This is a genomic window from Pseudomonas sp. QTF5 (genome assembly GCF_000512695.2).
Classification (GTDB): domain Bacteria; phylum Pseudomonadota; class Gammaproteobacteria; order Pseudomonadales; family Pseudomonadaceae; genus Aquipseudomonas.
This window is the reverse complement of record NZ_AZRW02000006.1, coordinates 114,320-217,832: the sequence shown is the minus strand read 5'-3', so window position 1 is coordinate 217,832 and position 103,513 is coordinate 114,320. Positions and strand designations below refer to the sequence as shown.

Annotated in this window: 94 protein-coding genes, 6 tRNA genes and 5 pseudogenes (1 of these 105 only partly in view); 53 read left to right on the top strand and 52 right to left on the bottom strand. The window is 58.7% G+C overall.

Features of this window, described 5'->3' with window-relative positions; all coding sequences use genetic code 11:
* Positions 1-336 precede the first annotated feature (336 nt).
* The 6 genes from msrQ to IC37_RS07545 all read right to left on the bottom strand — a co-directional run bounded on the left by msrQ (position 337) and on the right by IC37_RS07545 (position 6,320).
* The gene (msrQ, locus tag IC37_RS07570; RefSeq protein WP_030130344.1) at positions 337-957 is read right to left on the bottom strand and encodes a protein-methionine-sulfoxide reductase heme-binding subunit MsrQ; all 621 of its coding nucleotides are present in this window, start codon (positions 955-957) and stop codon (positions 337-339) included.
* Positions 957-1,970, bottom strand: coding sequence for a protein-methionine-sulfoxide reductase catalytic subunit MsrP (gene msrP / locus IC37_RS07565; protein ID WP_030130345.1), 1,014 nt, complete (start codon positions 1,968-1,970; stop codon positions 957-959). The genes msrQ and msrP overlap by 1 nt, the downstream gene beginning before the upstream one ends.
* 63 nt (positions 1,971-2,033) lie before the next feature.
* Complete coding sequence (pssA, locus tag IC37_RS07560; protein WP_030130346.1) at positions 2,034-2,891, bottom strand: CDP-diacylglycerol--serine O-phosphatidyltransferase; 858 nt, start codon at positions 2,889-2,891, stop codon at positions 2,034-2,036.
* A 145-nt stretch (positions 2,892-3,036) separates the two neighbouring features.
* Complete coding sequence (gene ilvC / locus IC37_RS07555; protein ID WP_007948647.1) at positions 3,037-4,053, bottom strand: ketol-acid reductoisomerase; 1,017 nt, start codon at positions 4,051-4,053, stop codon at positions 3,037-3,039.
* A 48-nt stretch (positions 4,054-4,101) separates the two neighbouring features.
* Positions 4,102-4,593 carry an acetolactate synthase small subunit gene (gene ilvN / locus IC37_RS07550; RefSeq protein WP_003176102.1) on the bottom strand — a complete coding sequence of 164 codons (492 nt, stop codon included), beginning with the start codon at positions 4,591-4,593 and terminating at the stop codon, positions 4,102-4,104.
* A 2-nt stretch (positions 4,594-4,595) separates the two neighbouring features.
* Positions 4,596-6,320, bottom strand: coding sequence for an acetolactate synthase 3 large subunit (locus IC37_RS07545; protein ID WP_030130347.1), 1,725 nt, complete (start codon positions 6,318-6,320; stop codon positions 4,596-4,598).
* Positions 6,321-6,720: 400 nt separating this feature from the next.
* Here IC37_RS07545 and IC37_RS07540 point away from each other — a divergent pair, with 400 nt between their 5' ends.
* Positions 6,721-7,143, top strand: coding sequence for a DUF4124 domain-containing protein (locus IC37_RS07540; protein ID WP_030130348.1), 423 nt, complete (start codon positions 6,721-6,723; stop codon positions 7,141-7,143).
* On the opposite strand, the gene IC37_RS07535 is transcribed toward IC37_RS07540, so the two are convergent.
* Genes IC37_RS07535 through mrcB form a run of 3 tightly spaced genes read right to left on the bottom strand, consistent with a single transcriptional unit; the run spans position 7,144 to position 10,554 of the window.
* The gene (locus IC37_RS07535; RefSeq protein ID WP_030130349.1) at positions 7,144-7,479 is read right to left on the bottom strand and encodes a YqcC family protein; all 336 of its coding nucleotides are present in this window, start codon (positions 7,477-7,479) and stop codon (positions 7,144-7,146) included. It lies immediately after the preceding gene.
* The gene (locus IC37_RS07530) at positions 7,479-8,213 is read right to left on the bottom strand and encodes a M48 family metallopeptidase (RefSeq protein ID WP_030130350.1); all 735 of its coding nucleotides are present in this window, start codon (positions 8,211-8,213) and stop codon (positions 7,479-7,481) included. The genes IC37_RS07535 and IC37_RS07530 overlap by 1 nt, the downstream gene beginning before the upstream one ends.
* Before the next feature lie 16 nt (positions 8,214-8,229).
* Positions 8,230-10,554 carry a penicillin-binding protein 1B gene (gene mrcB, locus IC37_RS07525; RefSeq protein ID WP_030130351.1) on the bottom strand — a complete coding sequence of 775 codons (2,325 nt, stop codon included), beginning with the start codon at positions 10,552-10,554 and terminating at the stop codon, positions 8,230-8,232.
* Positions 10,555-10,672: 118 nt separating this feature from the next.
* On the opposite strand from mrcB, the gene IC37_RS07520 reads away from it, so the two are divergent.
* The 3 genes from IC37_RS07520 (at position 10,673) to IC37_RS07510 (ending at position 13,180) form a co-directional block, all read left to right on the top strand.
* A complete protein-coding gene (locus IC37_RS07520; RefSeq protein WP_030130352.1) occupies positions 10,673-12,229 on the top strand; it encodes a bifunctional aminoglycoside phosphotransferase/ATP-binding protein in 1,557 nt (518 codons plus the stop codon).
* Positions 12,230-12,320: 91 nt separating this feature from the next.
* A complete protein-coding gene (locus IC37_RS07515) occupies positions 12,321-12,665 on the top strand; it encodes a pentapeptide repeat-containing protein (protein WP_008015079.1) in 345 nt (114 codons plus the stop codon).
* Positions 12,666-12,907: 242 nt separating this feature from the next.
* Positions 12,908-13,180 carry a TfoX/Sxy family protein gene (locus IC37_RS07510; RefSeq protein ID WP_007902045.1) on the top strand — a complete coding sequence of 91 codons (273 nt, stop codon included), beginning with the start codon at positions 12,908-12,910 and terminating at the stop codon, positions 13,178-13,180.
* Between the two features lie 266 nt (positions 13,181-13,446).
* Here the strand turns inward: IC37_RS07510 and IC37_RS07505 are convergent, their stop codons facing one another.
* Positions 13,447-14,322, bottom strand: a complete 876-nt coding sequence (locus IC37_RS07505; protein ID WP_030130353.1) for a ChaN family lipoprotein — start codon at positions 14,320-14,322, stop codon at positions 13,447-13,449.
* A gap of 342 nt (positions 14,323-14,664) precedes the next feature.
* Here IC37_RS07505 and IC37_RS07500 point away from each other — a divergent pair, with 342 nt between their 5' ends.
* Positions 14,665-14,982, top strand: a complete 318-nt coding sequence (locus IC37_RS07500; RefSeq protein ID WP_030130354.1) for a Rieske (2Fe-2S) protein — start codon at positions 14,665-14,667, stop codon at positions 14,980-14,982.
* Here IC37_RS07500 and sfsA read toward each other — a convergent pair.
* Both sfsA and IC37_RS07490 read right to left on the bottom strand, forming a co-directional pair.
* Entirely contained in the window at positions 14,979-15,692 is a 714-nt protein-coding gene (sfsA, locus tag IC37_RS07495; protein WP_030130355.1) for a DNA/RNA nuclease SfsA, read from the bottom strand. The two genes, IC37_RS07500 and sfsA, sit on opposite strands and share 4 nt — an antisense overlap.
* Positions 15,692-16,864 (bottom strand): pyridoxal phosphate-dependent aminotransferase, encoded by a 1,173-nt coding sequence (locus tag IC37_RS07490; protein WP_030130356.1) that lies wholly within the window; start codon positions 16,862-16,864, stop codon positions 15,692-15,694. Before IC37_RS07490 ends, sfsA begins: the two co-directional genes overlap by 1 nt.
* Before the next feature lie 333 nt (positions 16,865-17,197).
* Here IC37_RS07490 and dksA point away from each other — a divergent pair, with 333 nt between their 5' ends.
* The 15 genes from dksA (at position 17,198) to IC37_RS07415 (ending at position 37,363) form a co-directional block, all read left to right on the top strand.
* Positions 17,198-17,641: an RNA polymerase-binding protein DksA gene (dksA, locus tag IC37_RS07485; protein WP_030130357.1), complete on the top strand. Its 444-nt coding sequence runs from the start codon at positions 17,198-17,200 to the stop codon at positions 17,639-17,641.
* A 207-nt stretch (positions 17,642-17,848) separates the two neighbouring features.
* Positions 17,849-18,742 carry a tRNA glutamyl-Q(34) synthetase GluQRS gene (gene gluQRS / locus IC37_RS07480; protein WP_030130358.1) on the top strand — a complete coding sequence of 298 codons (894 nt, stop codon included), beginning with the start codon at positions 17,849-17,851 and terminating at the stop codon, positions 18,740-18,742.
* A gap of 77 nt (positions 18,743-18,819) precedes the next feature.
* A complete protein-coding gene (locus IC37_RS07475) occupies positions 18,820-18,996 on the top strand; it encodes a hypothetical protein (protein WP_003176118.1) in 177 nt (58 codons plus the stop codon).
* A complete protein-coding gene (locus tag IC37_RS07470) occupies positions 18,980-21,934 on the top strand; it encodes a sensor histidine kinase (RefSeq protein WP_030130359.1) in 2,955 nt (984 codons plus the stop codon). The genes IC37_RS07475 and IC37_RS07470 overlap by 17 nt, the downstream gene beginning before the upstream one ends.
* Before the next feature lie 22 nt (positions 21,935-21,956).
* Positions 21,957-23,393 (top strand): sigma-54 dependent transcriptional regulator, encoded by a 1,437-nt coding sequence (locus tag IC37_RS07465; RefSeq protein ID WP_030130360.1) that lies wholly within the window; start codon positions 21,957-21,959, stop codon positions 23,391-23,393.
* Between the two features lie 797 nt (positions 23,394-24,190).
* Positions 24,191-25,591 carry a polynucleotide adenylyltransferase PcnB gene (locus IC37_RS07460; RefSeq protein ID WP_030130361.1) on the top strand — a complete coding sequence of 467 codons (1,401 nt, stop codon included), beginning with the start codon at positions 24,191-24,193 and terminating at the stop codon, positions 25,589-25,591.
* A gap of 3 nt (positions 25,592-25,594) precedes the next feature.
* Positions 25,595-26,080, top strand: coding sequence for a 2-amino-4-hydroxy-6-hydroxymethyldihydropteridine diphosphokinase (gene folK / locus IC37_RS07455; RefSeq protein ID WP_030130362.1), 486 nt, complete (start codon positions 25,595-25,597; stop codon positions 26,078-26,080).
* Positions 26,081-26,465: 385 nt separating this feature from the next.
* Positions 26,466-27,266, top strand: a complete 801-nt coding sequence (panB, locus tag IC37_RS07450) for a 3-methyl-2-oxobutanoate hydroxymethyltransferase (RefSeq protein ID WP_030130363.1) — start codon at positions 26,466-26,468, stop codon at positions 27,264-27,266.
* Positions 27,263-28,123, top strand: coding sequence for a pantoate--beta-alanine ligase (gene panC / locus IC37_RS07445; protein WP_030130364.1), 861 nt, complete (start codon positions 27,263-27,265; stop codon positions 28,121-28,123). The genes panB and panC overlap by 4 nt, the downstream gene beginning before the upstream one ends.
* Positions 28,124-28,348: 225 nt before the next feature.
* Positions 28,349-28,729: an aspartate 1-decarboxylase gene (gene panD / locus IC37_RS07440; protein WP_008153310.1), complete on the top strand. Its 381-nt coding sequence runs from the start codon at positions 28,349-28,351 to the stop codon at positions 28,727-28,729.
* Positions 28,730-28,958: 229 nt separating this feature from the next.
* Positions 28,959-30,623, top strand: a complete 1,665-nt coding sequence (pgi, locus tag IC37_RS07435) for a glucose-6-phosphate isomerase (protein WP_030130365.1) — start codon at positions 28,959-28,961, stop codon at positions 30,621-30,623.
* Between the two features lie 200 nt (positions 30,624-30,823).
* Positions 30,824-32,761 carry an acetate--CoA ligase gene (gene acs, locus IC37_RS07430; RefSeq protein WP_030130366.1) on the top strand — a complete coding sequence of 646 codons (1,938 nt, stop codon included), beginning with the start codon at positions 30,824-30,826 and terminating at the stop codon, positions 32,759-32,761.
* Between the two features lie 240 nt (positions 32,762-33,001).
* Positions 33,002-34,018, top strand: coding sequence for a class I SAM-dependent rRNA methyltransferase (locus IC37_RS07425; RefSeq protein ID WP_030130367.1), 1,017 nt, complete (start codon positions 33,002-33,004; stop codon positions 34,016-34,018).
* Between the two features lie 61 nt (positions 34,019-34,079).
* Positions 34,080-37,067 carry a DUF748 domain-containing protein gene (locus IC37_RS07420; protein ID WP_051414828.1) on the top strand — a complete coding sequence of 996 codons (2,988 nt, stop codon included), beginning with the start codon at positions 34,080-34,082 and terminating at the stop codon, positions 37,065-37,067.
* A complete protein-coding gene (locus tag IC37_RS07415) occupies positions 37,067-37,363 on the top strand; it encodes a DUF2845 domain-containing protein (protein WP_030130369.1) in 297 nt (98 codons plus the stop codon). Before IC37_RS07420 ends, IC37_RS07415 begins: the two co-directional genes overlap by 1 nt.
* 217 nt (positions 37,364-37,580) lie before the next feature.
* On the opposite strand, the gene IC37_RS07410 is transcribed toward IC37_RS07415, so the two are convergent.
* Together IC37_RS07410 and IC37_RS07405 are read right to left on the bottom strand one after the other, a co-directional pair.
* Entirely contained in the window at positions 37,581-37,937 is a 357-nt protein-coding gene (locus IC37_RS07410) for a BON domain-containing protein (protein ID WP_030130370.1), read from the bottom strand.
* A gap of 313 nt (positions 37,938-38,250) precedes the next feature.
* The gene (locus IC37_RS07405) at positions 38,251-38,676 is read right to left on the bottom strand and encodes a pilin (protein WP_030130371.1); all 426 of its coding nucleotides are present in this window, start codon (positions 38,674-38,676) and stop codon (positions 38,251-38,253) included.
* A gap of 226 nt (positions 38,677-38,902) precedes the next feature.
* Here IC37_RS07405 and pilB point away from each other — a divergent pair, with 226 nt between their 5' ends.
* The 5 genes from pilB to yacG are packed head-to-tail and all read left to right on the top strand — an operon-like array spanning position 38,903 to position 43,514.
* Positions 38,903-40,603 carry a type IV-A pilus assembly ATPase PilB gene (gene pilB, locus IC37_RS07400; RefSeq protein ID WP_030130372.1) on the top strand — a complete coding sequence of 567 codons (1,701 nt, stop codon included), beginning with the start codon at positions 38,903-38,905 and terminating at the stop codon, positions 40,601-40,603.
* Between the two features lie 2 nt (positions 40,604-40,605).
* Entirely contained in the window at positions 40,606-41,823 is a 1,218-nt protein-coding gene (locus IC37_RS07395) for a type II secretion system F family protein (protein WP_030130373.1), read from the top strand.
* 1 nt (position 41,824) lies between these two features.
* Positions 41,825-42,697 carry an A24 family peptidase gene (locus IC37_RS07390; RefSeq protein ID WP_030130374.1) on the top strand — a complete coding sequence of 291 codons (873 nt, stop codon included), beginning with the start codon at positions 41,825-41,827 and terminating at the stop codon, positions 42,695-42,697.
* Entirely contained in the window at positions 42,694-43,317 is a 624-nt protein-coding gene (gene coaE / locus IC37_RS07385) for a dephospho-CoA kinase (RefSeq protein ID WP_030130375.1), read from the top strand. Before IC37_RS07390 ends, coaE begins: the two co-directional genes overlap by 4 nt.
* Positions 43,314-43,514, top strand: a complete 201-nt coding sequence (yacG, locus tag IC37_RS07380; RefSeq protein WP_030130376.1) for a DNA gyrase inhibitor YacG — start codon at positions 43,314-43,316, stop codon at positions 43,512-43,514. Before coaE ends, yacG begins: the two co-directional genes overlap by 4 nt.
* A 9-nt stretch (positions 43,515-43,523) precedes the next feature.
* On the opposite strand, the gene IC37_RS07375 is transcribed toward yacG, so the two are convergent.
* Positions 43,524-43,739: a hypothetical protein gene (locus IC37_RS07375; protein ID WP_007938959.1), complete on the bottom strand. Its 216-nt coding sequence runs from the start codon at positions 43,737-43,739 to the stop codon at positions 43,524-43,526.
* 63 nt (positions 43,740-43,802) lie between these two features.
* Positions 43,803-44,492, bottom strand: a complete 690-nt coding sequence (locus IC37_RS07370; RefSeq protein WP_030130377.1) for an energy-coupling factor ABC transporter permease — start codon at positions 44,490-44,492, stop codon at positions 43,803-43,805.
* A 1,115-nt stretch (positions 44,493-45,607) separates the two neighbouring features.
* Between IC37_RS07370 and IC37_RS07360 the strand changes: the two genes are divergently transcribed.
* From IC37_RS07360 to IC37_RS30395, 4 genes and pseudogenes are all read left to right on the top strand, one after another.
* Positions 45,608-47,062, top strand: a complete 1,455-nt coding sequence (locus tag IC37_RS07360) for a TrkH family potassium uptake protein (RefSeq protein WP_030130378.1) — start codon at positions 45,608-45,610, stop codon at positions 47,060-47,062.
* A gap of 104 nt (positions 47,063-47,166) precedes the next feature.
* Positions 47,167-48,162 (top strand): TRAP transporter substrate-binding protein, encoded by a 996-nt coding sequence (locus IC37_RS07355; RefSeq protein ID WP_030130379.1) that lies wholly within the window; start codon positions 47,167-47,169, stop codon positions 48,160-48,162.
* 71 nt (positions 48,163-48,233) lie between these two features.
* The gene (locus IC37_RS07350) at positions 48,234-48,866 is read left to right on the top strand and encodes a TRAP transporter small permease (RefSeq protein ID WP_030130380.1); all 633 of its coding nucleotides are present in this window, start codon (positions 48,234-48,236) and stop codon (positions 48,864-48,866) included.
* A pseudogene (locus tag IC37_RS30395) lies at positions 48,863-49,099 on the top strand (TRAP transporter large permease subunit); the annotation flags it as partial. The gene IC37_RS07350 and the pseudogene IC37_RS30395, both read left to right, overlap by 4 nt.
* Here the strand turns inward: IC37_RS30395 and IC37_RS30390 are convergent.
* Positions 49,097-49,216, bottom strand: a pseudogene (locus IC37_RS30390) (TRAP transporter large permease subunit); the annotation flags it as partial. The pseudogenes IC37_RS30395 and IC37_RS30390 overlap by 3 nt on opposite strands.
* Between IC37_RS30390 and IC37_RS30385 the strand changes: the two are divergent.
* A pseudogene (locus IC37_RS30385) lies at positions 49,215-49,709 on the top strand (TRAP transporter large permease subunit); the annotation flags it as partial. The pseudogenes IC37_RS30390 and IC37_RS30385 overlap by 2 nt on opposite strands.
* 92 nt (positions 49,710-49,801) lie before the next feature.
* Positions 49,802-49,972, top strand: a pseudogene (locus tag IC37_RS07340) (DUF2790 domain-containing protein); the annotation flags it as partial.
* A gap of 9 nt (positions 49,973-49,981) precedes the next feature.
* On the opposite strand, the gene IC37_RS07335 reads toward IC37_RS07340, so the two are convergent.
* The 3 genes from IC37_RS07335 to IC37_RS07325 all read right to left on the bottom strand — a co-directional run bounded on the left by IC37_RS07335 (position 49,982) and on the right by IC37_RS07325 (position 53,915).
* The gene (locus IC37_RS07335; RefSeq protein WP_030130382.1) at positions 49,982-51,250 is read right to left on the bottom strand and encodes an OprD family porin; all 1,269 of its coding nucleotides are present in this window, start codon (positions 51,248-51,250) and stop codon (positions 49,982-49,984) included.
* Between the two features lie 112 nt (positions 51,251-51,362).
* The gene (locus IC37_RS07330; RefSeq protein WP_030130383.1) at positions 51,363-52,568 is read right to left on the bottom strand and encodes a benzoate/H(+) symporter BenE family transporter; all 1,206 of its coding nucleotides are present in this window, start codon (positions 52,566-52,568) and stop codon (positions 51,363-51,365) included.
* A 3-nt stretch (positions 52,569-52,571) separates the two neighbouring features.
* The gene (locus IC37_RS07325; protein ID WP_030130384.1) at positions 52,572-53,915 is read right to left on the bottom strand and encodes an aromatic acid/H+ symport family MFS transporter; all 1,344 of its coding nucleotides are present in this window, start codon (positions 53,913-53,915) and stop codon (positions 52,572-52,574) included.
* A gap of 279 nt (positions 53,916-54,194) precedes the next feature.
* Between IC37_RS07325 and ppk2 the strand changes: the two genes are divergently transcribed.
* The 9 genes and pseudogenes from ppk2 (at position 54,195) to IC37_RS07285 (ending at position 61,661) form a co-directional block, all read left to right on the top strand.
* Positions 54,195-55,019, top strand: coding sequence for a polyphosphate kinase 2 (gene ppk2, locus IC37_RS07320; protein ID WP_030130385.1), 825 nt, complete (start codon positions 54,195-54,197; stop codon positions 55,017-55,019).
* Positions 55,020-55,068: 49 nt separating this feature from the next.
* Positions 55,069-56,850: a SulP family inorganic anion transporter gene (locus tag IC37_RS07315; RefSeq protein ID WP_030130386.1), complete on the top strand. Its 1,782-nt coding sequence runs from the start codon at positions 55,069-55,071 to the stop codon at positions 56,848-56,850.
* Between the two features lie 101 nt (positions 56,851-56,951).
* Entirely contained in the window at positions 56,952-58,052 is a 1,101-nt protein-coding gene (locus IC37_RS07310; RefSeq protein WP_030130387.1) for an AI-2E family transporter, read from the top strand.
* 22 nt (positions 58,053-58,074) lie between these two features.
* Positions 58,075-58,521 (top strand): potassium channel family protein, encoded by a 447-nt coding sequence (locus IC37_RS07305; RefSeq protein ID WP_030130388.1) that lies wholly within the window; start codon positions 58,075-58,077, stop codon positions 58,519-58,521.
* Positions 58,522-58,609: 88 nt separating this feature from the next.
* On the top strand, positions 58,610-59,236 hold the full coding sequence (locus tag IC37_RS07300) for a DUF1780 domain-containing protein (protein ID WP_030130389.1): 627 nt from the start codon (positions 58,610-58,612) through the stop codon (positions 59,234-59,236).
* Between the two features lie 9 nt (positions 59,237-59,245).
* Positions 59,246-59,355, top strand: a pseudogene (locus tag IC37_RS29020) (MOSC domain-containing protein); the annotation flags it as partial.
* Between the two features lie 55 nt (positions 59,356-59,410).
* Positions 59,411-59,584: a DUF3094 domain-containing protein gene (locus tag IC37_RS07295; protein WP_033864904.1), complete on the top strand. Its 174-nt coding sequence runs from the start codon at positions 59,411-59,413 to the stop codon at positions 59,582-59,584.
* Positions 59,585-59,644: 60 nt separating this feature from the next.
* On the top strand, positions 59,645-60,943 hold the full coding sequence (locus IC37_RS07290; protein ID WP_030130390.1) for an NAD(P)/FAD-dependent oxidoreductase: 1,299 nt from the start codon (positions 59,645-59,647) through the stop codon (positions 60,941-60,943).
* Between the two features lie 316 nt (positions 60,944-61,259).
* A complete protein-coding gene (locus IC37_RS07285) occupies positions 61,260-61,661 on the top strand; it encodes a hypothetical protein (protein WP_030130391.1) in 402 nt (133 codons plus the stop codon).
* Positions 61,662-61,769: 108 nt separating this feature from the next.
* On the opposite strand, the gene IC37_RS07280 is transcribed toward IC37_RS07285, so the two are convergent.
* From IC37_RS07280 to rluD, 9 genes are all read right to left on the bottom strand, one after another.
* A tRNA-Pro gene (locus IC37_RS07280) sits at positions 61,770-61,846 on the bottom strand.
* A gap of 95 nt (positions 61,847-61,941) precedes the next feature.
* A tRNA-Lys gene (locus IC37_RS07275) sits at positions 61,942-62,017 on the bottom strand.
* A gap of 5 nt (positions 62,018-62,022) precedes the next feature.
* Positions 62,023-62,099 (bottom strand) — tRNA-Pro (locus IC37_RS07270).
* A gap of 95 nt (positions 62,100-62,194) precedes the next feature.
* Positions 62,195-62,270 (bottom strand) — tRNA-Lys (locus IC37_RS07265).
* A gap of 5 nt (positions 62,271-62,275) precedes the next feature.
* Positions 62,276-62,352: transfer RNA gene (locus tag IC37_RS07260), tRNA-Pro, on the bottom strand.
* Positions 62,353-62,361: 9 nt separating this feature from the next.
* Positions 62,362-62,437, bottom strand: a tRNA-Asn gene (locus tag IC37_RS07255).
* A 301-nt stretch (positions 62,438-62,738) separates the two neighbouring features.
* Positions 62,739-65,303: an ATP-dependent chaperone ClpB gene (gene clpB / locus IC37_RS07250; RefSeq protein ID WP_030129440.1), complete on the bottom strand. Its 2,565-nt coding sequence runs from the start codon at positions 65,301-65,303 to the stop codon at positions 62,739-62,741.
* 129 nt (positions 65,304-65,432) lie between these two features.
* Positions 65,433-66,158, bottom strand: coding sequence for a peptidoglycan editing factor PgeF (pgeF, locus tag IC37_RS07245; protein WP_030129441.1), 726 nt, complete (start codon positions 66,156-66,158; stop codon positions 65,433-65,435).
* Positions 66,155-67,117, bottom strand: a complete 963-nt coding sequence (rluD, locus tag IC37_RS07240) for a 23S rRNA pseudouridine(1911/1915/1917) synthase RluD (protein ID WP_030129442.1) — start codon at positions 67,115-67,117, stop codon at positions 66,155-66,157. The genes pgeF and rluD overlap by 4 nt, the downstream gene beginning before the upstream one ends.
* A gap of 151 nt (positions 67,118-67,268) precedes the next feature.
* On the opposite strand from rluD, the gene IC37_RS07235 reads away from it, so the two are divergent.
* The 4 genes from IC37_RS07235 (at position 67,269) to IC37_RS07220 (ending at position 71,583) form a co-directional block, all read left to right on the top strand.
* Positions 67,269-68,291 (top strand): outer membrane protein assembly factor BamD, encoded by a 1,023-nt coding sequence (locus tag IC37_RS07235; protein WP_030129443.1) that lies wholly within the window; start codon positions 67,269-67,271, stop codon positions 68,289-68,291.
* A 136-nt stretch (positions 68,292-68,427) separates the two neighbouring features.
* Positions 68,428-68,661, top strand: a complete 234-nt coding sequence (locus IC37_RS07230) for a PP0621 family protein (RefSeq protein ID WP_081729316.1) — start codon at positions 68,428-68,430, stop codon at positions 68,659-68,661.
* On the top strand, positions 68,651-70,240 hold the full coding sequence (locus IC37_RS07225) for a PAS domain-containing sensor histidine kinase (protein ID WP_030129445.1): 1,590 nt from the start codon (positions 68,651-68,653) through the stop codon (positions 70,238-70,240). Before IC37_RS07230 ends, IC37_RS07225 begins: the two co-directional genes overlap by 11 nt.
* A gap of 2 nt (positions 70,241-70,242) precedes the next feature.
* Entirely contained in the window at positions 70,243-71,583 is a 1,341-nt protein-coding gene (locus IC37_RS07220) for a sigma-54 dependent transcriptional regulator (protein WP_030129446.1), read from the top strand.
* Positions 71,584-71,627: 44 nt separating this feature from the next.
* On the opposite strand, the gene thiO is transcribed toward IC37_RS07220, so the two are convergent.
* From thiO to IC37_RS07185, 7 genes are read right to left on the bottom strand one after another with little or no spacing between them, the layout of a single operon-like run.
* The gene (gene thiO / locus IC37_RS07215) at positions 71,628-72,728 is read right to left on the bottom strand and encodes a glycine oxidase ThiO (RefSeq protein WP_030129447.1); all 1,101 of its coding nucleotides are present in this window, start codon (positions 72,726-72,728) and stop codon (positions 71,628-71,630) included.
* A gap of 56 nt (positions 72,729-72,784) precedes the next feature.
* Positions 72,785-73,186 (bottom strand): type IV pilin protein, encoded by a 402-nt coding sequence (locus IC37_RS07210; protein ID WP_030129448.1) that lies wholly within the window; start codon positions 73,184-73,186, stop codon positions 72,785-72,787.
* A gap of 14 nt (positions 73,187-73,200) precedes the next feature.
* Positions 73,201-76,323, bottom strand: a complete 3,123-nt coding sequence (locus tag IC37_RS07205) for a pilus assembly protein (protein WP_030129449.1) — start codon at positions 76,321-76,323, stop codon at positions 73,201-73,203.
* Positions 76,310-76,789 (bottom strand): PilX N-terminal domain-containing pilus assembly protein, encoded by a 480-nt coding sequence (locus IC37_RS07200; protein ID WP_030129450.1) that lies wholly within the window; start codon positions 76,787-76,789, stop codon positions 76,310-76,312. Before IC37_RS07200 ends, IC37_RS07205 begins: the two co-directional genes overlap by 14 nt.
* A gap of 11 nt (positions 76,790-76,800) precedes the next feature.
* On the bottom strand, positions 76,801-77,514 hold the full coding sequence (locus IC37_RS07195; protein WP_030129451.1) for a PilW family protein: 714 nt from the start codon (positions 77,512-77,514) through the stop codon (positions 76,801-76,803).
* Positions 77,511-77,960, bottom strand: a complete 450-nt coding sequence (pilV, locus tag IC37_RS07190) for a type IV pilus modification protein PilV (RefSeq protein WP_030129452.1) — start codon at positions 77,958-77,960, stop codon at positions 77,511-77,513. The genes IC37_RS07195 and pilV overlap by 4 nt, the downstream gene beginning before the upstream one ends.
* Entirely contained in the window at positions 77,957-78,430 is a 474-nt protein-coding gene (locus IC37_RS07185) for a GspH/FimT family pseudopilin (protein ID WP_030129453.1), read from the bottom strand. Before IC37_RS07185 ends, pilV begins: the two co-directional genes overlap by 4 nt.
* 130 nt (positions 78,431-78,560) lie before the next feature.
* Between IC37_RS07185 and IC37_RS07180 the strand changes: the two genes are divergently transcribed.
* A complete protein-coding gene (locus IC37_RS07180) occupies positions 78,561-79,118 on the top strand; it encodes a GspH/FimT family pseudopilin (protein WP_030129454.1) in 558 nt (185 codons plus the stop codon).
* Here IC37_RS07180 and ispH read toward each other — a convergent pair.
* The 6 genes from ispH to murJ form a co-directional block, all read right to left on the bottom strand.
* Complete coding sequence (ispH, locus tag IC37_RS07175; protein ID WP_008008700.1) at positions 79,087-80,034, bottom strand: 4-hydroxy-3-methylbut-2-enyl diphosphate reductase; 948 nt, start codon at positions 80,032-80,034, stop codon at positions 79,087-79,089. The genes IC37_RS07180 and ispH overlap by 32 nt on opposite strands.
* Before the next feature lie 192 nt (positions 80,035-80,226).
* The gene (gene fkpB, locus IC37_RS07170) at positions 80,227-80,664 is read right to left on the bottom strand and encodes an FKBP-type peptidyl-prolyl cis-trans isomerase (RefSeq protein WP_177318839.1); all 438 of its coding nucleotides are present in this window, start codon (positions 80,662-80,664) and stop codon (positions 80,227-80,229) included.
* Between the two features lie 7 nt (positions 80,665-80,671).
* Positions 80,672-81,184 (bottom strand): signal peptidase II, encoded by a 513-nt coding sequence (gene lspA / locus IC37_RS07165; protein WP_007901890.1) that lies wholly within the window; start codon positions 81,182-81,184, stop codon positions 80,672-80,674.
* Complete coding sequence (gene ileS, locus IC37_RS07160; RefSeq protein WP_030129455.1) at positions 81,177-84,008, bottom strand: isoleucine--tRNA ligase; 2,832 nt, start codon at positions 84,006-84,008, stop codon at positions 81,177-81,179. The genes lspA and ileS overlap by 8 nt, the downstream gene beginning before the upstream one ends.
* Positions 84,009-84,959 carry a bifunctional riboflavin kinase/FAD synthetase gene (gene ribF / locus IC37_RS07155; RefSeq protein WP_030129456.1) on the bottom strand — a complete coding sequence of 317 codons (951 nt, stop codon included), beginning with the start codon at positions 84,957-84,959 and terminating at the stop codon, positions 84,009-84,011.
* A 129-nt stretch (positions 84,960-85,088) separates the two neighbouring features.
* Positions 85,089-86,627: a murein biosynthesis integral membrane protein MurJ gene (gene murJ / locus IC37_RS07150; protein WP_030129457.1), complete on the bottom strand. Its 1,539-nt coding sequence runs from the start codon at positions 86,625-86,627 to the stop codon at positions 85,089-85,091.
* A gap of 252 nt (positions 86,628-86,879) precedes the next feature.
* On the opposite strand from murJ, the gene rpsT reads away from it, so the two are divergent.
* Positions 86,880-87,158 (top strand): 30S ribosomal protein S20, encoded by a 279-nt coding sequence (gene rpsT / locus IC37_RS07140; protein WP_007901883.1) that lies wholly within the window; start codon positions 86,880-86,882, stop codon positions 87,156-87,158.
* Between the two features lie 184 nt (positions 87,159-87,342).
* On the opposite strand, the gene IC37_RS07135 is transcribed toward rpsT, so the two are convergent.
* From IC37_RS07135 to rplU, 5 genes are all read right to left on the bottom strand, one after another.
* Positions 87,343-87,807 (bottom strand): CreA family protein, encoded by a 465-nt coding sequence (locus IC37_RS07135; protein WP_030129458.1) that lies wholly within the window; start codon positions 87,805-87,807, stop codon positions 87,343-87,345.
* A gap of 12 nt (positions 87,808-87,819) precedes the next feature.
* A complete protein-coding gene (gene proB / locus IC37_RS07130; RefSeq protein WP_030129459.1) occupies positions 87,820-88,938 on the bottom strand; it encodes a glutamate 5-kinase in 1,119 nt (372 codons plus the stop codon).
* A gap of 123 nt (positions 88,939-89,061) precedes the next feature.
* On the bottom strand, positions 89,062-90,285 hold the full coding sequence (gene cgtA / locus IC37_RS07125; RefSeq protein ID WP_030129460.1) for an Obg family GTPase CgtA: 1,224 nt from the start codon (positions 90,283-90,285) through the stop codon (positions 89,062-89,064).
* A 193-nt stretch (positions 90,286-90,478) separates the two neighbouring features.
* Positions 90,479-90,754, bottom strand: coding sequence for a 50S ribosomal protein L27 (gene rpmA, locus IC37_RS07120; protein WP_007901871.1), 276 nt, complete (start codon positions 90,752-90,754; stop codon positions 90,479-90,481).
* A gap of 35 nt (positions 90,755-90,789) precedes the next feature.
* On the bottom strand, positions 90,790-91,104 hold the full coding sequence (rplU, locus tag IC37_RS07115; RefSeq protein ID WP_003176051.1) for a 50S ribosomal protein L21: 315 nt from the start codon (positions 91,102-91,104) through the stop codon (positions 90,790-90,792).
* 239 nt (positions 91,105-91,343) lie between these two features.
* Between rplU and IC37_RS07110 the strand changes: the two genes are divergently transcribed.
* The 3 genes from IC37_RS07110 (at position 91,344) to IC37_RS07100 (ending at position 93,452) form a co-directional block, all read left to right on the top strand.
* Positions 91,344-92,312: a polyprenyl synthetase family protein gene (locus IC37_RS07110; RefSeq protein WP_030129461.1), complete on the top strand. Its 969-nt coding sequence runs from the start codon at positions 91,344-91,346 to the stop codon at positions 92,310-92,312.
* Positions 92,313-92,646: 334 nt separating this feature from the next.
* Positions 92,647-92,988, top strand: coding sequence for a zinc ribbon domain-containing protein YjdM (locus tag IC37_RS07105; RefSeq protein WP_007901863.1), 342 nt, complete (start codon positions 92,647-92,649; stop codon positions 92,986-92,988).
* Positions 92,989-93,194: 206 nt separating this feature from the next.
* The gene (locus IC37_RS07100) at positions 93,195-93,452 is read left to right on the top strand and encodes a hypothetical protein (RefSeq protein ID WP_030129462.1); all 258 of its coding nucleotides are present in this window, start codon (positions 93,195-93,197) and stop codon (positions 93,450-93,452) included.
* Positions 93,453-93,610: 158 nt separating this feature from the next.
* Here IC37_RS07100 and IC37_RS07095 read toward each other — a convergent pair whose 3' ends face one another.
* The 3 genes from IC37_RS07095 to IC37_RS07085 all read right to left on the bottom strand — a co-directional run bounded on the left by IC37_RS07095 (position 93,611) and on the right by IC37_RS07085 (position 95,282).
* Complete coding sequence (locus IC37_RS07095) at positions 93,611-94,228, bottom strand: FKBP-type peptidyl-prolyl cis-trans isomerase (protein WP_007901858.1); 618 nt, start codon at positions 94,226-94,228, stop codon at positions 93,611-93,613.
* Positions 94,229-94,358: 130 nt separating this feature from the next.
* The gene (locus IC37_RS07090; protein WP_030129463.1) at positions 94,359-94,655 is read right to left on the bottom strand and encodes a DUF6482 family protein; all 297 of its coding nucleotides are present in this window, start codon (positions 94,653-94,655) and stop codon (positions 94,359-94,361) included.
* A 138-nt stretch (positions 94,656-94,793) separates the two neighbouring features.
* Positions 94,794-95,282: a TIGR00645 family protein gene (locus tag IC37_RS07085; protein WP_030129464.1), complete on the bottom strand. Its 489-nt coding sequence runs from the start codon at positions 95,280-95,282 to the stop codon at positions 94,794-94,796.
* 160 nt (positions 95,283-95,442) lie between these two features.
* On the opposite strand from IC37_RS07085, the gene IC37_RS07080 reads away from it, so the two are divergent.
* Positions 95,443-97,272 carry a hypothetical protein gene (locus tag IC37_RS07080; RefSeq protein ID WP_030129465.1) on the top strand — a complete coding sequence of 610 codons (1,830 nt, stop codon included), beginning with the start codon at positions 95,443-95,445 and terminating at the stop codon, positions 97,270-97,272.
* 5 nt (positions 97,273-97,277) lie between these two features.
* Here the strand turns inward: IC37_RS07080 and IC37_RS07075 are convergent, their stop codons facing one another.
* On the bottom strand, positions 97,278-97,619 hold the full coding sequence (locus IC37_RS07075) for a hypothetical protein (RefSeq protein WP_030129466.1): 342 nt from the start codon (positions 97,617-97,619) through the stop codon (positions 97,278-97,280).
* A 336-nt stretch (positions 97,620-97,955) separates the two neighbouring features.
* Positions 97,956-100,394, bottom strand: coding sequence for a Lon protease family protein (locus IC37_RS07065; RefSeq protein ID WP_030129468.1), 2,439 nt, complete (start codon positions 100,392-100,394; stop codon positions 97,956-97,958).
* Positions 100,395-100,670: 276 nt separating this feature from the next.
* Between IC37_RS07065 and IC37_RS07060 the strand changes: the two genes are divergently transcribed.
* From IC37_RS07060 to IC37_RS07045, 3 genes are all read left to right on the top strand, one after another.
* Positions 100,671-101,159 (top strand): DUF3015 domain-containing protein, encoded by a 489-nt coding sequence (locus IC37_RS07060; protein ID WP_007901840.1) that lies wholly within the window; start codon positions 100,671-100,673, stop codon positions 101,157-101,159.
* 106 nt (positions 101,160-101,265) lie between these two features.
* The gene (locus IC37_RS07055; protein ID WP_030129469.1) at positions 101,266-103,119 is read left to right on the top strand and encodes a DUF4105 domain-containing protein; all 1,854 of its coding nucleotides are present in this window, start codon (positions 101,266-101,268) and stop codon (positions 103,117-103,119) included.
* Positions 103,120-103,476: 357 nt separating this feature from the next.
* Positions 103,477-103,513: the start of a GreA/GreB family elongation factor gene (locus IC37_RS07045; protein ID WP_030129470.1), read on the top strand. 458 nt of this gene lie beyond the right edge of the window; only the first 37 of its 495 coding nucleotides appear in the window; it begins with the start codon at positions 103,477-103,479; the stop codon falls past the right edge of the window.

Below are 103,513 nucleotides of genomic sequence, written 5' to 3'. Positions count from 1 at the left end.
CTGTCAAGCGGTTATTTTCCGAAGTTTTCAAAGTTTCGCTTGGGAATCTTTAACAACTTCAACCACTTGCGCTTCCGATCTCTCGTTAGCGGGAGGCGAATTCTACAGCGTTACCCGCTGCTGTCAACACCTCTTTTTCTCCGCTTTCGACCGAGAAGATCGAACCGTCAATAAGGCGACAACACACTGCCTTAGCAACTCCTTCTGACTTCAATAAACTGAAGAGTACCGCCGCCGAAAACCGCATAACTCATTGTTTACCAAGGAGTTTTCCGTTTCGACTGCGCCGGAAGTGGGGCGAATTATAGGCTTTCAGAATCTGCCGTCAACCCCTGGTTACGCCTTTCTTGCAGAAGGTGCCTTTTTAGCTGGTAAACGTGGAATCCGACGGGTTACAGGCGGCAATCTCAACACCAACAACAACGCACCTATAGAAGCATAGATCGCCCACTCCTTCAGATCGGCACGAACGATCCACAACATATGCAGCAATCCAAGCCCGAGAACCACATAGACCAACCGATGCAACTTCTTCCAGCGAGAACCCAAACGCCGCTGACTGTAGCGATTAGAGGTAACCGCCAATGCCAGCAAACAGAGAAACCCCAGCGCCCCGACAATAATGTACGGCCGCTTACGCAACTCGATACCCAGCTGCGACCAATCAAAGCCAAGGATGAACGCCGTGTAACCGCTCAAATGCAAAACCACATAAGCGAAGCACCACAACCCCAACTGCCGCCGAACCGCTATCCATCCCGGCCAACCGGTGAGTTTCTGCAATGGCGTCATGCTTAATGTAATGAGCAGCAGTACAAGCGTCCCCTGCCCCAATCGATCAACCAGTACTTTGCCCGGATCGGGCCCCAGCACATCCGCCCAAGCCTGATACAACCAAAGCAGCGGCCAAATCGCTGCAGCGATGAAGACGCCAATACGCCAGAACGGATATCGCATCAGTAATTCTTCCGCAGATCGAGCCCTGTATATAGAGAAGCGACTTCATCCGAGTAACCATTGAACATTTGCGTGTCGCGCACATTGGGCTTGAACAGGCCGCTCGGCAAACGCCTTTCCCGTGCCTGGGTCCAGCGCGGGTGATCGACTGTCGGGTTCACGTTCGCATAAAAGCCATACTCATCCGCGGCGATACTCTGCCAGGTGGTTTTCGGCTGCTCACTGACCAGGCTGATCCGCACAATGGATTTAATGCTCTTGAAGCCGTACTTCCAGGGCACCACCAGACGCAGCGGCGCACCGTTCTGATTCGGCAACTCACGCCCGTACATGCCCACAGCAAGAATCGCCAACGGATTCATCGCCTCATCCAGACGCAGCCCTTCTACATAAGGCCAGTCGATCAGGGCAAAACCGGAACGCTGCCCGGGCATAGTTTTGGGATCCTGCAAGGTTTCGAAGCGAATGAACTTGGCTTTGGACGTCGGCTCGACTTCCTTGAGCAAAGCCGAAATAGGAAAACCGATCCACGGAATGACCATCGACCAGGCTTCCACACAGCGAAGACGATAGATGCGCTCTTCCAGTTGATAAGGCTTCATGAAGTCTTCCAGCGCATACCGCCCCGGCTTCCCCACCTCCCCGTCCACCACCACGCTCCACGGTTCGGTTTTCAGCGCCCCAGCGTTGGCCGCGGGATCACCTTTATCGGTACCGAACTCATAGAAGTTGTTGTAGTGGGTCGCATCCTTGAAAGGTGTGATCGCCTCGTCTTTGACGTTGACCGCCCCCCATTTGGTAGAAGGAAGCTTTTCGGCAAACCAGGAGGGTGCCTTGCCAGGCTCGACATCAGCATAACGCGCAACATCGTCGGCACTTGCCCAACGCGGCAGACTGCTCACCGCCAAACCAGCGACGGCGGCACCTAATACACCGCGGCGAGAAAGATAGAGGGATTCAGGCGTGACGTCCGACTCATGACAGTCAGACGCCTTGGGGACTTTGATCAGCATGGCAACTCCGCAGCATTGGAGGACAGATGCACCCATAGACTGCGGAGTATGAGGGAAATTACATCACTCGGCTTTTTTGTGCCGACGAAGGCGCAACAGGTACTGCACCGGGCCGGAAGCCGCATAGGCAAGGAAAACCAGCAGCAGGATGCGCGGCGGATCACTGAACACAACGGCGAATACCAATACCACCGCGAGGATCGCGACAAAAGGAACGCGCCCTTTCAAGTCCAGCTCCTTGAAGCTGTTGTACTTGATGTTGCTGACCATCAGCATGCCAGCGGCGGCAACCATCAGTGCAACCAGGAACGACATCCTGGAACCCTGAATGCCGTAGTCGCTGAATGCCCAGACAATGCCCGCGACCACACCGGCGGCGGCCGGGCTGGCCAGACCGATGAAGTAACGTTTGTCTGCGGTGCCGACCTGAGTGTTGAAACGCGCCAGGCGTAACGCCGCCCCCGCTACATAGATGAAGGCGACCATCCAGCCGACCTTGCCCATATCGCCCAAGGCCCAGCCGAATGCCAGCAATGCCGGCGCCACACCAAAGGCAACCATGTCCGACAGCGAATCGTACTCGGCACCGAAAGCGCTTTGGGTATTGGTCATACGAGCAACGCGACCGTCGAGGCCGTCGAGTACCATGGCTACGAAAATCGCGATCGCGGCAAACGCAAAATATTTGCTCGCGCCGATCGCATCACCGGCACTCAAGGCACTCTGGGCGCTCATCGAGTTGATGATGGAATAGAACCCTGCGAAGAGGTTCGCAGTGGTGAACAGATTCGGCAGAAGATAGATACCACGATGCCGGACTTTACGGCCTTCAGCGTCATGCCCTTCTTCGATGTGTTCATCGATGGGCAGAAGGCTTTCGGCGTCAGAAGCCTGCTTTGGCTCTTCGGGACGTTCGCTCATGGACATTTACCTTGTAACGGGTGGAAAGTTTTGACAGGTGTCTGGGACGACGGTTCGGCCACAAACAATGCAGCTTTATACCAGAACCGGCGGATCCAAACGAAAAAACGCGGCCTGGGCCGCGTTTTCCGTACAAGCTCGGGACTTAGTTCTTGGCTTTGTCGACGATCTTGTTGGCACCGATCCACGGCATCATGGAGCGCAGTTGCTCACCGATGATTTCGATACCGTGAGCGGCGTTGTTACGACGCTTGGCGGTCATCGAAGGATAGCCGGTGGCGCCTTCGCTGATGAACATCTTGGCGTATTCGCCGTCCTGAATACGTTTCAGGGCGTTGCGCATGGCCTGACGGGATTCGGCGTTGATCACTTCCGGACCGGTCACGTATTCGCCGTACTCAGCGTTATTGGAGATCGAGTAGTTCATGTTGGCGATACCGCCTTCGTACATGAGGTCAACGATCAGCTTCAGTTCGTGCAGGCATTCGAAGTAGGCCATTTCCGGCGCGTAGCCAGCTTCAACCAGGGTTTCGAAACCGGCTTTTACCAGCTCAACAGTACCGCCGCACAGAACGGCTTGTTCGCCGAACAGGTCGGTTTCGGTCTCGTCCTTGAAGGTGGTTTCGATGATGCCGGTACGACCGCCACCAACGCCAGCAGCGTAGGACAGTGCAACGTTTTTGGCGTTGCCCGAAGCATCCTGGTAGATAGCGATCAGGTCAGGGATACCGCCGCCTTTGACGAACTCGGAACGCACGGTGTGGCCCGGAGCTTTCGGCGCGATCATGATCACGTCGAGGTCAGCACGTGGCACAACCTGGTTGTAGTGAATCGCGAAACCGTGGGAGAAGGCCAGGGTGGCGCCTTTCTTGATGTTCGGCTCGATTTCGTTCTTGTACAGGGCAGACTGGAACTCGTCCGGGGTCAGGATCATGACCAGGTCGGCAGCCGCTACGGCGGAAGCAACGTCAGTCACTTTCAGGCCGTGGGCTTCAGCTTTGGCAACAGTAGCCGAACCTTTACGCAGACCAACAGTAACGTCAACGCCGGAGTCTTTCAGGTTGCACGCTTGAGCGTGGCCTTGGGAACCGTAACCGATGATGGCAACTTTCTTGCCCTGGATGATCGACAGGTCGCAGTCTTTTTCGTAATAAACTTTCATGAAATTCCTCTCTATATCCTGGCCGTTCAGGCCATTCGCTAATTTGGTTTAGATGCTCAGTACTTTGTCGCCGCGGGCAATCCCGGTGACGCCACTGCGTACGGTTTCCAGAATCGAGGCAGTCCCGATCGATTGAATGAAGCTGTCGAGCTTGTCGCTGGTACCGGTCAGTTGAACGGTATACACGCTAGCGCTGACATCAACGATCTGCCCACGATAAATATCGGTGGTGCGCTTGATCTCGGCGCGCTGGGCGCCGGTGGCCTTGACCTTGACCAGCATCAGTTCGCGCTCGATGTGAGCACTCTCCGACAGGTCGACCAATTTGACCACTTCGATCAGTTTGTTCAGGTTCTTGGTGATCTGTTCGATGACTTCATCATGGCCGACAGTGGTCAGCGTCAGACGCGACAGGGTCGGGTCTTCAGTGGGTGCCACAGTCAGGCTTTCGATGTTGTAGTTGCGCTGCGAGAACAGGCCGACTACACGAGACAGAGCGCCCGGTTCGTTTTCCAGAAGCAAGGAAATAATGTGCCGCATGATTAAGTACGCTCCGTCTTGCTCAGCCACATATCGCGCATGGAGCCGTCTTTGATCTGCATCGGGTAGACGTGCTCGCTGGTGTCGACCGAGATATCGATAACCACCAGGCGATCCTTCATGGCGAACGCTTCTTCCATCTTCGACTTCAAATCTTTCGATTCGGTGATGCGCACGCCAACGTGACCATAGGCCTCTGCCAGCTTGACGAAGTCTGGCAGCGATTCCATGTAGGAGTGCGAGTGACGGCTGCCGTAACTCATGTCCTGCCACTGGCGAACCATACCCAGTACACCGTTATTCAAAATGACGATCTTCACCGGCAAACCGTATTGCAGGCAGGTCGACAGTTCCTGAATGTTCATCTGGATGCTGCCCTCGCCCGTTACGCAGGCGACGTCATCATCCGGGAAGCTCAGCTTGATGCCCATGGCTGCCGGAAAACCGAAGCCCATGGTGCCCAGGCCACCGGAGTTGATCCAGCGGTTTGGCTTGTTGAACGTGTAGTACTGCGCGGCGAACATTTGGTGCTGACCCACGTCGGAGGTCACAAAGGCGTCGCCCTTGGTCACTTCGCACAGGGTTTCGATCACGGTCTGCGGCTTGATTACGCTGCCGTCACCCTTGTCGTAAGGGAACAGGCCACGGTCACCGCGCCACTCATCGACTTGCTTCCACCAGCTGGCAACGGACTCCTTGTTCGGGGTCTCGCCGATTTCCTTGAGGATCGCGACCATTTCGGTCAGGACACTCTCAACCGGACCGACGATAGGCACGTCTGCCTTGATGGTCTTGGAGATCGAAGCCGGGTCGATGTCGATGTGAATGATCTTGGCATTCGGACAGAACTTGGCCGGGCCGTTGATCACGCGATCATCGAAACGCGCGCCGACTGCAAGGATCACATCGGCATGGTGCATCGCCAGGTTGGCGGTGTAGCTGCCGTGCATGCCGAGCATGCCAATGAACTGACGGTCGGTGCCAGGGTAGGCACCCAAACCCATCAGGGTATTGGTCACTGGCAGGTTGAGCATCTTCGCCAGTTCGGTCAGCGGCGCGGAGCCACCACCGAGAATCACGCCGCCGCCTGCATAAAGCACAGGACGCTTGGCCGCCAGGAGCATTTCGGCTGCCTTGCGGATTTGCCCGGAGTGACCGCGAACGGCCGGGCTGTAGGAACGCAGCTTGGCTTTTTTCGGGAAGATGTATTCGAACTTCTCAGCCGGGTTGGTCATGTCTTTCGGGATATCGACAACGACCGGACCAGGACGACCGGATTGCGCCAGGTAGAACGCTTTCTTCATGACCTCCGGGATTTCCGACGCATGCTTGATCATGAAGCTGTGTTTCACGATCGGCCGGGAGATACCGATCATGTCGGTTTCCTGGAATGCATCGGTGCCTACCATGGTGCTAGGCACCTGGCCGGAAATGATCACCATCGGAATGGAGTCCATGTAGGCCGTGGCAATACCGGTGATGGCGTTGGTTGCGCCCGGGCCGGAGGTCACCAGTACCACACCGGCTTTACCGGTGGCACGGGCATAGCCGTCGGCCATGTGGGTCGCAGCCTGCTCGTGACGAACCAGGATGTGGGTCACTTCCGGTTCTTTGAACAGGGCATCATAGACATGAAGAAGAGCACCACCCGGGTACCCGTAGATATATTTGACGCCTTCGTCACGCAAAAAGCGGACGAGCATCTCACCGCCAGATAAAAGCTCCACGTTGTTCACCTCTAAAACGCCAGAATACCGCCCACATACAAAGAGGACGGGTCTTAATAGGTTTACTTCTCGGCAGAGCATGAGCGACGGTGGTCGCCGACTACGTCAGCACTGACTGAGCAAGTATTGGGATCGTCCCAAGTGTTGCGGGCCTTTCCCACCCAGCGCGAGGTAACGCGTTGCGGGTGTAACAGGTCGGCGCGGATGTGCGCCTCATGATCTACCGAGTGGGTCTGCTTCTGGCAGTCCCTCTACAGCGGACTTTGGATTCTTCTGTTTCGTCCTCTGCAAGTCAAGCCGTCAATGTGCTTTATTGAACTAAGCGCATGAGAACGCAAGAAAAAACCTTTAAACCACAACTGTGTTAGCTTCGATTGCGCACCCATGACAAGGAAATGGCATGCGAACGTTCTTCTTCACCGCCGGCTTGCTGATCAGCCTGAGCCCTTTGTGCATGGCGGGTCAGATCTATAAATGGGTCGATGCCCAGGGCGTTACCCATTTCGATGCACAGCCGCCCCCAGGCCGCGAGTCCACCCTCGTGGTGACGCCCGCCCCGCCCGTCGGCAAACCGAGTACGCCAACGCACAGCAACGTCATAGGCGATCAACGGGCCATCGACAACAAAGTGAAAAAGCAGATCGCCGAGCAGCAAGCCCAGCTAAAAGTATTCTGCGAACAGGCCCGAACGAACCTGGCTCAACTGCAGAACAATCCGCGACTACGGGAGGATGTCGACGGTGAGATGCGCCGCCTGACCGACCAACAACGTCAGGAGCGCATCACCGAAGCACAGAAACAGATTGCGAAAAACTGCCAGTAGTCAGCGGGAGGCGGTGATCAACAGGTCGAACTCTTTGAGCAAGACCTGAAGCTGCCGATCCTTGCCCTGGACGTTGCGGGCGGCGAAGACCATTTCGGCCATCTCCTGAATCCCCGACGCGTTGGGCAATGGCAGATCTTGTTCCAGGATCGACTTCATTCTTGGCAGGAAGATCCATTGCAGCCATTGCTCGAAATCCAGCGTATCCACCGAGAACGGCTCGACGCTGGAAAGCGCTTCTGCGGACGGCGAGACTTCGTCCCACCAACCCTGAACACGCAGTTCGCGCTCGATCAACAGCAACTGCTCGGCAATCTTCGGGAAGCGTACATCCATCACAGCGAAACCTTGGCCTTCTGACGAGCCAACGCCGCACCGGCGGAGTCCCCCTGCTTCCCACGAGCCTGGGCGATCAATTCCCACAGGCTGGCCTGAAGGGCCGGACGACCACTGGCGAACGTCAGACCACGACGGGCAAACTGCTCGGCCTGTGCCGCATCGCCTTGAGCCATACGCACCTGCGCCAGGCGATAAAGCACTTGCGGCTCACGCGGCGCAACACGTTGGGCGCGTTCGAGACTGGAGGACGCGCCATTAAGGTCGCCGCTGGCCTGTTGCTGCTGGGCAGTGGTCAACAATGCCAGGACCGGACCGTCCAGTTGCTCATCGGCAGACAGCCCGCCGGAGTTCGCCGAAGGAATCCCGCTCGGCGTCGATGGCATGCTGTAGCTGCCCTGATTGATCGGTGCCGACTGGACCGGCGAGGTATCGATCGGCCCCGGAGTGATCGGGCCTGGGGTAATCGGCGAAGTGCTGATCGGGGCCGAGGAAACTGCGCCACCACCCGGCACCATCACCACAACGCCAGTGTCACCTTGCGGGATTGCCTGAGTCTGGGCTTGTGCAGGACGTTTTACTGTCGTCTGACGGTAACCGCCATTCGCCTGTATCCGTTCACTGTTCGAAACGGCGCTGCCGGAATCCACAACCGGAATCGAACCGCGCTGTACGGTAGAGCAACCGCTGAGCAAAGCAACGGCGGTAACCGCTGGAATCAACCACTTGTTCACTTGAAATCCTCTTCGCTTAATTCATCCAGCCCTTGACCCAATCCATCACCGATTCACCGGAAGCAGGGCCTTCGCCACCGCAAGCGGGACCGGGAGGCGGTTCGCTGCCGCGAATATACGGCATCTGCACCGCACCTGGGCAGCTGCCTTCAGAACCTTGCCCGGTACGCGAATCGACCCACGCCTGAACAATGTTGTCCGGCTGCGGCATGTCCAGCGGCAGCGGATCGGCCTTGCGCATAAAACTGGTCCAGACCTGCAACGCACCGGTGGCACCGGTAAACGGCGTCTTGCCGTTATCATCGCGCCCCAGCCAGACCACCGCCAGCAGATCCTGACTGAAACCGGCGAACCAGCTGTCCCGCGAATCGTTACTGGTACCGGTCTTGCCGGCCAGGGTCAGGGTTTTCGGCAACACGTTATAAACCGAACTGCCCGTACCTTCACGCATGACCCGTTGCATGGCGCTCTGGATCAGGTAAATGGACGCCGGATCGAATTGCTGCTGAATCTGGAACGGATAACGCTTGAGCGGCTCGCCCTCGGCAGTCAGCACACTGCGAATCCCGCGCATCGGCGTATTGAAACCGCCGTTGGCCAGTGTCTGGTACATGGTCGCCACTTCGATCGGGGTCAACCCACCGGCACCCAGCAACATCGACGGGAACGCCGGGAACTCGCGACTCACCCCCAGGCGCGCCAAGGTCTTCAAGACATTCGGCACACCCACCGCCAACCCGAGACGCGCGGTCGACAGGTTGTAGGAATGCGCCAACCCTTGATAAAGGAATACCGTACCGTGGGAACGGCGATCATAGTTCTGCGGTTTCCAGACCTGACCGTCCGCGCCTTTGACCGAGAAGTAGTCGTCCGACAGCCAACTGGTCAGCGTGTACTGGCTCGGCTTCTCAAGGGCTGTCAGATAAACCGCAGGTTTGATCAACGAGCCGATCGGTCGTACCGCATCAAGCGCCCGGTTGAAACCGGCAAAACCCGCCTGACGGCTGCCAATCATCGCCTGGACTTCTCCGGTTTCCGGGTTGGTCACGACCATGGCCGCCTCAACCTCATCGGAACCCTTGCGCCCTGCCAGACGCTTGAACGTGTCGTTGACCGACGCTTCGGCTTTCATCTGCAGGATCGGGTCGAAACTGGTGAAGATCCGCAGACCTTCTTCGGTCAAGTCTTCGTCGCGATAGTCTTCGCGCAACTGACGTTTAACCAGGTCGAGGAAGCCCGGGAACGAGCTATCGGCCAACTTGCCGCGAGTGGTCACACCCAGTGGCATTTTCTTCGCAGCCTCAACCTGCTCGGCGGTGGCAACGCCTTGTTCCCCCAGAACATCGAGCACCAGATTGCGCCGCTCCAGCGCCCGCTCAGGGTTGCGACGCGGGTTGTAATAGGACGGCCCCTTGACCATGCCCACCAACAAAGCGACTTGATGCAGTTTCAGCTCGGACAATGGCTGCCCGAAGAAGAACTGGCTGGCCAGGCCGAAACCGTGCACCGCGCGCTGACCATCCTGGCCGACGAACACTTCATTGAGGTAAGCCTCAAGAATTTCGCGCTTGTCGTAATGCAGCTCAAGCAACATCGCCATCATGGCTTCGGTGAGCTTACGGGTCAGGCTGCGTTCGCTGGTGAGGTAGAAGTTCTTGACCAACTGTTGCGTCAGCGTACTGCCGCCCTGGGTCATCTTGCCACCCGAGGTGTTGATGTAGATGGCTCGGGCAATCGATTTCGGCGACACGCCCCAGTGGCCGTAGAAGTCCCGGTCTTCTACGGCAATCAGGGTTTCGAGCAGATACGGCGGAACCTGATCGATCTTGATCAGGATGCGGTCTTCAAGGTTTTTCGGGTAAATCCCGCCAATCAGCAGCGGCTCCAGTCGCACCACAGAAAGCTTCGAACCGTTGGTCGCCGAAAGCTCGGCCACGTAATCGCCGGAGAAGCGCACGCGCACGGGCTGGGCCTGCTCCATACCTTCATAGAACTGGAAGCCGCGGGTATTCAAGTCGACGGTATTGCCATTGACCGCCGCCGCGCCGGGGCCGTTGCTGACGGCTTCGCGTCGGTAGCCCAAGGCATCGAGCTCGGTGAGGAAGTCTTCCTTACTCAGCTTCTGGCCTGTGAACAGCTCAAGCGGGCGCGCGTACACCTTGGCCGGGATGGTCCAGCGCTTGCCGGAGAACTTCTCCTGCACCACTGCGTCGAGGTAAACCGCGAACCCGGCGAGCACCACAAGGCCGACCAGACTGAGTTTAAGGGCCCAGCCCAGCCAGGGGCGCATGCCCTTGGAAGGTGGTTTTTTGGGGGTTCGGGGGGATCGAGTACGAGTCATGGCGGCGGATTATACGCACTTTATTCATCCTCAACAGGAGCCCGCTGAGGTTTGCGTCGGGCGGACTTGCGGCCATAATGACGGCCTTGAATTTTTCCCAGACTCTGAAGGATCGCCTGTGAGCCAGTCCCTGATCGCTGCCCTGCAAAACCCGGCCCTCTACCCGCATCCCGTAGAAGGGTTCCAGGTCATCGAGACCCATATTTCCTGGGTGCTGCTCACCGGCCCCTATGCCTATAAAGTGAAGAAGCCGGTGAATTTCGGCTTCCTCGACTTCACCAGCCTCCAAGCGCGCGAGCATTTCTGCGCTGAAGAGCTGCGCCTGAACCAGCGCCTGACCCATGATTTGTATCTTGAAGTGTTGCCGATTACTGGCAGCGCCGAGGCACCACAACTGGGCGGCGAAGGTCCGGTCGTCGACTACGCCCTGAAAATGCGTCAGTTCCCACAAAGCCAATTGCTCAGCACCTTGCAAGCCAACGGCGAACTGACCACCACGCACATCGACGAGATGGCCGCGCAGATCGCTCAATTTCACCTCAGCGCGCCGAAAGTGCCTGCCGAACACGAAGCCGGCACGCCGGACAGCGTCATGGCGCCGGTGCGGCAGAACTTCGAACAGATCCGTCCGTTCCTCAGCGACAAGGCCGATCTGCTGCAACTCGAGGCGCTGCAAGCCTGGGCCGAAAGCAGCTTCGAACGCCTCAAGCCGCTGTTCGCCCAGCGCAAGGCCGACGGTTTCATTCGTGAATGCCACGGCGATATTCACTTGGGCAACGCCACCGTGATCGATGGCAACGTGGTGATCTTCGATTGCATCGAGTTCAACGAACCGTTCCGTTTCACCGATGTTTACGCCGACACCGGTTTCCTGGCCATGGACCTGGAAGACCGTGGCCTGAAGAGCCTGGCGCGCCGCTTCATCAGCCAATACCTGGAGCTGACCGGCGACTATCAGGGCCTGGAGCTGCTGAACTTCTATAAAGCCTACCGCGCGCTGGTTCGCGCCAAGGTCAGCCTGTTCAGCATGCCGGCCGAGGCCGATCCTGTGCAGCGCGCCACTACGCTGCGCCAGTATCGCAACTACGCCAACCTGGCGGAAAGCTACAGCACCATTCCTTCGCGCTTCCTGGCGATTACCCACGGTGTTTCCGCCGTCGGCAAGAGTCACGTGGCCATGCGCCTGGTGGAAGCGTTGGGCGCCATTCGTCTGCGCTCCGATGTCGAGCGCAAGCGTATGTTCGGCGAGCAAACCGTACCGAACGACCCGCAGGCCGGCATCTATAGTGCTGACGCCAGCGCTGCCACCTACAGCCGTCTGCATGAAATTGCCGGTGTAATTTTGCATGCCGGTTTCCCGGTGGTGGTCGATGCCACGTACCTCAAGCGCGACCAACGGGACGGCGCGGCAAAAATCGCCGAAGCCACCGGTGCGCCGTTCCTGATCCTCGATTGCGACGCACCGCAAGCGGTGATCGAGAGCTGGCTGAAGCAACGTCAGGCAGACAGTAAGGATCCGTCCGACGCAAACCTGACTGTTATCGCCGCCCAGCAAGCCAGCCGCGAGGCCCTGACGCCAGCAGAAATTCTCTGCAGCAAACGCGTCCAGACCAATGAAAGTGGCACGCTCGATACCGTCGTTGCGCAGATTCGCCAACGTCTGCCAGGCCTGTAAGAAACTATTTCAACCGTGAAGCCTTCACCGGCTTCACGGCTGTCAAATAGTGGCACTATAATGGCGTCATAAAACCATCAGGTGATGTGACATGAGCCAGCCGAAACTTCTCGACACCCCGCTTTATGCCTTGCTGCACAAAGACGACATCACAGGCTTTAACAACGAACGCCCGAAAGATGGACCTATCGACATGGTTGGTGGCGACTTCCGTGGTCTCGATCTGCGTGAGCTGAATGCCGACGGCGTTGACTTCACCGACGCCTATTTCCGCTCTGCCGACTTGCGCGGCATCGACTTTCGCAACGCTTCCCTGGAAGGTGCAAGCCTGGCCCACGCGCAGATCTCCGGCGCCTATTTCCCGCCAGAGCTGAGTGCCGATGAGATTCTGATGTCGATGAATTTCGGTACGCGACTGCGTTATCGCACCCGCTAAAAACGACTTTTCTATCAGGTCCGGCGCCCCTGCGTTGCGCTGGACTCTGTCCTTTTTTTACCCTGAAACTCAACCTTCACGCAGCCTTCCAACTGCACTCGCAGCCTTTTCACGCCACTTCTTGAGCCCACCTCTTAGAAGCTTTTGCGTCGAAACCGACCAAACAATCACGCTTTTCCTACTGATGGCTACACTGCTGAGAGGCTCGCCCACGCACTGTTCGGCTGTCGCAAGGAGGCTTGATGAATGATGAACTGCAACACCTGAAAAATCTTGGCAAGACGTCGGCGCAATGGCTGCATGCCGTGGGCATCCACAGTGCCTCGGACTTGCGTCGGCTGGGAGCTGTGGATGCTTATCGGGCCGTGCGCACGCGCGGTTTTCGGGCTTCCAAGGTGTTGTTGTATGCGATCGAAGGCGCACTGATGGATGTTCACTGGAACGACATTCCCGCCGAACGCAAGGAAGCCTTGAACAAACAACTGGACGCCATCTCGTCACGCCACAAGATTTGAACGGGTAATTACGCTTACGCAAACAGCCTGAACCAATGATTGCGGGGCCTTCACCAAGGGAAATGGTGAGTTCCACAGAAATTAAAAATCAGCGGTTGACTTGGTAATGAGAATCGCTATGATTATCACAACTGGTCGCGAGACTGGTCGATATTCTGAAAAGCCCTTGGTTCGGACTCTCAGATTATCTCCTCATCAGGCTAATCACGGTTATTTGACCCGGCTCTTGCCGGGTCTTTTTTTGCCTGTGGAAAACTCGCCAGGTTTTACTGCCCTGACTGCTTGCCGAACTGTTTACGCATTTGCGCGCAGTAATCCTGCGGCGGCGTGGCGGGCGTATACCAGACGTAATCGGCCATGGCCGGCGTGACCTCAGCGCCCTGCTCCGCCAACATCAATACGGTTGGCCCTTTGAGCTCACCCAGATCCAGCACATGGATCGGCACCCCGATATCCTTGCGTGCGTGGTACGCGCCAGCAAACAGCAGTGCAGGCGCAGGTGCGGCCAGTAATCGCCCGGCCATCCGCCGGTCACGCTGCTGCTGGACGGCCAGCATCGCGGGCATTTGCGATGTGGGCAGCAAGCCACAGTGGGAATCGCTGATCTGTGCCAGCAACTCATCCTTGACCATCGGGGCGTTGGAGCGCGAACCGATCAACGTCGGCGGTCTGGCATAGACAGTACGGACTTCAAGCGCATCCAGATTGGCCGCCAGCAACGGATAAGGCTGAGTCAGGGCAAAACCAACGATCGGCCCGTACAGATTCCAGTCCCAACCCGGTTGCCAGGCCAATGCATTGGGCAAGTCCGCCGGTAGCGGTGAAGACTGCCGAACTTGATCGACGCGCACTTGTTGATCCGGCGTAAGCATTTCCAACAGCAAACTGCCTTGGGGCCGCTGCTCACTTAATGCCTGCAACAACCACAATTGCAGTTGATGGTGATCACGATTGTCATGCTGCTCGCCGACGATCAGCCGCGAAGACTCGGCCAACCGTACAAGTAGTTCCTGCGCTGTCAGTGTTTGACCGCTGCGCAGCTCCAGGATCTCGCCGCTGACCGGTGGCGGCACCGGCACCGGCACCGGCACATGCTGACAGGCACTCAGTAACAGCACAGCCAGTATCACCATCACACGCATGTTCTCACCTCGATGAAATGCTCAGCGGGCAATGATCAGCGGATGCCCACGCTCCGGGTGCGGCTGCACCAGTACTTCCAGCTGGCAAACCAATCAGCCGCAACGCCGCGCGCAACGTGTCGAGCGCCAGCAAACACAGCACGCTCAGGCCAATGAACAACGCACGGGGTTTAACGAGGTCATTGGCCGGTCGTACCGGGATAGAAACCGTCAGCCAGGCTTTTCAAGTATCCTCGGCATCCGGCAATCGCCCTGCGGGTGAGCGGCCATTTGATAATTGCTTGCATTTGAACGTCAAGCTCGGACATATCTGATCACGAACTGCGGGACTTGAGGATAGACATGAAGCTTCTTTGCACGGGCGCCGAATTGGCTGACGCCAGCAGTCGTGGTTTCGACGTCGACGGTCAGAAGCTTCTGGCCGTGCGCCGGGGCGGCCGGGTGTATGTGTATGAAAATCGCTGCCCGCACCGGGGCGTCGGACTGGAATGGAAGCCCGACCAGTTTCTCGACCCCAGCAACAGCCTGATCCAGTGCGCTACCCATGGCGCACTGTTTCTGATCGAAGACGGCGAATGCGTCGCCGGCCCGTGCGCCGGTCAATCACTTACGACCATTCCCTGCCGCGAAGACGAGCTGGGGATCTGGGTCACGCTCTAACCGTTTAACAGCACTTCCAGCCGCCGATCGACCACCATCTCTTCGTGGGTCAAGTGCACGCCATACGCCAGTACTTCGACCCCGCATGCCACCGCTTCATGTAACGCAGCAGCGTAGGCCGAATCGATTTCTTCAGCAGGCCGCACGGAATCGATGCCGGTCAGGTTCACGCAATACAGTTGCACAGCACGAATCCCGTCCCGGGCCAAATGCGCCAACTCGCGCAAATGCTTGGCCCCACGCTGGGTCACCGCATCGGGAAACGCCGCCACCAACGAGCCATCGAAGCCCAAGGTGACGCTTTTGACTTCCACATACGCTGGCCCGCTCGGGTAGTCGAGACGGAAATCGATGCGGCTGTTTTCCTGACCGTAGGCCACTTCGCGCTTCAGTTCGGTAAAGCCGTTCAGCTCGGTGATGACATTGGCCCGCAACGCCTCCTCGATCAAACCGTTGGCGCGTCCGGTGTTTACGCAGAACAGCCGCCCCTGCGGGGTTTCCCCGACTTCCCAAGTGCCGGGCAACTTACGCTTGGGGTCGTTGGAACGGCTGAACCAGACCTGCCCGCCTTCGACCTGGCAATTAAGCATCGAACCGGTGTTAGGGCAGTGGATGGTCAGCAACTCGCCGCTAACGGTTTCGATATCGGCAAGAAAACGTTTGTAGCGACGAATCAAGCGACCTTCTTCGAGGGGAGGATGAAAACGCATCAGCCTTGCCAGCTCTTCAAACCGCAAGCGATCCGTTCGACCGCTTCTTGCAAGCGTGGAAGACTTTGGGTGTAGGCGAACCGCACATGATGCCCGGCCTGATAACGCCCGAAGTCCAGGCCCGGCGTGATCGCGACGTGCTCAGTTTCGAGGAAGTGTCGGCAGAACGCGAAGGCATCGCCGCCGAACTTGCTGATATCAGCGTACAAATAGAACGCGCCTTCCGGTTCTACAGCGATACCGAAGCCCAATTCCCGCAGGGCTGGCAGCAGGAAGTCACGACGTCGTCCGAACTCGGCGCGGCGCTCCTCGAAAATTTGAATGGTGGCAGGTTCGAAGCAAGCCAATGCAGCGTGCTGGGCCATGCTCGGCGCGCTGATGTAGAGGTTCTGGGCGAGTTTTTCCAGCTCACCGACCGCCGCTTCTGGCGCTACCAGCCAACCGAGTCGCCAGCCGGTCATGCCGAAATACTTGGAAAAACTATTGAGGACGAAAGCGCTGTCATCGACTTCCAGCACGCTGGCCGCATCCGTGCCGTAAGTCAGGCCATGGTAGATCTCGTCGACCACCAAATGGCCGTGACGGGCCTTGATCGCTGCAGAAAGCCCGGCCAACTCGTCGCGGGTCAGGATGGTCCCGGTCGGGTTGGCTGGCGATGCCACCAGGGCGCCGACGCTGTCGTGATCCCAGTGACGTGCGACCAGGTCCGGGGTCAGCTGATAACGCACGTCCGGGCCGACTGGCACCAGTTGCGCCGCGCCTTCCACCAACCGCAGGAAGTGCCGGTTGCACGGGTAACCCGGGTCTGCCAGCAGCCAGTGTTTGCCTGGGTCTACCAGCAAGGCACTGGCCAACAGCAACGCACCTGAACCGCCGGGCGTGATGAGGATACGTTGTGGATCGATGTTCAACCCGTAACGCTGCTGATAAAACCCCGAAATGGCTTCGCGCAGCTCGGGAATGCCGCGAGCGGCGGTGTAACGGGTCTTCCCTGCCGTCAGCGCAGCCTGGCCGGCCTGAATGATCGGCTCGGCGGTGGTGAAGTCCGGCTCGCCGATTTCCAGGTGAATCACGTCGTGGCCGGCTGCTTGCAGCTCGTTGGCCCGCGCCAGCAGGGCCATGACGTGGAACGGTTCGATAGCGCGACTGCGCGCACTGTAGGACAGAGCCATTAGCCTTCCTTACAACGGGAAAAGAATCGATTCTACCCAAGCGCAGGAACGAGCGAGAACCTAAAGCGGTCAGAGCCCATATGACGCTGGTATCAAACGGTTCAAGCGTATGCTCCAGGTTTGACTAAAATCAATAATTGATCAGGTCTCCAGAGCCGCCAGGCAAGGCTTTGCAATCTTTTGCAAGCGCCACGGGCCGCGGGCTCGACATCCGGGAGTAGCGCGGTCCGATTTGATCTGGTAAGTTCGCCCGCTTGCAGCCGCAGGGCCGGCAGGTGTCGGTGATGGAGCAATCCTGCGCAATGGATTACAAGAGTAGAGGCGGTCCATTTCATGCCCACCCAAGCAAAGCAACAGCAGAACCAGTCGATCAGCGGCTTCGAACCCTACAAAGAAGTGAAGGGCGAAGAGTACATGGGCAAGCCCATGCGCGCTCACTTCACCAAGATCCTGAACAAGTGGAAACAGGACTTGATGCAGGAAGTCGACCGTACTGTTGATCACATGAAAGACGAAGCGGCCAACTTCCCCGACCCGGCAGACCGTGCCAGTCAGGAAGAAGAATTCAGCCTCGAATTGCGCGCCCGCGACCGCGAGCGCAAGCTGATCAAGAAAATCGACAAAACCCTGCAATTGATCGAAGACGAAGAATACGGCTGGTGCGAGTCCTGCGGCGTTGAAATCGGCGTCAAGCGACTGGAAGCCCGCCCTACCGCCGACATGTGCGTTGACTGCAAGACCCTGGCGGAAATCAAGGAAAAGCAAGTCGGCAAGTAATCTTTGCGACTTGAACGAAGAACGGAGCGTGCGAACGCTCCGTTTTTTTGTTTCTGACATTTGCTTCGGCAACAACCCCTGTGGGAGCGGGCTTGCTCGCGAAAGCGGTGTGTCAGTCAGCATAAATGTTGAAGCTGATGACCCCTTCGCGAGCAAGCCCGCTCCCACAGGTGGTCGGTGCAAGCCCATACAAGTACCATCGCCCTCATGACCGTCACCGCCGCTCCCTACATCGGACGCTTCGCCCCTACGCCCAGTGGCCACTTGCATTTCGGTTCGCTGGTCGCAGCGCTGGCCTCGTACCTCGACGCCCGTTCGGTCGGCGGCCGCTGGCTGGTGCGCATGGAAGATCTCGATCCGCCACGGGAAGAGCCCGGCGCTCAGGCAGCGATTCTCAAGGCGCTGGAAAGTTACGGTTTCGAGTGGGATGGCGACATGGTCCGACAGAGTGATCGGCACGCTGCCTATGACGAAGTCATCAATCGCCTGTTCAATCAGGGCCTGGCCTACGCCTGTACCTGTTCGCGCAAACAATTGGAGCCGTATCACGGAATCTATCCCGGGTTCTGCCGCAACGCGGGGCACGGCACCGCGAACGCGGCGATCCGCCTGCGTGTACCGGAGCTGGAATACCACTTCATCGACCGGGTGCAGGGCGAATTCCGCCAACATCTGGGCCGGGAAGTCGGTGATTTCGTGATCCGCCGCCGCGACGGGCTCTACGCCTATCAACTGGCGGTGGTGCTGGACGACGCCTGGCAAGGCATCACCGATATCGTGCGCGGCGCTGATCTGCTGGATTCCACGCCGCGTCAGCTCTATCTGCAAGAACTGCTGGGCCTGCCGCAACCACGCTACCTGCACATCCCGCTGATTACTCAGCCGGACGGCCACAAACTCGGCAAATCCTATCGCTCGCCGCCGCTGACCGAAGATCAGGCGACGCCGCTGTTGCTGCGCGCATTGCGGGCGCTGGGGCACAAACCTGCGACCGAACTGAATGACGCCACGCCACGGGAAGTGCTGAACTGGGGGATTGCCCACTGGGATGCATCGCTGATCCCACGCACACTGACGCTGCCCGAAGCGCAACTGCAGTGAAGCCACTTGCAGTGGCGCGCCCATCCGTTACCATCGCCGCACGTTTTCGGGCACGCGCATAAAAAAGAGAGGCCGGGATGTACATCTATCGCTTGGTCCTGCTCCTGGTAGTGGGGATTTATCTGTTTTCCCCGGCCATCATGGATTGGTGGATCGACGCCACGGGCGCCTGGTATCGCCCTTATTTGCTCTGGCTGATTCTGATTGTCGTGACCTTCATCCTGCAGAGCCAAAAAGATGCCGATGAGCTTTAGCCTGACCCAGATGATCCTGATCAGCGCCGCATACCTGGCGGTGCTGTTCGGCGTGGCCTGGATCAGCGAACGGGGCATGATTCCCCGGGCGATCATTCGCCACCCGCTGACGTACACCCTGTCGCTGGGTGTTTACGCCAGTGCCTGGGCGTTTTACGGCACGGTGGGCCTGGCCTATCAGTACGGCTACGGTTTTCTGTCCAGTTACCTTGGGGTTTCCGGAGCGTTTCTGCTCGCGCCAGTGCTTTTGTACCCGATCCTGAAAATCACCCGCACTTATCAACTCTCGTCCCTGGCCGACTTGTTTGCGTTTCGGTTCCGCAGCACCTGGGCCGGCGCACTGACGACGATTTTCATGCTGATCGGCGTGCTGCCGTTGCTGGCGCTGCAGATTCAGGCGGTGGCCGACTCCATCAGCATCCTCACCCGCGAGCCGGTGCAGCATCGCGTGGCCCTTAGCTTCTGCGCGCTGATTACGCTGTTCACGATTTTCTTCGGCTCACGCCACATCGCTACCCGCGAGAAACATGAAGGCCTGGTGTTTGCGATTGCCTTCGAGTCGGTGATCAAACTGATCGCGATTGGCGGCGTCGGCCTGTATGCGCTGTATGGCGTGTTTGATGGCCCGCAGCAGCTGGAACTGTGGCTGCTGCAGAACCAGACCGCCCTCGCCGCCCTGCACACGCCATTGCAGGAAGGCCCGTGGCGCACGTTGCTGCTGGTGTTCTTCGCCTCGGCGATTGTGATGCCGCACATGTATCACATGACCTTTACCGAAAACCTCAACCCGCGCTCGCTGGTCAGTGCGAGCTGGGGTTTACCGCTGTTTCTGCTGTTGATGAGCCTCGCGGTGCCGCTGATTCTCTGGGCCGGGCTGAAACTCGGCGCCACGACCAATCCGGAGTACTTCACCCTGGGCATTGGCATCGCTGCCAACAGCAAAGCCCTGGCGCTATTGGCCTATGTCGGCGGATTGTCGGCGGCCAGCGGCCTGATCATCGTCACCACGCTGGCACTGTCCGGGATGGCGTTGAACCATCTGGTGCTGCCGCTCTATCAGCCGCCGGCCGAAGGCAATATCTACCGTTGGCTGAAATGGACCCGCCGGGCGCTGATCGTCGCGATCATCATGGCCGGTTATGGTTTCTACCTGATGCTGGGCGCAGATCAAGACTTGGCTAACCTCGGCATCGTCGCCTTCGTCGCCACATTGCAGTTCCTGCCGGGGGTGTTGTCGGTGCTGTACTGGCCGACCGCCAACCGTCGCGGCTTCATCGCAGGCCTACTGGCGGGGATTCTGGTGTGGCTGGTGACCATGCTGCTGCCGCTGGTCGGCAATCTGCAAGGCTTCTACATTCCACTGCTGAACATGATTTACGTGCTGGACGACACCAGTTGGCACATGGCAGCAATCGCCTCGCTGGCTGCCAACGTGCTGATGTTCACGCTGATCTCGTTGTTCACCAACGCCAGCCCCGAAGAGGCCAGCGCCGCAGAAGCCTGCGCAGTGGACAACGTTCGCCGCCCGCAACGCCGCGAACTGCATGCCGCCTCGCCCCAGGAATTCGCCACGCAGCTTGCAAAACCATTGGGCGCCAAGGCAGCGCAGAAAGAAGTCGAACAGGCGCTGCGTGACCTTTATCTGCCGTTCGATGAACGTCGGCCGTACGCCTTGCGCCGTCTGCGTGATCGTATCGAAGCCAACCTCTCCGGCCTGATGGGGCCGAGCGTGGCGCAAGACATGGTCGAAACCTTCCTGCCCTACAAGGCCGGCGGTGAAAATTACGTCACTGAAGACATCCACTTCATCGAAAGCCGCCTTGAGGACTACCACTCGCGCCTCACCGGCCTTGCCGCCGAACTCGATGCCCTGCGCCGCTACCACCGCCAGACCTTGCAGGAATTGCCGATGGGCGTCTGCTCACTAGCCAAGGATCAGGAAATCCTCATGTGGAACAAAGCCATGGAGGAACTGACCGGGATTGCCGCGCAGCGTGTGGTCGGTTCGCGCCTGAGCACCATTGGCGATCCGTGGAGAGAATTGCTGCAAGGCTTCATCAATCTGCCGGACGAGCATTTGCACAAACAGCACCTGGCCCTCGATGGTCAGACGCGCTGGCTGAACCTGCACAAAGCGGCGATCGATGAACCGCTGGCGCCGGGTAACAGCGGCCTGGTGCTGCTGGTGGAAGACCTGACCGAAACCCAGATGCTCGAAGACAAACTGGTGCACTCCGAGCGCCTGGCCAGCATCGGTCGACTGGCGGCTGGCGTGGCCCATGAAATCGGCAACCCGATCACCGGCATTGCCTGTCTCGCGCAAAACTTGCGCGAAGAGCGTGAGGAAGACGCCGAGATCACGGAAATCAGCGGGCAGATCCTCGAACAGACCAAACGCGTGTCGCGCATCGTTCAGTCGCTGATGAGCTTCGCCCATGCCGGCAGTTATCAGCACAGTGACGAGCCCGTCTGTCTGGCGGAAGTGGCCCAGGATGCCATCGGCCTGCTGGCCTTGAACCGGCGCAATTTCGAAGTACAGTTCTACAACCTGTGCGCCCCCGATCACTGGGTCGAAGGCGACCCGCAGCGGCTCGCCCAGGTATTGATCAACCTGCTCTCAAACGCCCGCGACGCCTCACCTGCGGGCAGTGCGGTGCGAGTCAAAAGCGAAGCCGGCGAACACACGGTCGATTTGATCGTCGAAGACGAAGGCAGCGGAATTCCCTCGAACATCATGGACCGACTGTTCGAACCTTTCTTCACCACCAAGGACCCTGGCGAAGGCACCGGTCTGGGCCTTGCACTGGTCTATTCCATCGTTGAAGAGCATTATGGACAAATCACCATCGACAGCCCGGCTGATGTTCAAAGCCAACGCGGCACCCGTATTCGGGTAACTTTGCCGCGTCATGTCGAAGCGACGTCCGCTGTGAACTGAGACCGTCGAGAGTATCGAATCAATGCCGCACATTTTGATCGTCGAAGACGAAACAATTATCCGCTCCGCCTTGCGCCGTCTGCTGGAACGTAACCAGTACCAGGTCAGCGAAGCCGGATCCGTGCAGGAAGCACAAGAGCGTTTCAGCATCCCCACCTTTGATCTGATCGTCAGTGACCTGCGCCTGCCGGGCGCACCCGGTACCGAGTTGATCAAACTTGGTCAGGGCACTCCGGTCCTGATCATGACCAGTTACGCCAGCCTGCGTTCGGCCGTCGACTCGATGAAGATGGGCGCCGTGGATTACATCGCCAAGCCTTTCGATCACGACGAAATGCTCCAGGCCGTCGCGCGAATCCTGCGTGACCGTCAATCGGCGCAAGCCAGCGGTGAACCGGTCGTCGGCAAAACGAGCAATGGCGCCGCGAAAAACGGTGTCGACAACAGCAACGGCGAAATCGGCATTATTGGCTCGTGCCCGCCGATGCAGGATCTCTACAGCAAAATCCGCAAAGTCGCGCCGACCGATTCCAATGTCCTGATCCAGGGTGAATCCGGTACTGGTAAAGAACTGGTAGCACGCGCCCTGCATAATCTGTCCAAACGCGCCAAGGCGCCGATGATTTCGGTGAACTGCGCGGCCATTCCGGAAAGCCTGATCGAGTCCGAACTGTTCGGCCACGAAAAAGGCGCGTTCACTGGCGCCAGTGCCGGGCGTGCCGGGTTGGTGGAAGCGGCGGACGGCGGCACCTTGTTCCTCGATGAAATCGGTGAACTGCCACTGGAAGCTCAGGCCCGCCTGCTTCGTGTGTTGCAGGAAGGGGAAATCCGCCGAGTCGGTTCGGTGCAGTCGCAGAAGGTCGATGTACGCCTGATCGCCGCGACCCACCGAGACCTCAAGAGCCTGGCGAAGATTGGCCAGTTCCGTGAAGACTTGTATTACCGCCTTCACGTGATCGCCTTGAAGCTGCCAGCCCTTCGCGAGCGCGGCGCGGACGTCAATGAAATTGCCACTGCATTCCTCGCGCGGCAGAGCGCACGGGTCAACCGCACCGATCTGAAATTCGCCCTGGATGCCGAACAGGCGATTCGACATTACTCCTGGCCGGGTAACGTTCGTGAGCTGGAAAATGCGGTCGAGCGCGCGGTGATCCTGTGCGAAAGCCCGGAGATTTCCGCCGAGCTGCTGGGCATCGACATCGAATTGAGCGATCTGGATGACGACGACTTCATCGGCCTGGCGCCCCAGCAGGGCAACAGCGCCGGTAACACCAGCCACGAACCGACCGAAGATTTGTCCCTGGAAGACTACTTCCAGCATTTCGTTCTCGAGCATCAAGACCACATGACCGAAACCGAACTGGCCCGCAAACTCGGGGTCAGTCGCAAATGCCTGTGGGAACGCCGTCAGCGCCTGGGTATTCCGCGACGCAAGACCGGGGTGGCCAGCGAGAGCTGAACCGCACCTGTCGGATGTGCGGGTAACACATGACATTGTGAAAAAACTGTTACCTCAGCTTTTTCACGTAACAGAAGCCGGGGCTTACGGTAACGAAGCCCCGGTTTTTTTGGCCCCGAAAAACACCATCAGCCCGCTTAACCCCTTGTTTTACTGGGCTTCACAAAAGTTGGCACGCACCCTGCTATATGTTTAGTACAAGAACAATAACAAGCAATGTACAAGACAATAAAAATAAGACGTATCGACTCACGCACAATAAAAACAAGACGGCGAGAGGCGTAGCTAACTGATTCTTTTGGAGAGGCGTTGCATTTGGGGCTTGCCCCACGACCAGGCCGAGAACAATAAAAAACTGTCTCAAGACAGTGCCTGAACTGGTTGGATCGAACGATCACAGCAACACAGCGACCAAAGCAATCCGTTTGCTCTTGGCTCCCGATTGGGAGGGTCATGAAGGAAAACTTCATGGCGAGGGCGCTCAACAAAAACAAGAAGCCCGAAACCAATAATAAAAATAGAGCATGCAACTACTTCTTGGGGAGCTTCGGCTCCCCTTGTGGTTTCTGTGGCGAGGGGGCTTGCCCCCGTTCCAGTGCGTAGCGCTGGCAAGATTTCGGAAACATTCAAGAGCTTGGGGCTGCTTCGCAACCCAACGGGGCGATGCGGCGTTCCGACAAGCCCCCTCGCCACAGTGCGCAGCTTCCTACACCATCCCCCGACTAAATGCTAGAATCCCCGCCCATCATGCGGTCATTCTTCGTTATGGCCGAACATTCCTTCAAACAGTGCATCCCATGCTGAAGAAGTTGTTCCAGTCATTCCGTTCTCCCAAGCGTCATACGCAACACATTCGCAGTACGCCTGAAGTGCTTAACAGCGGCCAACATTCGCTGCAAAAGGCACAGTTCAGCCGTTACGCGGTGAATATCGTCGAACGCCTGCAGAACGCCGGTTACCAGGCTTACCTGGTCGGCGGCTGTGTGCGAGATATGCTGCTCGGCATCACGCCGAAAGATTTCGACGTCGCCACCAGCGCCACGCCTGAACAGATACGCGCCGAATTCCGCAACGCGCGGATCATCGGTCGGCGTTTCAAACTGGTGCATATCCACTTTGGTCGCGAAATCATTGAAGTCGCGACCTTCCGCGCCAATCACCCGCAAAACGACGAAGACGAAGACAGCAACCAATCGTCCCGTAATGAGAGCGGGCGCATTCTGCGCGACAACGTCTACGGCACCCTGGAAGAAGACGCGCAACGCCGCGACTTCACCATCAACGCCTTGTATTACGATCCGGTCAGCGAGCGCATTCTCGACTACGCCAACGGCGTACACGACATCCGCAATCATCTGATCCGCCTGATCGGCGATCCGAAGCAACGCTACCAGGAAGACCCGGTGCGGATGCTGCGGGCCGTGCGTTTCGCCGCCAAGCTGAATTTCGGCATCGAAAAACACAGCGCCACGCCAATCCGCGAACTGGCGCCGCTGCTGCGCGAGATCCCGTCGGCTCGCCTGTTCGAAGAAGTGCTTAAGCTGTTCCTCTCCGGCCATGCCGCGGACACCTTCGAAATGCTGGTCGACCTGCAGCTGTTCGATCCGCTGTTCCCGGCCAGTGCGGCAGCGCTGGAATACAACCCGACCTACACCCACACGCTGATCAGTGAAGCGTTGATCAACACAGACCTGCGGATCAAGCAGAACAAACCGGTGACCCCGGCGTTCCTGTTTGCCGCCCTGCTCTGGCCTGCCCTGCCGGCCCGTGTGTTGCGCCTGCAAGAACGCGGCATGCCGCCGATTCCGGCGATGCAGGAAGCCGCTCACGAGCTGATCGCCGAACAGTGCCAGCGCATCGCCATCCCGAAACGCTTCACCATGCCGATCCGCGAGATCTGGGACATGCAGGAGCGTCTGCCACGGCGCAGCGGCAAACGCGCCGACCTGTTACTGGACAACCCGCGATTCCGCGCCGGTTACGACTTCCTGCTGCTGCGCGAAAGCGCAGGCGAACAGACCGATGGCCTGGGCGAATGGTGGACTGACTATCAGGACGCCAATGACAGCGAACGCCGGGACATGATCCGCGATCTGAGCGGCAAGGACGACGGTACCGGCGCTCCGCGCAAACGGCGCCGCAGCGGTGGTGCCAAGCGCAAGCGCGCTGCCGGTGCACCGAGCGCTACAGGCGAGTAAGCCATGGAACGCATCTACATCGGCATGGGCAGCAATCTGGCTGACCCCATGCAACAGTTGCGCAGCGCTGTCGAAGCGCTGGCGCAGCTACCGCAAACCGAACTGGTCGGCGTTTCAGCGTTTTATCAAAGCGACTCGCTGCTGCCCGGTCAACCACGTTACACCAACGCGGTCGCCGCCCTCGATAGCCACCTCGCCCCGCTGGACCTGCTTGATGCGCTGCAAGCCATCGAGAATGGCCAAGGCCGTGAACGCCTTGAACGCTGGGGCCCGCGCACGCTTGACCTGGACATCGTGCTGTTTGGCGATCGACTGATCGACGAACCTCGTCTCAAAGTCCCCCACTATCACCTGCAGGAACGGGCCTTTGTGCTCTATCCGCTGGCCGAGCTGGCGCCGGCGGATTTGCGCCTGGCCGATGGCCGCAGCCTCGCGGAATTGCTCGCTGCCTGCCCGTTCGTCGGGTTGGAACGCCTCTCCCCGATTTAACGCAAATCCCCCTGTGGGAGCGGGCTTGCTCGCGAAAGCGGTCTGACAGTCAGCACATGTGTTGAATGTGAAGCAGTCTTCGCGAGCAAGCCCGCTCCCACATTGGTTTTGTGTCGGACGCTACATCTGCAGCACACCTCCCATAAAACCTGCTGAATCGCGTCAGTAACGCCGGTAACACCCCACGCGTAACAATGCGGTAACACACACAATTGACTTCCCGGGTTCTCCTCACGACTATAGGCGTCCCGCTGCCGCCAACGCGGCGCTAAAGGGCGCAATCCAGGCCTTACAAGCACCACGAAAGAAGGTGCGCCTGTATAAATGACGAATCACGCGCGTTACTCGCAGTAGTTTCCATAGCGCCTGTAATGAGGATTTTTTCATGCCAGCCATCACCCTGACCACGCTCCAGAGCCTCAAGCAGAAAGGTGAAAAGATCACCATGCTGACCTGCTATGACGCGACCTTCGCCCATGCCTGCAATGAGGCCGGGGTTGAAGTGCTGCTGGTGGGCGACTCCCTCGGCATGGTCTTGCAAGGTCACGACAGCACCCTGCCGGTGACCACCGCTGAAATGGCCTACCACGTGGCGGCCGTCAAACGTGGCAACACCGATGCCCTGATCCTCGCCGACCTGCCCTTCATGGCCTACGCCACCCTCGAACAAACCATGACCAACAGCGCCCTGTTGATGCAGGCCGGCGCCCATATGGTCAAAGTTGAAGGCGCTTTGTGGCTCGCGGACTCGATCCGTCTGCTGGCCGAACGAGGCATCCCGGTGTGCGCGCACATGGGGCTGACACCGCAATCGGTCAACATCCTCGGCGGCTATAAAGTCCAGGGACGCAACGAGAACCAGGCGCGGCAAATGCGTGCCGATGCCATCTCTCTGGAACAGGCCGGCGCGGCCATGCTGCTGCTCGAATGCGTGCCCAGTGAACTGGCCGAAGAAATCACCCAGGCGGTGAAGATTCCGGTGATCGGCATCGGTGCCGGCAATGGCACCGACGGTCAGGTACTGGTCCTGCATGACATGCTCGGCTTGTCCATTACCGGCCGCGTACCAAAATTCGTGAAGAACTTCATGACTGATCAAACCAGCATTCAAGCCGCCTTGAGCGCTTACGTCACTGAAGTCAAAGCGGCGACTTTCCCTGGCATCGAACACGGATTCTCTGCATGAACACCGTAAAAACCGTACGCGAACTGCGGGCCGCCGTGGCCCGCGCCCGTAGCGAAGGCAAGCGCATTGGCTTCGTGCCGACTATGGGTAACCTGCACAGCGGGCATGTTGCGCTGATTACCAAAGCCACCCAACGGGTGGATTTCGTGGTCGCGAGTATTTTCGTCAACCCGCTCCAATTCGGCGCCGGCGAAGACCTCGACAAGTACCCGCGGACCCTGGCCGCCGATCAGGAGAAGCTGCTTCAGGCCGGTTGCCATCTGCTGTTCGCACCCACCGTCGAAGAAATGTACCCCGACGGCATGGCCGGTCAAACCCGCGTCAGCGTTCCGCAACTGTCCGAGGGACTGTGCGGCGCCAGCCGTCCGGGGCATTTCGAAGGGGTGGCGACCGTCGTCAGCAAGCTGTTCAACATGATCCAGCCGGACTTGGCGATCTTCGGCCAGAAAGACTTCCAGCAACTGGCGGTGATTCGCGCCCTGGTGCATGACCTGAACATGCCGATCCAGATCATCGGCGAACCTACCGTGCGTGCGGCCGATGGCCTGGCGCTGTCGTCGCGCAATGGTTTCCTCAGCGAAGAACAACGGGCCATCGCGCCAGAGGTCTATCGCACCCTGACCCATATTGCCGCTGCAATTAAACAGGGTGAGCGGGATTACCCGACGTTGATCAATGAGCAGATCAAACAGCTTGAAGCCGCTGGCCTGCGTGCCGATTATCTGGAAATTCGCCATGCGCTGACCTTGCGTCCGGCGACAGCGGAAGATCGGGATCTGGTGATTCTGGTGGCGGCGTTCCTGGGCACGACGCGGTTGATCGACAACCTGCATCTGAACCTCGACGCGCCCGCCTGAGCACCGCAAAACCAATGTGGGAGCGGCGGTGCGGCGATCCGACTTGCTCGCGAAAGCGGTCTGACAGTCAACGATGATGTTGAATGTAATGGCCTATTCGCGAGCAAGTCGGATCGCCGCACCGCCGCTCCCACATTGGATCTACGTCGTTTCCAGACTGTATTGCTGCCTCTAAAGCCTTCGGGCAAACTGCCCGCCGTTCGATTCCGACCTGGGGAAACACTCATGCACGCCATCATGCTCAAGGCCAAGCTGCATCGCGCCGAAGTCACCCATGCTGTACTCGATTACGAAGGTTCCTGCGCCATCGACGGCGAATGGCTGGACCTGTCCGGCATCCGTGAGTACGAACAGATCCAGATCTACAACATCGACAACGGCGAACGCTTCACCACCTATGCGATTCGTGGCGAAGAAGGTTCGCGCATGATTTCGGTCAACGGCGCCGCAGCGCACAAGGCCAAGGTCGGCGATCGCGTGATCATCTGCGCTTACGCTCACTACAGCGAAGCCGAACTGCTCAACTTCAAGCCACGCATGCTCTACATGGCGCCGGGTAACGAACTGAGCCACACCAGCAATGCCATTCCGGTTCAGGTCGCCTGATCGAGCCGCGCCCCCTTTCAGCCTTCCGTTTGTCGGACCGTTCCCGGTTAAATGTTAAAAAAGTACCGGGAGCAGGTCAGACAAAGTCAAGACAGATTGCAGCGCGAGGTTTACTGTATTCGCCCTGCGCCAAAAATCGTGTCGACGCAGTTGACCGGACGCCCACCCACAGCGCTCCGGGATTTTTAGTGTTCAAAAGGCCGTTCAAGTAAAAAGGAAAACCGCAGCGATGGCGTACTACCGCACTCCTCACGACGTTACCGCTCTGCCCGCTTGGCAAGCGCTGAATGACCACCGCCAAGCCATGCAGGATTTCAGCATGCGCGAAGCCTTTAATGCCGATCCGCAGCGCTTTACTCAATTCACCCTCAGCAGCTGCGGCCTGTTTCTCGACTACTCGAAGAACCTGATCAACGCCGAGACCCGCAACCTGCTGGTGGGCCTGGCCAACGAAGTCGACCTCAAAGGCGCGATCAAAGCGCTGTTCGATGGCGAAATCGTCAACTCTTCCGAAGGGCGCCCGGCGCTGCACACCGCACTGCGCCGCCCGGTGGGCGACAAGCTGTCGGTCAACGGCGTCAACGTGATGCCCGATGTGCACAAAGTGCTGAACCAGATCACCGATCTCGTGGGTCGCATCCACGACGGTTTGTGGCGCGGTTACACCGAGAAGCCGATCACTGACGTGGTGAACATCGGCATCGGTGGCTCGTTCCTCGGCCCTGAGCTGGTGTCCGAAGCGCTGCTGTCCTACGCCCAGAAAGGCGTGCGCTGCCATTACCTGGCGAACATCGACGGCAGTGAATTCCACGAACTGACGATGAAGCTGCGCGCCGAGACCACGCTGTTCATCGTCTCGTCGAAATCCTTCAACACCCTCGAAACCCTGAAAAACGCCCAGGCCGCACGCGCCTGGTACCTGGCTCAGGGTGGTTCGGAAGCCGAGCTGTACCGTCACTTCATCGCCGTTTCCAGCAACAACGCGGCAGCGGTGGCGTTCGGTATTCGCGAAGAAAACATCTTCCCAATGTGGGACTGGGTCGGCGGGCGTTACTCGCTGTGGTCGGCTATCGGTCTGCCGATTGCCCTGGCCATCGGCATGTCGAACTTCAAGGAGCTGCTGTCCGGTGCTTACACCATGGACCAGCATTTCCAGAGCGCGCCTTTCGAACAGAACATGCCGGTACTGCTGGCGTTGCTCGGCGTCTGGTACGGCAACTTCTGGGGCGCGCAAAGCCACGCGATCCTGCCGTACGACCACTACCTGCGCAACATCACCAAACACTTGCAACAGCTGGACATGGAATCCAACGGCAAGAGCGTGCGTCAGGATGGCACGCCAGTGTCCACCGATACCGGCCCGGTGATCTGGGGCGGCGTCGGCTGCAACGGTCAGCACGCTTATCACCAGTTGCTGCACCAAGGCACCCAGCTGATTCCGGCCGACTTTATCGTGCCGATCGTCAGCTTCAACCCGGTGTCCGACCACCACCAGTGGCTGTACGCCAACTGCCTGTCGCAAAGCCAGGCACTGATGCTGGGCAAGACCCGCGTCGAGGCCGAAGCCGAGCTGCGTGACAAAGGCATGAGCGAGGACGAAGTACAGAAGCTGGCGGCACACAAGGTGATCCCGGGCAACCGTCCGAGCAACACCCTGGTGGTCGAACGCATCAGCCCGCGTCGTCTTGGCGCACTGGTGGCGCTGTACGAACACAAAGTCTTCGTGCAAAGCGTGGTCTGGGGCATCAACGCCTTCGACCAGTGGGGTGTGGAGCTGGGCAAGGAGCTGGGCAAAGGCGTCTACAACCGCCTGGTCGGCAGCGAAGAAACCCCGGCCGACGATGCGTCCACTCAAGGTCTGATCAACTACTTCCGCGGTCGTCACCGCGGGTGATTTGAGACGCTCCCACAGGTCATCACTGACCCTGTGGGAGCGGGCTTGCTCGCGAAAGCGGTGTATCAGTCGACACCAATGCTGAATGACAAATCGCTTTCGCGAGCAAGCCCGCTCCCACATTGGTTCTATGTACACTTGAACTCAAAATTCACAGGGCGCATCTTTATTACTTGTCGTAACAAGAATAAGGAACCGTCATGTTCGATATCAGCACGTTCCCCAAGGCCGATGCCGTACGCCGGGCTGCACAGTTAAGTCAAGACGACTACCAACGCCTGTACCGCCAATCCATCGAGCACCCCAGCACCTTCTGGGCTGAACAGGCCACACGCTTTCTCGACTGGAGCGCGCCGTGGCAAACCGTCCAGCGTTACGACCTGAAAACCGGTGAGGCGAGCTGGTTCGCCGGCGGGAAGTTAAACGTCAGTTACAACTGCATCGACCGTCACCTGGAAAAGCGCGGCGATCAAATCGCGATTATCTGGGAAGGCGATGACCCCGCCGAATCCGCCCAGATCACCTACAAAAAACTCCATCACAACGTCTGCCGACTGGCCAACGTGCTCAAAAGCCGTGGCGTGAAGAAAGGCGATCGCGTGTGCATCTACATGCCGATGATTCCCGAAGCCGCCTACGCCATGCTCGCCTGCGCGCGCATCGGCGCGATTCATTCGGTGGTGTTCGGCGGCTTCTCCCCGGACTCGCTGCGTGACCGGATTCTCGACGCCGATTGCCGAACCGTGATCACTGCCGATGAAGGCGTGCGCGGCGGTAAATTCGTGCCGCTCAAACAGAACGTCGACACGGCGCTGCAAAGCTGCCCCGACGTGAACACGGTGATCGTGGTCGAGCGCACCCAAAACCAGGTCAACTGGGTCGACGACCGGGACATCTGGTACCACCAGGCTTTGCGCGACGTCAGCGACGACTGCCCGCCAGAGCCGATGGATGCCGAAGACCCGCTGTTTATCCTCTACACCTCCGGCAGTACAGGCAAACCCAAAGGCGTGCTGCACACCACCGGTGGCTACTTGCTGCAAGCGGCAATGACCTTCAAGTACGTGCTCGACTATCGCGACGGTGAAGTCTTCTGGTGCACCGCCGATGTCGGCTGGGTCACCGGCCACAGCTACATCGTCTACGGACCGCTGGCCAACGGGGCGACCACGCTGATCTTCGAAGGCGTGCCGAGCTACCCCAGCACCTCGCGCTTCTGGCAGGTGATCGACAAGCACCATGTGAACATCTTCTACACCGCCCCGACCGCCCTGCGCGCGCTGATGCGTGAAGGCCCCGAGCCGCTGAAGGAAACGTCCCGCGAGAGCCTGCGGTTACTCGGCACCGTCGGTGAGCCGATCAACCCGGAAGCCTGGGAGTGGTATTTCAATACGGTCGGCGAGCAGCGCTGCCCGATTGTCGATACCTGGTGGCAGACCGAAACCGGCGGCATCATGCTCAGCCCGCTGGTCAGCACCCAACGGATCAAACCCGGCTGCGCCACCCAACCGATGTTCGGCGTGCAACCGGTATTGCTCGACGAACACGGCAAGGAAATCAAAGGCGCCGGCAGCGGCATACTGGCCATCAAGTCCAGCTGGCCGGCGCAGATCCGCAGCGTCTACGGCGACCCGAAACGGATGATCGAAACCTACTTCAAGCCCTACCCCGGCTATTACTTCACCGGTGATGGTGCACGTCGCGACGAGGACGGCGACTACTGGATCACCGGGCGCATCGATGACGTGATCAACGTCTCCGGGCACCGCATCGGCACGGCCGAAGTCGAAAGCGCGCTGGTGCTGCACGACAGCATTGCCGAGGCCGCCGTGGTCGGTTATCCCCATGATGTCAAAGGCCAGGGCATCTATGCCTTCGTCACCCCCATGAACGGCGTCGAAGCCAACGATGAACTGAAGAATGCACTGCTGGCTCACGTCAGCAAGGATATCGGCAGCTTCGCCAAACCGGACTTGATCCAATGGGCCCCGGCCCTGCCGAAAACCCGCTCGGGCAAGATTATGCGACGAATTCTGCGCAAGATCGCCTGCAACGAACTGGACAGCCTGGGCGACACCTCGACCCTCGCCGACCCGAGCGTGGTGCAGGGGCTGATCGACCAACGCCTGAACCAATGAACTCGTGTGGTGCATCGGCGAAGGCCAAGGCGTAGCACTGGCGAGCGAAAGAGCTAAAAGCTTCGCGAGCAAGCCCGCTCCCACACTGGATTTATGAACGGCACAAATCCAGTGTGGGAGCGGGCTTGCTCGCGAAGGCGGCCTCACAGCCACCACATCCCTCACATTTGCCCACAAAACTCAAAGCCCATAGCTGTTAAACTCCCGCGCCCCCAATTCCCTCCTGCAAGGCCGCCCAGCATGTCTTCCTTGAATCAGGCGCTGCGCGCCGCCCTCGATCGTCGCCAGGACCTGCTCGCCGAGCTGCATCAGCAAGGCACCGATTGCTATCGCCTGTTCCACGGCAGCCAGGAAGGCGCTGGCGGCCTGACCATCGACCGCTACGGCCCGCAACTGTTGGTGCAGAGCTTTCACCAGGCACTGGAGCGTGACGCCCTGCTGCAACTGCACGAGATCGTCAATCAACAGCTGGGCCTCGACACCCTGCTGGTCTACAACGACCGTTCCCGTGGCAACTCGCGCATCGACCGCGAAGACACCGTCTACCGCGCCGACGAAGCCGCCCTGCAAGATTTGATCGGCCACGAATGGGGACTGAACTACCGGGTTCGCGGGCGTCACGCTGGCCAGGACCCATTGCTGTTTCTCGACCTGCGCAACGCTCGCGGCTGGGTCAAGGCGCACAGCAAAAACAAAAGTGTGCTGAACCTGTTTGCTTACACCTGTGGCGTTGGTCTCAGCGCTGCGGCTGGAGGTGCGAGCGAGGTGTGTAACCTGGACTTTGCCGAAGGCAATCTGGCGGTCGGCCGCGAGAACGGTCTGCTCAACCCGCAATTGCCGACGATGGAGTTCATCCAGTCCGATTACTTCCCGGCGATTCGTCAACTGGCCGGACTGCCGATCAGCCAGCGTCGCGGCCAGAAACTGCCGAGCTATCAACGCCTGGACCCGCGTCAGTACGATCTGGTGCTGCTTGATCCACCGGCCTGGGCCAAGAGCGCTTTCGGCACGGTCGACCTGTTGCGTGACTATCAGAGCCTGCTCAAACCGGCGCTGCTGACCACCGCCAACGATGGCGTACTGATCTGCTGCAACAACCTGGCGAAGGTCAGCATGGACGATTGGCGCGAACAGGTTCTGCGCTGCGCAGAGAAGGCCGGGCGCCCGGTGCGTGAGTGGAGCGTGCTGACGCCGGGCAGCGATTTCCCGTCGATGGATCAGCAGCCGCCGCTGAAAACACTGATCCTGCAGCTCTGAAAGCCCACGCCGATAATCAGATAAATCCTATAAAGCGTGGTTGCTTCGGAACCGCAAACGCATGCCATACTCCAAGGCACTCCGATTCCGACAAATGAAGCCGCACATGCCCAAAGGATTGATTCGCGCTATCGGCGCCGTGTTGACTGCCCTGGCTCTTTATAGCCTGTTGGGGTTTCTGATTTTGCCGGGCATCGCGTTGCGAATCGCCAACCAACAATTGGCCAACTACGCCACGACACCTGCGACGATTCAGCGGATCGAACTCAACCCGTTCAGCCTTGAAGTCACCCTTTGGGGCCTGGTCATCGGCGAGCCGGGCAAAGAGCAAGTGGGCTTCGAACGTCTGTACGCCAACCTGCAGATCGACAGCCTCTGGACCAAGGCGCTGCATCTGTCCGATATCGAACTGGACAAACCCAAGACCGAAATCCTCTTCGGCAAGGACGGCAAACTCAACCTGCTCGGTCTGTTCAAAATCCCTGCCAGCGAACCAACCCCGGTCGATCCGGACGCCAAACCATTCCCGCTACGCGTGGAGCGGATCAAACTGGCCGGTGGCTCCGTACATTTCGAGGATGCACGGCCCAGCGAACCCATCGAATTCCTCTACGACAAACTCGATTTCGAACTGAAAAACCTCAGCACCTTGCCCGAAGACAGCGCCGACATGACGTTGGTGGCCGTCGGCCCGGCAGGTGGCCAGATCGACTGGACCGGTAACTTCAGCCTGATCCCGATCGCCTCCGAAGGTAAGCTGAAAATCACCGACGGCAAGATGAAATCCTTTTGGCCCTATGTGCGCGATGCTGTGCCACTGGCACTCGAGGATGGCGTGGTCAGCCTCAGCACCGACTACAAACTCAACCTGGCCAAGGAAACCGAACTGCTGCTGAGCAACGTTGCCGTCAGCATCGCGCCTTTCGCCATCAAGACTGCGGACGGTCGACCGCTGGCGAAGCTCGAGCGGCTGGACATCAGCGAAACCACCGTGGATCTGGCCAAACAGCAAGTGGTGGTCGGCAAGATCCGCAGTCAGAAACTGGAAACCTGGGCCGCCCTCGAAGCCGATGGGCAACTCGATTGGCAAAAACTGTTCGCCAGCCAGCCGTCCAAAGCGGCCAACAAAGCCAACGCCGAGCCAGCCAGCGCGCCGGCAGTAGCCGATTCGCCGAAGCCTGAACCGACCGCGCCGAGCAAGCCTTGGCAGGTGCTGCTTAAAGACGTGCAACTGCGTGATTATCGGGTGCACCTGGCCGACCGCAAGGCTCAACCGGAGGTGGCGCTGGAGTTGGGTCCACTGAACCTGGACCTGCAAAATTTCGACAGCCTCAATGGCTCACCTTTCAACCTCAAGCTCGACACCGGCGTGGGCAAGCAAGGCAAGATCATCGCGGATGGCGTGGTCAATCTGGCCCCGATCAGCGCCAAACTGAACGTAGAGACCAAGGACATCGACCTGCGCGTCGCCCAGTCCTACATCAACCCGTTCATTCGTCTTGAACTGCGCAGCGGCATGCTGGGCAGTGACCTGGCGGTCGACCTGAAAAGCACCGAGCCGCTGGCGTTCAACGTTACCGGCCGCGCCCAGGTCGATCAGCTGCATACCCTCGACACCCTGAAAACCCGCGACTTCCTCAAGTGGCAACAGTTGGTGCTCGAAGGCCTGAACTATCAGCACGGCGACAGCCTGTCGATCGACAAGGTCAACCTGTTCCAGCCCTATGCGCGCTTCATGATCAACGATGATCGCACCACCAACGTCGATGACCTGCTGATCCCGCAACCGGCCGATTCCGGCACCACCGCGGCGGCAGCCAAACCGACAGCCGGAAAAGAAAAACCGCTGGGCATCCACATCGGCGGCATAACCATTAATGATGGTTCGGCCAACTTCGCCGACTTCAGCCTGACCCCGAACTTCGCCACGGCCGTTCAACAGCTCAACGGGAAGATCGGCACCATCGACAGCCGCCAGGCAAAACCGGCCAGTGTCGACGTCAAAGGCAAGGTCGACCGCTATGCGCCGGTGACCATCAAGGGTTCGGTCAACCCGTTCGACCCGATGGCCAGCCTGGACATCGCCACCAGTTTCAAACGGGTGGAACTGACCAACTTGACGCCCTATTCCGGCAAGTTCGCCGGTTACCGCATCCGCAAGGGCCGGCTCAATCTCGACCTGCATTACAAAATCACCAACGGCCAGCTCCTGGCCGAAAACAAAGTGGTGGTCGAGCAGCTGCAACTGGGTGAAAAGGTCGACAGTCCAGACGCCGTGAGCCTGCCGCTGAAACTGGCGATTGCCTTGCTCAAGGATGTCGACGGCAAGATTTCCATCGAGCTGCCAGTGAGCGGCGACTTGAACAACCCGCAGTTCAGCGTCATGCCGATTGTCTGGCAAACCCTGCGCAACCTGATTGTGAAAGCCGCAGCAGCGCCATTCAAAATGATTGGCGGTCTGGTCAGCGGCGGAGGTTCGGAAGACTTGGGCACCGTGGCGTTCGCACCGGGCTCAAGCGACCTGACCAAAGACGCTGAAGCGGCGCTGGTCAAACTGTCTCAGGCGCTCAAGGAACGTCCGGCCCTGCGCCTGGAAATCGAAGGCACCGCCGCCAAGAGCAGCGATGGCCCGCTGATCGCCGAGCAACGCCTGGAGCGGGAATACCAATACAACTACTACAAAATGCTCCAGCGTCGCGGAGACAAAGTACCGGCCCAGGCCTCATTGCTGGAAGTGCCGGACAGCGAGAAAGACCCGCTGCTCGAAGGGATCTACCGCACACGCCTGAAGACCCAACCGCCCGCCGAATGGAAGGACCTGGGCAAGGAAGAACGCAGCAAGAAAATGCGTGAAGGCGTGATTGGCTTCTGGAGCTCCAGCGAGGTGCTGTTGCGTCAACTGGGTCAAGAACGGGCCAGCAGCATCAAGGATTATCTGGTGGACAAGAGTCAGTTGGCCGATGACCGCGTGTACTTCATTGACGCCAACCTCGGTGAGGCAGAAAGCGATGGTCGCGTCATTACGCCCATGCATCTGGATGCCGAGTGATGGGCGCACGCTGGCTTCTGAGACTGGCCCTGGTGTTGGCTGCCGGACAGGCTGCGGCGGCCGATACCTTGCGCTGCGGCAGTCAATTGATCAGCGTAGGGGACAGGTCCGGCGAAGTGCTGCAAAAATGCGGAGAGCCCGTTGCCCGCGACGTGTTGGGCTACAAGCGCAGCGCCAATCGGCGGGAAGAGTTTCAGGTCGAGGAATGGACCTACGGGCCCAACAGCGGGATGTACCAGTACCTGCGCTTTGAAGGGAATCGCTTGGTTCGAATCACCAGCAAGCGTGGGAATTGAATCCACCGCATCCAATGTAGGTACCAGTCAATGTGGGAGCGGCGGTGCCGCTCCCAGTTGTTTTGCGTAGCCCGCAATAGAACAGGCCCCGACACGAATGCCGGGGCCTGTAATGGCCACATCCTTGTGACCTTTCGCATGAACGCTCAAGTTGCGGCAGACGTATGACTCGGCCCGTCTACCGCACCTTCTCCCGGTCCAGGCGAGAAGCCTTGTTTTACTCGGATTTCAGGCCGTCAGCGGACACCGCTTTGACGCCTTTGATTTTCTTGGCGATAGCCACGGCGGTTGTTTTCTGAGCATCTGTCAGAGCGGTCATGGAAGACAGGGAAACAACGCCTTTGTTGGTTTCGACTTTGATGTCAGTGCCAGGGATGCCTTTTTCGGTCACCAGGTCTGCTTTGACTTTGGTTGTGATCCAGGTATCGGAAACATCCTCTTTCGCTTCAGTGACTTCACCGGCGGCCAGCATCATGGGTGCCTGAGTCGCTTGGGTGGTCTGTGCGAATGCAGCGTTGGCCATGGTCAGGGTCAACGCGGTAGCAGTAGCGGCAGCGATAGCGAACTTCTTCATACGAGTAACTCCTGTATTTCTGGAAAGTCTGCTGCGTGTCTTGTCAGCAGGGTTACAGGAGAGAGTGCGAACGCTGTGCCAACTGTCCGATAAAAAATAAATACTTATAAATCAATTACTTAACTACAAAGGTAATTTTCGTAATCATGCAAATTGCATGACTGCGAAATTATCTACATGCAACATGCGGGTTTTAACGCAGGCCTAAGGCCATGAATTGTCGGGGGTTTCTCGATTACCTGGCCCCAAAAATAGCGAACAAAAAAATGCCTCGCGTCGTTAAACGCGGGGCATTTGGCAGGATGACAATGGATCAGCCAGCAGCGGCAGCGGGAGGGCAACCTTTAGGCGCGTATTCCGCGTCAACCGTAGTGGCGCAAGTCCAGCCACCGGCAAGTGTGCGCGTGAGCGTGACGGTTTTGCTGAGCACCGGCCCCGGTGCGTTGAGAATCGTGCAAGCAATACTGCCCGCACCGGTAGAGGCAGTACCCGTTGCCGTAATCGTGCAATTACCCGTGGCGCTCGCCGCGCCGATCCCGGCGGGGGCGGCAATATCGGTGCCTTGATTGATAACGTCTTCGAAAGGCACCTTCAGTGCCGAGATTTCCGCAACCGCAGCGGTAACCTTCGCCCGCGCCTGGTACTTCGAATACTGCGGCAGCGCAAACGTCGCCAGAATCCCGATGATCGCCACCACGATCAACAGCTCTATCAGGGTAAAGCCATTTTGATTTTTCATAGACAGGCTCCATGCATGAGTCGAAATCTCATGATCTGAACAAGGCACAGCACAGGTCATGCCAAACCGCGCGCGCCCCTGCCTGCGGAGCGCGAGACCGTGGCAAAGACCTTTCCTCCCCCCAGGATCCGCACTATCTGACACTTTTTGTCACCTCACCCCGACTGGTTTGGTTCCACTGCTTGACTAGGCTATAAGTCATTAACCGTCTGCGTCCGGAATCCCAATGAATGACATTGCCCTTAGCGGTCTGGCCAAGCAATTGGTACTGGCCGAGCTGATCACCGACCAAAGTGCGCAACAGGCGTATCAGCAAGCCCAACGCAATCGAATTTCGCTGGTCAGCTATCTGGTGCAAAACAAACTGCTGAAAAGCTGGCAGGTCGCGGAAGTGGCCTCGGAGCATTTCGGCATGGCCCTGCTGGACCTCAACTGCCTGGACAAGGACACCCAACCCCGAGGGCTGGTCAGCGAGAAGCTGATCCGTCAGCACCACGCCCTGCCCCTCTGGCGGCGGGGCAACAAGCTGTTCGTGGGGATTTCCGACCCGACCAATCATCAAGCCATCAACGACATCCAGTTCAGTACCGGGCTGAGCACCGAAGCCATCCTGGTGGAGGAAGACAAGCTCAGCGACGCCATCGAAAAATTCTTCGACAATCAATCCACCGGTCTGGAAGACATGGCCGATGTCGACCTCGACGGGGTGGATATCGAGTCGGTCGATGAGCAGAAACAGGACCCCATCGCAGGGCAAGATGCCGATGACGCGCCGGTGGTGCGCTTCGTCCACAAGATGTTGCTCGACGCGATCAAGAGCGGTTCTTCCGACCTGCATTTCGAGCCCTATGAAAAAATCTACCGCGTGCGGATGCGCACCGATGGCATGCTGCGGGAGGTCGCTAGGCCGCCGACACAACTGGCCAACCGCATTGCTTCGCGGCTGAAGGTCATGGCCAGTCTCGACATCTCCGAACGGCGCAAACCCCAGGACGGGCGAATCAAGATGCGCCTGTCCAAAAGCAAGTCCATCGACTTCCGGGTCAACACCCTGCCGACCCTGTGGGGCGAGAAGGTGGTGATCCGGATCCTCGACCCGTCCAGTGCACAAATGGGCATCGATGCCCTCGGTTACGAACCCGACCAGAAAGACCTGTACATGGCCGCCCTCAAGCAGCCACAGGGAATGATCCTGGTGACTGGCCCCACCGGCTCGGGCAAGACCGTGTCGCTCTATACCGGGCTGAACATCCTCAACACCGTCGACATCAATATTTCCACTGCCGAAGACCCGGTAGAAATCAACATCGAAGGCATCAACCAGGTCAACGTCAATCCCAGGCAGGGACTGGATTTCGCCCAGGCGCTGCGCTCGTTTCTGCGTCAGGACCCGGACGTGATCATGGTCGGCGAAATCCGCGACCTCGAAACCGCCGAGATTGCCATCAAGGCCGCCCAGACCGGGCATATGGTGCTTTCCACCCTGCACACCAACAGCGCCGCGCAAACCCTGACCCGCCTGCACAACATGGGGATTCAGGGGTTCAACATCGCGACTTCGGTCAGCCTGATCATCGCCCAACGCCTGGCGCGCAAACTGTGCAGCCATTGCAAAATGCCCATCGAGATTCCCCGCGAGGCGTTACTCAAGGAAGGTTTTCCCGAGGAACGCATCGGCTCGTTCACGATCTATGAACCGGTCGGTTGCGACCAGTGCAACGGCGGTTACAAAGGGCGAGTAGGGATTTATGAAGTGGTAAAAAATACCCCGGACCTGCAACGGCTGATCATGGCCGAAGGCAATTCACTGGAAATCGACATCCAGATGCGTAAGGACGGCTTCAACGACCTGCGCACTTCGGGCCTGCTCAAGGCCATGCAAGGCATCACCAGCCTTGAAGAAATCAACCGGGTCACGAAGGACTGAACATGGCGGTCAAAGCAGCGAAAATCAATGTATATGCCTGGGAAGGCACAGACAAAAAAGGCGCAAGAATGACCGGCGAGTTGACCGGCCAAAATCCCGCGCTGATCAAGGCGCAGTTACGCAAGCAAGGCATCAACCCGGGCAAGGTGCGGAAAAAAACCGCGTCCATTTTCCGTGCAGGCAAACGCATCAAGGCTCTGGACATTGCCCTGTTTACCCGGCAGATGGCGACCATGATGAAAGCCGGCGTACCGCTGCTGCAATCGTTCGACATTATCGGCGAGGGCTTCGATAACCCGAACATGCGCAAGCTGGTGGATGAGGTGAAACAGGAAGTCGCGGCCGGCAACAGCTTCGCCGCAGCCCTGCGCAAAAAGCCCCAGTATTTCGATGAGCTGTACTGCAACCTGGTGGATGCCGGCGAGCAGGCCGGCGCCCTGGATACCCTGTTGGAACGGGTAGCGACCTACAAGGAAAAGAGCGAAAGCCTCAAGGCCAAGATCAAGAAAGCCATGACCTACCCGCTGGCGGTGGTGTGCGTCGCGATCATTGTGACCGGGATTTTGCTGGTCAAGGTTGTGCCGCAGTTCGAGTCGGTGTTCTCGGGGTTTGGCGCCGAACTGCCGGCGTTCACCGTGATGGTCATCGGCTTGTCGGAGTTCCTGCAGGCCTGGTGGTGGATGGTGCTCGGCATGCTGGGTGCGCTGGTCTTCGGCGTCCGCCATGCCTTTAAGAAGTCCCCGGGTTTTCGGGACCGAATGGACACCTGGCTGCTGAAACTGCCTTTGGTTGGCGCGCTCATGTACAAGTCCGCCGTGGCCCGTTACGCCCGCACCTTGTCGACGACGTTCGCCGCCGGGGTGCCACTGGTCGAAGCCCTGGATTCAGTCGCGGGCGCGACCGGCAATATCGTGTTCAAGCGAGCGGTATTACGCATCAAGCAGGACGTTTCAACTGGCATGCAGCTGAACTTTTCCATGCGCACCTCCGGTATCTTTCCGACCATGGCCATCCAGATGACGGCCATTGGCGAAGAGTCCGGCGCGCTGGACGACATGCTCGACAAGGTCGCGAGCTTCTATGAGGACGAAGTGGATAACATGGTCGATAACCTGACCAGTCTGATGGAACCGTTCATCATGGTGGTGCTGGGGGTTATCGTCGGCGGCCTGGTGGTTGCGATGTACCTGCCCATTTTCCAACTCGGCTCAGCGATCTGATATGTCCTTGAACGAATTTCTGAGTCTTAATCCGCTGACCTTCGTGATCACTGCATGGGTGATCGGCTTGCTGATCGGCAGTTTTCTCAACGTGGTGGTCTGGCGCCTGCCGAAAATGCTTGAGCGTGAATGGCGCCTGCAGGCCCATGACGTCCTGGATTTGCCACCCGAAGCCCCCGGCCCGGCTTACAACCTGATACTGCCTCACTCCGAGTGCCCCCACTGTGGCCATCGGATTCGAGCGTGGGAAAACATTCCCGTGCTCAGTTATCTGTTTTTACGTGGGCGATGCTCGAGCTGCGCGACGCCGATCAGCAAACGTTACCCGCTGACCGAACTGGCCTGTGGCGTGCTGTCGGCGTTCGTCGCCTGGCATTTCGGTTTCGGCTGGCAGGCCTGCATGGTGCTGGTCCTGAGCTGGGGTCTGTTGGCGATGAGCCTGATCGACGCCGAACACCAACTGTTGCCGGACGTGCTGGTACTGCCGTTGATATGGCTGGGGTTGATCGTCAACAGTTTCGGGCTCTTCGTCTCGCTGCATGACGCGTTCTGGGGTGCGGTGGCCGGCTACATGGCGCTGTGGACGGTGTTCTGGCTGTTCAAGCTGATCACCGGCAAGGACGGCATCGGCTACGGGGACTTCAAGCTGTTGGCGATGCTCGGCGCCTGGGGCGGCTGGCAGATCCTGCCGCTGACCATCCTGCTGTCATCGCTGCTGGGCGCCATTATCGGGGTGATTTTGCTGCGCCTGCGGGACGCGAAAACCTCGACACCGCTGCCCTTTGGCCCCTATCTGGCCATTGCCGGCTGGATTGCCTTGCTCTGGGGTGGTCAAATAACCGGCTTCTATTGGCTGTTTGTCGGTTTGAAATGAATACCCCTGTGGAAAAACCCTGGATTCTCGGCCTGACCGGCGGCATCGGCAGCGGCAAAAGCGCGGCAGCCCAGCACTTCATCGATCTGGGCGTGCACGTGGTGGACGCCGATCATGCGGCTCGCTGGGTGGTCGAACCCGGTCGCCCGGCACTGGCGAAGATCGCCGAGCACTTTGGCCACGGCGTACTGCAAGCCGACGGCCAACTGGATCGTGCGGCGCTGCGCAAGCTGATCTTCGAAGTGCCGGATGAACGCCGCTGGCTCGAAGCGCTGCTGCATCCGCTGATCGCCCAAGAAATCACCCACCATCTGGCCAAGGCACAATCGTCTTACGCGATTCTGGTTTCGCCGCTGCTGATCGAGTCCGGGCAGTACGCCATGACCCAACGGGTTTTGGTGATCGATGCCCCGGAACAGTTACAGATCGAACGCACGCTGCAGCGTGACCAGACCAGCGAACAGCAGGTCCAGGCGATCCTCAAGGCCCAGTCCAGCCGACAGGACCGCGTGAGCCATGCCGACGATGTGGTGGTCAACGACCGCGACCTCGCCTGGCTGCACAGCGAGGTCGAACGCCTGCATCACTTTTACCTTACTTTGCGTGGAGGCCAGTCATGAGCCAAACCCCAACCGTCGATTGCCCAACCTGTGGCGCCCCTGTCGAATGGAGTCCCGAGAACAAGTTCCGGCCATTCTGTTCAGACCGTTGCAAACTGATCGACCTGGGCGCCTGGGCGTCGGAAGAACACAAGATTCCGGTGAGCCCGGATGCCGAAGACGAACTGTTCAGCGAAGACTTCGACCCGCGTCACTGATCCCGACCCTCAGGGCCGCATAAAGCCGTAATCCTGGCCTTCGTCGAGGTTCTCGGCGAGAAACCGCAACTCATCGGCCAGGTCTTCGATATTGCGTACCGCCTTGCTCTGCTGCACCACCGCACTGAGCAAGGCGCGCAGGCTCAATCCCGGATCGAAGCCCACCTCTTGCGCCACATCCAGACTCTGACGCAACTCCTGCCTGGCCCATTCGTAGACACTCATTTCAATGCTCCTGAAGGTTTTCCAGAGCATGGATTCGGCAACGTTTTTTGGATTTGATGTGGATCAAGATTTGGGATCGTCGTCCTTCCAGGGCGCCGAAAGGTAGCGCGTGCGATTGAACGTCTCCAGCCATTCGGGGCAGAACACCACCAATGCACTGACCACCATGCCGTTGATAAACGCTTCCGGAAAAATCAGCAGCCATAGATAGCCGACAAAATCTTCCAGCCAATACGGCATGGCGAAACGTTCGTCGTACCACAGCAATGTGAGCGCCAGAATCAAACACAACAGGGCCGACAACGCAGCGGCAAAAAAACCGGAACAGAAGATGTACACAAAGGGATTACGCGGCTGCGCGCGCTCGACCAGGATTGCGCAGCACTCGGTGATCAGCACCGGCAACAGAATCAGCAGCGCGCCGTTAACCCCCATGGCCGCCATGTCCTGCCGTCCGAGCAGCACCAATCCCGTTTGCGCGACCAACCCGCCGACAATCGCCAATGGCCAATCCAGCAGCAACGTCACCGCCGTCATGCCAATGAAGTGATAGGACACGCCGGTGTCGAAGTCCCGTCGCACCAGCCAGAGCATGAACAGCGCGAACACCGTGCCGAACAACAGATGCTGACGGCGGCTATCGCTGAACAATTCAACCCAGGGCGCGCGACAGACAGCCCAGATCACTACCGGCACGTAAATCAGCCAGCCAACTGCAAGGCTTTGCGGTGACAGCAGTTCGGCGCCGATCATGGGCGTGCTTTCTTCGGCGCCGGGGCCCATATAGGCGTAAGACTGAGCAGCAACACTGTTCTGTATTTCACGCGTCTCTCCCGTCGTGATAGCTCTCAGTCTATACCGGCGTTTCTGACTGGCCGTGTACACATCTTCGCGATTTTGAGGGTGTACATATCCGTTTCTGTGGTCACGGCTTCTATTGGTTTCGCTTTTACAGCGAGTCACTTTCGAAAAGCCTGCGCGGCCCGGCGGAAAGTAACCAAAGCGCTTCTGCCCCTTTCGTTCGGTGCCTCGCTTAGGCTCGGCATGCCCTCGCTCCGGTCCTGCTCCGTGGGCCCGCCGCCATCGGCCATCCATGGCCGGGGGCGGCTAACCCGGCATCCATGCCGGGTTGCCCACTGCGCAGAACCTCCACTCAGCCTCTCGAGGGGACGGTGCATCAAGATCAAAAGCTGCAGGCGAGCTAACGCTCGGCCTGTTGAGTGGTGAAAAGCAGAGCGGATGTGCACTGATTTTTTGTGGGGGCTGGCTTGTCGGGTCGCGGCATCGCTGCGATAGCGACCTGTCAGTCGACCAATTTTTCCCGGGATGTACCCAGTCCAACTGTGGGAGCGGGCTTGCTCGCGAAGCTGTTGGTCTTGCCGTTGCTGTTGCTGTTGCTTTGGCTTTTGATCTTGATCTGTTGCCCCTTTCCCAGAGGCCGAACGCAGGTATTGCGCAGGGGGCACCGCGGCAAGGATGCCGCGGTAGCCGCCCCCGGCCATGGATGGCCGATGGCGGCGGGCCCCCGGAGCAATGCCTTCGTTATGGCATGCCGAGCCTAGGCGAGGCACCGAATGGAGGGGCAAAGCCTTTTGGTTCCTTTTCGGCGTTTGGAAAAGGGACTCGCTGTAAGAACGAAACCGCCAGCCGCCCCTACCGCAGAAACGGATATGTACACCATCAAAAAATCCCGGTCGGCTATCAGGCCGCCTTCGCGGGCAAGCCTCGCTCCTACCAGGGCCGATATAGCTATGCTTCTACCCGCGCGCACAGAGAATCCGAGGAAAAGAAAAAAGTTACGCAAACTTTACGAGACAAAACGACAAGCCGATCGATACTGCGCGGCGCTAACAAGACAGGCGTTATTTATGTCCATTGCGGTACTGCGGCTTATCGGTTTCATCTTGGGTATTTTTCTGATCACGCTGGCAGTGAGCATGGCGATACCGCTGCTCACACTGGTGATCTATGAGCGCAACGATGAGATGTCAGCCTTTCTGTGGTCAATCCTGATCACGGTGGTGTCCGGGCTGCTGTTGATTAACAAGGGACGTCCTGAGGACGCTCAGCTGCGTCCCCGCGATATGTACATGCTGACGACCGCCAGTTGGGTAGTCGTCTGCATGTTCGCCGCATTGCCCATGGTCTTTATCCAGCACATCAGCTACACCGACGCGTTTTTTGAAACGATGTCCGGCATCACCACCACCGGATCGACCATCCTGACCGGTCTGGACACCGCCTCTCCCGGGTTGCTGATCTGGCGTTCAATGCTGCATTGGCTGGGCGGAATCGGCTTCATCGGCATGGCCGTGGCCATCTTGCCGCTATTGCGGGTCGGGGGCATGCGGCTGTTTCAGACCGAATCATCCGACTGGTCAGAGAAGGTCACACCACGCTCCCACGTCGCCGCCAAATATATTCTGGGGCTGTATATCGGACTTACCGCTCTTTCCACGCTGGCCTTGTGGATGGCAGGCATGACGCCGTTCGAAGCCGTCAACCATGCAATGTCGTTGATTTCCACGGGAGGTTTTTCCACTTCCGATGCTTCTCTGGCGCACTGGACGCAACCGGCCATTCATTGGGTGGCGGTGGTGGTCATGATTCTGGGCAGCCTGCCTTTTACGCTGTATGTGAGCCTGTTGCGCGGGAATAGACGCGCCCTGCTCAACGATCACCAGGTACGCGGGTTCATTGGCTTTTTGCTCATTACCTCGCTGCTGGTCGGCACCTGGTTGTGCTTGCACAGCCAGTACGGCTGGTGGGAGGCGTTTCGGATCGTGGCGGTCAACGTGACTTCGGTGGTCACGACGACCGGCGTGGCGCTGGGGGATTACACGTTATGGGGCAGTTTCTCCGTGTTGCTGTTCTTTTATCTGACCTTTGTCGGCGGCTGCTCCGGCTCCACCGCTGGCGGCCTTAAAATCTTCCGCTTTCAAGTGGCTGGCGCCCTGCTCATGGGCAGCCTGAAACAATTGATCCACCCTCGAGCTGTCATCCGGAAAAAATACAACAATCACCCCATCGATGAGGATATCGCCCGCTCACTCCTGACGTTTTCATTCTTTTTCACCATCACGATCGGGGCGATCGCCATGGGCCTGGCGCTCATCGGCCTGGACTGGACCACCGCATTGAGTGGCGCGGCCACTGCCGTCTGTAACGTGGGACCTGGCGTTGGTTCGATCATTGGCCCGGCAGGAAACTTCTCGACACTGCCCGATGCCGCCAAATGGCTGCTGACCTTTGGCATGCTGCTGGGAAGACTGGAAATCCTCACCGTTCTGGTGCTGTTCATACCGGTTTTCTGGAAATACTAGTCGCAACGACCAATGGTGATTTATTGCCTAGACTCCTCTTGTCCACCGTGCAAACGCGTTTCAGACATGAACGGCACGAGAACTAAAACAAGAGGAACCTCTAAATGCTCACATCATTGTGCAGCGCGGTCGTCTGTGCACTCGCGCTGGGCGCGTCGAGCCTGGCGCTGGCGGCTGATCCAGTCGTTATCAAGTTTTCCCACGTGGTCGCCGAACAAACGCCTAAAGGCCAAGGCGCTCTGCTGTTCAAGAAACTTGTCGAAGAACGTCTGCCCGGCAAGGTCAAGGTAGAGGTTTATCCAAACTCTTCGCTGTTTGGTGATGGCAAGGAAATGGAGGCGCTTCTATCGGGCGATGTACAGATGATTGCGCCGTCGCTGGCCAAGTTCGAGCAATACACACCTAAGCTGCAACTGTTCGATCTGCCCTTCCTGTTCAACGATATCTCGTCAGTTGACCGCTTCCAGCGAAGCCCTGAAGGTCAGGGACTTCTCAAGTCCATGGAAAGCAAAAACATCACCGGTCTGGCCTATTGGCATAACGGCATGAAGCAGTTGTCGGCCAACAAAGCGCTGCGTGAACCGGGCGATGCCCGCGGTTTGAAATTCCGCGTGCAGGCTTCGGCCGTGCTCGAAGAGCAATTCAAGGCGGTACGCGCCAACCCTCGCAAGATGAGCTTCGCCGAGGTGTATCAGGGCTTGCAGACCGGCGTCGTCAATGGCGCGGAAAACCCTTACTCGAACATCTACAGCCAGAAAATGCACGAAGTGCAGAAGTTCATCACTGAGTCCGACCATGGCTTGCTCGATTACATGTTGATCACCAACACCAAGTTCTGGACTGGCCTGCCACCGGATATAAAAACCGAACTGGACAAGATCATCGTCGAGGTCACCACTCAGGTGAACAAAGATGCTGAGAAACTGAACCAGGATGCCAAACAGAACATCATCAACGCCAAGACCACTGAAATCATTACCCTGACCCCAGAGCAACGTGGCAAGTGGCGCGAAGCAATGAAACCGGTCTGGAAGAAGTTCGAAGGTGATATCGGTGCCGACCTGATCAAGGCCGCCGAAGCTGCCAACCAGGCTCAGTAATCTGCCGGCGGGCGCTGCCCGAAAGGGTGGCTCCTGTTTCATCGTCGTCACTCGATCGGGAGATGCCACTCATGAATGCCTTACGGCGCATTTGGGATCACTTCGAAGAAGGCTTTATCGTCTTCCTGCTGGCGGCAATGACGCTGGTAACGTTCGTTTACGTCATCCTTAACAACCTCTATAGCGTTTTCTACAGCCTCGCCGAGCAGTGGCAGAGCGCCAGTGAACCCTTGTTCGCCATTGGCGACAGCGTCATGGGGATGGCCCAAGCCATGACGTGGAGCATATCGCTGACCAAAGCCTTGTTCGCCTGGTTGATCTTTTTCGGCTTGTCCTATGGCGTGCGCACGGCTGGGCATATCGGTGTCGATGCCTTGGTGAAACTGGCCAGCAAACCGGTTCAGCGAATCATTGGCATCATTGCCTGCCTCTGCAGTCTGGCCTATGCGGGCCTGCTCAGCGTCGCCAGTTTCGAATGGATTCAAACGCTGTTCATCGCCGGCATCGGGGCCGAGGACCTCGGTCATTACGGCATCATGCAATGGCACATCGGACTGATTGTGCCGGTGGGTTTTGCCTTGGTGTTCATCCGTTTTGCCGAGATTCTGGTGCGCATTGTGCAAAACCGTCAAACGGGCCTGGGCCTGGCCGACGAGGCCGCGGAGGTGCTGAAACTGACCGAGCATGAGGATGATAAGAAATGACCATTCTCTTCCTCTTTGTTGCTCTGTTCGCGTTGATGTTTATCGGCGTACCGATCGCCATTTCCCTTGGCCTGGCCGGTTCGCTGACGATCATCTTTTTCAGCCCTGACTCCGTGCGCTCACTGGCCATCAAGCTGTTCGAGACCTCCGAGCACTACACATTGCTGGCCATCCCGTTCTTTTTGCTCGCCGGTGCCTTCATGACCACAGGCGGTGTGGCGCGGCGCTTGATCGCGAAACGACATGTCCTTGTAGACGAATAGCGCAATGAATGCCGCGTAGACCGCCGCCACTGCTGCCGCCTCGGTCGGGGTGAACATCCCGGTGTAGATGCCGCCCAGGATGAAGATACCGAAGGTACTGCTCGAATCCGCCAAGCTGAGCATCATGCTGATGTTCATCATCGCCAATGCCATGCTCTTCGCTCATGTACTGACCACCGAGCAATTGCCCCAACAAATCACCGCCTGGGTCATCGGCGCGGGTCTGACACCGGTGACATTCCTGCTCGTGGTGAACATCGTGTTATTGGTGGCTGGGGCGTTCATGGAACCCTCGGCAATCATCCTGATCCTGGCGCCGATCATGTTCCCGATTGCCATGAAGTTGGGAATCGACCCGATTCATTTGGGGATCATCATGGTGGTGAACCTGGAGATCGGTCTGATTACGCCACCCGTTGGCCTGAACCTGTTCGTCACCTCAGCGGTGACCGGCATGTCACTGACCGCCACCATACGTGCAGCCATGCCTTGGCTGATTATCCTGCTCCTGTTCCTGATATTGATTACCTATGTACCGTGGATTTCTCTGGTCCTGCCGAACTCGCTGGGGATGAGGTAACCGGGACCTCAGGCCCAATGACCCGCAGCCGCCCACTCGGTTTGAGATGGGCGCCGCGGGCTTCTGTCGTTGCCTCTTCCATTTAGCCCTCCGCCACCTCGTATGACCCGGCTCAGCCGCTGGACATCGCCAAGATAGTTTCCGTGACAAACACCGCAACCGCCTGCGGAGTTGCGCCTGCGACCATGGAGTATGTCGATCATCAAGGGCAGAGCCATCGGGTGACATACGAAGTCATGGGTGACTGCACCACGGATCTGTGACCGCGAGGTTCATAACAGCTTCCAGGTGTAACTGAGGATCAGGCGGTTTTCGTCGATATCACTGCGGTAGTTGGAACGCGCCATAACGTTGCGCACACGGATCCCGAGGCCTTTGAGGCTGCCGCTCTGCAGCACATAGCCGATATCCAGATCGCGCTCGCGGTCCTTGCCTTCAAACCCTTTGCCGGTGTCGACGTTATTACCGGTGATGTAGCGCACGGTGCTGGTCAGCCCCGGCATGCCGAGGGCTGCGAAGTCGTAGTCGTAACGCGCCTGCCAGGAGCGCTCGTCGGTGTAGGCGAACTCGTAGGTCGGCACTTCGTTGCCCAGTGGCGAGATGTTGGCAAACACTCGCGGGAAGGCGCTGTCGCCGAACATGCCCTGATAGCCGACATAAAAGGTGTGGCCGCCGCGCTTGGCCGACAGCAAGGAGAAGAACGCCTGGTTGTCGATATTGCCCAGCAACTTTTTGCCGTCTTCACGCGAATCGTAATAGCCAAGGTTGGCGCCCAGGGTCCAGTCGCCCATCGGCTGGCTGTGCTTGAGGCCGAGAAAACGCTGGTTGTAGATATCTTCCAGTTGCCCGAACCAGGCACTGACCGAACTGCGTTTGTCATTGAAGGCGTAATCGGCGCCAGCAAAGTTGAAGCCATCGCTGCTGACCTGACGCTGCGGTACATGACCGAGCATGGCCTGCATCTTTTCATCGCCGGCCTCGTTGCGCAGGCTGGTGGAATTCAAGTGACCGCCCTGCAAGGTCAGGCCATCGATCTCATTGGAGCTGATGCTCGCGCCCTGATAGCTGGGCGGCAGCAGACGGATATCGCTGAAGGCCAGCACCGGCAGGTTGGGTTGCAACTCACCCACTTTCAACTCGGTTTTGGAGTAACGCATTTTCAGTGCACCTTCCAGACGGCTGTACTCATTCGCCGCGCGCCCGTTATCGCGCACCGGCAGCAAACCGGTGTTGACCCGGTCCGGACTGCTGTCGAGTTTGAGTCCGAGCAGGCCGATGACATCCACACCAAAACCGATCGGGCCTTGGGTATATCCGGATTTGACGTTGAGGATGAAGCCTTGTGCCCACTCTTCGGCCTTCGACTGTTGATTGGCCCCGACGATGTCGGAAAAGTCCCGACTGAAGTAATAGTTACGTGCCTGCAAGGTGGCTGTGGTGTCTTCGATGAAGCCGCCCTCGGCGGCCATCACACCACTGGAAAAACCCGAGACGACCGCCAGGGACAACACTGAACCGGTTGCTGGAAGAATCTGTTTCATCGCTGTTCTCTTATTGTTATTGATCGACAGGTTGAAGTGCTCCACCCGTGGCGGATTCGCCGCGGGGGATGGTGAAAACGGATAAGGATCGGGGTGGCGACTACCTACTCGGTCAGCGCGCCACCTCCTGTGCGGGCGTGACCTGAGGCGCGGGACGCCGGGCGCTCAACAGCACGTGCGTGACCATGCCGAAAATAAGCCCCCAAAAAACGGCGGACAAACCAAACAGCGACATGCCCGAGGCGGTGGTGAGAAAGGTCACCAGCGCGGCTTCGCGATCACTCGGCACCGCCATTGCACCGGCCAGCGCTCCGGCAATCGCGGCGAACAGCGCCAGCCCGGCCAATGCCGCGATCAGCTCTTTGGGGAACGCCGAAAACAACGAAACCAGCGTCGCACCGAAGATCCCCAGCACCAGGTAACACAAGCCGCCCACGACCCCGGCCACATAGCGTTTGCCCGGATCTTCATGGGCCTCGCGACCGGTACAAATGGCCGCGGTAATCGCTGCCAGATTCAACCCGTGACAACCGAACGGTGCCAACAACGCAGTGCCCAACGCACTGCTGGCGATGATCGGACCGGCCGGCGTTGAGTAACCACTAGCGCGCAGCACCGCCATGCCGGGCACAAACTGGCCGGTCAGCGCCACCATCACCAACGGCAAGGCGATATTCAGGATCGCGCTCAGGCTGAATTCGGGGGTGATCCACATCGGCGTGGCCCAACCGATCACCAGCGCTTCGCGGTGCAAATCACCGGCGAGAAACGCGATGGAACAGCCCACCAGCAACACCATCAACACTGCGTAACGCGGCATCACCCGCTTGCAGATCAGGTACGTGGCAAACATCGCCAGCACCAGTAATGGCTTGCCTTGCAGCGACACGAATAACCCGGTGCCGAAGCTGAACAGAATCCCCGCCAGCATCGCCGCCGCAATCGCCGCGGGCAGTTTGCCGATGATCCAGTCGAAAGCTCCCGACACGCCGACCAGGAAGATAATCAGGCTGCTGACCAGATAGGCTCCCACCGCTTCCGGCATGGAGATCTCCGGCAACAGCGCCACCAGTAATGCCGAGCCCGGCGCCGACCACGCGATGATCACCGGGACGCGGTAACGCAGGCTCAAACCGATGCCGAGCACGGCGCTGCCGATGGAGATTGCCCAGACCCAGGACGACAACACCTCCCGCGAGAGCTGCGCAGCCTCGGCCGCCTGAAAGATGATCACCAAGGGGCCTGCGTAGGAAATCACCGTGGCGATAAATCCGGCGACGGCAGCAGACAGGGAAAAGTCCTGGAATAGAGCTTTCATGGCTCAAGCGCCGGTCGGTGAAAGCGCTTGGCTGACACCCGAAGCGCTACGCCGGCTGCTGATGGCGAACACGGTCATCGCGACAGCAGCCACCGCGCCAGGCAAGGCAAACGCCATGAAGTTCAGTTGCAGCGGCAGGCTGATCCCCAGCAAGGCACCACCCAGCAGCGGACCGACGATGGCGCCGTTGCGCCCGATGCCCGAGGCCCAGCCCAAACCGGTGGAGCGAATGGTCATGGAGTAGAACTGCGCGGCGCAGGCGTACAGCAGAATCTGCGAACCGATGGTGGTGGCACCGGCCAGGGCGATCAGCAGGTACAACACCGGCATCGGGCTGTTGAAGCCCAACAAACTGATCGATACCGCAGCAACGACGAAGAACACCGACAGCACTCGCGGCAGATTGAGCTTGTCACCCAGTACACCGCCACCGACCGCACCAAAAATGGCGCCGAAGTTGAGCACCAGCAGGAACGACAGACTCGAGCCCAGGCTGTAACCGGCGTTGGCCATCAGTTTCGGCAGCCAGGAACTCAACGCGTAGACCATCAGCAAGCAGCAGAAAAACGCCAGCCACAGCATCAGCGTGCGCAGCGCACGGCCCTCGCGAAACAGTTGCAACACCGGGGTGCCAGTGCCCTTCACTTCGCTCATGTGCAACTCATCGCCAGCATGAGCGACGTAAGCCGGATCAACCCGTTCCAGGATGTTGCGCGCTTCTTCATTGCGCCCCTGACGCAGCATGAAACCCACCGATTCGGGCAGGAAGTACATGATCAACGGCAGCAACAGCAACGGCAGCACCGCCACGTAAAAAACCGACTGCCAGCCAAAACTCGGGATCAGCACGATGCCGAGCCCCGCCGAGAGCATCCCACCCACCGAGTAGCCGCTGAACATGATTGCCACCAGCGTGCTGCGGATTTTTTTCGGCGCGTACTCGTTCATCAGTGCCACGACGTTGGGCATCACCCCGCCAATGCCAAGCCCGGCAATGAACCGGCAGAGGCCAAACTCGGTGGGGTTACGGGCAAAACCATTGAGCACGGTAAAACCGCTGAACAGCATCACGCAGATCGTGATGGCTTTTTTGCGGCCGATCTTGTCCGACAGCGGGCCGAAGAACAGCGCGCCGAACATCATCCCGAACAAGGCATAACTGCCCAGTGCGCCGGCTTGCAGGGGACTGAGCCCCCACTCTTTCATCAGCATCGGCAACACCACGCCGTAGATCACCAAATCATATCCGTCGAAGATGATGATCAGGGCGCACCAGAACAGCACCATCCAGTGAAAGCGGTTGAATCGAGCGTTGTCGATAACCTCATGTACGTTGATCTTGCGCATGGCATCTATCTCTTGTTGTTGTTTTTAGAGCGTCGGTAACGCGGCTAACGTCCCGTAAAGCCGAGGGTAGAGTCGCCGGGCACGGAGCAATAGCCGCTTTGCGCAGATCGCTATCCGTTTTGTGCAAAGCCTCCAGGAGCGTGCAGTAACCCTTGAGGGTTGAACCATGGACTAGACTCACGCGGTTGGTAAGGCGTTAAACGTCAAGAGCAGAGGGCCGTCCACGACTGACGCCAGTTTGCTCGAAGCAATGCAACTGGCATTTGTGAGGCTTTGGTCATGGCAAAGGACAAGAAGAAACCCGCGGTTAAAAGTAACGCCGCTGAACCCTTGAAACTGACGAACAAAGACTATCTTGAGCAGTTACGCCGACTGCATGTCGAAATGGTCAAGTTGCAGGAATGGGTGAAACAGAAGGGCATCAAGATTTGTATCGTCTTCGAGGGGCGCGACGGCGCCGGCAAGGGCGGGACGATCAAGGCGCTCACGGAGAGGGTGAGCCCGCGTGTCTTTCGGGTGGTGGCGCTACCTGCACCGACCGATCGCGAGAAGAGCCAGATGTACATGCAGCGCTACATGTCGCACATGCCAGCGGCTGGCGAGGTGGTGATCTTCGATCGCAGTTGGTACAACCGCGCAGGGGTCGAGCGGGTGATGGGATTTTGTACCGATGAACAGACGACCCGTTTCCTGAGCCTGACCCCTCTCATGGAACGCATGATGGTCGACTCGGGCGTAATGCTGTTCAAGTACTGGCTGGAAGTCAGCGAAGAGGAGCAGACCCGCCGGCTCGAGGCGCGGATCAAGGATGGCCGCAAAACCTGGAAACTGACGCCAATGGATCTCAAGTCATACAGCCGCTGGTATGACTACTCACGCGCACGTGACGACATGTTCAAGGCGACCGATACCGAACATGCTCCGTGGCTGGTGGCCAACTCGAACGACAAGAAGCGGGCCCGCCTCAACATCATCTCTGATTTGCTCAGCCGCATTCCGTACAAGAATGTACCGCGCGAAAAAGTGATTTTGCCCAAGCGGCAGAAATCAGGCGGCTATCGCGAACCGAATTATCCGTTGCGGCGAATTCCGGAAAAATTCTGACCGGCACGTTCAAACGGATCTGCGCTGTACACCAAAAGGCCACAGTCCTATGAGCCATTCGGATGCTTCGCCTCCCGTCCCGGAACCGGGCCGGATTGCCCATAGGGGTACCACCGACGATAAAACCGGTTGGAGTCGCTGGCTGCCGGGACTGCGCACGCTGCGCGAATACCAAATGGCTTGGTTTCGGCACGACCTCGTGGCCGGACTGGTGCTGACCACAATGCTGGTCCCGGTCGGCATCGCCTACGCAGTGGCATCAGGCGTACCCGGCATCTATGGCCTTTACGCGACCATCGTTCCGCTGCTCGCTTATGCGCTGTTCGGACCCAGCCGGATTCTGGTGCTGGGGCCGGATTCCTCGCTGGCTGCCGTCATCCTCGCCGTCGTCCTGCCACTGTCCGGCGGCGATCCGCATCGTGCAATCGCCCTTGCGGGCATGATGGCGATCGTGTCGGGGGCGGTGTGCATCCTGGCCGGCATAGCGCGCCTGGGTTTTGTCACGGAGCTGCTTTCCAAACCGATCCGCTACGGGTACATGAACGGGATCGCGCTGACGGTATTGATCAGCCAGCTGCCCAAGTTTTTCGGTTTTTCGATTGAATCCGACGGCCCGCTGAGAAACCTGTGGGCGATCGCTACAGCGGTCATGGAGGGGAAAACCAACTGGACCGCTTTCATGGTCGGCGCAGCTACTTTGGCGGTGATCCTGTTGCTCAAGGGCAACAAGCGCGTGCCGGGCATTCTGATCGCCGTGGCGGGAGCGACCGTCGCCGTGGGTGTGCTGGACCTTGCCGCGCGCGCTGGCGTGTCGGTCCTCGGCTCTCTTCCACAAGGCTTGCCTGCGTTCGCCATCCCCTGGATCACTCGCGCCGATATCGTCCCCGTCCTGATCGGCGGTTGCGCCGTTGCCCTGGTTTCGTTCGCCGATACCAGCGTACTCTCGCGTGTCTATGCGGCGCGGACCCGTACCTATGTGGACCCGAACCAGGAAATGGTGGGGCTCGGCGTCGCCAACCTGGCCGCCGGTTTCTTTCAGGGTTTTCCAATCAGCAGCAGTTCGTCACGTACGCCCGTGGCCGAGGCTGCAGGCGCCAAAACCCAGCTGACCGGAGTCATCGGCGCACTTGCTGTTGCCTTGCTGCTGGTGGTGGCACCGGACCTGTTGAAGGATTTACCCACCAGCGCACTGGCTGCGGTAGTGATCGCCTCCGCCATCGGTCTGATTGAGGTCACCGACCTGCGACGAATTTATCGAATCCAGCGTTGGGAGTTCTGGCTGTCAATCGTCTGCACCGTCGGCGTGGCCGTGCTGGGGGCGATTGAAGGCATCGGCCTGGCCATCGTGATCGCCGTCATCGAATTTCTGTGGGATGGCTGGCGTCCTTATTCTGCCGTTCTGGGACGTGCTGAAGGCGTCAAGGGTTATCACGACATCAAGCGCTATCCCGACGCGCGCCTTGTACCCGGCCTGGTACTGTTTCGCTGGGATGCGCCGTTGTTTTTCGCCAACGCCGAGTTGTTCCATGACCGGGTGCTGGACGCCGTGGCTGCATCGCCTACGCCAGTGCGCTGGCTGGTCGTTGCCGCGGAACCCGTCACCAGCGTGGACGTGACCTCTGCCGACATGTTGGCGGAGCTGGACGAAACCTTGCACGCGGCGGGCATCAAGTTGTGCGTGGCCGAGATGAAGGATCCGGTCAAGGACAAGCTGAAGCGATTCGGGCTTTTCGCGCGACTTGGCGAAACGGCGTTCTTTCCAACAATAGGCACTGCAGTCGACAGCTATCTGATGATTCATCCGGTGGATTGGGAGGACGAGGATCGCTGAGCGGCAGCGGAGCCACCCGCGGCCAGCACGCAGATTGCCGGCCCGTCTATGCTGGACATTACCGAACGCATGCCTTTGCCACTCTCTACAGGAGGTAATCAATGGTCCCCACGCCCATGCTCGAAAAGATTTTTTCCCGGGATCTGCTCGATGTACTGATTCGTGCCGGAGTGATTGCCGTTCTGGTGATGTTCTGCTTTCAGATATTCAGCCCGTTCCTCGACCTGATGCTGTGGTCGGTGATCCTGGCAATCACCCTCTACCCCTTGCAAGTCAGGTTCAAAGGCAAGCTGGGGAACAAAGACGGGATCACCGCGACGCTGATCGTATTGATCGTCATCAGTATTCTTATGGTGCCTGTTTATTTGTTGGGAGCCTCGCTTGCGGAATCCGTGGAGAGGGTCATGACCATGGTCAAAACCGACAGTTTCCATATTCCGCCACCGTCCGCCACGGTAGCCAGTTGGCCACTGGTGGGAGAACCTCTTTATAACTTATGGGCGCAAGCTGCCACTGACCTGCCCGATCTGGCACAAAAGTTCATACCCCAGATCAAAGGCGTCAGCCTCTCCCTGCTGAGCAAGCTTGCGGGTGTCAGCATGGGGCTCCTTTTATTCATCGTCGCCCTGATTGTTGCCGGTATTTTTTTAGCGTATGGAGAAAGCGGCCACCGCAGCGCGGTGCAAATCGTTACGCGCTTCAGCGGTCCGATCAACGGGCCGAAAATCGCCGACCTGTGCACCGCCACCATCCGGGCAGTGGCGTTGGGGGTGGTCGGCATCGCCTTCATTCAGATGCTGTTGGTGGGCATCGGCTTTGTGCTCATGGGCGTCCCCGGCGCAGGACTTCTCGCCTTGGCGGTGCTGCTTCTTGGCATCATGCAGCTACCCGCCAGCCTGATTACCCTGCCGGTCATCGCCTTTGTTTTCGCGAGCGAAGGTGCCAGTACGGCGACCATTGTATTTGCCATCTATGTCTTCGTTGCGGGCCTGGTCGATAACGTCCTCAAACCGTTGCTGCTAGGTCGTGGTGTCGATGTACCGATGCCTGTGGTGCTGATCGGTGCCTTGGGCGGCATGGTCACGGGCGGGATCCTCGGCCTGTTTATCGGCCCTGTGATACTCGCGGTCGGCTATCAGCTGTTCTGGGAATGGGTGGATCAAGCGCAAGAGCCCGGGCCAGACAACCAGGGACAGACCTGACACAGCGGCAGAGGATATTCCCATGCTGTTGAATCTAATGGCCGGCCTTCCCGTGATGTTGTTCTGCCTTCTAATGCAAGCCGTTTTCGTGACTATATGCCTGCGTCAATACGTGCATTTCAGGCATGCCCAACCCGCTGAATCGCAATGGCTGAATATCCTGTTGTTGTCGATGGTGATGCTGCTGATGATGCTCGGTAATTTCGTGCAGATCGCCATCTGGGCCACGCTGTTCATGCTGCTCAATGAATTCGACCAATTCGCCACCGCGCTGTATCACTCGGCGGTCAACTTCGCCACGCTGGGCTATGGCGACATCATCATGTCCTCACGCTGGCGTTTGCTTGGCCCATTGGAGGCAGCTAACGGCATTCTGATGTTTGGTGTCTCTACCTCGGTGATGACCGCTGCGGTGATGGATGTCATAAAGCACAACATGGAAAAGCTACAGCAGCGTAAACGTTCATAGGCATGCCAAAAAAACGGGTAAGACTCTGTCTGAGGAAATCGTGACAGACTTATTATTCAGATCACATTTGAACGCTAAGCTTGGGCCTATGGATGATTCAGATTATTTACGCCTGCTGACCATCGCGGCCGAGCAAGCCAACACATTCCTCTCCAATGCCCGCAAATGGGAGCGTGAGCGTTGGGTTTGCCAGCGCCTGCTGCAGGGCCTGAACATTCCTTATCGGGTCGACGAATTTGCCCCTGCCGGGGAGCCGCCGGACGTGCTGTTTCGCGACGCGAATTTCGAGGTGTTCTTCGTGCTAGACGAGGGCCGGCGCCTCAATGACGAATGGCGTGATGAGTTGCAACGCCGGCGCAGCGCATTTTCCCTGAGCCAGCTGGTGCGCCGCGAGGCCAAGCCCCGGCGCATCCCGGCCAATGATTTTTTGCTGAGACTGGCGCCGACCTTGCGCAAAAAAGCCCACAACTACAAAGAGCGCGGCATGGACCTGGGGGAGCTGGACATCATCGCCTTCGCCAGCCTCAAGCGCGAAGTGCTGGACCTCAACAGCCATTTTCCGCCACCCACCGAATACCTGCGTCAGGGCTGGCGCTCGTTGTCGCTGGTCGGCCCAACCTTTGCCCGAGTGTTATTCGCCCATCCGGATGCCCCGGATTTTCTGCGCGGCAATCTGGGTCGCAGTATTGTCTTCGACGTAGGGATCAGCCTGTGAGTCGGTTGCGGACATGGCGCAATCACTGTCCGAGTGTTACAAAGTGGAATCATTCGCCTGGACGATAGGGTGAGCTCGAGCCTGTTCCGGAGAGCGGCTATGCTGCGTCCAATCTGGGTAAAACCACTGTAGCTTCTACACATTCAGCAACGTCTACCCCTGACGAGGCCCAATATGACCAGCCGCCTGAACCCGGACGACCAGAAGCATGTCGAAGAGTACCTGCGCCTTTCCCAGCACCAAGTCGAGCGCCGGCCTTTCCGGCCGTGGATGCTCCTGGTGATGGTGTTGGCAGTGACCATTGGTTTGGGCCTGTTGAGCCGCCTTATCAGTTACCTGACGCTATGAGCTGCCTTGCGCTCGCTCGGTTGACTGCACCGATTTCTTTTAGCCTTGCGAGATATCCCCATGACTCATCGTATTGTCATCGTTGGCGGCGGCGCCGGCGGTCTGGAGTTGGCTACCCGTCTGGGTAAAACTCTGGGCAAGCGCGGCACGGCCAGTGTGATGCTGGTCGACGCGAACCTGACCCACATCTGGAAACCGCTGCTGCACGAAGTGGCGGCAGGTTCCCTGAACTCTTCCGAAGACGAACTCAACTATGTTGCCCAGGCAAAATGGAACCACTTCGAGTTCCAGCTTGGGCGCATGAGCGGGCTCGATCGCGCACAGAAGAAAATCCAGCTGGCCGCCACTTATGACGAAGCCGGTCTGGAACTGGTACCGGCGCGCGAAGTGCCTTACGACTCGCTGGTGATTGCCGTCGGCAGCACCACCAACGATTTCGGCACTCAAGGCGCGGCGCAGCACTGTTTGTTCCTCGATACCCGCAAACAGGCCGAGCGCTTCCATCAGCAATTGCTCAACCACTACCTGCGCGCCCACGCCGGGCAAACCGACACGGTGCAGCAGATCAGCGTGGCCATCGTCGGTGCTGGCGCCACCGGCGTCGAACTGGCGGCGGAACTGCACAACGCCGCCCATGAACTCGCGGCCTACGGCCTGGACCGGATCAAACCGGAAAACATGCACATTACCCTGATCGAAGCCGGACCACGGGTACTGCCAGCCCTGCCGGACCGAATCGGCGGGCCTGTGCATAAAACCCTGGAAAAACTCGGGGTCAACGTGATGACCAATGCCGCGGTCAGCGAAGTGACGGCAGACAGCTTGATTACCGCCGACGGCAAAGTGATCAACGCCAGCCTCAAAGTCTGGGCCGCCGGAATTCGTGCGCCGGGCTTCCTCAAGGACATCGATGGCCTGGAAACCAACCGCATCAATCAGCTGCAAGTGTTGCCGACCCTGCAAACCACCCGCGACGAGAACATCTTCGCCTTCGGTGACTGCGCGGCCTGCCCGCAACCGGGCACTGATCGCAATGTGCCGCCGCGCGCCCAGGCTGCGCACCAGCAAGCTTCATTGCTGGCCAAATCGCTGAAACTGCGGATCGAAGGCAAAGCCCTGCCGGAGTACAAGTACACCGACTACGGCTCATTGATCTCGCTGTCGCGTTTTTCGGCTGTGGGTAACTTGATGGGCAACCTCACCGGTAGCGTGATGCTTGAAGGCTGGCTGGCGCGGATGTTTTACGTTTCACTGTATCGCATGCACCAGATGGCGCTGTATGGCGCGTTTCGTACGGCGATGTTGATGCTGGGTAGCAAGATTGGTCGCGGGACTGAGCCGCGGCTGAAGTTGCATTAACACACATCCATTGTGGGAGCGGGCTTGCTCGCGAAGGGGCCAGTACATTCAACATAGATGTTGTCTGTGATACCGCTTTCGCGAGCAAGCCCGCTCCCACATTTTTTATTCATCGCCCTGAAGATCTGTGTCTCACTGTATCTCCCCACTGATTCCATCCCTTCGCTTACAAAGCCCCCCTCGCACGACACAGTAGCGATACACCACGCCCGCTAAATGGCCACACCCGAGCAAGGCACTGCCTGCTTCGGTCATCGCCGCACTCACGTGGCGTCCTTTATCGAGCGGTTGCGTCGTGCAACCCAGGAGATTTGTAATGTCCCGTACCACTACTCTCAGCAAAAATACCGTTGGCCTGCTCGGCGCTGTCCTGGCCGGAGGCATGATGTTGTCCGGTTCTGTCTTCGCTTCGCAGCCGCTTACTCAAGGCTACCTGCTAGCCTCGGCGGAACAGGTCGTGAAGACGCCTGAAGGCAAATGTGGCGAAGGCAAGTGCGGCGATGCCTCGATGGCCAAAACCGACACCGATGACGACGGCAAGGTATCCCGTGCGGAATTCCTGAAAGTGGCACCCAAAGCTGACTTCGACAAGATCGACACCAACCATGACGGCCAAATCGACGAACAAGAGGCTTTTGATAACGTGAAAACCAACTACGAAGCCAATGGCAAAAAAATGCCGAAGGGCTTGTTCGAGCACCTGAAAGACAATAGCTAAACCTCTGAAAGCCCAAGCCCTGCCTCTCCATCGAGAAACAGGGCTTTTTTTTGCATTTGCAGCACGCAAAAAAAATCCCCGTATCTTTCGATACGAGGATTTTTAATATGGTCGGGGTAAGGGGATTCGAACTCCTGACATCCTGCTCCCAAAGCAGGCGCGCTACCGGACTGCGCTATACCCCGGTAAAAAAAAGGCACCTTTGAAAGGCGCCTTCTTCGATCAGCGCTTTTGGCCTCTGATCTTAAGATTCGATTCCAGCGCTAACTGGTTTCAAAAATGGTGGGTCGTGTGGGATTCGAACCTACGACCAATTGGTTAAAAGCCAACTGCTCTACCAACTGAGCTAACGACCCAAAAATGGTCGGGGTAAGGGGATTCGAACTCCTGACATCCTGCTCCCAACGCAGGCGCGCTACCGGACTGCGCTATACCCCGGTAAAAAAAAGGCACCTGTGAAAGGCGCCTTCTTCGATCAGCGCTTTTGGCCTCTGATCTTAAGATTCGATTCCAGCGCTAACTGGTTTCAAAAATGGTGGGTCGTGTGGGATTCGAACCTACGACCAATTGGTTAAAAGCCAACTGCTCTACCAACTGAGCTAACGACCCAAAAATGGTCGGGGTAAGGGGATTCGAACTCCTGACATCCTGCTCCCAAAGCAGGCGCGCTACCGGACTGCGCTATACCCCGGCTTGAAATTGGCTCCGTGACCAGGACTCGAACCTGGGACCCAATGATTAACAGTCATTTGCTCTACCGACTGAGCTATCACGGAACTACATATTTCAATTTACAACAGTGAAGCTTTACTGCGTTCTCTTCTACCCGTTCGCATCGCTGCGTTCGTGTGTCTGAGGCGCGCTATTCTACAATCTTAAGCACCTCTGTCAACCCCCTAAATTGCTTTCAAGTTAATGATTTGCAACTTATTTCAGATTCCTGCTTGGGGAGCAGAAACCCCTTGGGGTGACTTACTGCGGGGCGCACTTTACAAGCCTTTTCCTTTGAGTTCAACAGCCTGGCGAAAAAAAGGCTTCGCGATGCGAAGCCTCCTTTTATTGCATTGCCGTCGAGTCTCAGACAAAAACGATTTCGTCGTTTTCCACGGTGCCCTTGGCCGTCTCGCCCGGCATGAATCTACCCGACAGAATCAGCTGTGCCAGCGGGTTCTCGATCCAGCGCTGGATCGCCCGTTTGAGCGGCCGTGCGCCATACACCGGGTCGTAACCTACGGCAATCAGCTTATCCATCGCTTCCGGGCTGAGCTCAAGCTTCAGCTCGCGCTCGGTCAGGCGACTACGCAGGCGTCCCAACTGGATTTCGGTAATGCCGGCGATCTGATCCCGAGCCAATGGCTCGAATATCACCACTTCGTCGACCCGGTTGATGAACTCCGGCCGGAAGTGCGTGGAAATCGCATCCATCACCGCCGCGCGCTGCGCTTCGCGATCACCCACCAGTTCCTGGATCTGCACCGAGCCGAGGTTGGAGGTCATGACGATTACAGTATTTTTGAAATCCACCGTGCGGCCATGGCTGTCGGTCAGGCGTCCATCCTCCAGCACCTGCAGCAAGATGTTGAACACGTCCGGGTGGGCCTTCTCGACCTCGTCCAGGAGAATCACCGAATAAGGCTTGCGACGCACCGCCTCGGTCAGGTAACCGCCCTCTTCATAGCCCACGTAGCCCGGTGGCGCGCCGATCAGTCGAGCCACGGAATGTTTCTCCATGAACTCGGACATGTCGATCCGCACCATCGCCTCTTCGGTATCGAACAGGAACTCGGCAAGCGCCTTGCACAGCTCGGTTTTACCGACACCGGTCGGGCCGAGGAACATGAACGAGCCGCTCGGGCGATTCGGGTCGGACAACCCGGCACGGGAACGCCGTACCGCGTTGGAGACGGCGATCACCGCCTCGTCCTGACCAATCACACGTTGGTGCAACAGGCTTTCCATCTTCATCAGTTTGTCGCGCTCGCCTTCGAGCATTTTCGCCACGGGAATGCCGGTCCACTTCGACACGACTTCAGCGATTTCTTCTTCAGTCACCTTACTGCGCAGTAACTGGTTTTCGCTTTTGCCGTGCTGGTCGACCATTTGCAGGCTGCGCTCCAGGTCCGGGATCACCCCGTATTGCAGCTCGGCCATGCGGTTCAAGTCACCTTTACGGCGTGCGGCTTCCAGTTCCTGCCGGGACTGTTCGATTTTCTGCTGGATCTGCGCTGAACCCTGGACTTCGGCTTTTTCCGAGTTCCAGATTTCTTCGAGGTCCGAGTATTCACGCTCGTGACGAACGATTTCTTCCTGGAGTTTTTCCAGACGTTTCTTCGCTGCGTCGTCGCTTTCTTTCTTCAGCGCCTGGGATTCCACTTTCAGCTGAATCAGGCGACGCTCCAGACGGTCCAGCACTTCGGGCTTGGAGTCGATTTCCATGCGGATGCGGCTGGCGGCTTCGTCGATCAGGTCGATGGCCTTGTCCGGCAGCTGACGGTCAGTGATGTAGCGGTGACTGAGCTTGGCCGCGGCGATAATCGCGCCATCGGTGATCGCCACCTTGTGGTGAACTTCGTAACGCTCTTTCAAGCCACGCAGGATGGCGATGGTGTCTTCTTCGCTCGGCTCGTCCACCAGGACTTTCTGGAAGCGCCGCTCGAGGGCCGCATCCTTCTCTATATATTGGCGATACTCGTTAAGCGTGGTCGCACCGACGCAGTGCAGCTCACCGCGAGCCAGTGCCGGTTTGAGCATGTTGCCGGCATCCATCGAGCCTTCACCCTTGCCGGCGCCGACCATGGTGTGCAATTCGTCGATGAACAGAATGATCTGCCCTTCCTGCTTCGACAGTTCGTTGAGCAGGGACTTGAGGCGCTCTTCGAACTCGCCACGGTATTTGGCCCCGGCAATCAGTGCCCCCATGTCCAGCGACAGCAGGCGCTTGCCTCTCAGGCCATCCGGCACTTCGCCGTTGATGATGCGCTGGGCCAATCCTTCGGCGATGGCGGTTTTACCCACGCCAGGCTCACCGATCAGCACCGGGTTGTTCTTGGTGCGGCGTTGCAGGACCTGAATGGTCCGGCGAATTTCGTCGTCGCGACCGATTACTGGGTCAAGCTTGCCTTCTTCGGCGCGCTTGGTCAGGTCTATGGTGTACTTGTCGAGCGCCTGACGCGATTCTTCGTGGTTGGCGTCATTGACTGCCTCACCGCCGCGCAGGTTGTTGATCGCGTTTTCCAGGGCTTTCTTGCTCACGCCCTGGCCCAGCAACAATTTGCCTAACTTGCTGTTCTCGTCCATCGCGGCGAGCAGCACCAGTTCGCTGGAGATGAATTGGTCGCCCTTCTGCTGGGCCAGGCGATCAGCCTGGTTGAGCAGGCGCGCCAGATCCTGCGACATGTTCACATCGCCGGTCGGATTCTGGATTTTCGGCAACTGATCGAGCGCCTTGGTCAGCTCTTTACGCAGGCTGTTGACGTCAAAACCCACCTGCATCAGCAGAGGTTTGATCGAACCACCCTGCTGTTCAAGCATGGCCTGCATCAAATGCGCCGGCTCAATGGCCGGATGGTCGAGGCCGACGGCCAGGGATTGGGCGTCGGACAAGGCTAACTGCAACTTGCTGGTTAAACGGTCTATACGCATGGGTCACCTTCCTTTTGAGCAGGCCGGACCTATAAACATCCTGAATGAAGAAACCTGCCAGATACCGCTATAGATGCGGTCGATTCTGGGAGATTCAAGCGTCGTACAGTTGATGTAGATCAGAGAACGTTAGCGTTCAAGCCAGATCAGGGAGGCAAACCGACCGGTGCGTGGGCTGCGGCGGAAAGAGAAGAAGCGAGGATCGGTCACGGTGCAGAAACCACCGCCATAAACAGCGGTAACGCCCCGAGCAGCCAGACGTAAACGCGCCAGCTCATAGATGTCGGCCATGAACTTGCCGGCGTTTTGGCTCGGCACAAAGGCTTTGGCGGCTTCAGGCAATTGCTGGACGAAGGTTTCGCGCACTTCCGGGCCGACCTCAAAGGCTTTTGGGCCAATGGCCGGGCCGAGCCAGACCAGCACGTCTGCAGGCGGTACAGCCAGACTGTCGAGGGTCGCTTCCAGCACACCCGCCGCCAATCCGCGCCAACCGGCATGAGCGGCAGCGACGCGGGTGCCGGCGCGGTCGCAAAACAGCGCCGGCAGGCAATCAGCGGTCATCGCGGTGCAGGCGATACCGGGTGTTGCTGTCCAGCTGGCGTCGGCAGTGGCTACCAGGCTTGGGTCCGCTTGGGCCACAACAATGCCGTGAACCTGCTTTAACCAGGCCGGTTGAATAGAGAAATGATCGGTAAGGCGACGGCGGTTTTCGGCGACAGCGTCGGGGCTGTCGTCGACGTGATCGCCGAGGTTGAGGCTGTCGAACGGCGCCAGACTGACGCCGCCCGCACGGGTGGTGACGCAGGCTTTCACCCCGGCAGGCGCAGGCCAGTCGGGAATCAGCCAGTCACTCATCCGATGAACGCCTCGCGGTCTTGCTTGAGCAGTGTCAGCAACCAGACGAAATCGTCCGGCAGTGGCGATTCCCAGCTCATGCGTTTACCGGTGGTCGGATGATCCAGCTCCAGGAACCGCGCATGCAGCGCCTGACGCGGGAAGTTCTTCAAGGATTCGACCATGGTCACACTGGCCGCCGGCGGAATACGGAAACGACCGCCATAGGCAGGGTCTCCGACCAACGGGTAGTTGATGTGCGCCATGTGCACGCGAATCTGGTGTGTACGACCGGTTTCCAGCTTCACCCGCACGTGAGTGTGGGAGCGGAAACGCTCGAGCACGCGGTAATGGCTGACGGCTTGCTTGCCACCTTCCATCACGGCCATGCGCTGGCGTTGCTGGCCATGGCGACCGATCGGCGCGTTGATCTTGCCGCCGGCCGTCACCACGCCGATCACGATGCACTCGTAGATCCGGCTTACGCTGCGGCTCTGCAATTGCGTGACAAGCTGTGTCTGCGCCTGAATGGTCTTGGCCACCACCATCAGACCAGTGGTGTCCTTGTCCAGGCGATGCACGATACCGGCGCGGGGCACATTGATGATGTCCGGCACGTGGTGCAGCAAGGCGTTGAGCAAGGTGCCATCGGCGTGACCGGCGGCCGGATGCACCACCAGGCCCGCAGGCTTGTTGATCACCAGGATGTCGTCGTCTTCATAGACGATGTCCAGCTCGATGTCTTGAGCGATCCATTCGCCTTGAGCTTCCTGCTCGGCAGTCAGCTCAAGAACGGCACCACCGTGAACGATGTCTCGCGGGCGGATAACCGCCCCATCCACAGTCAGGCGGCCGTCTTTGATCCAGGCGGAAAGGCGCGAGCGCGAGTGCTCAGCGAATAGTTGTGCGGCGACTTGATCGAGGCGTTGGCCGCCCAATTCGGACGGCACCTCTGCGCGAAGTTCAATTTTATCGGACATGCTCAGACTAGGCGTCGGCACAGCCTTTGGTTTCGGCTGCGCGCTTGTGGTTAAATACGGCGTCTTTTGCCCCGAGGCTTTTCAACGGGGCGCTCATCATAACAGGACGGCCCCGCCCAAGACAGCGGCCGTCATAGGGACGCAAGCCGCCATGCAAGTGAAACACCTGCTGCTGATCGCCATCCTCGCATTGACCGCTGCTTGCTCATCGAAGGAAGTCGTAGACGAAAACCTGAGCGAAGTCGAGCTGTACCAGCAGGCTCAGCACGATCTGGACAACAATAGCTACACCAGCGCCACAGCCAAGCTGAAGGCCCTGGAGTCGCGTTATCCGTTCGGTCGCTACGCCGATCAGGCTCAACTCGAGCTCATCTACGCCAACTACAAGAATGCCGAGCCTGAGGCTGCGAAGTCCGCCGCCGAGCGTTTCATTCGTCTGCACCCGCAGCACCCGAACGTCGATTACGCCTACTACCTCAAGGGTCTGACCTCTTTCGACCAGGACGTTGGCCTGCTCGCGCGCTTCCTGCCGCTGGACATGACCAAGCGTGACCCGGGTGCCGCTCGCGACTCCTACAACGAGTTCGCCCAGCTGACCAGCCGCTTCCCGAACAGCCGTTACTCGCCGGATGCCAAACAGCGCATGATCTACCTGCGCAACCTGCTGGCTTCCTACGAAATTCACGTTGCCGACTATTACCTGACCCGTCAGGCCTATGTCGCCGCTGCGAACCGTGGTCGTTACGTGGTGGAAAACTTCCAGGAAACTCCTTCGGTCGGTGACGGCCTGGCGGTGATGACTGAAGCCTACCAGCGTCTGCACCTGGACGAACTGGCCGCAACCAGCCTCGAAACCCTGAAGCTCAACTACCCGAATCACCCAAGCCTGGTGGACGGTCAATTTGTGCCATCGAGGGATGAAGCCGATAACCGTTCGTGGCTGAGCAAGGCCACCCTGGGCCTGATCGAATCCCGTCCGCCACTGCCGCCGGGCGAAACCCGCGCCAACCAGGACGTGCAGAAGCAGTTCCAGGATGCCAAGGACGCTATTCCGAACGAACTCAAGCCTAAAGATGAAAACGGCGATGTGATCGAAGAAGAGCAGCACGAGTCCGAAGCCAACAACGCCGACCGCTCGTGGTTCAGCTACATGACTTTCGGCGTGTTCGACTGACGCTGGGGATTGTGCCGAGAAGGCGCCTTTCGAGGCGCCTTTTTTGTTGCCGGATTTCAGGGTTGGGCGCATTGCGCTGTGCGCCTGACCTGTCCTTGGCTAAACTGCCATTTCATTAATCAAAAAGCAGCTCACCATGCTTCGTTTATTGTTCTGGATCGCCCTGATTGCTGCTGCGGTATGGCTCTGGCGAAAATTCAAGGGCCCGGCTTCGGTTGCCAATACACCGCGCGAGCAAGACGCTCCGCCCATGGTTCGCTGTGCTCATTGCGGCGTACACCTGCCCCGCGACCGCGCGCTGAGACTTGAACAGCAGTGGTATTGCAGCCAGGCTCATCTTGAGCAAGGCCCGGACTCCAGTGATCACTGAGACGTCCAGTCCCGGCAACAAACAGGCCCTGCGACTGCTGCGCCTCTATCACCTCTACCGCTTAAGCGTCGGCATCACCCTGGTGCTGTTGATCTCCAGCAACATGGACAACCAGTTGCTGACGTTCGCCAATGACGACCTGCTGCGCAATGGCAGCTGGTCGTACCTGGTGCTGAATATCCTGCTGGTGGTCTTTCTGGGAAACGCCCGGCGCCCGGCGCAGTTGTTCAGCCTGACGCTGGTCGATGTCTTGCTGCTGTGCGGCCTGTTCTACGCGGCGGGGGGTGTGGCCAGCGCCATTGGCAACTTGTTGATCGTGTCTGTGGCCATCGGCAATACTCTGCTGCGCGGGCATATTGGCTTGCTGATCGCCGCGGTCGGGGCCCTCGGCATCGTGGGTTTGAGCTTCCTACTGAGCGTCAGCCATCCCGCCAGCGCCAGCGATTACCTGCAAGTCGGCACCCTCGGTGCCCTGTGTTTTGCCGCAGCATTGCTGGTGCAAGGTCTGGTCCGACGACTGGAAGTCAGCGAAACCCTGGCCGAGCAGCGGGCCAGCGAAGTACTCGGCCTCGAAGCCCTCAATGCACTAATCCTGCAACGCATGCGCACAGGCATTCTGGTGCTCGACGAGCAGCGGCGGGTACAACTGGCCAATCACAGCGCCCTGACCTTGCTGGGGCGGGAAAAACTGGATGGGCAGTTGATCGACGATCATTCGATGCCGTTGGTCGAGCGGCTCCAACTGTGGTTCAACAATCCGACTTTGCGCCCGCAAAGCCTGAAAATCGCCAGCAATGGCCTGGAGCTGCAACCGAGCTTCATAGCCCTGGACCAAAGCCCGCACCACCAGACGCTGGTCTTTCTCGAAGACCTCGCCCAAATCGCTCAACAAGCCCAGCAACTGAAACTCGCCGCCCTCGGTCGCCTGACCGCCGGTATTGCCCATGAGATCCGCAATCCACTGGGCGCCGTCAGTCACGCCGCGCAATTGCTGCAGGAATCCGAGGAACTGAACAGCACGGATCGGCGTCTGACGCAGATTATTCAAGACCACTCTCAGCGCATGAATCGGGTAATCGAAAACGTCCTGCAACTGTCCCGCCGCCAGCAAACCGAGCCGCAACGGCTTGATCTGCGGCCGTGGCTGGAGCACTTCATCGCCGAAACCCGCGAAGGGACGACCGAGCGTCAGCAGATTCACCTGCGCATCGGTTCGGGAGACTTCAAAACCCTGATGGATCCGAATCAACTGACCCAGATTCTCGACAATCTATTGCGCAACGCCTGGCGCCACAGCGCCCTGAACCACGATCAGGCGCAGGCCTGGCTCGAACTGTTTGTCGACCCGGACAGCCAGTTGCCGACCCTTGAAGTCCTGGACGATGGCCCCGGCGTGGCGCCGGACCAGCGCACGCATTTGTTCGAACCGTTCTTCACCACCAGCAGCCAGGGTACTGGCCTGGGGCTTTATCTGTCCCGTGAGCTGTGCGAAAGCAATCAAGCCCGCCTAGACTTCAAACCACGCCAAGGCGGCGGCTGCTTTCGCATCACCTTTGCTCACGGACGGAAACAAAGTTGAACATGAGCCCACGGCAAAAAATCCTGATCGTCGACGATGAGCCGGATATCCGCGAACTCCTGGAAATCACCCTGGGACGGATGAAACTCGACACCTTCAGTGCCCGCAACCTCGCAGAAGCGCAAGCACTGCTGGCACGGGAGACGTTCGACCTGTGCCTGACCGACATGCGCCTGCCCGACGGCACCGGTCTGGCGCTGGTACAGCACATCCAGCAGCGTTATGCGCAAGTGCCAGTGGCGATGATCACCGCCTACGGCAGCCTGGAGACAGCAATCAACGCCCTCAAGGCCGGCGCCTTCGATTTTCTGACCAAACCGGTCGACCTCACCCGTCTGCGCGAACTGGTCATCAGCGCGCTGAGTTTGCCTGCGCCGGGCGGCGCCAGCAGCGCCATCGACCGTCGGCTGCTGGGTGACTCACTGCCGATGCGTAGCCTGCGCAAACAAATCGACAAACTGGCCCGCAGCCAGGCCCCGGTGTACATCAGCGGCGAGTCCGGCAGCGGCAAAGAATTGGTCGCCCGGCTGATCCACGAGCAAGGCCCACGCGCCAGCCGACCGTTCGTGCCGGTGAACTGCGGGGCTATCCCGTCGGAATTAATGGAAAGTGAATTTTTCGGCCATCGCAAAGGCAGTTTCAGCGGCGCCATCGAAGACAAACCCGGGCTGTTCCAGGCCGCTCATGGCGGCACTTTGTTCCTCGATGAAGTCGCAGACCTGCCGCTGGCGATGCAGGTCAAACTTTTGCGGGCAATTCAAGAGAAAGCCGTGCGCAGCATCGGTGGCCAGCAGGAAACCGTGGTCGATGTGCGCATCCTCTGCGCCACGCACAAGGACCTCAATGCCGAAGTCGCCGCCGAACGCTTTCGCCAGGATTTGTACTACCGCCTCAATGTGATCGAGTTGCGGGTGCCACCCTTGCGCGAACGCCGCGACGACATTGAGCTTCTGGCCAACAATATGCTCAAGCGACTGGCGACCGGCACTGGCCAACCCGCCGCAAAACTCCACCCGCAAGCCCTCGACGCACTGAAAAGCTATCGTTTTCCAGGGAACGTGCGGGAATTGGAGAACATGCTCGAACGGGCACACACCTTGTGCGAGAACAAACAAATCGAAACCAGCGACCTGCGGCTGGCCGAAGGCAACTGCAACCCGGACGGCGGTGTGCCGGACCTGACGCAAATCGACAATCTGGAAGCCTATCTGGAAAACGTCGAACGCAAACTCATCCTCCAGGCCCTGGAAGAAACCCGCTGGAACCGCACGGCTGCGGCTCAGCGATTGAATCTGTCGTTTCGGTCGATGCGTTATCGACTTAAGAAATTGGGTTTGGATTGAGGACCCCTTCGCGGGCAATCCGGCCGACAACAAAGATCACTCGGTCAGATCCGCCCAGCCGGTGCATACGGCGCAGGATCGATAATCGGCGACCGCCCCAGCATCACATCCGCAAACAACTGACACGAGGCCGGCGCCAGCACCAGCCCGTTACGGTAATGCCCGCAGTTGAGCCAGAGCCCGTCAAACCCCGGCACCCGGCCAATATAGGGAATCCCTTCCGGCGACCCCGGCCGTAACCCGGCCCAATGCCCCACCACTTCGGCATCCGCCAGCGCCGGAATCAACTCCACCGCCGAGGCCTTCAGGCTTTCCAGCGCGGTGTCGGTCGGCGTCTTGTCGAAGCCTTCATGCTCCAGCGTACTGCCGATCAGAATGTGCCCATCACGCCGAGGAATGGCATAACGCCCCTTGGCAAGGACCATGCTCGGAAGGAAATTCGCCGCGCACTTGTAGAGAATCATCTGACCTTTGACCGGCTCGACCGGCAGCTCCAGACCCAGTTTTTTCAGCAAGTCCCCACTCCAGGCCCCCGCCGTCAAAACCACCTCATCACCCCGAATGGCCCCTATCGAGGTCTGTACCCCGACCACCGCAGCGCCTTCACGGATAAACCCGCTGACCTCGCATTGCTCATGAATCGTCACGTTCGGCAGCGCCAGCAAAGCGGCCTTGAGGGATTTCACCAGCCGAGGATTACGCACGTTGGCCACATCGGCCATGTAAATCGCCCGCGAAAAACCGGCGCCCAATACCGGCACCGCATCGTGTGCCGCAGAGATATCCACAGCCCGCAGCGGACGGTTTTCCCGTTTGGCCCAGGCGAGCGCTTCGGCTTCGTCATCCAGGTCCAGCCAATACAACCCGGTGGTGTGAACTTCAGGATCGACGCCAGTGGCGGCGAACAAACGCTCCGCCAGCTGTGGATAAAAATCCTGGGACCAATGAGCCAACGCAGTGACCGCCGGGCTATAACGCCACGGGTAGAGGGGCGAGACGATCCCGCCACCGGCCCAGGACGACTCCTGACCGACATTCGAGCGGTCCAGCAGCACGACGTTCTGCACTTCGGACGCGAGATTGAACGCCGTCAGCAGGCCAATCACCCCGCCGCCGACAATCACCACTTGCTGTTGCCTGCTCATGTTCTGATCCAACCGTTCAATAGACAGAGGGCGCAAAGGGCGCCCGAAAAATAAACTCAGCGACCCCAGCAATCCTTAGTGGTCAGGCCGGACGTGGCATTGACCATGCTTCTGACGCCGGTGTTGGTGAGAGTGAAATTCCCACATTTGTCGTTCGCCATGGACGAACCGGCCTTGCGTGTTGCCGTCAGCAGGAAGGTCTGATCGGTCAGGGTCGGGGTGATGGTATAGAAGTCATTGCCGGCGCTCAGACCGGTGGCATTGGTGTAGACATTATTCTTCGAATAGAAGCGCTCAAGGATCTGTGCCTGCTCGGAAAGCAGCCCGGCCACTTCAGTACGGCGGCCCTTTTTTACGTACTCGGTGAGGCTCGGGTAGCCAATAGTGATGACGATCCCGATGATCGCAATCACGATCATGATTTCGATCAGGGTAAAACCTCGGTTGGATCTGCGCATGCCTCAACTCTCACTTACTGTATTTGTCGCCACATAATGCGACGGCCGCTGCCGCCACCAGACTTTTCCACCAGAGTGGTCACGCCACCAGCGGAGTCGTTCACGATCTTGCGGGTTGCGTCATTGACGACCGCGTTCAGGGTCGGGATACCGCCAGTGAAGATCACCCCGCTGGAAATCGTGTCAGTGCTGTCGACCGTCCCGTCAGCATTGGTGTCGAGCACCGCGTAATTGAGCATCTTACCGCTGAATGCATCGAGTTCGACCAGTTTACCGGTGCCGAAGCTGGCACAGGGATCCGTGCTATCCATACTGGCCGTGGTAAACACAATTCGCCCCGATACCAGAGTGGCCTGATTGATCACCCGCTCTCCCGTCAGCACATTGTTGTACACCAGCGGCAAGTACCAGCCTTTCTTTGCCGGGTAGGTCACTTCGTTCTGGCTGGTGGTGATGAATTGCCCGGTGCTGCCGGAAAACACACCGGTCACCGCCTGCGCCTGCAAGCTGGAAGTGGTGATTTGCCCCGCGCCCCCCTCCGCATCCCATACCGCGTAGAACGCCTGCAGATCCTTGTTGGTCTTGTCGGCGGTCTCATTGAGTTTGCCGGTACCGAAAAACACTTCCTTGCCGCCCGATGCATGATCGGCGAGCAATGGTTGAACGGAGATCGGCTGGGTCGCGCCGCCTGCCGTGGTGAATAACGGCTTGCTGGAAAACGCCAACCCCCAGGTGTCGGTGGTGGCGCCACTCATATCGAACTTCCACAACCGCCCTTTCAGGTCGCCACCATAGGCGGCCTGCACTACATTCTGCGAGTTGACCCTGAGCTTCACCGATGACAGGCCGTTGGTGGTTTCTGTACTGTCGACCACGATTTTCTTGATCAACGTACCGTCGCGAATATCCACCACATACAGCGCTGCCACCCCGGAGTTGCTGCCATAGCCGTTGGAGATGAACGCGGCCCAGCGCCCATCAGCCAAGCGTGCCACTTCCGGGCGCGCATAGGCATAACCCAGATCATTGAAAACGTTCGCCGTATTGGCCGTGGCTGGCGCACTGATTTCCCACAATGCCCTGGTCACGTTACCGGCCGAGGCGTCGAACAGTTGCAGCGCATAGAACGTTTTGCCGCCCGCTCCTGTTCCGCCAATCGCCAGGGTTTTCCAGGTGCTATCGAGTTGAGCATCGAACACGCCGAGCTGACCGTCGACCAGATATTTGTGGCTCACACCATTGATGTAAGTGGGCTCAGCGATGTAGCGCAATGATGGCAGCACACTGGAGGGCATATAGCCGTAGCGTCTGACACCGTTGGCCGAGTTGATGACGTTTACAAAACCGTCGTTGGCGTTCACCACCAGGCTGGAGTTCATGTTGGCGGCTTTGGTGGCGAGGTAGGTGCTGTAGGTAGTATCCCCCGCCAGATCGGACGCGGTTTTGTCCGTGGGACCGGCCAGCACGAGAGGCGAATTGATGATATCGCCGAGCAACACACTGCGTGTTTTCAAACCGGTTTTATTGATGCCTTTGCTCCACTCCACCAGATCGCTGCCGGTGATACCGATGGGTAAGCTCTGGTTGAGGGATATCTGCTGGGCCGGGGAAAAATTGCCATAGGCCAGAGTGACAGCGGCGTTGGTCTCAGTATTCCAGGACTGGTAGGTCGGCGCAGTGGCACCGGGCACGATGGTGGTATCGGTCGTCCACAGCACCGCAGCGGTGTTAACCATCCCCGCCGATGTGAAGCCCAAGGATTTGATGGTGCCGTGCCAGTCCTTGGTATCGTAGCTGGTCTGGAAGTAGCTCGAATTGCTGGTCAGGGTTGTGCCATTGGTCACGCCGCTACCACCCGAGCCAGCCTTGGCGGTGATGTCGCTCAAGGCTGAAGACAATGCGCTGTTGAGCCCCGCACCGTCGGTCGCCTGGTAGTACTTACCCTGTCCATAGCTGGCGGCATCCGACAACATCTGGTTTGCCGTGGTGAAACCCACGGTATAGGTGTTGAGGTTCTGCTTGGGAAAATCCAGGGCGTTCCAGCCTTTTCCTGTGATGTCGGTACCCGTGGACCGCATGTCAATATCGAAGGCGAACTTGGCGATGTCATCCAGATAAAAGGTGTCGCCCTCTTTGTCGCCGACGGGGTTGGCGCCATCGTTACTGCTGATACCGTCCCAGTTCGGTAAGCGGCTAGGGCCCAGCGGATCGTCAGTGGGAAAGGTGTGATCGAAGGTCGGCAGACCACCGGTGATCACCACCCCGTAATTTCTCTGGCAGCGATACTGAATCGGACTGGTGTAGGTGGTGACCATCGAGTTGTTGTATGGCGCCATGCCACGGAAATAGCGGGTGACCTCGTAATAGGCTTCAGCCAGCGGCACATGGGCCTGTGCGCTCAGCTCGTCGATTCCGGCGATCAATGCGTTGTAGTTGGTATCGGCCTGAGCCTGGGTCACGCTGCCGCTGACTGCCGACAAATCACTGATCGAACGGGCAATGTAACCGCCGTCATCCTTATGGTAGCCAACCGCCAGGTTGAACGTCGCCAGGCCGATGCGCAGCGAGCGGTTGCTGGTCACTAACGTCTTTGAGACGTTGCGCGCCACATTCATCCGGTAATCATTGGGGATCGAACCATCAGTGAAATCCCGGTCAGCATTGTTCGCCAGGCTTAGCAGATAGGACAGGTATTTGGCCGTATATAGGGTGTCCTCGCTCCCCACCGGATCAGGAAGGTTCAGGCAAAGCGAATCCAGACCGGAAACGCTGTTCATATAAAAACCGTACCATCCGGCCTTCGAACATGTCCCATGATTCAAACTCGACAAGGGAATATTGCCATCAGCCACGTCAAGCTCACGGCCTTTGTTGCACGAACCATTGGAGAGGCAAATAGTCACCGGGGTACGTGCGACCGTCGGGTCGAAGCCTGCCGCCCAGATAATGCTGTTCATACCCTTCGAATCATCGAGTAACAGCATCACATTGGGTGCCACGGCGACGGCGTTCAACAGCGGTGAATCCGAGGGCGTGAAGGCGTAAGTCGGCGCGGCCAGATAAAGGCTCAACGCCGCGCCACAGAACAACTTCAACAACCACCGGCGCCAGCCTGTGCGGGTCTCAGTACTTCGCATAAACACTCTCCACCACACTGCGCGAGTTGCCCACGATGCCCACGGCGGTCACCCGGTATAGCGTTGCCGACGTATTGCTCGGCACGTTCACGGCCGTCAGGGTTGTGCCGATGTTCTGCACCCCGTAAAAGCCGTTGCCGGAGGCGATCCAGGTCACCCCCGAGGTGGAATTGAACCCGGCGGCGGTGATGGCCGACGCCTCGGCCGGCGGCGCGCATTGGCTGGTACCGCTGCAAACCGGCAATGAATAGGTGTCCAGTTGCACCGCGCTTTCACCGACGCGTAACGCCGCTTCCGCGCCCTGGAACGACTGATTGCGCAGGATCACGCTGCCGGCCATTTTTTCCTGCAACGTAGCGCTTTGCATCGACGAAAGACCGATCAACGTCAACACCAGCAGAAACACCAGGCTGACCAACAGCGCCATACCGCGCTGGGCGTGAGGGGGCATGGGAGAAATACTCATCGGCCCTCCCCTCATGGCAACCGGTTGCGCAAGGCGGCAACCACGTTGAAGGTTTGACTGTGTACCCGGTCGTTCGGGTCCCTCAGCGTCAGCGTCAGTCGCACACTGCGGATTCGTGCCGGATCGGACGGGTTGCTGCTGTAGCTGGAGGCGGCCGTATCCGTGGCCGAACTGGCGAGGCCGAAGCTCACATTGAAGGCACTGACATGGTTCACCAGCACCTGCTGCGTCGGCGTGCCGACACCCGAGCCCATCAGCAGTTGATCGTTACTGAAGCTGTAGACCAGACGCCGGATCGGAAACGCCAACTGTCCCGACGGCGGCGCAGGTGCACCGGAGTAAGCCGTCGCGGTGTTGCGGCAGTCGGAAACTACTGTCCAGGTTGGCACCCCGCCACTGCCGCCAACATCGGCGGTAACAAGCGTTAACTTGAGGTTGGCATTGTCCCAACTGATCGGCGTGATTTGACTGGCATTGAAACTCCCTGCCGTGCTGGCGTCGGTAATCATACCCAGACAACCAAACATACCGACCATGCGAATTTCCTGAATCATCTTGCTCAGGACGAACCGTGCATCTTCCTGCATGCCGGCGGCAGTGTTCTGGCTGACGTAGGTGTTTTTAGCCGCGATGAAAATCTGCGCCACGCCCAGAATCACCACCAGGCTCAACGCCAGGGCGATCAGCAATTCGATCAGGCCGAAACCTCTATTGGCTCTGATCATGGTGTCGTCGCCGGATCAACGGTGGCGCGACTGGTGAGGACAAAACTACGGCGCGAGTCGGCGGTATTGGCGGCTCGCGAGTCGTCCCAGGTAATGGTAATGGTATACACCCGCTGGTTGCGGGCGATGCTGCCGGTCGCCGTGGCGCCGCCGAAACTGGCGATGTTGCGGGTGAAGTCGTAAAGGTCCTGATCCCGGGCCACGCTCAAATTACCCGAGGTCGGTGGCGTAACGGTGTAATCGGCGCCGGAGTTGGCGCGAATGCGGTCCATCATGTCGTAGGCGATAAAACTCGCCTGACTGGTCATCCGCGAGCTGTCGGTGTACTTCAGCGCATTGAGCTGAATCGCTGCGGCGCCCAACAACCCCACGGCCAGAACCAACAACGCGACCAGTACCTCGATCAGCGTCATGCCCTCCTGTGCGCGCTTGCTCCAGCCTCTCATCCGCAACTTCCACCCAATAGAATTCGTCCGTTCAAACACACATTCAGCGTCCTGCTCTGTGCCCCCAGTACATAACTGATCACGACGGCCGTGGACGGTGCCGACAAACCGCCCAGATTATTGAAATCAATCGCAGTCACTCCTGAGGTTAGCGTCAGAGTTGCACCACTGCTCATCGCTGGAACAACCCGCAATACATTGGCCGGGTTGCCGGTACCGTCATAAACGGTCAGATCGCCGGTCCAGATACTCCCGCCTGCTGTCGGGCGAACCCGGGTGGTAATGCCCCGGTCGATCGCCTCAAGCCGCGCGTAATTGAGCGCGCGTTGCAGGTCGCCGATCTCGGTGTCGGCCTTGGTGTTTTGCACCGAACGGGTAAACGCCGGAACGGCCAAGGTAATCAGGATCAGAAACACGGCGAGCGTGATCAGCAGCTCGATCAGCGTGAAACCTTTTGTACGATGATCCATCGGTGCGCTCCGTTGCCGTCGGCTATACCTGCTTCTACACGCTAGAACATTCGACCGGCCCCCGTCGTTTGATTTGCCGCGAAAGGCGCATGGATTGCGCCGCCCCACACGTTCCAGGGAGGGAGTGCTAATGCCGCAACAGGGTTTCAGTCTGGTCGAACTGCTTATGGGACTGGCGATTGGCGCAATTGTTCTGTCGCTGGTCAGTCCGGCGTTTGCCACGCTCACCGAATCGAACCATCGACAACAGGCAGCCGAGTCGCTGATCAGCGGAATCCGGCACGCCAGAACCCTGGCCATCACCCGCAACCAGAGCGTGGTCATTCATGGCATCAACGGCGACTGGAGTCAGGGCTGGCGGATCATTCTGGACATCAGCGGCAAAGGGCCGGAGGACAGCAGCAATCCGCTGCTGGTGGAGAGTGCGAGTGATGCGCGGACGCCGATTGTCGGTAATTGGTGGGTCAGACGTTTTGTGCGGTTCAGCAGTCTGGGGGAACCGCTGATGTCTGAGGGGAGATTTCAGGCAGGGAGACTGCACATTTGCGCGACTCGTGAGCCAGTCAGCCACCTCCAGGTTGTACTGGCACGAAGTGGCCGAGTGCGCCTGAGCAGCGAAAAGGCTGAGCAGGCGCTGTGTCGAAAGGCTAAAAGCGTTAAAGCAGTGAACGCACGCGCAGCTCTTTAGGCATGGAGAAAGTGATGTTCTCCTCGCGGCCGGCCAGTTCATCGGCGCCAGTAGCGCCCCAGGCCTGCAATTGCTGGATGACACCGCGCACCAATACTTCCGGAGCGGAGGCACCGGCCGTGATGCCAATCCGCTCGACACCGTCGAACCAGCTCTTTTGCAGGTCTTCGGCACCGTCGATCAGATAGGCCGGGGTGGCCATGCGTTCAGCCAGTTCACGCAGGCGATTGGAGTTGGAGCTGTTCGGGCTGCCAACCACCAGCACCACATCGCATTCGTCTGCCAGTTGCTTGACGGCGTCCTGACGGTTTTGCGTGGCGTAGCAGATGTCGTCCTTGCGCGGACCGCCGATCGCCGGGAATCGAGTACGCAAGGCGTCGATCACGCGACTGGTATCGTCCATGGACAGGGTGGTCTGGGTGACGAAGGCCAGTCTTTCAGGGTTGTTGACTTGCAACGCGGCGACGTCTTTCTCGTCCTCGACCAGATAGATCGCGCCACCATTGCTGCCATCATATTGGCCCATGGTGCCTTCGACTTCCGGGTGACCGGCGTGGCCGATGAGGATGCATTCACGGCCGTCGCGGCTGTAACGCGCGACTTCGATGTGCACCTTGGTCACCAGCGGGCAGGTCGCGTCGAACACCTTCAGGCCACGGCCTGCGGCTTCAGTGCGCACTGCCTGGGAAACGCCATGGGCGCTGAAGATCACGATCACGTCGTCCGGCACCTGATCCAGCTCTTCGACGAAGATCGCCCCACGGGCGCGCAGGTCTTCGACGACGAATTTGTTGTGGACCACTTCGTGGCGCACGTAGATCGGCGGCCCGAAGACTTCCAGGGCGCGGTTGACGATTTCGATCGCCCGGTCCACACCGGCGCAGAAGCCACGGGGGTTGGCGAGTTTGATTTGCATGCTGTGCCTCGTGTCTTGCGCGCAAGAAATAGTAATGCCACCTGTCATTCGAACACCGGGCTCGAAAACAGTGAAAATCTTAATGTGGGAGCGGGCTTGCTCGCGAAGAGTCCCTGACATTCAACATTGATATTGACTAACACGACGCCTTCGCGAGCAAGCCCGCTCCCACATTGGACCGAGTTCGGTCGGTTACAGCGCTTTGACGTTGATGATCTCGACGTCAAAGGTCAAGGTTTTACCGGCCAGCGGGTGGTTGAAGTCGATGGTCACCTGGGCGTCATCGAATTCTTTCACCACACCGGGCAGCTCAGTATTGGCCGCATCGTTGAAGATCACCAGCAAGCCAGGCGACAGTTCCATATCCTTGAACTGCGAGCGCGGGATGATCTGCACATTTTGCGGGTTAGGCTGACCAAAGGCGTTTTCCGGCTCGATGGTCAGAGTGCGCTTGTCGCCGGCCTTGAAGCCGAACAGCGCTGCTTCGAAACCTGGCAACAGGCTGCCGTCGCCAACCTTGAAGGTCGCTGGGGCTTTGTCGAAGGTACTGTCGACGGTGTCGCCGTTCTCAAGACGCAATGCAAAGTGCAAGGTGACTTCCGTGTTCTGGCCGATGCGTTGCTCAGCCAATACCTGTTCAGTCATGAACGGTTTCTCCGGTTTTTTTACTTTTGAACATATCCAGTGCAAGCATCACGGCACCGACAGAAATTGCGCTGTCGGCAAAGTTGAACGCCGGGAAATACCAGCGGTTCTGCCAATGCACCAGAATGAAGTCGATCACATGGCCCAAGGCAATGCGGTCGTACAGGTTACCCAGCGCGCCACCCAGCACCAGCGCCAAGGCGACTGCCAGCCAGGTTTCGTTGCGCCCCAGGCGCTTGAGCCAGACCACCAGCACCGCACTGACCACCACCGCGATCAGAGCGAACAGCCAGCGCTGCCAGCCCGAGCTGTCCGCCAGGAAACTGAAAGCCGCGCCGGTGTTGTAGGCCAGGGTCCAGCTGAAGTAATCGGGGATCACCACGATTTGCTGGTACATGCTCAGTGAGCCTTCGAAGTAGAACTTGCTGGCCTGGTCGATGACCAGGACCAGCAAACTCAACCAGAGCCAGCTCAGCCGTCCGAAACGGCCAACGGCATTAGGCATAGTGACGAACCTCGCCAGCGCCGCTGATGTTGTCGACGCAACGACCGCAGATTTCCGGATGCTCCGGGTTCACGCCGACGTCTTCACGGCAATGCCAGCAACGGGCGCACTTGGCATGGCTCGACTTGACCACTTTGAGCTTCAGGCCGCCAACTTCGGTGATCACTGCGTCTGCCGGTGCCTGCACGAACGGTGCAACGGTGGCAGTCGAGGTAATCAACACAAAGCGCAGTTCGTTGCTCAGCTTGGCCAGGTCGGCGCTCAGCGCGTCTTCGGCGAACAGCGTAACTTCGGCTTGCAGGTTGCCACCGACGGCCTTCGCCGCGCGCTGGATTTCCATTTCCTTGTTGACCGCCACCTTCACCGCCATGATCCGTTCCCAGTAGGCACGGTCCAGTTCGAAGCCTTCCGGCAATTCGGTCAGGCCTTCGTACCAGGTATTGAGCATCACAGACTCGTTACGCTCGCCCGGCAGGTACTGCCACAGCTCGTCGGCGGTGAACGCCAGGATCGGCGCGATCCAGCGCACCAGCGCTTCGCTGATGTGGTACAGCGCGGTTTGCGCCGAGCGACGGGCCTTGCTGTTGGCGCCAGTGGTGTACTGACGGTCCTTGATGATGTCGAGGTAGAAACCGCCCAGCTCCTGCACGCAGAAGTTGTGGATCTTGGAGTAGACGTTCCAGAAGCGGTATTCGCCGTAGTGCTCTTGCAACTCGCGTTGCAGCAGCAGGGTGCGATCCACGGCCCAACGGTCCAGCGCCAGCATTTCTTCGGCCGGCAGGATGTCGGTGGCCGGGTTGAAACCGGTCAGGTTGGAAAGCAGGAAGCGCGCGGTGTTACGGATGCGCCGGTAGGCGTCCGCACTGCGTTGCAGGATCTGCTCGGAAACCGCCATTTCACCCGAGTAGTCGGTAGAAGCGACCCACAGACGCATGATATCGGCGCCCAGGGTGTCGTTGACCTTCTGCGGCGCGATGACGTTGCCCAAGGACTTGGACATTTTGCGACCGGACTCGTCAACGGTGAAACCGTGGGTCAGCAACTCGCGGTACGGGGCGTGGTCGTCGATGGCGCAACCGGTCAGCAACGACGAGTGGAACCAGCCGCGGTGTTGGTCCGAACCTTCCAGGTACAGGTCGGCGCGTGGACCGGTCTCGTGGCCCATCGAGTGCGAACCGCGCAGGACGTGCCAGTGCGTGGTGCCCGAGTCGAACCAGACGTCCAGGGTGTCGCTGATCTTGTCGTACAGCGGCGCTTCTTCACCGAGCAACTCGGCGGCGTCCATCTTGAACCAGGCGTCGATGCCTTCGACTTCGACACGCTGGGCAACGATTTCCATCAGCTCGACAGTGCGTGGGTGCAGTTCGCCGCTTTCCTTGTTCAGGAAGAACGGGATCGGCACGCCCCAGTTGCGCTGACGGGAGATGCACCAGTCCGGACGGTTGGCGATCATCGAGTGCAGGCGCGCCTGGCCCCAGGCCGGAACGAACCTGGTTTCTTCGATGGCCTTGATCGCCCGCTTGCGCAGGGTTTCGCCGGTGGCTGGCTCTTTGTCCATGCCGATGAACCACTGCGCGGTGGCGCGGTAGATCAGCGGGGTCTTGTGACGCCAGCAGTGCATGTAGCTGTGTTCAATGACGGTGGTATGCAGCAGCGCGCCGACTTCGGTCAGCTTGTCGACGATCGCCGGGTTGGCCTTCCAGATGAACTGGCCGCCGAAAAACTCCAGTGAGGTCGCGTACACGCCGTTGCTTTGCACCGGATTGAGGATGTCGTCGTTGACCATGCCATAGGCTTTGCAGGTCACGAAGTCGTCTACGCCGTAGGCTGGCGAGGAGTGAACCACACCTGTGCCCGCGCCCAGTTCGACGTATTCGGCCAGGTAAACCGGCGACAGACGATCGTAGAATGGGTGACGGAAATTGATCAGTTCCAGTTCTTTACCGGTGGTGGTCGCAATGACCGAGCCTTCCAGGCTGTAACGGGCAAGGCACGACTCGACCAGCTCTTCAGCCAGCACCAGCAGTTTGTCGCCGACGTCGACCAAGGCGTAGTTGAATTCCGGGTGAACGTTCAGCGCCTGGTTGGCCGGGATGGTCCACGGGGTGGTGGTCCAGATCACGATCGAGGCAGGTTTGCCCAGCGACGGCAGACCGAACGCGGCAGCCAGTTTGGCTTCATCAGCGATCGGGAACGCCACGTCGATGGTCGCGGATTTTTTGTTCTCGTACTCGACTTCCGCTTCAGCCAGGGCCGAACCGCAGTCAAAGCACCAGTTCACAGGCTTCAGGCCCTTGAACACGAAGCCACCCTTGACGATTTCCGCCAGGGCGCGGATTTCACCGGCCTCGTTTTTGAAGTCCATGGTCTTGTACGGGTTCGCGAAGTCGCCCAACACACCCAGACGAATGAACTCGGACTTCTGGCCTTCGATCTGCTCGGTGGCGTAGGCACGGCACAGTTCGCGGGTCTTGTCCGCGCCCAGGTTCTTGCCGTGGGTCACTTCGACTTTGTGCTCGATCGGCAGACCGTGGCAGTCCCAGCCCGGAACATAAGGCGCGTCGAAACCCGACAGGGTTTTCGAGCGGATGATCATGTCCTTGAGAATCTTGTTCAGCGCATGACCGATGTGAATCGTGCCGTTGGCGTACGGAGGACCGTCGTGCAGGACGAACTTCGGACGATCCTTGCCAATCTCGCGCAACTTACCGTACAGGCCAATGCTGTCCCAGCGCTGCAGAATCTGCGGTTCGCGCTGAGGCAGGCCGGCCTTCATTGGGAAGGCGGTGTCCGGAAGGTTTAGCGTGGCTTTATAGTCGGTCATTTAAGGCTCTTCATTAGCGATTGGCGCTAGGTGCGACAGGGCACGGGCGGCGGCGACATCCGCATTGATCGCCGTCTTAAGCGCCTCCAGAGAGGCGAAACGCTGCTCTTCACGCAGCTTGTGGTGGAAAACCACCGTCAAACGCCGGTCATACAGATCGCCGGCAAAATCTAAAAGGTGTACTTCGAGGTGGGCTTTGCCATCCCCTTCGACCGTTGGCCGCACGCCGATATTGGCGACGCCGGGCCAGGTCTTGCCGTCGATGTCGACGTTGACCAGGTAAACCCCGCTCAGCGGCACACGACGACGCTTGAGCTGCACGTTGGCCGTGGGCGTACCCAATTGGCGCGCCAGCTTCTGGCCATGCAGCACCCGCCCCGCAATCCGGAACGGATGACCGAGCAGCCGCTCGGCCAAGGCAAAATCGGCAGCGGCCAGGGCATTACGCACCTGAGTGCTGCTGACACGAATGCCGTCCAGCTCGACGGTCTGCGCCGCTTCGACGGTAAATCCCTGAAGGACGCCGGCCTGTTGCAGGAAATCGAAATCCCCTAGCCGGTCACAACCGAAACGGAAATCGTCGCCCACTTCCAGATGCTGCACGCCGAGGCCGTCCACCAGAATAGTATCGACGAATTCGCTGGCGCTGAGTTTGCTCAGGCGCTGATTGAACGCCAGGCACAGCACCCGGTCGACACCTTGTTCGGCCAGCAACTGCAGTTTGTCCCGCAGGCGGGCCAGACGGGCCGGGGCGGTGTCCGGGGCGAAGAACTCTCGCGGCTGCGGCTCAAAAATCACCACGCAGCTGGGTACACCCAACTCGAGCGCACGCTCACGCAGCCGGGCCAGGATAGCCTGGTGACCACGGTGAACACCGTCAAAGTTGCCAATAGTGGCGACACAGCCCCGATGCTGGGGGCGCAGGTTGTGGAGGCCTCGAACCAGCTGCATAACGCGCTTCTTGCTCATAAAGTGGTCGATTATAACCACACCCGGCGGCCGACGACAGGCAACACCGTAACCCAAAGTGATCGAGCCGACAAAACCGCCGGCCCGCCCGTGTTTATCGAGACAAAAGCCTCAGTTCAAGGCCTTGCGATTGAAGTCGCGCAAACGGAAGCCCATCAACAGCAACATGCCGAAATAGACCACCACGCCGGCGATCACCAATGCGCCCAGACGCAGCAAACGCTCCAGCATATGCCCCTGCCCCCAGGCCGGCATAAAGTGCATTGCACCCAGCAATACTGCGGACATCACCGCCACCGCCACCAGCAGCTTGAGCCCGAACTTTGCCCAGCCCGGTTGTGGCTGATACATCTGCTGCTTGCGCAGTTGATAGAACAACAGCCCGGCGTTGAGGCAAGCGCCAGCACTGATGGCCAGGGCCAGACCGGCATGAGCCAGCGGACCGATCAGCACCAGGTTGAATAGCTGGGTGACGATCAGGGTGAAAATCGCGATTTTTACCGGCGTGCGGATGTTTTGTTGCGCATAAAAGCCCGGCGCCAGCACTTTGATCACGATAATCCCCAGCAAACCGACGGAATAAGCAACCAATGCGCGCTGAGTCATGGCCGCATCGAAAGCGCTGAACTGGCCGTACTGGAACAGCGAAACCGTCAACGGCTCAGCCAGAATCCCCAGCGCCAGGGCGCACGGCAATACCAGCATGAAGCACAGACGCAGCCCCCAATCGAGGATCCGCGAGTATTCGTGGCGATCCTGGCTGGCATAGGTCCTGGCCAGCGTCGGCAGCAGAATCGTACCCAGAGCCACACCCAGCACGCCGGATGGCAACTCCATCAGGCGATCGGCGTAATACATCCAGGACACGGAACCAGCCACCAGGAACGAGGCAAATATGGTGTTGATGATCAGGGAAATCTGGCTTACCGAAACGCCGATGATCGCTGGCAGCATTTGTTTCATGACCCGCCAGACACCGCTATCGCGCAGATTCAGGCGTGGCAGCACCAGCATGCCGATCTTTTTCAGGTGCGGCAGCTGAAACAGCAACTGCGCCAGACCGCCCACCAGAACGGCCCAGCCCAGCGCCATTACCGGCGGATCGAAATACGGCGTCAGGAACACCGCAAAGATGATCATGCTGACATTGAGCAGGGTCGGCACGAAGGCCGGCACCGAGAAGCGGTTCCAGGTGTTGAGGATCGCTCCGGCCAATGAAGACAGGGAGATCAGCAATATATAAGGAAAAGTGACTCGTAGCAGATCGGTGGTCAGCTGGAATTTTTCCGGGGTAGTGACGAAACCCGGTGCCGTGGCCCAGATGACCCAAGGCGCGGCGAGCATGCCCAACGCGGTGACCAGCGCCAGCACCAGTGTCAGCAAGCCCGAGACGTAGGCGATAAAAGTTCGCGCCGCCTCCTCGCCCTTCTGGCTTTTGTATTCGGCAAGAATTGGCACGAAGGCCTGGGAAAAAGCCCCTTCGGCGAAGATCCGCCGCAGCAGATTGGGCAGCTTGAAGGCGATAAAGAAGGCGTCGGTCGCCATTCCCGCACCAAATGCACGGGCGACAAGAGTGTCGCGAACAAACCCCAATACCCGGGAAAGCATCGTGATAGAGCTGACAGCGGCCAACGATTTGAGCAGATTCATTGAAAGAGTTTTTGCCTGTCGATAAACAGCAGGCGAACAACGCGCCCACTTATGCGATACTCCGCGCCGCAACAGCACAGAGCCAAAGCTCGCGAGTTTACAGGTCGCACGCCGGAAAGAAATATCCCGGCGTTCTATACCTGCCACTTAGCGGATCGTCTCAACCGCCCTTGACAAGACATCAACTCATCGGCATGATTCGCGGCCTATTTTGTTTGCTATTTCCTAAAAAGTCTTTCGAGGAGCTCGACGGTGGCCAACACACCTTCCGCCAAAAAACGTGCAAAACAGGCTGAGAAGCGTCGCAGCCACAACGCCAGCCTGCGTTCCATGGTTCGTACCTACATCAAGAATGTAGTTAAGGCCATCGACGCAAAAGACGCTGCTAAAGCTCAAGCTGCTTACGTTCTGGCTGTGCCAGTTATCGACCGCATGGCCGATAAAGGCATCATCCACAAGAACAAGGCTGCTCGTCATAAGAGCCGCCTGAATGGCCACGTAAAGGCCCTGAACGTTGCCGCTGCTGCCTAAGCGACACGCTCATTAAAAAACCGACCTCAGGGTCGGTTTTTTATTGCCTGTGATTTGGCAAACGCCACGCAAAAAAATGTGGGAGCGGGCTTGCTCGCGAAGGCGGCATAACAGCCAGCATAGATGCTGCATGTCAGTCAGTCTTCGCGAGCAAGCCCGCTCCCACATTTGGATCTTCGCTAGCTTATTGAGCGTGCGTCCACGGCAGGATCGGAATCGCCGTCACCGCATTCTGCGGGCTGCCCTCGATCAAACGATCGCTATAGACCAGATACACCAGGGTATTGCGCTTCTCATCCAGGAATCGCACCACCTGCATGGTCTTGAACACCAAGGACGTGCGCTCCTTGAACACTTCCTCGCCATCCTTGAGCTCACCCTTGAAGTTGATCGGCCCGACCTGGCGGCACGCAATGGAGGCCTCAGCGCGATCTTCAGCCAGGCCCAAACCGCCCTTCACGCCGCCGGTCTTGGCGCGCGACAGGTAGCAAGTCACGCCCTCGACCTTGGGATCATCAAACGCCTCGACAACGATACGGTCGTTCGGGCCAACGAACTTGAACACCGTCGACACCTGGCCAATTTCATCGGCCGAGGCCAGCAGCGGCATCGCCAACAACAAGCCCAATAATCCTTTTGCCACACGCATTCACGTATTCCTTCAGACCAGAATCAGGTTATCGCGGTGAACCAGCTCCGGCTCCGCCATGTACCCCAACAGACCGACAATCGCTTCAGACGACTGACCGATGATTTTTTGCGCTTCCAGAGCACTGTAGTTAGCCAGGCCACGGGCGATTTCACGACCGTCCGGCGCCACGCAGACCACCATTTCGCCACGACGGAAACTGCCCTGAACCAGTTTGACACCCACCGGCAACAAACTTTTGTTGCCTTGGGACAACGCCGTCACCGCCCCTGCATCCAGCACCAGCGTGCCGCGGGTTTGCAGATGCCCGGCCAGCCACTGCTTGCGCGCCGCCAGCATGCCACGCTCAGGCGACAACAAAGTGCCGATGCGCTCGCCAGCCTTGAGACGATCCAGCACCCGCTCAATGCGCCCACCGACAATGATGGTGTGCGCACCGGAACGCGCCGCCAGACGCGCAGCGCGCAACTTGGTCTGCATGCCGCCACGACCCAGCGCACCGCCCGTGCCGCCAGCCACCGCATCCAGCGCCGGATCATCGGCACGCGCCTCGTAAATCAGCTTGGCGTCGGGATTGTTGCGCGGATCAGCATCGAACATACCGTCGCGATCGGTGAGGATCACCAGCAAATCAGCTTCGACCAGGTTCGCCACCAGCGCCGCCAACGTATCGTTGTCACCGAAACGGATTTCGTCAGTGACCACGGTGTCATTCTCATTGATCACCGGGATCACCTTGAGCTCGACCAACGCACGCAGCGTACTGCGAGCATTCAGGTAGCGCTTGCGGTCGGACAAATCGTCGTGAGTCAGGAGAATTTGTGCAGTATGCCGACCATGCTCGGCGAAGCTCGACTCCCAAGCCTGCACCAGGCCCATCTGACCGATGGCAGCAGCCGCCTGCAACTCGTGCATCGCACTGGGTCGTGCGGTCCATCCCAGGCGACTCATCCCCGCCGCCACCGCCCCTGAAGACACCAGCACCAGCTCAACGCCAGCCTCATGCAGAGCAACCATCTGCTCGACCCAGACACCCATTGCCGCGCGATCCAGGCCCTTGCCGTCCGCCGTCAGCAAAGCGCTGCCGATCTTCACGACCCAACGCTGCGCACCTGTCACCTTGCTCCGCATCATCTTCAACCTTAGCTTGAGGACAGCGCGACCCAGCGCTGCCCGTAACGTTATTCGTGACTACCGATTTCCAGATACTAAAACGCCGCTCTGGTGAGCGGCGCTTAAGTTTATCGCAACGAATCAGTCACGCACGTAAATGATTTCCGGACCGTCTTCGTCATCCACATCTTCTTCGTCCCAATCGTCATCACCGATGTCATGGACAGACTTCACACCACTGCGACGCAGGGCACGCTGATCGTCCAGCGCCTGCAACTGAGCGCGAGCCTCATCTTCGATGCGCTGATCGAGCTCGGCCAGCTCCCCCTTGTAGACAGGGTCGTTAGCCAGACGATCGGCACGATCTTCCAGGTAACGCATGATGTCATGACACAGACGCTCAGTGCCTTGCTTGGCGATCGCGGAGATCACGTAGACCGGACCGGTCCACTCCAGCCGATCAACGATTTCCTTGACGCGAGCGTCGTGCTCTTCTTCAAGGATCTGGTCGCATTTGTTCAGCACCAGCCAGCGATCACGCTCAGCCAGGGACGGGCTGAACTTGGTCAGCTCGCTGACGATCACCTCAGCGGCATCCGGAGCACTGGTGTCATCCAGCGGCGCCATGTCGACGAGGTGCAACAGCAGACGGGTACGCGACAAGTGCTTGAGGAAACGAATCCCCAGACCCGCGCCGTCGGAAGCACCTTCGATCAAGCCCGGAATGTCCGCCACCACAAAGCTCTTCCAGCGATCGACGCTGACCACACCCAGGTTCGGCACCAGAGTGGTGAACGGATAGTCGGCAACTTTCGGCTTGGCGGCCGACACCGAACGGATGAAGGTACTTTTGCCGGCATTCGGCAAACCCAGCAGACCAACGTCCGCCAGCACTTTCATTTCCAGCTTCAGGTCGCGCTGCTCGCCTGGCTTGCCCGGGGTAGTCTGGCGTGGTGCGCGGTTGGTACTGGATTTGAATCGGGTGTTGCCCAGACCGTGCCAGCCACCGTGAGCCACCAGCAGCTTCTGACCGGCCTTGGTCAGGTCGCCGATCACTTCCTGAGTGGCGGAGTCAATCACCGTGGTGCCGACCGGAACGCGCAGCACCAGCTCTTCACCCTTTTTACCGGTGCAGTCAGTGCTGCCGCCGTTGGAACCGCGCTCGGCATCGAAGTGCCGGGTGTAACGGTAGTCCACCAGGGTGTTCAGGTTTTCGTCGGCGACCATGTAGACCGAGCCGCCATCACCACCGTCACCGCCGTTAGGGCCGCCGTTTTCAATGAATTTTTCGCGACGGAAGCTCATGCAACCGTTGCCGCCGTCGCCGGCCTTTACTCGAATCGATACTTCATCAACAAACTTCATAACAACACGCCTCTCGCCATACGGACGAGCCGAAAAAATCTAGACATAAGACTCTTGCAAAAATGAGCGCAGCGACCTCAATCAACGACCGCCAATACAGCGCTGGAGCTCATTACAAACAGCTTTGCAAGAGACTCACCCCACAAACGAAAAAGCCCCGTCGCAAGACAGGGCTTTTCCAGCAACTACGTAATTATGCCGCGACGACGTCAGTCTTCGGGACAATGCTTACGTAACGACGACCGAAGGCGCCTTTTACTTCGAACTTGATCACGCCGTCGATTTTAGCGAACAGAGTGTGATCCTTGCCCATGCCAACGCCGTAGCCAGCGTGGAATTGGGTGCCGCGCTGACGCACGATGATGTTGCCCGGAATGATAACCTGGCCGCCATACATCTTCACGCCAAGGCGTTTGGCTTCTGAGTCGCGACCGTTACGGGTACTACCACCAGCTTTTTTGTGTGCCATGAGTTCAATTCTCCTAGTGAGGAATTAGGCTGAAATTAAGCCTGAATACCGGTGATTTTGATCTCGGTGTACCACTGGCGGTGGCCCATACGCTTCATGTGGTGCTTACGGCGACGGAACTTGATGATGCGGACTTTATCGTGACGACCTTGGGAGATCACTTCAGCCACAACGGTAGCGCCAGCAACAACTGGAGCGCCGATATTCACGTCGTCGCCATTGGCAACCAACAGAACGCGATCAAAAGTAACGGATTCGCCGGTAGCGATTTCCAGTTTTTCGATCTTCAGGTATTCACCTGGAGCAACTTTGTACTGCTTGCCACCAGTAACGATTACTGCATAAGACATGGTATTTCTCCGATAATCCTGCTCACCCAGCTCTTTATAAGAAGAGGTATTGGCTGGCATGGCTGCATAAGGCTGGAAGGCCTGTTGCAATTGCGTAAGGCAGGTGCTGCCCAGGAAGTTCAGGGTGCGCGATTGTACGCAAGCTGCCAGGGCGATGCAAGAGGCCGTCCATCGTGCCTTGACAGGCCCGGACGTGGGTCCTAGCATGCCGCGCAACCCTTCTGGAGCAACTGTCGCTGATGCAACCCCAAGCTTTCTACCGCGCGGTGGCGGACGATTTTAGCGCCGTCGACGGCATCATCAAGAAACAGCTGACTTCCCGAGTGCCGCTGGTATCGAAAATCGGCGATTACATTACCTCGGCCGGCGGTAAACGCCTGCGTCCGTTGCTCGTGCTGCTGTGCGGCAAGGCGCTCGGCCGCGAAGGCGATGACCTGCGCCTGCTGGCCGCGACCATCGAGTTCCTGCACACCGCCACCCTGCTGCACGACGACGTCGTCGACATGTCCGGCATGCGCCGTGGCCGTTCGACCGCCAACGCCATGTGGGGCAACGCACCGAGCGTGCTGGTGGGCGACTTCCTGTATTCGCGCTCCTTCGAAATGATGGTCGAACTGGGCTCCATGCCGGTGATGAAGATCCTTTCGCAAGCCACGCGCATCATCGCTGAAGGCGAAGTGTTGCAACTGTCGAAAGTCCGTGACGCCAGCACCACTGAAGAAACCTACATGGAAGTCATCCGCGGCAAAACCGCGATGCTCTTCGAAGCCTCGACCCACAGTGCCGCGGCCCTGGCCGGTGCCTCGCCGGAACAGAGCGAAGCGCTGCGCACCTTCGGCGATCATCTGGGCGTGGCGTTCCAACTGGTCGACGACCTGCTGGATTACCGTGGTGATGCCGAGACCCTGGGCAAGAACGTCGGTGACGATCTGGCCGAAGGCAAGCCGACCCTGCCGCTGATCTATACCATGCGCGAAGGAACTCCGGAGCAGGCTGCACTGGTTCGCCAGGCGATCCAGAAAGGCGGCATTGAAGACCTGGAAAGCATTCGCGAAGCCGTTGAAGCTTCCGGCTCGCTGGATTACACCGCGCAACTGGCCCGCGATTACGTGGCCCGTGCGATCAAGTGCCTCGACGCCCTGCCCGCCAGCGAATACCGCGATGCATTGGTAGAGTTGAGTGAGTTTGCGGTAGCCCGCACGCACTAATACGCGCCCTGTAGGAGCGAGGCTTGCCCTAATGCCAGTCAATTAAGGTTCGAACCCTGTGGGAGCGGGCTTGCTCGCGAAGACGGCGGCATAGTCAACATTGATGTCGCCTGATACACCGCTTTCGCGAGCAAGCCCGCTCCCACATTGAATTGCGCTTAACTGACTGGCATTAAGGCTTGCCCGCGAACGCGGTGTGTCAGTCACATGGGTGTCGACTGGTAGATCGCATTCGCGAGCAAGCTCTGCTCCTACAAATCATGTGTCGCCCCCTCCCCCGTATAAACCCTATACAATGTGCGCTTTTTAGCGATCCTGAATCCAAGGAGCTTTAGTGAGCACGTTGCCACCCTGCCCGAAATGCAATTCCGAATACACCTATGAAGACGGCGCACAGCTGATCTGCCCGGAGTGCGCCCACGAGTGGTCCGCCAGTGGCGAAGCCGAAGTGGCTTCCGATGACACCGTGAAAAAGGATTCGGTCGGCAATGTCCTGCAGGACGGCGATACCATCACCGTGATCAAGGACCTCAAGGTCAAAGGCACGTCGCTGGTGGTCAAGGTCGGCACCAAGGTCAAGAACATCCGCCTGTGCGATGGCGACCACGACATCGACTGCAAGATCGATGGCATCGGCCCGATGAAACTCAAATCCGAGTTCGTCAGAAAAGTCTGAATCTGCTGTATTCCATCCCGCGCCTGGCGTGGGATGGTGCTTCGCCCTTCCCCCCATCACCCAGCATTCCTGCGCAATAGCCAAACGCCAGTCGTTTTGACCTTACGCAACCCTCACCCGGAAAAAAACACAAAGCGCCAATAGGCCCTTGCTATTTGATGAATAAGAATTATTCTCATCGAAACCCATCAATGGAGATGAGACCCATGACTTATTTGATCGATGCCTGGCTGGACCGCCCACACCCCTACCTCAGAATCCTGCATCGGGAAACCGGGGAAGTCTGTGCAGTGCTTGAAGAAGAAGCCTTGAATGAGCTGCAGGATCAGGGTGATCTGGACGTCAACGGCTTGAGTTCCAGCGAGCCGGTGGTGCTCAAGGAGTTGGTGCGCAATCTGTTTCTGTTCTGCTATGCCCGGGCGTTGCGCCCGACGAATGAGCTGCATCACAAGATCGAACTATGAAAATGCAACATCTCGGAGCGAGCCCTGTGGGAGCGGGCTTGCTCGCGAAGAGGCCATAACATTCAACATCATCGCTGAATGACACACCGCCTTCGCGAGCAAGTCGGATCGCCGCACCGCCGCTCCCACATGACCGAGCCCGTTCCGACACTCAGGTCTTACAGAACGTCGAGCAGTTCGACGTCGAATACCAGTACGCTGTGCGGCGGAATGCTGCCAACGCCTTGAGCGCCGTAAGCCAGTTCGCTCGGCACGTACAGACGCCATTTGCTGCCGGCGTTCATCAGTTGCAGGGCTTCGGTCCAGCCAGCGATAACGCCGCCTACCGGGAATTCTGCAGGCTGACCACGATCATAAGAGCTGTCGAACACAGTGCCGTCGATCAGGGTGCCGTGGTAGTGAGTGCGCACTTGATCTTCACGGGTTGGCTTGGCGCCTTCACCTTGAGTCAGCACTTCGAATTGCAGGCCGGAAGCCAGGGTGGTGATGCCCTCGCGCTTGGCGTTTTCAGCCAGGAAAGCCAGGCCTTCGCCAGCAGCGGCTTCAGCCTTGGCTGCGGCTTCGGCTTGCATGATTTCGCGAATCACCTTGAAGCTGGCGGACATTTCTTCCTGACCCACACGGCTTGGCTTGCCGGCGAACGCGTCGGTCAGGCCAGCCAGGATCGCGTCCAGGCTAACGCCCGGTGGCGGGTTGTCACGCAGCTGGTCGCCCAACTGACGGCCAATGCCGTAGCTGACGCGGGTTTCGTCGGTGGACAGATTTACTTCGGACATGACACTGCTCCGCTGTGCGGACGGCCCTGGAACTTGCCGTGCGTGCACAGCGCGTCCCGGAACGCGCCCGGAATCAAAAGGGCGAGCAGACTAGCACAGATGCCGTCACGTTTGAGCTGCGTCAGCGCTGTCACACAGAACGGAAGGTGATCGGTACTTTCAGGCTTTCCTCGGTGCTGGCACCGCACATTTCATCATGAACCGAGGTATGCACAACGTTGAACGACAACTTGGGAAAGGCATGAAGCACGTCACGCGCATGCTCGACCGAGCGCAGATGCAATATCTCTCCGTGGGTATCGAACAATGGATACGCCGCGCCATGCATCCGCGCCTCCAGCACGTAGAACACGCCTTCCATTGACATCAGGTTCAGCTCATCGATCTTTCCGGCGACGGCATACGCATTCAATTCTTGCAGAGTCATGAGCGCACCTCACGCTATGGCGGGCCAGGATCTCTACATGGATATGCCTCGACGCGCTAAAGCACAAGCCACAAACCACACCGCCCGTCTGTTTCACAGCTTTTGTAGGAGCTCGCTCCTACAAGGGCTGTGTGCAAATCAGTGCTTGGTCAGCTTGTCCAGATAGCCCATGGCAAACGCTGACACCACGAAAGTCATGTGGATGATCACGTACCATTTCAAATGCTCGGGATCGACGTTCTTGGCGTCCATGAACACCCGCAGCAGGTGAATGGACGAAATCGCCACGATGGAAGCCGCGACTTTCATCTTCAACGAAGAGGAATCCATGGTGCCCAACCAGTTGAGCTTTTCCTTGCTGTCGTCGATATCCAGCTGAGAAACGAAGTTCTCGTAGCCGGAAATCATCACCATCACCAACAAGCCACCCACCAGCGCCATATCGATCAGCGACAGCAGCACCAGAATCAGATCCGACTCGGCCATCGAGAACACGTTAGGGATGACGTGGAAGACTTCCTGGAAGAATTTCAGTGCCAACGCCAACAAGCCCAGGGACAAACCGAAATAGATCGGCGCCAGTAACCAGCGGGAGGCGTACATTGCATTTTCGATAAAGCGTTCCATTGAATCTCACACAAGGGGCTGGAAATGGCGGCGAGTATAACAGCCACCCGTTACACCCAGAAACCGCTGGAAAATCCGCAACCTGCGTGCGTGTGACAAAGTTTTTCTGCTAGTGTCCAGATCAATGACAGGTCAGCGACGTCGGACAGGAAGACTGGAAATGGATGTGCGATTACCTTTAACGAGTGCCGGACTTTGCCTCACGTTGCTGCTCGGTGGTTGCTCACCCAGCGATGAGAAACGCCAGGTCAGCCTCGAAGAAAAGACCGCGCAGTTCGAACAGTCCCTGGAGACCATCGAAGATCCGAAACTCAAGGATGCCGTGGCCGAGCTTGGCAGTTCACTACTGCTGCTCGAACGCGAGCAACTCAAACTCGATACCAAACCAGTGGTCACCGAATACGGCGAAGACACCCTCGCCGCACTTAAGCACTACCCCACGTCCCAGGTGCTCGTCGACACTTACATCAACGGCCTGTTCGTGCTGCACAAGGAATCCAGCTCGGATTACCTCACCGACCTGCAGCCGGTATTCCCCTTCAATTTCAACATCCCGGGCGCATTCGTTTTTCCTCATGGCCTGGAATGGCAATCGGTGACCCTGAGCAACAAGCGCGTCATCGCGTTTCAGCCGGAATGGTCGGAGACCGATCCCGGCATTCAACTGAGCCCATCGAGCTCCAACCTGACCAACCCCGATGATTTGACGGTGGCCTACCCCTTCATCGAAGGCCTGGATGTGGATAAGAAAAACCAGCCACAACCGGTGAGCCTGCAAGGCAAGGTGGAAGTCATCGCCCCGCGCCGGCTCTACAGCTTCGACCTGACGAAAAAGGACGTTGGCCAGACTCGCACCAACGACAACGTCAGTGTCACCCTGCTGAAACTGACCAATAACCATGCCGAAATAGAATTCAGCAATAGCGCGCCGCTGGCCCCCGAGGTCCGCGATATACCGCTCAACCCGTTGATCGTTCAGGCCCGGGATGCCACAGGACAATTCCTCTCTCGCTCAGGTGCGATCAACGAAACCGCCGAACAAATTGCGTTCTATCAAAAACAACTGGTGTACATGCAACAGCAGAAGGCCTGGAGCGAAGCGCTCGAAAAACAGCTCGACGACGAGCAGCGTGCGTTTGAAAAGCAACACGCCCGGCATTACACCAAGGTGTACTTCAACGGGCCGATCGATACCCTCGAAGTCAGCCTGCTGGATTTCTCGGCGGTCACGGTGACCCACAAGGACCTGAACCTGTCAGTACGTCGCTTCGACCAGCACACCACGGAGAAAACCATCCAGCCACTGACCTTGCCGGTGGTGGTGTATGACGACCAGGCCGCGACCTGGCTCAAAGGTGCAACGCTGAGCGAGGAACAACTGAAGAACAGCATCAGCATCAGTCAGTCGGTGGATGACCCGAGTGCCGCGCGCATCGCATTCGATCACCCCAGAAGCTTCAATGACGAACTGCTCGGCACCTCTTTCAATCCCGGCGACATCCCGGTGACGTTCTTTACCGAAGACCGCAATGGTCAGCGTGATGGACCGATCGAGCTGCCGCCGGAGGCGTATCAGGTCGATCCGATACGCGGCGATATCACCTATGATCTGAACCTGTTTCCGGAAACGCCGGCCTACGCTATAGGCTCCATGCCGCAGTTCCTCGCGACTGTCGACCAGCAAACGTACGACGCCCGCCAATTACCCAAAGGCCTTGAGCTCAAAGGGAATGCGCTGGTGGTGGATTTGACGCTGTTTCCCGCGCAAGACTGGCGTTTTTTCGCCAAGGACGACAGTGGCAACTATCTGAAGGAGATTCTTTCAATCACTCACGACGCGAGCACACAAGGCCCGGCGTTATTTGCAGTGCATTACTTCTATGGCCAGCCCACACGTCTGGAAACTTATCAGCGCACCCACCTCACCACCGTGCAATATGGTTTCGAGGTCAAACTCGACAAGGCTGAGCCAGGCAACCTTGATCGATAACCTGTTCAGCGCTCGGGCCGAAACTCGGGACCGCTAAGGTTGTGGTAACGACCACCGTTGATTTCTCGCAATTGAGCTTGTAGATGCAGGCACCAGATTTGTGGGTCATCGGCCAATTCATAACCATGCAAGGTCAGGCTTTCAACGATGGTATCGAGGATCGATTCAGCCACGACCGGCCCACGGAACGGGCCTTGGGCCTTGATGGCGGATGGTTGCTCGCCGGCCATGCCGGCGGCGAAGAGCAAGGTCCACATGCCCGTATCTCCCGCCAGCGGGCGGATAGCACATTCGATACGGGTCACAAGGCCCAGGCATTGACGGGTGAGGCAGAGGTTGCGCGACATGGCGGCGACCCTCGGTAGATCCGGTATTCAGCCTCCACGGGAAGGCTGTCTCGATCCAGTGATTACTGTCGATATCCTTGAGCAGATAATAGAAGAAAAGTCTGGCTCGCACGCGAACCGAGACCAGAAGGTGCCGAGTGGTCACCGCGCGAATATTGACGCCATTTTGACGGCGCTTTTTTTTGCATTGAATACAGTCTGCAACACACCACAGAAACCTGTGGGAGCGGGCTTGCTCGCGAAGGCGGCATAACAGTCGACATTGATGTTGAATGTTAGTCCGTCTTCGCGAGCAAGTCGGATCGCCGCACCGCCGCTCCCACATGGGGGGTTGCATCAGGCCGGTTTGATTTCCAGCATTGCTTCCTGCGCCAACTCTTTTTCAGCCTCTTTGAGATCTTCGTCGCTGATCATTTCCGCGATCACCCGCAAGCGTTCCACCACTCGCGCGTTGACGCTGCCTTCAGGGAATTCGCCATTCTCATCCGGCGCACCAGCCGGCTCGCCGACCAACAGGCTCAGGGCCTCATCGGCCTGGCGCACCGCGTAGACATGGAACTGTCCCGCGCGCACCGCCGCCAGCACCTTCTCGTCGAGCATTAGCGTAGCAACGTTGGCCTGGGGAATGATCGCCCCTTGCTCACCGGTCAGACCGCGAGCTTCGCAGAGTCGGAAGAAACCTTCGATCTTCTCGTTGACCCCGCCCACCGCTTGCACTTCACCGAACTGGTTGATCGAACCGGTAATCGCAAAGCATTGCTTGAGCGGGGTTTTCGACAAGGCCGAGATCAGCGTGCATGCCTCGCCCAAAGACGCGCTGTCACCGTCGACATAACCGTAGGACTGCTCCAGGGCGATGCTCGCGGAAATCGCCAGCGGGAACTCCTGGGCATAACGGCTGCCGAGATAACCCGTGAGGATCATCACGCCTTTGGAGTGAATCGGCTGGCCGAGGTTGACCTCACGTTCAATGTCGACAATGCCGCTGCCGCCCGGATAAACCGTGGCGGAAATCCGCGCCGGTACCCCGAAAGCCGAATCACCGACTTCCAGCACTGTCAGCCCGTTGCACTTGCCGACAGCCGCGCCATCGGTGTCTATCAGGATGATGCCGGCCAGCATGTCATCGAGAATCCGCGCCGAAACGCGCCCGGTGCGGGTGGCCTTGGCCTTGAGCGCACGCTCGATGTGTCCGGCGTCGGTCATGTCGTCACCCGCCAGGTCACGAATGAAATCCGCCTCGCTGACCAGTTGGAACAGATCGCCGATCCGCGCCGACAAACGCCCCTGGTGCTCGGCCAGACGCGCGCTATAAGTCGCCAGTCGCGCCACCGCATCGGCGGTCAGCGGCGCCATGCCTTCCTCGGACGTACGGGTTTTGAGCAATTGGGCGAACTGCTCCAGGCTTTCGTCGACCATCGGAATGTCTTCATCGAAATCCACCAGGACACGGAACATCTCCTGGAAGTCCGGATCGAGGTCTTGCAACGTGTAATACAGCTGTCGGGCGCCGATGATGACGACTTTGACCTGCAATGGAATGTGCTGCGGTGTCAGGGTTACAGTGGCGAAGCGGCCCATCTCGCCGAGCGGCGATTCCATTTTCAGCTTGCGCGATTGCAGGGCGCGCTTGAGCGCATCCCAGACAAATGGCTCGCTGAGCATTTTTTCCGCTTCGAGAATCAGGAAACCGCCGTTGGCCCGGTGCAGCGCACCCGGTCGCAGCTGCCGATAAGTGGTGTAGAGCGCGCCCTGATCGGTGGTGTACTCGATGCGGCCGAACAAGTTTTCGTAAGTCGGGTGCGGCTCAAAGACCACTGGCGCGCCGCCGCTGAACGGATGACCGACCACCAGGCTCGGGGCGTATTGCTCTTCGAGCAATTTGCGGGCGATGGCGTCGGCCTTGCTGTCGTCCACCAGTTGTTCGACCACCGTCTTGAGCAGGTACACCTGCATCGCTTGCAGGTAACCGCAAACGCCTGCGTTTTCCGCGTACTTTTCCGACAGCGGCGCGAGCAATGGCTGCAAGGCCAGGGTGATGGTTTCTTCGTTGAGTTGACGCAGTTGATTGCTCGACTCACGCTTCCATTGCGGCAGGCTGGCGAGTTCTTCGTTCAATCGCTCTTCCAGCCCGGAAATGTCGTCATGAAAGCGTTCGCGCTCGGCTTCCGGCAACTGGGCGAACTCAGCCTCATCCAGTGCCTTGCCTTCGCTCATCGGGGTGAAGGCGATGTTGCTGCTGTCGCGGTAGAGCGCAACCTCTTTCTCCAGCGCCAGACGCTCGATCACATCCAGTGCACGGTCATAACGCTGGTTGAAAGCGCGGTCGATGGCGCTTTTTTTCTGTTGATAGGACGGGTGCTCGAACACCGCCGGGAAGGTCGCCAGCAGGTTGTCGATCAAGCCGTTGATATCACCGATGAAGGCACCGGCGGTGCCCGATGGCAATTCCAACGCACGAGGTTCGCGCGGTTCATCGAAATTATTGACATAGACCCAGTCCGCCGGGGTCTGCAGGCGTTTGCCTTCGGCCTTGAGGTAGCGTTTGACGAACGAAAACCGGCCGGTGCCGGGTTCGCCCATGACGAATACGTTGTAACCGGGGCGTGGCATGGCCACACCGAACTGCAAGGCTTCGACCGCACGTTCCTGGCCAAGCACACCGCGGAAGGGCTCCAGATCATTGGTGGTAGAGAAGCTGAACTGTTCAGCGGAAAACGGACGGGTCAGCGCTTCAGGCGCTAGACGCAAGCTGGCAGCAACAGGATCAGGCATCGGGCTTCCTTACATCAGGCGGGGCAGATAGCGGCATTCTGGCGCTGCCCGTACCTCACTGGCAAGGCGCGCCTACAGCCAAAGCTCAGACAAACCCTCAGCCTCGGGCCGAGCAGGTCAAAATCAGGGTTTTCAACGAATGTTTCGCAAAAAGTAACGGAACCCCCGGAACATGCCTAAACTCCAAACTGCGCGGCTGGAATGAATAACCGGCCCACTGGCACCATAAGGGGCCAGCACCCTGTCCATTGGTATGCACACAAAGAGAACATAGCTATGAAACGGATTCTTCTCGGTACTCTCTTCACCGCTGTATCCATCAACGCCATGGCTCAGGCGCCAGGCGGTCCGGACTGCGGTTGGGGCAACATGCTGTTCGAAGGTCAGCGTGGCACCCCGGCACACTTCCTGGCATCCACCACCAACGGCACTTCCGGTAACGCAACGTTCGGTATGACCTCCGGCACCAACGGTTGCTCGACCAACGCGTCGCTGACCTATGGCGGCAAATCCTGGATCGCCATGAATGGCATGATGAACGAGCTGTCCGAAGACATGGCTAAAGGTCAGGGCGAAGCGCTGACCACTTACGCCGTGGTACTGGGCGTGGCGCCGGAAGACCGTGCGCACTTCGCCGCTGTGACCCATCAGCACTTCCAGCAGATCTTCAGCAAAGCTGACGTGACCGCTGATGACGTGCATACCAACACCCTGGCCGTGCTGAAAAGCGATCCTCGTCTGGCCAAGTACGCCACTCAAGCTTAAGCTCGATCCACCCGCTCCTTTTGGGGAGCGGGTTTTGTTTTTTTGACCTGTCGTGCTTTGGGTCTTTTCCCCGATCTCTTTTTTTCGAAAAGCTAAGTTGCCCACTATGCTCAAACGCCTTGCCTGTCTGGCGCTCTGTGTCTGCGCCCCGCTGTCCGCCGCGCCACACATCGACAATCAACGTTTGCAGCAACTGGCCAACGACCCCTTCTGGATTTCCCTGGGGCATTACGAAACCGCCAAGCTCGGTGGCTGGCGCAGCTATGTCAGCGACAAGAAGTTCTTTCTCGCCCCCGATGGCAACGAACACCCCGACCGTGAACTGGCGGCGACCGTACAGGCTCTGTTTGCCCCGGCCAATGTCGGCGAGCAGCATGCCCAATGCGTCTATCCGGCCCGCGCCCGCTGGCTCAAGGCGCAACTTGAGCTGAGCGATCTGCCGACACCTGACTGTGCTGAGTTCAAGCAATGGTTCAAGGACGTTTCGCCCCACAGCGCGGTGATGATTTTCCCGGCGGCCTATCTGAACAGCCCGTCGTCGATGTTCGGCCACACCTTGCTGCGCATCGATCAGGCCAATGTGCAGAGCGACAAGACGTCGCTGCTCAGTTACGCGATCAACTTCGGCGCCTACATCGAAGGTTCGGACAACAGCATTCTGTACGCCTGGAAAGGCTTGATGGGCGGCTATCCCGGGTTGTTCGCGCTGGTGCCGTATCAGGAAAAGCTCTCGGAATACCGCAGCTTAGAGAACCGCGACCTGTGGGAATACCGCCTGAACCTGACCCAGCAGGAAACCGAGCGCATGGTCGAGCACGTCTGGGAACTCAAGCAGATCCGGTTCGACTACTTCTTCTTCGACGAAAACTGCTCCTACCGCCTGCTTGAGCTGCTGCAAGTGGCGCGGCCAAACCTGCATTTGACCGAGCAATTCCCGTTGACGGCCATCCCCACCGACACGGTCAAAGCGGTGAAAGAAGCCGGGCTGGTGGAATCGATCGAGTATCGCCCGTCCCGTGAGCGTGAACTGCTAAGCCGTGCCGAGCCGTTAACTTCCGAAGAACAGGATTGGGTGCTGAAAATCAGCGCCGATCAGAAGCAGTTGCAGGCCCCGGCGTTCAAGGCCCGACCTCGCGACCGCCAGGCGTTGATCATCGATGCGGCTTATCGTCTGGAGCGTTATCGCGCCAATGGCCAGGAACGCGACCCGGAACGAGCCCAACGCAGTTTCGAATTGCTGCGCGCAATCAATCAAAACCCGCCCCCGGAGCTGGAAATTCCGCAACCCGGCTTGCCCGAGGACGGTCACGAGTCCCGCACCTGGCAGGCCGGCATCGGCACCCGGGGCGACAAGGCCTTCGGCGAATATGGCCTGCGCATGGCCTATCACGATCTCAATGACAACATGGAAAGCTTCCCCCTCGGCGCGCAGATCGAAATCCTGCAAATGAAGCTGCGCCAATACGAAGGCAATGACTGGCAGTTGCAGCAACTGGACCTGGCGACCATCCGCTCGCTGACGCCTCGCAATCAATTGTTGCAGCCGCTGTCGTGGCAAGTCACCGGCGGCCTTGAGCGCGTACCGGGCAAGCATGATGACGAAACCCTGGTCAGCCATGTCAACGGTGGCGGCGGCGGGACCTGGCAACTGGGTGACGACATGCTCGGTTTTGCCTTGGGCACCGTGCGGGTGGAGCACAACAACGACTTCGCGGGCTTCATCGCCCCGGCGGCAGGCTTTAACAGCGGCTTGCTATGGAAAAATCCGCTGGGCAATTTCAGCCTTGAAGCCAAGGGTGATTACTTCACCAATGGCGAGGTGCGCCGGAGTGTGAGCCTGAATCAGCAGTGGGAACTGTCGCGAAATCTGGGTGTACGCCTGAGTGCTCAACGCGAATTCAGCCACCTGGCGTCGCCCGAAAACGAAGTGATGCTTGAGGTGAAGTGGTATCACTATTGATCTGTCCCAGCACAACCCCTGTGGGAGCGGGCTTGCTCGCGAAGGCGGTGTATCAGGCAACATCAATGTTGACTGTGACGCCACTTTCGCGAGCAAGCCCGCTCCCACAAGGGATCTGCGTTACCCGATAGATTAATCACAAGCCTTTCCGAATCTACTTCTAGACTTCTCTTATAGACCGGCTCGGCTAATGGCTTGCGTCAGTGCCAAGCCATTGGGACGAGCGCGAACGGGCCTGGCAACAACAGAAAGACCGGGACGCCGCGCGAGCCTATCGCTCGCAATAAGTCGTTTACAGACATTCATCGAAACTTAAAGCCTGTGACCATGGCCCAAATCCTATAACGGGAGAACAGCATGAGCCGTGCCTTCGTCAATGAAGATAACGCTGCCG

What these genes read in the sequence shown, in the direction of transcription:
- msrQ (WP_030130344.1), bottom strand. Translation starts at nt 957, where the DNA reads ATGCGATATCCGTTCTGGCGTATTGGCGTCTTCATCGCTGCAGCGATT.
- msrP (WP_030130345.1), bottom strand. Translation starts at nt 1,970, where the DNA reads ATGCTGATCAAAGTCCCCAAGGCGTCTGACTGTCATGAGTCGGACGTC.
- pssA (WP_030130346.1), bottom strand. Translation starts at nt 2,891, where the DNA reads ATGAGCGAACGTCCCGAAGAGCCAAAGCAGGCTTCTGACGCCGAAAGC.
- ilvC (WP_007948647.1), bottom strand. Translation starts at nt 4,053, where the DNA reads ATGAAAGTTTATTACGAAAAAGACTGCGACCTGTCGATCATCCAGGGC.
- ilvN (WP_003176102.1), bottom strand. Translation starts at nt 4,593, where the DNA reads ATGCGGCACATTATTTCCTTGCTTCTGGAAAACGAACCGGGCGCTCTG.
- IC37_RS07540 (WP_030130348.1), top strand. Translation starts at nt 6,721, where the DNA reads ATGCGAACGTTCTTCTTCACCGCCGGCTTGCTGATCAGCCTGAGCCCT.
- IC37_RS07535 (WP_030130349.1), bottom strand. Translation starts at nt 7,479, where the DNA reads ATGGATGTACGCTTCCCGAAGATTGCCGAGCAGTTGCTGTTGATCGAG.
- mrcB (WP_030130351.1), bottom strand. Translation starts at nt 10,554, where the DNA reads ATGACTCGTACTCGATCCCCCCGAACCCCCAAAAAACCACCTTCCAAG.
- IC37_RS07515 (WP_008015079.1), top strand. Translation starts at nt 12,321, where the DNA reads ATGAGCCAGCCGAAACTTCTCGACACCCCGCTTTATGCCTTGCTGCAC.
- IC37_RS07510 (WP_007902045.1), top strand. Translation starts at nt 12,908, where the DNA reads ATGAATGATGAACTGCAACACCTGAAAAATCTTGGCAAGACGTCGGCG.
- IC37_RS07505 (WP_030130353.1), bottom strand. Translation starts at nt 14,322, where the DNA reads ATGCGTGTGATGGTGATACTGGCTGTGCTGTTACTGAGTGCCTGTCAG.
- IC37_RS07500 (WP_030130354.1), top strand. Translation starts at nt 14,665, where the DNA reads ATGAAGCTTCTTTGCACGGGCGCCGAATTGGCTGACGCCAGCAGTCGT.
- sfsA (WP_030130355.1), bottom strand. Translation starts at nt 15,692, where the DNA reads ATGCGTTTTCATCCTCCCCTCGAAGAAGGTCGCTTGATTCGTCGCTAC.
- IC37_RS07490 (WP_030130356.1), bottom strand. Translation starts at nt 16,864, where the DNA reads ATGGCTCTGTCCTACAGTGCGCGCAGTCGCGCTATCGAACCGTTCCAC.
- dksA (WP_030130357.1), top strand. Translation starts at nt 17,198, where the DNA reads ATGCCCACCCAAGCAAAGCAACAGCAGAACCAGTCGATCAGCGGCTTC.
- gluQRS (WP_030130358.1), top strand. Translation starts at nt 17,849, where the DNA reads ATGACCGTCACCGCCGCTCCCTACATCGGACGCTTCGCCCCTACGCCC.
- IC37_RS07475 (WP_003176118.1), top strand. Translation starts at nt 18,820, where the DNA reads ATGTACATCTATCGCTTGGTCCTGCTCCTGGTAGTGGGGATTTATCTG.
- IC37_RS07470 (WP_030130359.1), top strand. Translation starts at nt 18,980, where the DNA reads ATGCCGATGAGCTTTAGCCTGACCCAGATGATCCTGATCAGCGCCGCA.
- IC37_RS07465 (WP_030130360.1), top strand. Translation starts at nt 21,957, where the DNA reads ATGCCGCACATTTTGATCGTCGAAGACGAAACAATTATCCGCTCCGCC.
- IC37_RS07460 (WP_030130361.1), top strand. Translation starts at nt 24,191, where the DNA reads ATGCTGAAGAAGTTGTTCCAGTCATTCCGTTCTCCCAAGCGTCATACG.
- folK (WP_030130362.1), top strand. Translation starts at nt 25,595, where the DNA reads ATGGAACGCATCTACATCGGCATGGGCAGCAATCTGGCTGACCCCATG.
- panB (WP_030130363.1), top strand. Translation starts at nt 26,466, where the DNA reads ATGCCAGCCATCACCCTGACCACGCTCCAGAGCCTCAAGCAGAAAGGT.
- panC (WP_030130364.1), top strand. Translation starts at nt 27,263, where the DNA reads ATGAACACCGTAAAAACCGTACGCGAACTGCGGGCCGCCGTGGCCCGC.
- panD (WP_008153310.1), top strand. Translation starts at nt 28,349, where the DNA reads ATGCACGCCATCATGCTCAAGGCCAAGCTGCATCGCGCCGAAGTCACC.
- pgi (WP_030130365.1), top strand. Translation starts at nt 28,959, where the DNA reads ATGGCGTACTACCGCACTCCTCACGACGTTACCGCTCTGCCCGCTTGG.
- acs (WP_030130366.1), top strand. Translation starts at nt 30,824, where the DNA reads ATGTTCGATATCAGCACGTTCCCCAAGGCCGATGCCGTACGCCGGGCT.
- IC37_RS07425 (WP_030130367.1), top strand. Translation starts at nt 33,002, where the DNA reads ATGTCTTCCTTGAATCAGGCGCTGCGCGCCGCCCTCGATCGTCGCCAG.
- IC37_RS07420 (WP_051414828.1), top strand. Translation starts at nt 34,080, where the DNA reads ATGCCATACTCCAAGGCACTCCGATTCCGACAAATGAAGCCGCACATG.
- IC37_RS07415 (WP_030130369.1), top strand. Translation starts at nt 37,067, where the DNA reads ATGGGCGCACGCTGGCTTCTGAGACTGGCCCTGGTGTTGGCTGCCGGA.
- IC37_RS07410 (WP_030130370.1), bottom strand. Translation starts at nt 37,937, where the DNA reads ATGAAGAAGTTCGCTATCGCTGCCGCTACTGCTACCGCGTTGACCCTG.
- IC37_RS07405 (WP_030130371.1), bottom strand. Translation starts at nt 38,676, where the DNA reads ATGAAAAATCAAAATGGCTTTACCCTGATAGAGCTGTTGATCGTGGTG.
- pilB (WP_030130372.1), top strand. Translation starts at nt 38,903, where the DNA reads ATGAATGACATTGCCCTTAGCGGTCTGGCCAAGCAATTGGTACTGGCC.
- IC37_RS07395 (WP_030130373.1), top strand. Translation starts at nt 40,606, where the DNA reads ATGGCGGTCAAAGCAGCGAAAATCAATGTATATGCCTGGGAAGGCACA.
- IC37_RS07390 (WP_030130374.1), top strand. Translation starts at nt 41,825, where the DNA reads ATGTCCTTGAACGAATTTCTGAGTCTTAATCCGCTGACCTTCGTGATC.
- coaE (WP_030130375.1), top strand. Translation starts at nt 42,694, where the DNA reads ATGAATACCCCTGTGGAAAAACCCTGGATTCTCGGCCTGACCGGCGGC.
- yacG (WP_030130376.1), top strand. Translation starts at nt 43,314, where the DNA reads ATGAGCCAAACCCCAACCGTCGATTGCCCAACCTGTGGCGCCCCTGTC.
- IC37_RS07375 (WP_007938959.1), bottom strand. Translation starts at nt 43,739, where the DNA reads ATGAGTGTCTACGAATGGGCCAGGCAGGAGTTGCGTCAGAGTCTGGAT.
- IC37_RS07370 (WP_030130377.1), bottom strand. Translation starts at nt 44,492, where the DNA reads ATGATCGGCGCCGAACTGCTGTCACCGCAAAGCCTTGCAGTTGGCTGG.
- IC37_RS07360 (WP_030130378.1), top strand. Translation starts at nt 45,608, where the DNA reads ATGTCCATTGCGGTACTGCGGCTTATCGGTTTCATCTTGGGTATTTTT.
- IC37_RS07355 (WP_030130379.1), top strand. Translation starts at nt 47,167, where the DNA reads ATGCTCACATCATTGTGCAGCGCGGTCGTCTGTGCACTCGCGCTGGGC.
- IC37_RS07350 (WP_030130380.1), top strand. Translation starts at nt 48,234, where the DNA reads ATGAATGCCTTACGGCGCATTTGGGATCACTTCGAAGAAGGCTTTATC.
- IC37_RS07335 (WP_030130382.1), bottom strand. Translation starts at nt 51,250, where the DNA reads ATGAAACAGATTCTTCCAGCAACCGGTTCAGTGTTGTCCCTGGCGGTC.
- IC37_RS07330 (WP_030130383.1), bottom strand. Translation starts at nt 52,568, where the DNA reads ATGAAAGCTCTATTCCAGGACTTTTCCCTGTCTGCTGCCGTCGCCGGA.
- IC37_RS07325 (WP_030130384.1), bottom strand. Translation starts at nt 53,915, where the DNA reads ATGCGCAAGATCAACGTACATGAGGTTATCGACAACGCTCGATTCAAC.
- ppk2 (WP_030130385.1), top strand. Translation starts at nt 54,195, where the DNA reads ATGGCAAAGGACAAGAAGAAACCCGCGGTTAAAAGTAACGCCGCTGAA.
- IC37_RS07315 (WP_030130386.1), top strand. Translation starts at nt 55,069, where the DNA reads ATGAGCCATTCGGATGCTTCGCCTCCCGTCCCGGAACCGGGCCGGATT.
- IC37_RS07310 (WP_030130387.1), top strand. Translation starts at nt 56,952, where the DNA reads ATGGTCCCCACGCCCATGCTCGAAAAGATTTTTTCCCGGGATCTGCTC.
- IC37_RS07305 (WP_030130388.1), top strand. Translation starts at nt 58,075, where the DNA reads ATGCTGTTGAATCTAATGGCCGGCCTTCCCGTGATGTTGTTCTGCCTT.
- IC37_RS07300 (WP_030130389.1), top strand. Translation starts at nt 58,610, where the DNA reads ATGGATGATTCAGATTATTTACGCCTGCTGACCATCGCGGCCGAGCAA.
- IC37_RS07295 (WP_033864904.1), top strand. Translation starts at nt 59,411, where the DNA reads ATGACCAGCCGCCTGAACCCGGACGACCAGAAGCATGTCGAAGAGTAC.
- IC37_RS07290 (WP_030130390.1), top strand. Translation starts at nt 59,645, where the DNA reads ATGACTCATCGTATTGTCATCGTTGGCGGCGGCGCCGGCGGTCTGGAG.
- IC37_RS07285 (WP_030130391.1), top strand. Translation starts at nt 61,260, where the DNA reads ATGTCCCGTACCACTACTCTCAGCAAAAATACCGTTGGCCTGCTCGGC.
- clpB (WP_030129440.1), bottom strand. Translation starts at nt 65,303, where the DNA reads ATGCGTATAGACCGTTTAACCAGCAAGTTGCAGTTAGCCTTGTCCGAC.
- pgeF (WP_030129441.1), bottom strand. Translation starts at nt 66,158, where the DNA reads ATGAGTGACTGGCTGATTCCCGACTGGCCTGCGCCTGCCGGGGTGAAA.
- rluD (WP_030129442.1), bottom strand. Translation starts at nt 67,117, where the DNA reads ATGTCCGATAAAATTGAACTTCGCGCAGAGGTGCCGTCCGAATTGGGC.
- IC37_RS07235 (WP_030129443.1), top strand. Translation starts at nt 67,269, where the DNA reads ATGCAAGTGAAACACCTGCTGCTGATCGCCATCCTCGCATTGACCGCT.
- IC37_RS07230 (WP_081729316.1), top strand. Translation starts at nt 68,428, where the DNA reads ATGCTTCGTTTATTGTTCTGGATCGCCCTGATTGCTGCTGCGGTATGG.
- IC37_RS07220 (WP_030129446.1), top strand. Translation starts at nt 70,243, where the DNA reads ATGAGCCCACGGCAAAAAATCCTGATCGTCGACGATGAGCCGGATATC.
- thiO (WP_030129447.1), bottom strand. Translation starts at nt 72,728, where the DNA reads ATGAGCAGGCAACAGCAAGTGGTGATTGTCGGCGGCGGGGTGATTGGC.
- IC37_RS07210 (WP_030129448.1), bottom strand. Translation starts at nt 73,186, where the DNA reads ATGCGCAGATCCAACCGAGGTTTTACCCTGATCGAAATCATGATCGTG.
- IC37_RS07205 (WP_030129449.1), bottom strand. Translation starts at nt 76,323, where the DNA reads ATGCGAAGTACTGAGACCCGCACAGGCTGGCGCCGGTGGTTGTTGAAG.
- IC37_RS07200 (WP_030129450.1), bottom strand. Translation starts at nt 76,789, where the DNA reads ATGAGTATTTCTCCCATGCCCCCTCACGCCCAGCGCGGTATGGCGCTG.
- IC37_RS07195 (WP_030129451.1), bottom strand. Translation starts at nt 77,514, where the DNA reads ATGATCAGAGCCAATAGAGGTTTCGGCCTGATCGAATTGCTGATCGCC.
- pilV (WP_030129452.1), bottom strand. Translation starts at nt 77,960, where the DNA reads ATGAGAGGCTGGAGCAAGCGCGCACAGGAGGGCATGACGCTGATCGAG.
- IC37_RS07185 (WP_030129453.1), bottom strand. Translation starts at nt 78,430, where the DNA reads ATGGATCATCGTACAAAAGGTTTCACGCTGATCGAGCTGCTGATCACG.
- IC37_RS07180 (WP_030129454.1), top strand. Translation starts at nt 78,561, where the DNA reads ATGCCGCAACAGGGTTTCAGTCTGGTCGAACTGCTTATGGGACTGGCG.
- ispH (WP_008008700.1), bottom strand. Translation starts at nt 80,034, where the DNA reads ATGCAAATCAAACTCGCCAACCCCCGTGGCTTCTGCGCCGGTGTGGAC.
- lspA (WP_007901890.1), bottom strand. Translation starts at nt 81,184, where the DNA reads ATGCCTAATGCCGTTGGCCGTTTCGGACGGCTGAGCTGGCTCTGGTTG.
- ileS (WP_030129455.1), bottom strand. Translation starts at nt 84,008, where the DNA reads ATGACCGACTATAAAGCCACGCTAAACCTTCCGGACACCGCCTTCCCA.
- ribF (WP_030129456.1), bottom strand. Translation starts at nt 84,959, where the DNA reads ATGCAGCTGGTTCGAGGCCTCCACAACCTGCGCCCCCAGCATCGGGGC.
- murJ (WP_030129457.1), bottom strand. Translation starts at nt 86,627, where the DNA reads ATGAATCTGCTCAAATCGTTGGCCGCTGTCAGCTCTATCACGATGCTT.
- IC37_RS07135 (WP_030129458.1), bottom strand. Translation starts at nt 87,807, where the DNA reads ATGCGTGTGGCAAAAGGATTATTGGGCTTGTTGTTGGCGATGCCGCTG.
- proB (WP_030129459.1), bottom strand. Translation starts at nt 88,938, where the DNA reads ATGCGGAGCAAGGTGACAGGTGCGCAGCGTTGGGTCGTGAAGATCGGC.
- cgtA (WP_030129460.1), bottom strand. Translation starts at nt 90,285, where the DNA reads ATGAAGTTTGTTGATGAAGTATCGATTCGAGTAAAGGCCGGCGACGGC.
- rpmA (WP_007901871.1), bottom strand. Translation starts at nt 90,754, where the DNA reads ATGGCACACAAAAAAGCTGGTGGTAGTACCCGTAACGGTCGCGACTCA.
- rplU (WP_003176051.1), bottom strand. Translation starts at nt 91,104, where the DNA reads ATGTCTTATGCAGTAATCGTTACTGGTGGCAAGCAGTACAAAGTTGCT.
- IC37_RS07110 (WP_030129461.1), top strand. Translation starts at nt 91,344, where the DNA reads ATGCAACCCCAAGCTTTCTACCGCGCGGTGGCGGACGATTTTAGCGCC.
- IC37_RS07100 (WP_030129462.1), top strand. Translation starts at nt 93,195, where the DNA reads ATGACTTATTTGATCGATGCCTGGCTGGACCGCCCACACCCCTACCTC.
- IC37_RS07095 (WP_007901858.1), bottom strand. Translation starts at nt 94,228, where the DNA reads ATGTCCGAAGTAAATCTGTCCACCGACGAAACCCGCGTCAGCTACGGC.
- IC37_RS07090 (WP_030129463.1), bottom strand. Translation starts at nt 94,655, where the DNA reads ATGACTCTGCAAGAATTGAATGCGTATGCCGTCGCCGGAAAGATCGAT.
- IC37_RS07085 (WP_030129464.1), bottom strand. Translation starts at nt 95,282, where the DNA reads ATGGAACGCTTTATCGAAAATGCAATGTACGCCTCCCGCTGGTTACTG.
- IC37_RS07080 (WP_030129465.1), top strand. Translation starts at nt 95,443, where the DNA reads ATGGATGTGCGATTACCTTTAACGAGTGCCGGACTTTGCCTCACGTTG.
- IC37_RS07075 (WP_030129466.1), bottom strand. Translation starts at nt 97,619, where the DNA reads ATGTCGCGCAACCTCTGCCTCACCCGTCAATGCCTGGGCCTTGTGACC.
- IC37_RS07065 (WP_030129468.1), bottom strand. Translation starts at nt 100,394, where the DNA reads ATGCCTGATCCTGTTGCTGCCAGCTTGCGTCTAGCGCCTGAAGCGCTG.
- IC37_RS07060 (WP_007901840.1), top strand. Translation starts at nt 100,671, where the DNA reads ATGAAACGGATTCTTCTCGGTACTCTCTTCACCGCTGTATCCATCAAC.
- IC37_RS07055 (WP_030129469.1), top strand. Translation starts at nt 101,266, where the DNA reads ATGCTCAAACGCCTTGCCTGTCTGGCGCTCTGTGTCTGCGCCCCGCTG.